The organism is Kitasatospora fiedleri, from assembly GCF_948472415.1.
GTDB classification, from domain to species: Bacteria; Actinomycetota; Actinomycetes; order Streptomycetales; family Streptomycetaceae; genus Kitasatospora; species Kitasatospora fiedleri.
Map to the genome: position 1 here is coordinate 6,231,464 of NZ_OX419519.1, position 115,343 is coordinate 6,346,806.

The window sequence follows — 115,343 nt, forward strand, 5'->3', positions numbered from 1 at the left end:
CACCGGGCCCGCCGCCGCTGGCTCGACGACGCCCGCGCCGAGGGCACCTTCGCCGCCCCGAGCACGAGCCGACCACCACCGCCCCGGCCGGGCCCACCAGCGAGAGCGAGATGATCAACCAGCTGGCCGGCGTCCTGCTCGGCGGCGGCGCGGGCACCCCCGACGGCACCGGGACCGACGGCGCGGCGGACCCCGACCGGGCCGCGGGCGGGTCGGACGCCTCGACGGACACCCCGGTCGGCACTGTCGGCACCGTCGGCACCACCGCTCCGGCGGAGAGCTCCGGCGGCACGGACGACGCCTACCTGGAGCGTTCGCGCAGCGCCGCCGCCCGCCGCGGCCACCCCGACGCGCCCGAGGCCACCGTGGCGTCCGCCGCGAGCGCCGGCGCCGGTGCGGGGGGCGGTTCGGGCTCGGGGTCCGGTTCGGGCTCCGCCTCCGCCTCTGCGGAGGGGGCGGCGGCCACCGGGCAGCGGGCCCCGCTCCGCGAGGAGGGCGGCTACCAGGTGCCCAGTCCGTTCCTGCGCGCCGCCCTCTCCCGGCTGGCCGCACCCGCCGCGGACTGACCCGCGCCCGCCGCCCGCCGCGCCCGCCCTGACGAAGGAACCCTCCCATGAGCAACGACGAGTCGGCCTGGTACACCGCCGACGCGCTGACCGAGCCCACCCGCACCGCCCGCCTGCTGCCCGAGGAAGCGATCGAGCCCACCCGGATGCGGGTCGGCACGGTCATCCCCGACAGCCCCCTGCAGCCGTTCCAGCGGGCGGAGAGCGTGCCGTTGCAGCCGACGGAGCAGGGCGTTCCGATGCAGGAGGCGACGGCGCGGCTCCAGCCGATGGAGCAGGGCGTTCCGATGCAGGAGGGGACGGCGCGGCTCCAGCCGATGGAGCAGGGCGTCCCGGCGCGGGAGGCGACCGAGGCGCTGCGCCCGATGGAGCGGGGTGTCCCGATGCAGGAGGGGACGGCGCGGCTCCAGCCGATGGAGCAGGGCGTCCCGGCGCGGGAGGCGACCGAGGCGCTGCGCCCGACGGAGCGGGGCGTTCCGATGCAGGACGGGACCGAGCCGCTGCGTCCGACGGAGCGGAGCGAGCCCGCGCAGCCCCTCCAGCGGGCCAGCGCCGTCGCCCGTGACGCGGCGGCTCCGGCGTCCTCCGAGCAGGGCGCCGCCAAGCGGAGCGCGTCCTCCGCGAACGGCGGAGGATCGGGGGTGCCGGGTCGGGCTTCCAGGTCGACCCGGCGCAGTACCGGGCGGCCGTCTCGCCGATGCTCGCGGCCTCCGAGCAGGTGGCCAACGTCTACCGCTCGCTGAGCGCATTCCTGCCCTCGATGGAGGCCCAGAACCCCTGGGGCAACGACGAGTCGGGCAAGAAGTTCGCCGAGGGGGAGAAGGGCTACCTGAAGTACAGCCACGACACCATGGACGTCGTCAAGGGCCTGCCCGACGCGCTCAAGGGCATCGCCGACGGGCTGAAGGCGATGGCCGAGAGCTACCAGAACGCGGACGAGAACGTCATCTCCGAACTCGACGGCATCGACAGCACCGTGCAGATGCCCACCGCGCCCTCGCTCCCGTCCGCCCCCGTCCAGCCGATCATCAGCACGCGGCCCATCCAGAGCGGAAGGCACTGAACCCATGGCTGTCGAACTCCCGGAGCCGCTCCAGTGGGTCCTGTTGCTGCTCGCCGGAACGCGTTGGCCCGAGGCCGACGAGGACCAGCTCCGCGACATGGCCGAGCACTGCCGCAAGGCGGCCGACTCCCTCAAGGACGCGGCGCAGAGCGCTGATTCGACCATCAAGCGCGCCCTGGACGGCCAGAAGGGCGCCGCCGCCGACGCCCTGGGCACGTACTGGGACAAGTACTCGGTCGGCAAGGGCACCGAGCAGGACCCCGGCTACCTGCCCGGCGCGATCAACGCGCTCAACGGCATGGGCGACATGCTGGAGCAGGTGGCCAACTCCGCGGAGACCGCCAAGATCCAGATTATCGCGCAACTCGGCATCCTAGCCTTCGAGTTGGCCACCGCAGAGGCGGAGGCCCCGTTCACCGCGGGCGCCTCGCTGCTCGAGGTGCCGGTGATGATCGCGGCCAGCCGGGTGGTCGTCTCGCAGCTGCTGAAGAAGCTGCTCAAGGAGATGCTCGAAATGGCGGCCAAGCAGGCCGCCCAGATGGCCGCGATCAACTTCCTCGCCCAGGGCATCGAGCTGGCCGAGGGCCACCGCAAGAGCATCGACATGAAGGAGGTCGGCCAGAACGCCCTCGGCGGCGCGGTCGGCGGCGCGTCCGCCCACCTGATCGGCAAGGGCATCGGCGCGGCCGGCAAGAAGATCGGCGCGGAGAGCGCGCTCAACTCCACCGCCGGCAAGATGGCCAGCGGCGCGGCGGTCGGCGTCGGCGCGGACGTCTCCACCCAGCTGATCACCACCGGCAAGGTCGACAGCGAGTCCCTGCTCGGCTCCGGTCTGTCCGGCGGCGCGGGCGCCGGCCTGCACGCGGGCGCCTCCGCGATCAAGGGCCACGCCAACGCCCCCACCCCCGCCGAGGCCCCCAAGCTCGACCTCCCCGGCAGCACCGGCAGCACCGGCGGCGCGGGCCACGACGGCCCGCCCACCTTCACCAAGCCCGCCACCTCCTCCGGCGACAGCGCCTACCACGGCCCGTCCGGGACGTCCTCGTCCGGTGGTGGCAGTGGCAGTGGCAGTGGCAGCGGCGGCAGTGGTGGCGGATCGGGGGCGGGCACGCACAGCAGCAGCAGTGCCGACACCGGCTCGCTGCTCGGCGCGGGTGCCGGTGCGGGCGCGGGAGCGGGAGCGGGTGCGGCGATGGCCGCCGGTTCCGGTTCCGGCTCGTCCGGTGGGCACAGCTCCGGGACGACGGGCGCGGGCGACTCGAAGGTCAACGGCCTGACGCCGTTCGGCTCGGCCCGCAGCGCCGGGGACGGCGCGGACACCCACCCGACCAACGCACCCACCTCCTCCACCCCGCACGAGACGGCTCCGCCCGCCTCTTCGACCGCGCACCAGACGTCCGCGCCCGCCTCTTCGGCCCCGCACCAGACGTCCGCGCCCGCCACGCACGAGACGTCCGCGCCCGTGACCCACGAGCAGTCGGGCGTCCGGGCCCAGGACAACCCCGCGCCGCGCGCCGAGACCCAGGCGGCGACGCCGAAGGTCGAATCGGCGATGCCGCGCGTGGAGTCCGCGCTGGCCTCCGCGCCGCCGCCGTCGCACGAGACTCCGGCACCGCACCAGGAGCAGGCGGCCCCGCAGTCGCACGAGTCGGTGACGCCGCGTGCCGAGCAGGCCGCGCCGCAGTCGCACGAGACCCCGGCACCGCGCCAGGAGTCGGCCCCGGCGCACGAGAACGTGGTGCCGCGTCAGGAGTCGGCGCCGCCGACCGCGCACGAGCAGGCGCCGCCGGTCGCGCACGAGCAGGCCGCGCCGCAGCTGGGGCACGACTCCACGCCGGTCGCGCACGAGCAGGCCCCGCCGCAGTCGCACGAGACGCCTGTCCCGCGCCAGGAGTCGGCGCCGGCGCACGAGAACGTGGTGCCGCACCAGGAGCAGTCCGCGCCGCGTCCCGAGCAGTCCGCCGCGCCGCGGGTGGAGCACGACTCCACGCCCGTCGCACACGAGTCGGTGGCGCCGCGTGCCGAGCAGGCCGCGCCGACCACGCACGAGGGGGCGGTTCCGCGTCAGGAGTCGGCGCCGGCGCACGAGAACGTGGTGCCGCACCAGGAGCAGTCCGCGCCGCGTCCCGAGCAGTCCGCCGCGCCGCGGGTGGAGCACGACTCCACGCCCGTCGCGCACGAGCAGGCCGCGCCGCAGTCGCACGAGACGTCCGTCCCGCGCCAGGAGTCGGTCCCGACGCACGAGAACGTGCCGGCGCACCAGGAGCAGTCCGCCGCGCCGCGTCCCGAGCCGGTGGCCGCGTCCGTGGCCGCCGGGTCCGGTGCGGTGCACGAGAGTGTCCAGCCCGGTTCGCAGGGTGTCGGTGGGCTGGGGTCGGTGCCCGGTCTGTCCGGTGCCGCCCACCTGGGCAGTGTCGGGGACGGCGCCACCCACCTCGACGGCGGGACCCGGATCGCGGGTGGTCAGGCCCACGCGCAGTCCCGGCCGGGTACGCAGAACACCCCCGACCAGACCGTCCCGAACGGCCTGGCCGACGGCACCGTCCCCACGGGCGTGCCGCAGAACCAGGCGCCGACGGGCGCCCCGATGACCGGTGCGGGCTTCGCCCCGGGAGCGATGGGCGGCGGCGGACACCCGGGCGGCGGGTCGTCCCGCGGCCCGGTGGGGACGGGCACCCCCAAGGCGGGGGCACGGGGACCGTCTCGGGCGGGACCAAGCGTTCGCACCAGGAGGCGTTCGGCAGCGAGCACGCCGGCGGGAACACCAACACGCTGGGCCGCAGGATCGCGAACCCGCGCCGCCGGCCCGCCGGGGCGACCCCGAGCAGCCGCCGGTCCGCACCGACCACCAGGCGACCGACCCCGCGCGGCACGAGCCTTCGCAGCACGAGCCCGCGTCGACCACCGGCAACCGTTCGACCGGCCCCGTCGAGCAGCGGCCCCACCAGGACACCGGCACGCCCGGGACGAACGACCGCAAGCGCGGCCGGGAGGACCGGGACGACGAGGGCGGCGCCGAGCGGGACGCCAAGCGCCGCCGTACCCCGGCGTACGAGAACACCGACGGGGTGATGAACGACCGCGGTTACCGCTCGTTCGGCCCGGAGCACCCGCTGACCCAGGACCTGGTGGAGCACCTCGGCGGCACGGGCAAGCCGCACCCGGAGATGAGCGACGGCCTGCTCCAGAAGGTCAACCCGCACCAGGAGCCGGTCAACGCCGGGCCGGACTTCCGGCGCGGCAACGACCTGAACGCGTGCCTGGAGAACGTGGAGGCGTACCGGGACACCCACTTCGGGCGCCCCCGGGTCTCGGGGCAGACGCTGCACGGCACGGTGGAGCCGATTCCCGGCAACACGCTGTGGAAGCGGCACGACGGGCCGGCGCTGTTCGGTGAGGGCGGCCCGGCGGTCCAGAAGCTGATGGAGCAGGTCAAGGAGGGCGGTCCCGGCACCTTCGCCACCGTCCTCGGCGCGGGCAAGCAGGGGGACGGCCACGCCGTCGCGCTGGTCCACGACCAGGACGGCACGCTGCGCTGGGCCGACCTGACCGACCGCAAGGTCACCCCGGCGGACGGCAACCTGCCGGAGAACTTCGGCAAGGACTGGACGGTCTGGGCCTCCGTCGCGGACCCGCACGAGAACAACATCTCGGGTCCGCACGACCAGAACTTCATGGACGCCTACTCCAGCTTCACCCGCCCCGAGGAGCGGCCCGTCCCGGAGCAGTCGCACGTCGAGCAGCCGCACGTCGAGCAGTCGCGCACCGACCAGCCGCGCACCGACCAGCCGCACGTCGAGCAGCCCCGTCCGGACGACGGCTTCGGCACGGTGACGAACTCCGGTCAGCGCCAGGACGAAACGGACATCATCCAGCAGCACGACAGCGAGGCCGCGGCCTCCGGCGACGGCCCGGTCAAGCTGAAGTGGAACGCGGACGAGAACAAGTGGACCAGGTCCGAGGACGGCCCGGCCGACCCGAACGCGTTCTCGAAGTGGATGGACGAGGACTTCGGCACCCGCAAGAAGACCCCGGTCGAGGTCGACGTCGACCGCCTGTCGCAGCCCGAACTCCACCAGTTCGCCGACATGCTGATCCGCAGCGACTACCCGCAGACCGCCACCAAGGTGCTGGAGCGGGCGCACTGGCTGGACGAGCAGGCCCGACAGGGGAACGGCGAGGTCGCCGACCCCCGCAAGCACCTGTTGGCGACCGGCGACGAGATCGTCGGCAAGGGCGGCCAACTGCGGGACCGGCTCGAACTCCTGACGGACCACCAGCGCTTCGAGGCGGAGTACCCGTCGCCGCAGGAGCGGCTGCAGTACGCGCGGGAGACGGTGCGGCAGGGCCAGGAACTGGACCGCCTGCTCAAGGGGCACGTGACGGGTGCCGCGGACCACGGCGGCCTCTACCACCTGCGCAACGAGTACGGTCCGCTGAGCGGCCTCTCCGAGACCCTGTTCGATGCGCACCCGACCGGTGGGGGGCAGCGCACCCCGCTGGCGCTCGACCCGCAGAAGATGGACATGGTGCGGAACAAGCTGCGCGAGTTCCGCCGCGACCAGGCGTACGCCGACGTGCCCACCGGCACGCAGTGGAAGACCGTCCAGGGCGAGATCAGGAACGGCGCCGGCAACGAGCGCCCGCCCGGGTCCGGGACGCCCAGGACCGACGACCCGAACGCGCCCAGGTCCGAGGACCCGAACGCCCCGAAGCCGGAGGACGCGAACGCCCCGAAGCCCGAGGACCTGAAGACGCTCACCCCCGAGGACCTGGCGAACCTCCCCGAGGACCTGGCCACCCTCCCGCCGGAGAAGCGGGCCGACTTCGTCCGCGCCCTGTCCGAGCGCAACCTCGGCGACCTGCACGCCCAGGTCGACCCGCACCTCAGGGCCGACCCCGAGCTGAAGGGACTCTACGACTCCCTCCAGGACCTGCCCTACCGGCTCAAGCACTCCACCCCGGCCTACCACGCCATCGCCAACTCCGGCATGCTCTCCTCGCAGGGCGACCTGAAGCGGCGCGACTTCAAGTTCATGGCGTCCGGGAAGAGCAGCGGCACCAACACCAGCAGCCTCGGCAACGACGACTTCGCCTTCTTCCGGATGGAGGTCGGCAACGAGAGGATGGTCACCCGCTACGGCCCCACCACCATGGTGTTCGGCCCCGAGATCCTCTCGCACTACGACGGCTGGGTCTCCCTGCACGACCAGCTCGAACCGCTGGACCGCAAGGCCATGCAGGAGTTCAAGCTGCCCAACGGCGAGGTCGTGCGCACCACCGAGTACGCCAACGGCGCCACCACCACGGGCCAGAAGAGCAAGTGGGAGCACACCTACCCGGGCAGCGGCGGCACCAAGCAGCCGACCACCTTCGACCGGGAGGTCTTCCACGGCAAGGACGTGGTCGAGGGCCTGGCGCTGTCGGTCGTCCAGGAGGTGCACCGGGCCGGACCGGCGCTCAAGGAGCACGCGGTCAAGCTCAACCAGGAACTGACCGCCGCCAAGGGCGAGTTGGAGACGGCTCGGGGCACCGACGGCGAGGCTGACGCCCAGGCGCGGGTCAGCAGGGCCGAGAAGGACCTCGGCGACCTGGTCTCCCGGCTCTACCGCCCGGAGGCGAAGTTCGGCTCCGGACTCCCGATCGACCCGCGCCCCGGCCACGAGCCGAGCCCGAACGGCGAGGCCCGCCCGCCGTTCCGGCCGCTGCTGGTCCACAACGCGGACGGCGACGGCCGCTACCGCGGCGACGGCACCCTCGACCCGCTCGCGTTCACCGCCGCCCGGATGTCCGACCGGGTCGACGACCGGCAGCGCGAGGGCGAGAAGAACTACGCCAAGGGCGAGACCAGGTCGAACCTCGGCGACGCGCTGCGCCAGTACGAGCCCGCCGTCTCCGCCGCCCGGAAGTCCGTCGCCCGCACCGAGGAGTTCGTCCGGCAGACCGAGGAGGAGGTCCGGAACCTCCGGCAGGAGCCCGACCCCGGCCCCGACCACCGCAACCGGCTGGACGCCGCCGAGCAGCGCGCCGAGCAGGCCCGGACGATGCTGGAGGAGCGCCGCACCAAGGAGCGGGAAGTCACCGAGCGCACCGCCGCACTCCAGCAGCGCAAGGCCGAGTTGGACGAGCAGCACCGGCAGGAGCAGGCGGCGCAGGAGGAGCGGCAGCGGGCCGAGCGGGAGGAGCGGCAGCGCAAGGCCGAGGAGAAGCAGCAGCGGAGGCAGGAGAAGGCCGCCCGCCGGCAGGGCGTGGTCCAGGCCAAGGGCGACGAGAACACCGCTTCGCTGAGCACCGGCGAGCACGCGCCGAAGGCGTCCAAGGGCCAGCAGGCCGAGCAGTACATGGGCCGCTTCCGCAGCACCGACTCGGACACCCTCTCCGTCCCGCTGACCGGACACGACGAGGCGAGCATCCGCCGCAGCGTGCTGGAACTGCACGACCTCCGCACGCCCGAGGACGCCAAGGACTTCGGCAAGCACTTCGCCACCTGGATCGACGGGAACCGGCAGGGCCCGCTCGCCGGCATCGAGAAGCAGACCCTCGACGGCGTGATCAAGAACCTGGTGAGGCCCGGCAGCACCGGCCTGGACACGCCCGGCCCGTTCCGCGACGCCTACTTCACCGCACTGGCGAAGAACCTCGGCCGCGACGTGGTGCTCACCCACGACGGGAACGAGCTGAACCGCTACCCCGGTACGGAGGAGGGCGGCCCGGGACGCGAACTCCGCCTGGAACAGCCGAACGCCGACACCCCGCCGGTCACCCCGCCGACGGGCAGCAGCACCAGCACCCCCGCGCACCAGGGCAACGACGGCACCCCCGGCCCCTCCCGCGGCTTCGGATCGGCCCCCCGCACCACGGCGCCCACCGGCCAGCAGGGCACGGACCACAGCGGCCCGTCCGTCCACAGCACGAACCAGCACGACCAGGTCCAGCACGACCCCGCACAGCACGACCAGGTCCAGCAGCAGACCGACCACCAGGACGCCGACCAGCAGCAGCACGTCCAGGACCCCGCGCCGGGCCACGAACCGCTGCTGCCCCCGGTCGGCACCGCCGAGCACGGGCTGGTGCACGACCCGGTGGAGTTCCTGTCCCACACCCCGGTCTCGGTCTCCTTCGCCGACGGCGTCATGAGCCGCACCCCGGGCCTCCAGCAGCACGACGCGTTCACCTTCGTCGACGCGTTCGAGCGCAGCAGCGAGCACTGGTTCACCCTGGAGCGGGACCCGAACGTCCCGGCCGGGCGCGACGCGTACGTCCTCACTCCGGCGTGGGAGAAGTACGCGGAGCACGACCCGTCATTCCCGCGGCCGTCGAACGGGGTCGCGCTGCCCGCGCCGAAGCCCGACCACGAGTACGTCCGGGCCGGCTACATCCCGTACAAGCAGGGCCGGCCGGCCAGCGACGCCGCGATCGGCAGCGTGGACGTGGTCCGCCACCCCGACCCGGCGCGGCCGGGCGACGGGCTGGTGTTCACCGGCGGCATGAACGGCTGCGCGCTGGCGGTCACCGACGTGGGCCCGCACTCCTTCAAGGTCTGGCACGTCCAGTCGTACTCGGCGACCTCCAACCTGGGCCCGGCCTCCGACTTCCGGCTGCGCCACCCCGCTACGGACTGGTTCGGCGTCGACGAGTACGTGACGCCCGGCCAGGGCGAGCTGTTCGAGGCCACCAACGTGCTGCGGCACGGCCCGGACGGCTGGGAGGTGATCAGCCAGGAAGTCGTCAAGACCCCGGGCGACCACCGCATCGGACGGCAGAGCAGCCGACCGCTGAACCTGACCCCGCCCACCGGGGCGGAGTTCACCGGACGCACCGTGGGCCTCTACCACCCGGTGGCCACCGAGCAGGTCCAGCGCTTCGACGGGAAGGCCGCCCGGCTGCTCCGGGAGGTCCCGGAGGGCTGGATGCGCAACACCGTGCGCAACGAGATCGACGGCCTCCACGACCGGCTGGCGGCCCAGGAGCAGACCCTCGCCGGCCTCCGGCAGCCCGGCACGACGCCCCAGCAACTGCGGACGGCCGCGGACACCCTGCAGAACAACGCGGTGCTGAACGAGCAGGCGGCGAACAACAGCGCGATCATGCTGGAGAGCGCCCTGCGGATGGCCTTCAACGAGCCCGCCAACAAGCCGTTCTCCTTCAAGTCGCACGTCGAGGCGCTGGTCGAGGAGTTCCAGCCCGGCCAGAACGCGGCCTGGATCGGCGGCCTGCACCGCGAGACCGACGCCTACCTCCAGTCCGCGTCCGCCCCCGCCCCCGCGACCGCGCACCAGTCCGGGTTCGGCTCGGTGCCCACCCCGACCACCGACCACGTTCCGACCACCGACCACACCCCGGCGCCCGGCGGCGACACGCCGCGCGGGCACACGCCGGACCCGATGCAGCTGGACAGCCCGACCGTGACGACGGCGCCGACCCCGCCGGTCGAGCACCGGACGGAGCCCGACCCGGACCCGATGGTCCTGGACCGGGACGGCGACACGGCGCAGGACCTGCCGAACCCGCGCAAGCGCGGACGTGAGGACGAGGAGAACGAGCAGGACCCGCAGAACGAGCGGAGCGCGCGGGACGAGCAGGACGGGTCGACCGCCGAGCGGGACGCCAAGCGGCGCCGCACCCCGGCGTACGAGAACACCGACGGGGTGATGAACGACCGCGGCTACCGCTCGTTCGGCCCGGAGCACCCGCTGAGCCAGGAGCTGGTCGGCTACCTCGGCGGCGAGCCGAAGGTGCACCCGGCGATGAGCAACTCGCTGCTCCAGAAGGTCAATCCGCACCAGGAGCCGGTCAACGCCGAGGCGGGCTTCCGGCGCGGCAACGACCTGAACGCGTGCCTGGAGAACGTGGAGGCGTACCGGGACACCCACTTCGGGCGTCCGCGGGTGTCCGGGCAGACGCTGCACGGCACGGTGGAGCCGATTCCCGGCAACACGCTGTGGAAGCGGCACGACGGCCCCGCGCTGTTCGGTGAGGGCGGTCCGGCGGTCCAGAAGCTGATGGAGCAGGTCAAGGAGGGTGGTCCCGGCACCTTCGCCACGGTGCTGGGTGCGGGCAAGCAGGGGGACGGTCACGCCGTCGCGCTGGTCCACGACCGCGACGGCACGCTGCGCTGGGCCGACCTGACCGACCGCAGGGTCACCACCGCCAACGGGTCGATGCCGGAGCACTTCGCCCAGGACTGGACGGTCTGGGCCTCCGTCGCCGACCCGCGCGAGAACAACATCTCCGGGCCGCACGACCCCGCCTTCATGGAGCGCTACAGCACCTTCGGCGGCGAGCGCCCGCACGGCGACGACACCGCAGACCCGATGGACATCGACGGGTTCGGCGCGCCCCGCCCCGCCGGCTCGGAGCAGACCGACACCGCCGTCAAGACGCCGGAGCAGCAACTCCCGCGCGAGAACCGGCCGGACGGACCGGAGGACGACGGCTCCGGCCCGCAGCCCGTCAAGCCCGTCGGCGGCGGCCCGCTCGACGGCAACGGCGGCAGCCACGTCGGCGACCCCACCACCAACGGCGGCAGCCACCCCGGCAACGGCACGACGACCCGCCCCCGGGCGGCCTCGGCCCCGCCGGAACTCCGCTCCCAGCCCGGACCCGTCCGCGAGCAGCGACCGCCGTCCCCCGAGACGGCGCAGGTCAAGGACGGCAAGAGCGGCAAGGGCGACGAGGAGACCGCCAAGGACGCGACCAAGGACACCTCGGAGGTCAAGACCGAGGTCGAGCCCGAAGCCGTGGTCAAGCCTGAGACCGAGCCCGAGGGCACGGTCAAGTCCGAGGGCGAGCCCAAGGACGCGGCCAAGGACACGGTCAAGGACGCGGTCAAGGAGACGGCCGAGGACGTCATCGAGCCGCCCGCGCAGAAGACCGAACCTCCGTTCGAGGCAGCGGAGTTCCCGCCAGCCGGGCCGCTGGTGAAGGTCTCGGCGGACGGTCTCTGCCTGCTCCACTCGCTCGCCGTCGGCCTGCCCGAACTGGCGGGCAACGGGAGTGCGGCCCGGCGGCTCCAGGCCGTGGTCGAGGAGCACTTCGCCGCACTGTCCCCCGAGCACTGGCCGACCGAGGTCGTCACCAACTACCGCAACGACTTCGTCGCCCGGGGCAACGCGACCGAGCGGCAGCTGCTCGAGTACCTCCCGGTCGCCGACCGCGGCGGGTACCGGGGGCTGCCGATCAACGAGCTGCGGGAGATCGTCGGCGCCCACCTCACCGAGAACGCCCCGCCCCCGTTCCCGCACGAGCGGCAGGCGCTGCTCGACACCGTCCGGGGCTGGGAGTCCCGCTGGCGGACCAACCCGGGCGAGATGCTGCCCGCCGCGGCCGCCCACGCCCTCGACCTCCGGCTGCGCGTCCTCGACCACGACGGCGCCACCCTGGCGGTCTTCGGCCCCCAGGACGGCCGGCAGGTGACGGTGTACCGGCAGGGCGACCACTACGACGGCAGCGTCCCGCCGTCGTCCCCGGGGGACACCCCCATACCCCCGGTCGAGAAGTCGACGACCACGACCACGCCCGCGCCGGAGCAGCAGCCCAAGCAGGAGCAGCAGCCCGCGCCGGAGCAGCAGCAGGAGCAGAAGCCCGCCTCGGAGCAGGAACCGAAGCAGGAGCAGGAGCAGGAGCAGAAGCCCGCGCCGGAGCAGCAGCAGGAGCAGAAGTCGGCTCCGGAGCAGCAGCAGGAGCAGCAGAAGCCGCCCGCCCCCGAGGGGGCGAAGACGACCGCGGTGGACGGGGCGCCCCGGCCGATCGCCGGGACGGACCTGGTGGTCGGGCTGAGCGAGAACGAGGCCGCGGTCCGGGACCAGGTGATCGCGGCGATCGAGCACGCGGTGCCGGGGGACCGGGCGGCCGCGCGGGCCTTCGCGGAGGCGTACTTCGGGCCGGCGACGCTGCGTCCGGTGCTCGGGGCGCTGTCCCGGGGCGAGGTGTGGACGGCCCCGTTCGAGGGGGACGGGTGGAGCGGCAGCGTGACGTTGCGCGGCCGGGTCACCGAGTCGACGCACCTGCGGACGGAGAAGATCGAGTTCGAGAACGGCGCCGACCGCACGGTGGCGACCGGCGGCAACCGCGACTCGCAGTGGCAGTACAACGTGGGCCTCCAGGCCAAGCAGACGGCGGGGATCACCGAACCGGCCGAGCTGGTGGGGTACTTCCACGACCGGGGCCAGGCCGAGGTCAACATGGACCTGGGCGGGATGGTGGCGCGGTCGAAGACCTCCGAGCCCGCCGACGTGTTCAGGTCGACGATGCGGCTGGAGCTGGACTTCGGCGACCTGCGCCACGAGGACGTTCCGGTGCGGACCGCGTCCGGCGGGCGCACCGCGCAGGTGGACCTCGGGATGACCGTGGCCGTTCCGGTGCGACCGGCGGTCGACGCGGGCGGCGAGCAACGGGTGCCCCCGCAGCGGCTGTTGGACGGCCGGGTCGGTGGGCAGGAGATCGTGCTCGACCTGTCGCCGCAGGGCGGCGGCGGCCGGGGCGGGCGCCGTCCGGTGGAGGCGCTGCTCGACCACGTCGACCAGGCGGGCAAGCAGGAGTTCGGCAAGGACTGGCCCGCGATGCGGGAGAAGGTCCTCAACGAGGTCGACTTCGCGCGCCTCCAGCGGGACCTGAAGTCCATGACGGCGGACGAGCCGGTCGCCGTCACGCTGAGCGACCGGCGCGGCCGGACCCTCGGCACGGTCGAGATCCGGGCCCGGGTCGGCGAGTTGCACCAGGTCGGCACGACCAAGGAGACCGAGTTCAACATCGGCACCACCGTCCAGCAGGTCCGCAGCACGGCGACCACCCGGGGCAACGCGAGCCAGCTCGGGCTGTCGAACGTGCTGAAGCCGGGCGCGGCCCTGGCCACCGTCGGCGGCGCCGGGCGGCTGGGCCGGGACCGGGTGGAGATCACCGGTGACAGCCGGGTCTCCCAGCTGACCAGCAAGTCGAAGGTGCCCGGAGTGCTCTACGACGGCTCCGTGCACTACGAGTTGACCTTCAACGGCAAGGGCACGGCGCACGACGCGGGCACGGCCGACGTCCGGCTGCTGGTCGACCGTGCGGACACCAAGCCCGCCGCCGAGAACGTCAAGTCCGATGCGGTGGAGCCCAGTTCCAGCAAGGGCGAGTCCACCAAGGGCGAGTCCAGCAAGGGCGAGTCCGCGAAGACCGAGGCGGCCAAGACGGAGGCCACCACGACCGAGGCGGCCAAGTCGGAGGCCGAGACGGCGCCGGTGCTGCACGAGGTCACCAGCCCGCCGGACTCGGTGTGGCGCGGCGGTGACCGGGGCGGTCTCGGCGAGAGCGTCGTGGTCCGTGACCTGGAGTCGACGGCCGCGCTGCGCCGGGAGGTGGACGCCAAGGGGCGGGAGCGGTTCGGCAAGGACTGGGACGCCGTCCGCGAGCAGGTGCTCCAGGGCTTCAGCCAGCCGAACCTGGCCGCCCGGCTGACCGGGATGACCCGGGGCGAGCCCCTGGTGGTGAAGGTCCCCGGCAAGGAGGACCTGGTGGTCACGGCCACCGCCCGGGTGCGGGAGATGACCTACCGGCGGGAGGACGGCAAGGCCGAGCTGAACACGGTGAACGAGTCCAGCGCGTTCAGCGTGGAGCGGCAGCTGCTGGCGCGCACCGTGGCGGGCAACGGCCAGCTCGGCGGCACCGTCCCCAAGGGCACGCCCGGCGCGGACCTGCTGGCCACCGGTTCCGGCCAGCAGCGCGAGCGCGCGGGCGGGCAGGGCCGGCAGGCCGACCGGGTGTACGCCAACGGCAAGTACAGCGCGGCGCAGGTGATCTACGGTGCGGAGCTGACCGTGGACGTGCACTTCGGGCGTCCCGGCGAGTCGCTGCCGGGCGGGCGCTCCGAGACCTCGGCGCCGGTCCGGGTCGAGGTCGGCCTGGAGGCCGGAGACACCGTCAAGGTGCAGGTGCCGCGCACCGAGGACGGCACGGTCTCCTTCCAGCGGCCGAAGAACCCGGCCCGGACCACCGCGGCGTCCGCCCGAAGACGCCCAAGCCGGACGCGACGCACACCGCGCCGCCCCGCATCCGCGCGCAGGGCGAGCTGAACGCCTCGTACGTGGTGCACAGCCTGAGCGGCGCGGACAAGGTGCGCGCCACGGTGGAGGACGCCGTCCGCTCGAAGTACGGCGAGCCGTCGGAGGAGGTGCGCCAGCAGCTCGGGGCGGCCTTCGACCGGGTCGCGCTCAAGACCCAGCTGTCCCAGCTGACCCGTGGCGGGAAGCTCACCGAGACGGTCTCCGGCACCACCTGGAAGGCCGAGGTCACCGTCACTGCCCGTACGGGGGACTCGAGTTACCACTCCTCGACGTCCAAGTACGAGTTCGAGTCCGGCACCCGCACCTCCAGCGGGCAGGGCAACCTGCGGGACCGCCGCAACCGCCTGGACGGCGGCGGCATGTTCAAGGCGAAGACCCCGGTGCTGGACGTCGCGGGCGGCTACACCTACCGGGTGGACCGCACGTACGGCCGCAACACGGAGACCGTCGGCTCGACCTCGAACCGCGGCAAGCACGTCGAGCCCGCCGTGCTGTTCGACGTGAACGCCGCGTACGACGTCAAGGTCGAGTTCAAGCGGCTGGGCGTCTCCGACGGCTCGGTCACCCACCGGGTCGACACGGTGGCCCGGGTGGCGGTGCCGGAGCGCGACGCCGTCCCGGTGTCCGGGGCGGTCGAGCGGACCACCGCGAAGCAGCCCAGGGGCTTCGTGGAGGGCCGCCGGCTGGACTCCTCGGCCATCGTCACCGACGTGCACGCCCTGTCGGAGCGGGCCCCCCGGAAGGGCAAGGACGGCAAGGAGGAGCAGCGGCCGAGCCTGGGCGAGTCGATCCGGGCCCAGGTGGAGTCCGGCTGGAAGCCCGGGCGGGGCGGCGCGCGGCCGTCCGGGCCGGGCGCGACGGAGCGCAACCCGTTCGGCAGCGACTGGACGGGCATCAGCCGGAAGCTGGACGAGGAACTCACCCCGGACCGGCTGCAGTCCCGGCTGAAGGGCATGACCGCCGGTGACGAGATCGTGGTGCGGCACGGCCGGACCACCGTCCGGGTCGGCGCCGTGCTGCGCGACCGGATGGAGCACCTCGGCGACTCCGGCACCACCGAGTTCAACGCCGGCACCGACGTGCAGCGCACCTTCGCGCACACCGACGGCACCGGCACCGCCCACAACGGCACCGTCGGGCTGACCGGCGCGGCCCCGGTGGGCCACGGGGTGGTCTCGGTGACGGCCGGCCTGACCGGCAGCGGCGGGCGCGGCCACGACCACGGCGACGTCCGGACCGGCTCGACCTCGGCGGGCATGGCCACCAAGGCCAAGCTGCCCGGCAGCGCCTACCGGGGCGAGGCGGAGCTCCAGTTCACCATCACCCGCAAGCCGTGGGTGGGCCCCTCGGTCCACCAGCGGCGCACCGCGACGGTCGGCTTCGAGACCATCGTGGAGAGCGGCGAGACCGTGCCCGTGAAGCCGGTCGCGGACCCGAAGGCCGAGGCCGCCGCGAAGGCCGCCGAGGCGCCGCCGGCCGCCGTCCCGGCGAAGGCGCCGGAGGCGGTCAAGGTCCCCGTCCCGCCGGAGCGGGTCTGGGACACCGGGCTGCGCGACACCGACGTGCTGCGCTGGCTCGGCGACGTCGGCGGCGTCCAGGACCTGGTGCGGCTGCGCGGCCCGGAGTACTTCGGGAAGTCGGCCTGGCAGGACATGGCGCCCGTGGTCGGCACCGTCACCACGCACAGCCACCTGTCCGCGCTGTTCGGCACCGCCAGCCAGGGCGGGGAGATCGCCGCGACCGTCCCGACCAAGCGGGTCGCGCTCGGCGGCGGCAAGGGCGTCGAGGTCGGCGTCAAGGTGGTCTCGCTCGAACACCGCGACAACGACAACGCGGTGGAGCTCAGCCCCGCCAACACGACCGCGTCCGGCACCGTCCACTCCGAGCTGTCCTCGAAGTACGCGGGCGTCCAGGGCCAGGTCGGCGCCAAGATCACCGGCGACGTCACGCACAACCCGGCGCTCACCGGCGGGGCCCAGCGGCTGTGGCGCGAGGGCGGCAGCCAGGGTGACTCCGGCCAGACCGTCTCGAACGGCAAGTTCGGCTCCCCGGCGGCCCGGTACCAGGGGTACGCCGAGGTCGAGGTGACGTTCTTCGACAACGACCGCAAGCCGGTCACCGAGAAGGGCGTGGTGCCCTTCACCGTGGACATCCCGCTCTCCGAGACCGGTAACTCCGACGTCCCCGGCGACCAGTACCTCGCGTTCACCGGCGACCGGCGCGGCGGCGAACCGCGCTTCACCGCGGGCGGCCGCCCGTTCGACGAGGTGCTCGGCGAGGTGCACGGAGCGGTGGACGGCGGCGGCCGGCCGTACGACCACGCCACCAGCACGCACGCCCAGCGCGAGCAGCTGGCCGGCACCGCCCGGCTCGGACGGGCCGTCTACGGGCGGGAGTTCACCGCGGGCACCGCGAAGGGCCTGCCCCACGTCCGAGCCACCCACCGGCTGGTCGAACTCTCCGGCGGCAGCTCCGAGTCCGCCGCCCGCCTGCTCGGCACCCTGCTCGGCACCCCCGCCGGGGAACCGCTGCCGGTCACCGAGGTGCGCAAGGTGCTCGACCACGTCGAACGGCGCAGCACCGAAGGGCCGTTCACCCTCGACGACCTGGTCACCGGCGCCGAGCAGGGCTGGTCCGCCGAACAGCCGTACGACGTCCACCGCGAGACGTGGACCGACCACGGCCCGGCCAACGGGCTGCTCACCGCCGCGATGGCGACGGCCGCCGACGCGTTCGTCCCGCTGCTCGGCAACGGACGGCGAACGGCGCGGCGGCGAACGGCGCGGCGCCGGGCGGCGGCGGGGTGCTGCACCTCACCGTCAGCGGCGAGGGCGCCGAACTGCCGATGCACCGGCAGTTCCCGCTCCGGGACGGCAGCGACCCGGCGGAGCAGATCCGGGACCTGGAGGCGTCCACCTACCTCAAGCCGGGCACCTCGCCCCGGGAGGTCACCGTCCGACTGTCCGGCCCGTCCGAGAACGGCCAGGACTGGGACTACCGGGTCACCACCCGCTCCGACCGCAGCCGCGAGCTGATGCTGCGCCACCGCAGGCCCGAGGAGGAGCCGGTGGTGGAGCAGTCGGAGGCCCCGCAGCAGGAGCAGGCGCCGCAGCAGGAGCAGGCGGACGTGCCGGTGAAGGCGGACGTGCCGGTGAAGGCGTCGGAGCAGGCGGACGGGCAGGGCGGCGGCGGCAGCTCCCGGGCCGACGCCGTCGCGGCCCGCGTCGCGGCGCTGCGCGCGTTCGTCGGGGGCCTGGGGACGCCGCCGGAGGTGTCCGCCTGACCGCACCGCGAGGAGACGGCCGCCGGACCCGGACCCGAGCCCCGGCCCGGGTCCGGCGGCCGTTCCGGCCCGCCGGGCCGCCGTTTCGGCAGGCCCGGTGGCATGCACCGGATAACGACCGGATAGCCTCCCTGACCGGACAAGGCACCACGGTGGGGGTACACGGTGAAATTCCGGCTGCTCGGGGCGGTTGCCGCAGACGGCGCCGAGGGCGAGCTGCGGCTCGGACCGGAGAAGCGGCGCAGCCTGCTCGCGCTCCTGCTGCTGCGCCGCAACCGCGCGGTGTCCGTCGCCCAGCTCACCGAGGCACTCTGGGTCGACGAACCGCCCGCCAACGCCCGCACCGTCGTGCAGAGCCACGTCTCCCGGCTGCGCGCCCTGCTCGCCGAGGCCGGAGCCGACCGGCACGGCGTCCGGCTCACCACCGCGGGCGACGCCTACACCCTGCGCCTGCCCGAAGGGCTGCTCGACGTCGAGCAGTTCGACGCCCTGGTGGCCGCCGCCCGCACCGAGCGGCGCTCCACCGAGGTGGTCGGCGCCCTCGAACACGCCCTCGGCCTGTGGCGCGGCCCCGCCCTCACCGGCACCGTCCCCAGCACCCCGCTGGAAGCCTGGCGGCAGACCCTGGAGGAGAACCGGCTCGCCGCCGTCGAGAGCCTCGCCGACCACCTCCAGCGGCTCGGCGAGCCCGCCCGCGCCGCCGAACTGCTGCGCGCCGAGACGGTCGCCCACCCGCTGCGCGAGTCCCTGGTCTCCGCGCTGATGCTCGCCCTGTTCCGGGCCGGCCGGCAGTCCGACGCCATCACCTGGTACCACCGCACCCGGGACTCCCTCGCCGACCGCCTCGGCGTCGACCCCGGCCGGGCCCTGAACGCCGCGTACGAGCGCATCCTGCGCGGCGAGGGCGCGCCCGGCGACCCGGACGCCGGGTCGGGCACCGGTCCGGGCACCGGGTCGAACGCCGGGTCGGGCGCCGCCGCTGTGGACACCGGGTCGGGCGCCGCCGCTGTGGACACCGGGTCTGCCTCCGCGTCCGGGACCGCCCCCGCCGGTGCGCCGGGCGTCCCCGGGTCGCGCACCCCGGCGCGGTCGGCCGCCCCCGTGCTCACGCTCGCCGCGCCCGTCGGGGCCGCCGACCGGGCCGCCGCGCTGCCCGCCGTCGACCTGCTGCCCCGCCCGCCGCGCGGCTTCTACGGCCGCTCCGCCGAACTCGCCGCCCTCGGTGACGCGCTGCGCCCCGGGCCGGACGGCGCGATCGCCCTGGTCACCGGCCCCGCCGGGGTCGGCAAGACCGCGCTCGCGCTGGACTGGGCGCACCGGCACGGCCACCGCTTCCCCGACGGGGTGCTGTTCGCCGACCTCGGCGGGTTCAGCGACCGTCCCGACCGCGAACTCGGCGACGTGCTGGCCGAGTTCCTCGCCGCCCTCGGCACCGCCCACGAGGACCTGCCGCCCACCCTGGCCGGCCGCGCCGCCCTCTACCGGCGCGCCACCGCCGACCGCCGGCTGCTGGTGGTGGTCGACAACGCCCGCGAGTCCGAGCAGGTCCGCCCGCTGCTCCCGGCCGGCACCGACTCCGCCGCCCTGGTCACCAGCCGGCACCGGATGCTCGGCCTGGTCGCCTCCGAACTCGCCCGCCCCGTCCCGCTGTCCGTGCTGCGCCCCGAGGAGTCCGCGGCCCTGCTGGCCCGGGTGCTCGGCCCGTCCCGGATCGCCGCCGAACCCGAGGCCGCCCGCGAACTCGCCGACCTGTGCGACGGGTTGCCGCTCGCGCTGCGGATCGCCGCCGCCAAGGCCGCCGCCGACCCGCGCCGGGGCCTGGCCGCCGTCACCGAGCAACTGCGCCACGAGCAGCGCCGGTTGAGCCACCTGGCGGCCGAGGAGATCAGCGTCACCAGCGCCCTGCGGATCTCCTGCGAACAGCTCCCGCCCACCGCCGCCCGGCTGTTCCGCACCCTGGGCCTGCACCCCGGCCCGATGGTCGACCCCTACGCCGCCGCCGCCCTCGCCGACCTCGAACACCCGGACGCCGCCCAGGCGTTGGAACAGCTCGCGGCCACCCACCTGATCACCGAGACCGGCGCCGAGCAGTACACCCTGCACGACCTGGTCTGGCTGTACGCCCGCCAACTCGCCGCCGAGACCGACCGCGCCGAGCAGCGCACCGCCCGGGCCCGGCTCGCCGACCAGTACCTGTACACCGGCCTGGCCGCCGCGCAGTGCGCCGAACCCGGCAGCAAGCCCTGCTGCGAACCGCCCGCCGCCAGCCACCGCCCGCGCGCCGTACCCGAGTTCACCGCCGTCGAGGACGCCCTGCACTGGCTCGGCGCGCACCGCGAGACGCTCGCCGAGGTGATCGCCACCGCCGGCCCCGAACGCGCCTGGCGGCTGGTGCTCACCCAGTGGCCGCTGATCCTGCGCCGGGTCCGCGACGGCTGGGTGCCGCAGCTCCAACTCGCCCTGGAGGCCACCGTGGAGACCGGCCACCTGGACGGCGAGAGCCAGGTCCGGGCGCTGCTCGGCTGGGTCCTGGTCTCCAACCGCCGCCTGCACGAGGCCGCCGCCTGCCTCACCCCCGCCGCCGAACTCGCCGCCCGGGCCGGCAACCAGGTCGGCCGGGCGATCGCGCTGATCAACCTGGCCGCCGTCCACTCCGAACTCGCCGACCACGCCGCCGCCGGAGCCGGACTCGCCCAGGCCCTGGAGATCGCGCTGGCCGTCGACCACCCGCACACCGTCGCCCTCGCCCTCCAGCACCTCGCCCGCCACCACCTGGACGCCGGACGCCCCCGCCCCGCCCTCGACCACGCCCTGCACGGCATCTCGCTGAGCACCGGCGAACGGCCCGGCCCGCGCCGCGTCCTGCTGCACACCGCCGCCGGCGAGGCACTCTCCGCCCTCGGCCGCCACCCCGAGGCCCGGGCCCGGCTCGGCGCCGCCCTCACCGAGGCCGAACAGGTCGGCCACGACGAGGCCACCGCCGAGGTCCTGCGCGCCCTCGCCCGCGCCGAGGACGCCGCCGGACACGCCCACGCCGCCACCGCCCACCGCCGCCGGGCCGACCTGCTGTCGCCCGTCTGACCGGCCGTCAGCCACCGCCGTCCGCGGTGTGTTCCGGGACGCGTTCCGGGGCGTGCTCCGGGGCGTGTTCCGCGTCACGTCCGGCCGTGGCAGCGGAACGTTAACCAGGCGCAGCCGAAAGGCAAACGCCCCCCGGCAGGATGGCGGCACGGCAGTGCGGACCCGCCCGGCCGGCCCCAGGCGCGCGCACGGCTCCGGACCCACCCCGCCCCGCCCCCGGACCGGCCCCGGCACCCTTCGCCCGCCGGAACGGACCGCGCCGACCCGCAGCGGCGCGCGGTCCGCGGACACGGGAGACCTGGAGACCCTGGAGGGGCGCGGTGGCGGGCGAGACGGTGCAGATCGACCTCGACGAGGTGCAGGCGGCGGCCACGGCCATCGCCGGACTGCTCGACGAACTGAACGGGCCGGTGAACCAGCTGGAGGCCAAGGTCAAGCAGGTCCAGGACGCGGTGTACGGCACCGACCTGCTCGGCAAGGCCCTGGTCGGCGACAGCTCCGCCGTCGGCGGCCTCGGCACCCACCAGACCCAGGTCCTGGAGGGCATCAAGGCGTTCCTGCAGAACGCCGCCGCCGTCGCCGCCAACCTCCGGACCATGGCCGCCCGGCACCAGAGCATCGACGAGGAGCACGCCGCCGACCTGCGCCGGATCACCACCACCGGCGGCGACGGCGGTACGGGGAGCGGCGGTACGGGGAGCGGCGGGGGCGCGGGCGGGACGGTGACGCTCCCCGTCACCGCGCCGCTGTCCGCGCCGGTGTCCGTGCCGCCGTCCGCACCGGTGCCTGCCGCCGTACCCGAGCCCGCGCCCGCCCCCGCGCCCGAGACCGGCATCGGGTACCACGACCCGACCGCGCCCGACCTCGACTACAACAAGCCCGTCCCGCACCCCGAGGTCCACTCGGGCGGCGGAGGCGGCCAGCGCAACTACATCTGACACCCCGTCTCCGTCTCTGTCATCCGGCCCTGCCGCGCCCCGCTCCGCGCCCGCCGCCTCCCCGACCGTCCCCGACCGTCCCCGAGAGAGCCGCCCGCCATGATCCAGCTGCCCGCCGAACTCGCCGACGTGCTCAAGACCGTCCAGAGCAACGAGAACGGCAAGGACGTCTTCTTCCCCGACGGCAACGAGGACCTGCTCGCGGACCTCGCCGCCTCCTGGGACCGGTGGAACGAGGCCGCCGACGGCCACGTGCAGGCGATCGTCCAGGCCGCCCAGCGGGCGATGGCCAGCATGTCCGGGCCGGCCGCCGACAGCTTCGCGCAGTACCTGCGGAAGTTCGCCTCCGGAGCCGGTTCGCACGTCGCCACCACCCTCCAGGCCGGGCAGGCGATCGCCCAGACCCTGCACGGCGCGGCCCAGGCGGTGACCGGCACCAAGAACGAGATGATCCGCGAACTCCAGTACGCCAAGGAGTACATGGCGGCCCATCCGGCGGGCAAGAAGAGCGACATCGCCCAGTCCGAGGGCGTCAAGCAGGCCGCCGCCGTCTACCACCAGTACATCGGGCAGGTCGGCAACGGCGTCGACACCATGCTCCGCCAGAGCGCCGGCCACATCGCCGAGATGACCGGCATGGCCAAGACCTGCGCCCTGAACGGCAGCGGCGGCGGCCCCGGGACGGGCGGCCCCGGCGGGAGCGGCGGCCCCGGCACCGGGCTGGACGGGATCACCCCGCCGCCCGGCGGCGACGGCGCGGGCGGGGCGGGCGGCTCGGGCAGCGGCCCGGACGGCGGAGGCTTCGGCTCCGGGGCCGGCGGCGGCGCGGGCGGCGGCCTGGGCGGCGCGGGCGGGACGGGCAGCGGCCCCGGCGGTCTCGGGGGCTCGGGGACTCGGCGGGGGGAAGACGTCCAAGATCCAGCCGTTCACGCCGCTCACCCCCGACATCCCCGACCTCACGTCCGGCAGCGACGGCCTGCCGGTCTACTCCTCCCGTCCGCTCAGTCCCGGTGGGGGCCTGAGCCTGGCCGGACTGTCCGGGCCGGACCCGGGCGGCGCGCTCGGCGGGGGCTCCGGCTCCGGCGCGCTGTCCCCGTTCGGCGGGACCGGGTCCGGGGCGGGGGCCGGGGCGTTCGGCCTCGGCGGTGGCGGTGGCGCCCTGGCGGGTGGGACCGTCGGCGCAGCCGCCAACGGCCTCGGCGGAGCCGCCTCCGCCGTCGGCCGCGCCGGGGCCGGACTCCTCTCCGCCGCCGGGTCCGGACGTGGGGCCGGACCCGGCGGCACCGCGGGCGGCGCGCACGGCCCCGGCGGCACGGGCGGCGGCGGACGCGGCGGCGCGGGCAAGGACGGCAAGAAGGGCAACCGGTTCCTCAGCCCGACCCGCTTCGGCGCCGACTCCGAGGACGGGGAACGGCCCCAGGGCGACAGCGGCATCCTCGGCCAGGCCGCCGAGACCGACCCCCGCGACCGCAGGTGGCAACTGGCCCGCCGCCGTTGGCTCGACGACGCCCGCGCCGAAGGCGCTTTCGCCGCCCCCGAGACCGAGGCCGCCCCGGCCGAGACCCCCGTCACCCCCGCCAGCGAGAGCGACGCACTCGCCCTGCTCACCGGCGTCCTGCGCGGCACCGACGACGCCGCGGGCGACGACCCGGACGACCTCGCGGACGGCACCACGACGACCGCCGACGCCGACGCCACCAAGCGCCGGGACGCCACCACCCCGGCCGCCGACCGCGACGACGCCTACCTCGACCGCGCCCGCTCCGCCGCCGCCCGCCGCGGCCACTCCGACGCACCGGACGCACCGGACGCACCGGCGGTGCCGGACGCACCGGCCATAACGACCCCGGCCGCCACGAGCCCGACCACCGCGGCGGCCAAGCCCGCACCCATCCGGGAGGAAGGCGGCTACCAGGTCCCCAGCCCCTTCCTGCGCGCCGCGCTCACCCGCCTCGCCGTCCCGACCGCCGACTGAACCGGGAGAGGAACCCATGACCACCGACGAGCCCGCCTGGTTCACCACCCCGGCCCACACCCTCCGCCGCCACCCCGACGACACCGCCCCCGCCCAGTTCGGCCTGCCCGAGGGCGTGGAGCACGCCCGGATCGCAACGGTGCTGCCCGAGGGAGTGGAGCACGCCCGGATCGGAACGGTCCTGCCCGAGGGCGTGATCCCGGCGTACACGGCGCGGATGGTGCCGAAGGCGGGGATACCGGAAGAGTTCGGCGACGGCACGACGCCCGCCTACCGGGTCGGGGGTCTCGCCACGGCCGGGGTGCCGGCGGAGGGTGCCGGGACGGTGGACGCGGTGCTGAAGCAGGGGGCCGGAGTGCCGGCCGGTGCGGTGCTGACGCCCCGTCAGCAGACGGCCGTCCCGGCGGCGCGGGCCGGGGGCACCGGGAATGCCGGGGCGGGCTTCCGGGTGGACCCCGGGCAGTACCTGGCGGCGGTCTCGCCGCTGCTCGCGGCGTCCGAGCAGGTGGCCGCGCTGAGCAGCGCGCTGGGCGGGTACCTGCCGTCGCTGGAGGCGCAGGACCCGTGGGGGAAGGACGACTCGGGCAAGAAGTTCGCGGAGGGCGAGAAGGGCTACCTGAAGTACAGCCACGACACCCTGGCCGTCCTCAAGGAGCTCTCCGGCGACCTCAGGAACATCGCGGACGGCCTGAAGTCGATGGGCGAGAACTACCAGGACGCCGACGCGGCCATCACCTCCGGTTTCGGCGGCCAGGACCAGGGCGGCGCGCCGCTCCCCCCGCCGCCGTCCGCGCCGAGCAACCCCGTGCACGTCCCGATGACGCCGCACCTCACCCAGAGCGGAAGGCACTGACCCACGATGGCTGTCGAACTCCCGGAGCCCCTCCAGTGGGTGCTCCTGCTGCTCGCGGGCTGCCGCTGGCCGGAAGCCGACGAGGACCAGCTCCGCGACATGGCCGAGCACTGCCGCAAGACCGCCGAGGGGCTCAAGGACGCCGCGCGGGGCGCGGACACCGCGATCAAACACTCCCTGGACGGCCAACAGGGCAACGCCGCCCGGTCGCTGGGCACGTACTGGGTCAACTTCTCGGTCGGCAAGGGCACCGAGGACGATCCCGGCCGGCTCGGCGGCACGGTCAACGCGCTGAACGGCATGGGCGACATGCTGGAGCAGATGGCCAACTCGGCGGAGACCGCGAAGATCCAGATCGTCGTCCAACTCGGCATCCTGGCCTTCGAGATCGCCACCGCCGAGGCGGAGTCCGTGGTCACCGCCGGAGCCTCGATGCTCCAGGTGCCGGTGATGATCCAGACCCAGCGGCAGATCGTCATGGGCATCCTGAAGAAGCTCGCCGTCGAGATGGTCAAGATGGCGGCCAAGCAGGCCGCCCAGATGGCCGCCATCAACCTGCTCGCCCAGGGCATCGAACTCGCCGAGGGCCACCGCAAGAGCATCGACATGAAGGAGGTCGGCCAGAACGCCCTTGGCGGCGCGATCGGCGGCGCCACCGGGCACCTGCTCGGCGCGGGCATCGGCGGCATCGGCAAGAAGCTCGGCATGGAGGCCGCGTTGGGCTCCACCGTCGGCAAGATGGGCACCGGCGCGGCGGTCGGCGTCGGCGCGGACGCCCTCACCCAGCTGATCACCACCGGCGAGGTCGACGGTTCCTCCCTGCTCGGCTCCGGCCTGTCCGGCGGCGCGGGCGCCGGCCTGCACGCGGCCGGCGCCGCCGCCAGGGCCCACGGCAACGCCCCCAAGCCGGGCGAGGGCCCGCACCTCGACCTCCCCGGCCCCGCCGCCCCCGGCACCGGCGGACGCCAGGACGGCCCGCCGCCGTCCTTCGTCAAGCCCGACTCCGCCGGTGGCGGCGAGAACAGCTACCACGGCCCGGAGGGCAACGGGAGCACCGCTTCCACCGAGACGGGTTCCGGCAGCGGCAGCAACGTCGGTACCGGCAGCAGCACGGGCACCGGCAGCGGAAAGCCCGGCGGCCTCGCCCCGTTCGGCTCCGGCCGCACCGACACACCCCCGCCGTCGTACGCCGAGGCGACCGGCAGCCACACCGCCCCGCCGCCGTCCCACCACGAGGCGACGGCCGGCACGGGCAGCACCGGCAGCACGGGCAGCCACGACACGCCCGGCGGCTCGGGCCGCCATGACGTCTCCCCGCCGCCGTCGTACGTCGAGGCGACGGGTGGTGCGGGTCGTCATGACGCGCCGCCGCCGTCGCACGCCGACACGCCCGGCGGCCCGGGTCGTCACGACGTCTCCCCGCCGCCGTCGTACGTCGAGGCGACGGGTGGTGCGGGTCGTCATGACGCGCCGCCGCTGTCGCACGCCGACACGGCGGGCGGCCCGGGCGGCCACGACGCGACCAGTGGTTCCGGCCGTGCCGGTGACGTGCCCCCGCCGTCCCACGGCGGGGCGACGGGTGGGCACGACAGCCCGTCCGGCCACGAGTCGGGGGGTTCGCACGGAGCGGCCCCGTCCTCGTCCCCGTCCCAGCCGAGCGTCCGTCCGGATGTCCAGCCCGTCCACGGGGCGGACACCGCGCAGGGCGGCTCGCCGGAGCACGCGTCCCCGTCGGGCGGTCGGCAGGAGGGCGTCCTCTCGCGGGAGCCGGACGCGCCCCGGCCCGCCTCCGCGCACGCCGCCGCCTCCGCTGCCACCTCGGGCGGCGGCGTGGGCGCGGTGCCCAACCTCGCGGGGGCCGCGCACATCGATACCGGGTCCCGGTTGGCGGGTGCCGGAGCGACGGCGGTCCGGCCGGCGCAGCCGGACGCGGCGACGGGGGCGGGGTACCAGGGCCCCGACGCGGTGCCTCCGACGGGGGCCGGTGCGCAGTCCGGTCCGGCGCAGGTGCCGATGACGGGCGGCCTCGGAACCGTCCCGACGGGTGGCGGTCACACCGGTGCCGGTGGCGGCCACCAGCCGTCGCGCCCGACCGCACCCGGCCCCGTCCGTCCGGAGCCGTCCGCCCGCCCGTCCGGCCCGTCCGGTGCCACGGAACGCCCGGTCGGCGGTTCGATCCGCCCGGACGCGGGACGCCCCGACCGCCCGGAAGCCCGCACTCCCGACCACTCGCACGCCGACCACGCCGACCACGCCCCGAAGCCGGAGGCCGTCCGCCCGGGAGACGCGGACCGGCTGCGGCGGGAGCTGCCGGGCATGTCGCCGCGCGAGCGGGCCCAGGAGATCGCCAACCTCAGCCCGGAGAACCGGCGTTGGCTGGCGCGTGACCCGCGGACCGTGGACGTGCTGCGCGACGGGCTGCCGCCGCACGAGTTCGCCCGGACGGCGTCCGAGCTGATCGTGCACGTCGATCCGCGGGCCGAGCGGGCCGCGTCCGCGCGGCTGGAGGCGCAGCAGCAGGTCGCCCGGATGCTCCGGGACCCGGACACCGCCGCGCGGTTGCTCAAGAACGGCGCGGACGTGGTGATCGTGCCGAAGGACGTCCGGATGACCGACGTGCCGAGCCTGCACGAGCTGCGCACGGTGCGGAACGACTCCGACGCGGCGGCCGGCCGGGCGTACGACGACATGCGCGGTTCGGGCGGGCGGCACGCGGCCGTCACCGAGGAGAACCTGCTCGGCGAGGACACCTCGATCGGGCACGGCGGCCACTACGAGGACGGGTACTCCACCACCACCCACGAGTTCAGCCACACCCTGCACCGGCACGGCCTCGACGAGGCCGGGCAGCGGCTGATCACCGAGACCTTCCGCAGGAAGGACGCGGACCCGGACGCGGTCTGGCCGGACGGCCCGCGCCACGGCGCGAACGGGGAGAAGAACTACTCCGCCCGGGACGAGCAGGAGTACTTCGCCCAACTCACCAACGCCTACCTGGGCACCAACCACGGCACCGACCCGTACACCGGCGCGCCGCGCAACAACGGCGCGGACTGGGTGCGGCGCAACGAGCCGGAGATGCTGCCGCTGCTGGAGAAGCTGTACGGCCCGGCCCCGGACCGGCAGGGCGGGGCCAACCCGGTGCACGCCACCGCCGCCGAGAACGACATGTACGCGGGCCTGCGCGAGTTCACGGACCACGTCGAGGGCAACGGCGCCGGCACCGCCGAACCGCAGCCGCAGCCGCACCCGGACCCCGAGCCGCATCCGTACTCCGAGCCGCACCCGGACCCCGAGCCGCACCCGGACCCCGAGCCGCACCCGCACCCGGAAGCACCGGCGCGGTCGCACCCGCACCCGGACGAAGCCCCGCGCCCCCGGGCCGTCGACGGCGAGCTGCCCGCGCCGCCGCCCGAGCAGTCGAGGCCGAAGCCGACGGTCAAGCCGCTGCACGAGGCTCCCACCGCCGCCGAGTTGGCGTTCCTGCACGCCCACCCGAGCGGCGTGGCGCTGGTGATCCCGCCGACCAGGAGCGCGTTCGACCTCGGCGTGAACCGGCTGGCCGACAAGTTCCGCCGGACCCCGGACGACCCGCGGCTGGAGCTCGTCAACTCGCACCTCCCGGTGCCGTCCCCGGGCGGGAACGGCTCGGCGACGCCGGGGGCGAACGGCAAGCCGGACGTCCGGTACAGCCGCAAGGACCACGCGCTGAAGGTGCAGCAGGACCCGCTGACCTTCACGACCGTGTACAAGGAGTTCAACCCCTCGACGGTCCCCGTCCTCCGGGAGCACGTGCCGAACTCCATGGTGATGCCGGGCAACCAGGTCCTCGCGGAGGGCAGCCGGCTCGACTACCGCACCGAGAGCCACCACGCGCAGCAGGACGTCCGCCGCAACATCCTGGAACGGCAGGCGTACCAGGACGCGCGGACCACGTGGCAGCCGGTGCCCGAGGCGCAGGTCGCCGACCGGCTCTCGGGGTCGCCCTCCGCGCTGGACGGCGTGCAGCGGCTGCTCCAGGACCACGGCGGCATCGTGCTGGGCGAGAAGCACGGCGACACGGCCAGCTGGGGCTTCCTCCGCGACAACATGGCGGCGCTGAAGGCGGCGGGCGTCGAGACCCTCTACCTGGAGGCGCTGCGCGACGAGTCCGCGCAGCACCTGCTGGACGCCTACCTGCACGGCCCGGCCGACGCCCCGATGCCCCACAACCTCGACCGGATGGTCGCCGCCTACGACGACAGGTGGAACAGCGGCGACGGCTCCGTCGGGGCGAACCAGAACGGCGGCAAGCTCCGCCGGACGCTGGAGGCCGCGAAGGCGCACGGCGTCGACGTCCGGGCGGTGGACGGGTACCCGGCGTCGGCGGACACCCAGAGCTCCGACGCGGCGAAGGAGAACCGCGCCCGGACGCTCAACTCGTACATGCGGCACACCATCGACACCCACGAGCGCCCGAACAAGTACCTGCTGGTCACCGGTCTCGCCCACGCCTACGACCACCCGGTCGGCAGCGGCGCCCCGATCCACGGCGTGGCCGACATGCTGGGCGTGCCCCGGGTGAAGCTGACCGACCCGTCGGGGAACTGGCCGTCTACCGGACACCGCCCGGCGAACTCCGGCTGAGCCCGCTCAACCCGACACCGACACCGACACCGGCGACCGGACACCAGCCCGCCGCCGACCAGCCCGCGCCCGACCAGCACACCACCCAGCCCGCGGACCTGGCCGCCGCACCGCCCCCGCCGCCCCCCTCGGCGTCGCACCCGTCCCCGCCGCCGCCTCCGCCGACCGGCCCCGCGCGGTCGGCCAAGCGCGCGCTGCCCGACGACTCAGCGCCGCCCTACGATCCCACCCCGCCCACCGAATCCGCGCCCCGCACCGAGCCCACCCCGCGCACCGAGCCCACGCCGCCCACCGAGCCCACCCCGCCCGTCGAACCCCCGGCGAAGCGCCGCCGCACCCCCGCGTATGAGAACGACCCGGCGGTGCTGGAAGGGCGCGGCTTCCGGGCGGTCGGGCCCGACCACCCGCTCGCGCACGAGCTGGTCGACTACCTGGGCGGCGAGCCGAAGCTGCACCCGCCGATGAGCAACAAGCTGCTGCAGAAGGTGAATCCGCACGAGACGCCGGTCCACCACGACCCGGACGCGCCCCGGCCGGGCCGCGACCTGAACGCCTGCCTGGAGAACGTCGAGGCGTACCGGGACACCCACTTCGGGCGGCCCCGGGTCTCCGGGCAGACCCTGCACGGCGAGGTCGAGCACGCGGGCGGCGACGCGCTGTGGAAGCGGCACGACGCCCCGGCCCGCTTCGGTGAAGGGCCTGGCGCCGTCAAGGAGTTGATGGAGCGGGTGGAGGCCGGCGGCCCGGGCAGCTTCGCCACCGTGATCGGTGCCGGCCCGCACGGTGACGGCCACGCCGTCGCGCTGGTCCACGACCGCGACGGCACCCTGCGCTGGGCCGACCTCACCGACCGCCGGGTCAGCACCGCCGACGGACGGCTCCCCGGGGGCTTCGGCGAGGGCTGGACGCTCTGGGCCTCCGTCGCGGGCCCGCACGAGCAGAACCTCTCCGGCCCGCACGACCCGGCCTTCATGGACCGCTTCGGCACCCTGAACGCCCACGGCGCCGACCCGTCCGACGGCATCGGCGTCAGCCACACCGCGCCCGCGGGGGCCGCCACCGCGGGGACGTTCTCGCCGCTGCCCAAGCTGCCGAAGCCGCCCTTGACGCTGAAGTTCCGGGGCCAGTACGACCAGGAGGTGCGGAGCCGGAAGAACGCCGACCAGGACCTGGACCGCGCCGCCGCCGACCTGCGGGACCTGATGACGCGGGACCACGTCGACCACCGCCGCGGCCGGCGCATCGGCGACGTGATCGAGCTCGGCCCCGCGGACCACCCCGACGTCACCTTCGACGTGCGCACCCGGGAGTTCTCCTCCAAGCTCGACCCGACCACGCTCAGCGACCGCTATCCGGGGGTCGCCGGTCCGGCCCGCAGACTGCTGGAGAACGGTCTGCGGCGCAGCGGCGGGACCGTCACGAACGGGCACCTCCTCGGCGACTCCGAGTTCCTGGCCGCGTACGGGGCGCAGGACCCGGCCACCCAGGGGTACTGGCACGAGCAGGACGCCCGCCTGGAGGAACTGGACGCCCTGGCCGCGGACCTGGCGGTCCGCCGGCACTCCGGTCGGCCCGCCCCGGACGCCGTGGGCCAGTTGCTGACCCCCCAGGCGGACGCCGTCCGGCACGCGCAGGACCTGCTCGGGCAGCACCAGGGTTTCGTGCTCGGCGAGAAGCACGGCGACCCCGCGACCTGGACCTTCCTCCGCGACAACATGGCGGCCCTGCACGCCAACGAGGTCAGGACGGTGTACCTGGAGCAGTTCCGGGACGACGCCTTCCAGCGCGAGCTGGACGACTACCTGGCGGGGGACGGCACCAGGAGCGCGCTGTTCGAACAGATCGTCCGGCGCCAGAGCGGCCGCAACGCCGACGCCGTCCTGGACGTCCTGGAGCAGGCCAGGGTCAACGGCGTCGACGTCCGGCTGATCGACGGCTACCCGGCCCGCAAGCCGAAGGACCCCGTCCCGCCGGGGCTCCCGGTGGACCCCAACCTGTACCAGCGGGCCCGCCGGATGAACGCCTACGCGCACGAGGTGATCAACACCCACCGGGCGGAGCCGGGAACCGCGGGTCGGTACCTGGTCGTGGTCGGCGCGCACCACGTCGGCACCCATCCGGCACCGCCCGGCAGGCCGCCGGCCCCCGGCATCGCGGACACCCTGGGCATCCCCGGAGTCCGTTTCCGCCCCGGCCCGAACGGGCTGGCGGCCCCGGACCCGTTCCTGGCCCTGGAGCCGGTCCAGTAGCCCGGGGCCGCCCGTCCTGTTCTCGTCCTGTCCCCGTCCCGTCCTCGGACGGGACGGGGACGTCATTGACAGGCCGTCAGCGCGGTCGGTCTAATGCTGCTTCGCCGAATGACCAGCTCACCGGGGGAGCCGTCGTGGGACGTTCCAGGATCGACGCAATGTTCGAGCGCGACCGGGCCGCCGTCGGGGCGGGCATCGTGCTGGAGGAGGTGTCCGGAGGGCGCGCGGTGGCGCGGATGAAGGTCACCGAGGAGATGGCCAACGCGCACGGCATCGGGCACGGCGGGTACGTGTTCCTGCTCGCCGACGCCGCCTTCTCGTACGCCTGCAACAGCTACGGGCCGGTCGCGCTCGCCCAGGGCGCGCAGATCAGCTTCCTGGCCCCGGCGCAGCTCGGCGACGAGCTGGTGGCGGAGGCCGTGGAGCGGACCCTGGCGGGCCGGCAGGGCGTCTACGACGTCACGGTGCGGACCGCCGCGGGCGCGGTGGTCGCCGAGTTCCGGGGCCAGAGCGTGCTGGTCGCCGGGGTGCCGCACAGCAGCTGAGCCGCCGGGCCCGCGGGTGCGGGCGGCCCCCCGGCGGGGCGTCGCGGCCCTCACCGGGCGGCCCGCTCCGCTGTGCGGCCGGTGTAACCGCGGGCCGTGCGCCGCGGAGACAGCCGCGAAACGCGCCCTTCCTACAGTCGCCGCAGGCAGGTGCAGGTCGAACGGAAGGGCTCCCGTGGCCGGACAGGTGGCGCAGGACGCAGCGAAGCCGCAGCGACCGGGGACCGGACAGGTCAGGTCGGTCTGCTCCTACTGCGGGGTGGGCTGCGGCCTGCTCCTGGACGTCGGCACCGGCCCGGACGGCCGCCGCACCGTCCGGAAGGTCTCCGGCGACCCGGACCACCCGGCGAACCGGGGCCGACTGTGCACCAAGGGCGCGACCACCGCGGACCTGCTGGCCGCGCCCGGACGCCTGACCACCGCCCTGGTGCGCACCGTCCGCGGCGAGGACCCGGTGCCGACGCCGGCCGCCGACGCGATCGCCGCCACCGGGCGGCGGCTGCGGGCGATCGTGGACGAGCACGGGCCGGACGCGTTCGCGCTGTACGTGTCGGGCCAGCTGAGCCTGGAGGCCCAGTACCTGGCCAACAAGCTCGCCAAGGGGTACGTCCGGACCAACCAGATCGAGTCCAACTCCCGTCTGTGCATGGCCAGCGCGGGCACCGGCTACAAGCTGTCGCTGGGCGCGGACGGCCCGCCCGGCTCGTACCGGGACCTCGACCTGGCGGACGTGTTCCTGGTGATCGGCTCCAACACGGCCGACTGCCACCCGATCCTGTTCCTGCGGATGATGGACCGGGTCAAGGCGGGCGCCAAGCTGATCGTGGTCGACCCCCGGCGCACCGCCACCGCCGCCAAGGCCGACCTGTTCCTGCAACTGCGCCCCGGCACCGACCTGGCCCTGCTGAACGGCCTGCTGCACCTGCTGCACGCGAACGGGCACACCGACCAGGAGTTCATCGCCCGGCACGCCGAGGGCTGGGAGGCGATGCCGGAATTCCTCGCCGACTACCCGCCGCACCGGGTCGCCGAACTCACCGGCCTGGCCGAGTCCGACATCCGCCGGGCCGCCGAACTCATAGGCGAGGCCGGGGAGTTCACCAGCCTGTGGACGATGGGGCTGAACCAGTCCACGCACGGCACCTGGAACACCAACGCGCTGGTCAACCTGCACCTGGCCACCGGCACCATCTGCCGCCCCGGCAGCGGCCCGTTCTCGCTGACCGGCCAGCCCAACGCCATGGGCGGCCGCGAGATGGGCTACATGGGCCCCGGGCTGCCCGGCCAGCGCTCCGTCCTCGCCGCCGCGGACCGGGAGTTCACCGAGCGGCTGTGGAACCTGCCGCCGGGCACGCTGCGCGCCGACGGCGTCGGCAGAGGCACCGTCGAGATGTTCCGGAGGATGGCCGACGGCGAGATCAAGGCGTGCTGGATCATCTGCACCAACCCGGTCGCCTCGGTCGGCAACCGGCGCACCGTCATCGAGGGCCTGGAGCGGGCCGAACTCGTCGTCACCCAGGACGTGTTCACCGACACCGAGACCAACGCCTACGCCGACGTGGTGCTCCCGGCCGCGCTGTGGACCGAGACCGAGGGCGTGCTGATCAACAGCGAGCGCAACCTCACCCTGGCCCGCCCCGCCGCCGACCCGCCCGGCGAGGCACTCCCGGACTGGCGGATCATCGCCGAGGTCGCCCGCGCCATGGGCTACTCCGAGGGCTTCGACTTCACCGACGCCGAGCAGGTCTTCGAGGAGCTCAAACGGGCCCACAACCCCGCCACCGGCTGGGACCTGCGCGGCGCCTCCTACCCCCGGCTGCGCGACACCCCCGTCCAGTGGCCCGCCGCCGACCCCGAGGGGCCCGACCGCAACCCGATCCGCTACCTGCGACCCGACGGCACCCCGCGCTTCCCCACCCCCTCCGGCCGGGCCGCCTTCCACCCTCGCCCGCACCTCGATCCGGCCGAACTCCCGGACGACGACTACCCGTTCGTCCTGAACACCGGCCGCCTCCCGCACCAGTGGCACACCCTCACCAAGACCGCCAAGGTCGCCAAACTCGCCAAGCTGAACCCGTCGCCGTTCGTCGAGATCCACCCCGAGGACGCCGCCGCGCTCGGCATCGGCGAGGGCGACGGCGTCGAGGTCTCCTCCCGGCGCGGCCGGGCCGTGCTGCCCGCGAAGGTCACCGACCGCGTGCAGCGGGGGAGTTGCTTCGCCCCGTTCCACTGGAACGACCTGTTCGGCGAGTACCTGTCGGTCAACGCCGTCACCTCCGACGCCGTCGACCCGCTCTCCTTCCAGCCCGAACTCAAGTACTGCGCGGTGGCGTTGACCAGGGTCCCGACGCCCACCGCCGCGCCCGCGCCCGCCGTCCCGGTCGCCGTCCCGCCAGCCGTCCCGCCAGCCGTCCCGATGGCCGTCCCCGCGTCCGCCGCCTCGGTGTTCGGGCTGGACGCCGCGTCCCCGCCGGTCCTCGCCGAGGGCGAACGCCGCTACCTGGCCGGGTTCCTGGCCGCCATCCCGACCGGACGGCCCGGCGTGCCGGTGCTCCCCGCCGACGCCCCGTTCGACCCCGGGCACGCCCAGTGGGTCAACGGCGCCCTGGCCGGCCTGTACTCGCGGGCCGCCGAACCCGCCCCGGCCGCGCCCGCCGCGCCGACCCGGCAGCTCCTCGTGCTGTGGGCCTCGCAGACCGGCACCGCCGAGGAGTTCGCCGTCACCGCCGTCGCCCGCCTCACCGCCGGCGGCCACCCCGCCGCGCTGCACGCGATGGCCGACACCGACCCGGCCGCCCTGCCGGGCGACGCCGACCTGCTGCTGATCACCTCCACCTACGGCGACGGCGACGCCCCCGACAACGGCGCCGGCTTCTGGGACGCCCTCACCGCCGACCGCCCCGCCCGCCTCGACGGCCGCCGCTACGCCGTCCTCGCCTTCGGCGACTCCAGCTACCAGGACTTCTGCGGCCACGGCCGCCGCCTCGACACCCGGCTCGCCGAACTCGGCGCCCACCGCCTCGCCCCGCGCGCCGACTGCGAACCCGACGACGAGAACACCGCCGACAGCTGGCTCGACAGCGTCCTGACCGCCCTCGGCCAGGCCGCCGCACCCGCCGCCGCCCCGGCTTCGCCCCCGACCACCACCCCCGCAGCCCCCGCAGCCCCGCGCCGCAGCACCGTCCCGGCCCGGCTGGTCGGCAACCGCCTGCTCTCCGGGGCCGGTTCGGGCAAGGAGGTCCGCCGCTTCACCTTCGACACCGGCGACCTCGGCCTCCCGCTCGACTACGCGGCCGGCGACGCGCTCGCCGTCCACCCGGTCAACTCGACCGCCCTGGTGGACGAGTGGCTCTCCGTCACCGGCCTCTCCGGCGACAGCGCCGTCACCCTCCCCGGCCCCGGCGAGCTGCCGCTGCGCGAAGCGCTCGCCCGGCACCTCGACATCACCAGGGTCAGCCCCGCGCTGCTCCGCCTCACCGCCGAACGCACCCGCGACGGGCGCGAGTTGCGCGCCCTGCTGCGCGCCGACAACACCGACGCGCTGGCCCGCTGGACGTGGGGCCGCCAAGCCGTGGACGTGGCCGCCGAGTTCGCCGTCCGGGCCTCGGCCCAGGAGTGGGCCGAGGTGTTCGGCAGGCTCCAGCCCCGGCAGTACTCGATCTGCTCCAGCCCGCTCACCGACCCCCACCAGGTCTCGCTCACCGTCTCGGTGGTCCGCTGGGACAGCCTCAAGGGCCGGTCGCGCGGCGGCGTCTGCTCCACCCACCTGGCCGACGCCGAACCAGGCGCCACCATCCCCGTCCACCTCCAGCGCTCCCCGCACTTCCGCCCGCCCGCCGACCCCGCCACCCCCATGGTCATGGTCGGCCCCGGCACCGGCGTCGCCCCCTTCCTCGGCTTCCTGGACGACCGCCGCGCCCGCGGCCACCGGGCCCCCAACTGGCTGTTCTTCGGCGAACAGCACGAAGCCACCGACTTCTACTACCGCGAGGAACTCGCCGCCCACCTCGCCGACGGCACCCTCACCCGCCTCGACACCGCCTTCTCCCGCGACCAGCGCGCCAAGGTCTACGTCCAGGACCGGATGCGCGAACACGGCCACCACCTCTGGTCCTGGCTCCAGGACGGCGCCCACTTCTACGTCTGCGGCGACGCCTCCCGGATGGCCAAGGACGTCGACCGCGCCCTGCACGACCTCGCCACCACCCACGGCGGCCTCACCCCGGCCGACGCCGCCGCCTACGTCAAGTCCCTCGCCGCCGAGAAGCGCTACGTCCGCGACGTGTACTGAGCGGAGCCCGCGCCAGCTATTTGAACGCGTTCAGGAGTGCGGTAGCGTACGGGTCGGGCGCCGCCGAACCGTGGTGTTCGTCCCGGTATGCCCGCGTGCCGTCGGCGCGGCGGGCGCAGCACAGGCACGAGAGCGGGGGCGCAGCCATGCCCGGAAGCGGTTTCGGTGAGTGGGTGGCGGAGTTCGAGGCGGAGAAGGCGCGCCGGGAGTGGATCGCCGATCCGGAGTGGGGGCACGGGGTGCGGCTGCCCCCGGTGGTGGCGCGCAGCCTGCAGAAGTTCCAGGTGGGGGAGAACGGGGACGGGGCCAACCTGCGGGCCAAGGCCGACCTGGCGGGGGACGCGGAGTACTCGGCGGCGGTGCGGCTGTTCATCGCCGAGGAGCACAACCACGCGCGGCTGCTGGCCGAGTTGCTGGGGGCGGCCGGCGTCCCGCTGCTGGACGGGCACTGGAGCGACGGGATCTTCGTCCGGGTGCGCCGATTGCTGGGCCTGCGCACCGAGTTGATGGTGCTGATGGTCGCCGAGCTGGTCGCCGTCGAGTACTACCGCAGCGTGCGGGACGGCCTCGCCGACCCGCTGGCCCGCGAGGTCACCGACCGGATTCTGCGCGACGAGCGCCGCCACATCCCGTTCCACGTCCGCCGGCTGCACCAGTCCGCCACCGAACTTCCGCCCGCCGCCCGGCCGTTCATGAACCTGGTCTGGCTGCTGCTGGCGCTGGCCGGCGCCCTCTTCGTCGCCGTCGACCACGGCCCCGCCCTGCACGCCGTCCGGGCCTCCCGCACCCGCTTCCTGCTCGCGGTCACCCGGCACGCCTGGTCGGTCGGCGCCCGGATGACCGCCCGCCCCGGGCGGGTCGCGGCGGACCCGCTCACCGAGTAGGGCGGCCACCCGTCGGCGCGTCGCGGTCAGTGCGCGGGGCGCTCGTCGATGACCTGGCGGAGCTTGCCGGTGCGGGGGTTGGTGACGAGCTCGCCGCGCGGCACCCATTCGAGCCGGAGCGGGTGGATCGCGCCGATCGCGGTCTCGGAGACGTACGCGGGCCGGGCGTCGAGGACGGCCTGCCGCAGGGTCTCGGTGAAGGCGGCGGAGGGCGGGGCGTCGGTGGTGTGGCCGAGCCGGATGACCAGGCCGTCGCGGCCCTCCCAGCGCCGTTGGACGAACTGGAGGCCGGTGATGCGGTGGTCGGGGTCGTGGGCGAGCAGCACGTCGCGGACGTCCTCGGTGGGCATGGTGACGATGCCGATCCGGGCGCCCTCGGTGGAGCGGCCGAGCAGCCGGAAGGTGCGGCAGTCGGCGTCGGTCCACTCGGCGCGGTCGCCCGCCGGGTAGCGCAGGATCGGCACCAGGGTGCGGAACAGGTTGGTGACCACCACCCGCCCGGGGACGCCGGGTTCGGTGATCGGCTCCCCGGTGGTGTCGTCGACGAGTTCGACCACCGTCCGGTTCGGGAAGGCCCGGTGGACCCGCAGGTCGTCCCCGGCGGGCACCGGCCCGGCCACCAGTCCGGCGTCCACCGAGGCGTAGCCGATCGAGGAGAGCGCGGCCTTCGGGAAGGCCGAACGCAGCAGCGGGCGCAGGTCGTTGAAGAGGATGTCGCCGCCGAACAGGATCAGTTCGACCTGCGGGGCGGGCCGGTCCTGCTTGAGCAGCGTCTCGGCGACGGCGGACAGCTTCATCGGCTCGCCCGCCAGCACGTCGACGCCGAACGAGTGGATCAGGTCGGCCACGTACTCGTCCGGCGCGGTGGCCACCGGCAGCCGGACGTTGTCGATCGGCGCGTGGTGCAGGGCCCCCTCGATGAACAGGAAGCCGCTGTAGAACTCGCCCGCCCGGAACAGGTTGGCGACCTTCTGCCCGGGCTTGAGCCCGGCGTCGACCAGCCCGGCGCCGAACGCGCTGACCGAGTCGACGTGCTCGGAGCGCGTCCACGGCGAGAACTTGGGCGCGCCGGTGGTGCCGCCGGACTTGTAGACGGCGGCGTCGGTGAGCGGGCCGGTCAGCAGCCGGTTGTCGGGCCAGCGGTTGGCCGACCAGAACGCGACGTGGTCGATCAGGGGCAGCTGGGCGAGCGAGGTGACGACGGCGGGCACGTCGCGGTACAGCTCGGCGTAGAACGGCGAGTGCCGCCGGGCGTGGTCGACGAGCGCGTGAAGTGGCAGTGCGGGCATGGCGGTTGCTCCTCAGGGCAGGGGGTTCAGGCCGATCCAGTCGTGGGCGAGCCGCTGGACGGCGCTGCCGTCGCGGTCGGCGAGCTTGGCGTCCAGGTAGGCCGCCGCCCACGGCCCGGTGGGGATGCGGAACGGCGGCCGCTCCTCGGCCAGCGCCCGCAGCACCGCCTCGGCGACCTCCGCGGCGGGCTGCCCGGCACCCGCCCAGTGCGCGCCGATCCGGGCGCCGTACGCGGCGAAGGTCTCCGCGTACGGGCCCGAAGCGGCCTGCACGGTACGGCGGTTGACGTCCGGGAAGATCCCGAAGCGGGTGTCCGGGACGTAGCCGGGCACCAGCACCGACACCCGTACGCCGTGCGCGGCGGCGACCGGGGCGAGCGCCTCCATGAAGCCCTCGACGGCGAACTTGGCCGCGCAGTACGCCTCGTTGAAGGGCTGGCCGACCACGCCGTGCACGCTGCCGATGGTCAGCAGCCGCCCGCCGGAGGCGCGTAGCAGCGGCATCGCGGCCCGCGAGACGGCCACCGTGCCGAAGAAGTTCACCTCCAGGTTGGCGCGCAGCGCCTTCGCGGTGGACATCTCCAGCGTCGGGTCGAAGTTGGAGATCCCGGCGTTGTTGACCAGCGCGTCGAGCCGCTCCAGCCCGGCGAAGCAGTCGGCCACCGACTCCTCGTCGGTGACGTCCAGCCGCCGCACCCGCGCGCCGGGCGCGGCGGCCCGCAGGGCGTCGGCCCGCCCGGGGTCGCGGACGGTGGCGACCACCGCCCAGCCCGCCCGGTCGGCCGCCGCGGCGGTGGCCAGCCCGATGCCGGAGGAGCAGCCGGTGACCAACAGCACCTGGCGGCCCGTCACTTCACCACCTCCGCGGGCTCGACCGGGCCGCCGGCCCCCGCCGGGCCCGCACCCTCCGCCGGGCCGCCGGCCCCCGCCGGACCGTCCGCCTCCGCGGCACCGTCGGCCTGCGCCGAACCGCCGTCCTCCGCCGGCCCGGCGATCCGGTCCACGGCCTTGGGCAGGTCGGCGTCCATCCGGGACTGGATGCCGAGCGCGGGCAGGAAGGAGCAGGCCGCCAGCAGGGTGCCGCCGACCATGGTCCAGCGGGCCGCGTCCAGGACGCCGAGCGGGCCGGTGAGCAGGGAGACGGCGAGGCCGCCGGCCAGCGCGGCCAGCGGGATGACGCCCCAGGTGGCGGTGCGGAAGGCGGCGTGCATGACGCCCTGGTGCTGCGCGGACATCCGGGACTGCCGGGCGGGCGCGGAGCACACGTTGATGCAGGACATGAAGAAGCCGTAGCAGCCCATGGTGGCCGCGATGACCAGCCCGGAGGGCAGCGCGGGCGCGGCCAGCACGCCCAGGCCGACCAGGCAGTGCAGCAGCAGCGCCCAGGCCAGGGTCCGGCCGATGCCGAGCCGTTCGCCGATCTTCGGGGCGACCAGCGCGCCCAGCAGCGCGCCGACCGCGGCCGTGGACATCGCGGCGCCGTAGACGCCGACGGTGACGCCCAGGCCGCGGTAGGCGAGCACCGGCATGACGGTGACGAACACCGGGCCGCCGGAGTTGAGCGTGACGGCGGCCAGCACCACCCGGCGCAGCACCGGGTCCTGCCAGTTCAGCCGGAAGCCGAGGGTGAGCCGCTGCCACACCGAGCCCTGGGCGACGGTCGGCTGTCCCCACGGCCGCATCCAGCGGAAGCAGACCGCCGAGACCAGGTAGCTGGCGGCGTCGACCAGCAGCGAGGCCGCGCCGAGCGCCGCGTACAGGGCGGCGGCGATCGACGGCCCGGAGACCTCGGCGACCGAGCCGCTGCCCTCCAGCCGGGAGTAGGCGCGCACCAGGTGCGGCTGCTCGACCACGGCCGGGACGGCCACCAGGTAGCCGACGTTGAAGAAGATCGTGGCGCCGGAGACCGCCGCCACGCAGCAGAACAGCAGCGGCGTGGAGAGGACGTCCAGCCAGTACGCGACCGGGATCACCGCGACGGCCGCCAGCCGGACCAGGTCGCAGGCGATCAGGGTGCGCCGCTTGTCCCAGCGGTCCACCAGGACGCCCGCCACCGGCCCGAGCAGCGGGATGCCCAGGTACTGGGCCATCGCGACGACGCCGACCTGGAACGCCGAGGCGTGCAGCACGAAGATCATCAGGGTCGGGACGACGAACACCGTCACCCGGTCGCCGACGTTGGAGACCGACTTGCCGAACCAGAACAGGTTGAACGCCCGGCCCAGCTGCTCGGGGCTGCGCAGTTTCACAGTTCCTCCCGGACGGCGAACCCGGCGGTCTTCCCGGTGCGGTCGTTGCTGATCAGCGCGTCCACCACCCGGACCCGCACGTTCTCCGGGTCGTGCACGAAGGCGGTGCTCAAGGTGAAGGTGGCGGACAGCAGTTCGCGCCGCAGCGCGTCCGGGTCCGGCAGCTCGCCGAGCACCAGGACGTCCACCCCGCTGGCCCGGCCGCCCTGTTCGGTGACCAGCACCTGGGCCCGGGTGACGCCCGGCTCGCGCTCGACCCGGGCCAGCAGCTCGTCCACGTGCAGGCCCAGGCCGCGGACCTGCACCACGTTGTCGCGGCGCCCCAGCACCCGCATCGCCGGGCCCGGCCGCCCGCACGGGCAGGGCACCAACTCGCCTGCGTCGCCGGTGCGGTAGCGCAGCACCGGGTTGAGCATCGCCGGGTCCAGCGAGGTGAAGTCCAGCAGCCCGTCCGCGCCGACGTGCACCAGCTGGTGCGGGAACGGGTGGAAGGTGTCGGCCGGGCAGTCGGGGGAGTTGGAGCCACCACCCAGGTCTCGGTGGAACCGAACATGCCGTGCCGGCGGGCCTTGGGCGCGACGGCCGCCAGGTCCTCCTCCAGCTGCGGCTGCCACGCCTCGCCCAGCCACAGCACCTTGCGCAGCGAGGGCAGTTCGATCCCGGCGGCGCGGGCGTGCGCGAACCACAGCCGCAGCACGCTCGGGGTGCCGCCGATCGCGGTGACCCCCCGGTCGGCCAGGAAGCCCAGCCACTCCGGGTACTCCTCGGCCGTCACCGACCCGAGCGCGATCACCCGGCAGCCGGACAGGTCGGCCAGGCCCGCCGCCAGGAAGTGCGCGCCCCACATCCGGCCCGCGCCCCAGGCGTTGACGAACACGTCGTCCCGCTCCAGCGGCTGCCAGTGCTGGTGCACCTTCGCCATGTAGAACCCGGTCGGCGCGTAGCCGACCTTCGGCGCGCCGGTCGAACCGCCGCTCTGGAACAGCCAGGTCGCGCCGCTCTCGGCGGCCGGCTCCAGGTGCGCCAGCGCCGTGTTCAGGTCGTCCTTGGCCAGCGGCGGCAGCGCGGCCAGCTCCGCCAGCGAGGACGGCGCCGCCGCGTCCGCGTACCGCTCGCCGAACTCCGGTACGCCGCGCAGCAGTTCCAGCGTCCGCCGGGCCACCGCCAGGCCGTCCGCCGCTTCCGCTTCGGTGAGGGAGAAGGTCATCGCCGCACACCGCCGTTCGAGAAGCCGTGCGCGAGGCCGTGCGCGGAGCCGTTCGCGAGGCCGTGTGCCGGGCCGCCCCCGCCCGCCAGGAAGGCCGCGTGCGCGTCCCGGTAGGCGGCGAACCGGGCCCGGGTGACGTCCCGCTGCACCGGCCGGCCGGGATCGTCCAGGTCCGGGGCGATCACCCCGTCCGGCTCCAGCTCGGAGAACCAGAACCGCTCGCCGTCGTGCAGGAAGTCCACGCAGAAGAACGGGATCGGCAGCTTCTTCGCGAAGTAGCCGGTGGCGTCGACCAGTTCGGGCGGGACCTCGCAGAACTCCATCGAACCGCCCCGGCTCGCGTTGGCCACCGGCGAGCCCGCCTCCGGGGTGCGCCGCAGCGCCGCGTACGGCCGCCCGTCGATCACGTACACCCGGTAGTCCACCGTGCCGTCCCCCAGGTACGGCTGCGCCACCAGCACGGTGTCGCCGCCCTGGGCCAGGCTGGCCAGGCCGCGCACGTCCTCCCGGGAGCGGGCCAGGCAGATCCCGCCGCCGCCGCACCAGCCGGACGGCTTCACGATCGCCGGGAAGGTCAGGCCGTCCAGCGCTGCCTCGTACTGGTGCTTGGAGACGTCCCGGCCGGAGCCGATCCGCACCGACGGGACGGGCGGCACCGGCGAGTCCGCCAGGAACAGCACCGTCGCCAGCTTGTCGTTGCCCAGCAGCGACACCTGCGCCGGGAACGGCAGGTAGAACCCGGCCTGCTCCAGCACCGCGCACAGCGTCAACTGGTTGAACACGTCCATCGACTGGTACGGCAGCGAGTACAGCGCCGTGATGAACAGCGTGTCCCCGGGCGTCACCGGCTCGCCGTCCACGTACACCCGCGGCCGGCCCGGGTCGGTGCCGTCCACCGTCACCGCCTCCGGCGCGTGCATCGTCCACGCCAGGCCCAGCTCGGCGGCGATCTCCGCGTACATGTCCCAGAAGTAGTGCTTCCACATCGCCCCGGACCGGCTCGACTCCCGGTCCGGGAAGATCCAGCACATCCGGCGCAGCGGCGCCTGCGGCTCGCTCACTCGCTCTCCTCCAGTTCGCTCAGGTCGAATTCCCGCTCGGCGCCGGCCCGTTCGGCCCACCAGGCGCGGCCCTCGGGCGGCAGCGTGTCCACCGGGTCCACGTACGGGTAGCGCCGGTCCAGCCCGCCCCCGCCGCCCGGCCCCCCGGCCCCGCGCAGCTCCAGCCCGGTGCGGTAGTTCTTGGTCCAGTACGAGATGCCGCGGACCCGGTCGTAGCCCACCGCCTGGTGCACCCAGCGCTTGCCGACGTGCGGCACGTCCGCGACCAGCCGGGGCGTGGCGTAGCCCGGCAGGTAGCCGAGGATCGCCTCCTGGAGGCGCTGCGCCGCGGCCAGCGGCAGCCGCCAGTGCTCGGCGTTCGGGATCACGTCGCACAGGTAGAAGTAGTAGGGCAGCACGTTGGCCTCGCCCTGCAGCGCGAAGCACAGGTCGAGCAGCGCCGCCGGGGTGTCGTTCACGCCGCGCATCAGCACGCCCTGGTTGCGCACGTCCCGCACGCCCGCGTCCAGCAGCGCCCGGGCCGCCTCCGCGACCAGCGGGGTGACGGACGCCGCGTGGTTGGCGTGGGTGTGCACCGCCAGGTTGACCGAGCGCCGCGCGGCCAGCCGCGCCACCCGCTCCACCCCCGCCAGCACCCGGGGCTGGAGCCAGTGCTGGGGCAGGCCGACGACCGCCTTGCTGGCCAGCCGGACGTCCCGCACCGAGCCCAGCTCCAGCAGCCGCAGCAGGAACGACTCCAGCCGGGGCCACGGCACGTTCGCCAGGTCGCCGCCCGACACCACCACGTCCCGCACCGACGGGGTGCGCTTGAGGTAGTCGAGCATCTGCTCCTCGCGGTCCGCCGGACGCAGCACCAGCCGGGTCTTGGCGACCTGCGGGGTGGAGCGGCCGACCAGGTCCATCCGGGTGCAGTGCCCGCAGTACTGCGGGCAGGTGGACACCAGCTCGGCCAGCACCTTGGTCGGGTAGCGGTGGGTCAGCCCCTCCACCACCCACATCTGCGCCTCGTGCAGCGAGTCCCGGGCCGCCAGCGGGTGGCTCGGCCAGGACGCCAGCCGGTCCGCGCGCACCGGCAGCATGTAGCGGCGCACCGGATCGGCCAGGAACGCCTCGGTGAACGCGCCCGGCACCAGCGGCGCCCCGACCGCCATGGTGTTCAGCATGTGCGGCGGCACCAGCACCGACATGGTGGCGAACTCCCGCTGGTCGGCCGCCAGTTCGTCGTAGAATCGGTCGGTCAGCAGCGGCCCGAACACCTGCCGCAACTGCCGCTCGCCCTGCACGCAGTGCGCCCGCTGCCACTGCGCGTCCCGCCACTGCGCGGCCGTCACCTCCCGCCAGCCCGGCAGCCGCCGCCAGTCCGGCTCCGCCAGCGGCTGCCGCACGTACGGGTAGGGCTGCGGCGGCGGCTGACCGGAGCCGCTGTGCTGCTCCATCAGGAGACTCTCGACGTGAGCAGGCCGGCGTGCCGGGTGCGCAGCTCCCGCTTGAGCACCTTGCCGGTCGGGCCGAGCGGGAACTCGCCGTCCGCGCGGGCCACCCGCAGCGCGGCCAGCTCCGCCAGCCCGGCCCGGCCGAGTTCGGCGTTGGCCGCCTTCAACAGCCCGGCCTCGTCGGCGGAACCGGCCCCCGGCTGGAGCCGCACCACGGCGATCGGCCGCTGCCCGCCGTCCGGGTGCGGGACGCCCACCACCGAGCAGTCCTGCACCAGTTCGGCGCAGTCGGCCAGCAGCACCTCCTCCAGCGGCAGGCTGTACACCGGCCCGTCCAGGGTGTCGATCACGTCGACCGTCCGGTCCAGGTGGAAGAACCGGCCCTCGGCGTCCCGGTAGGCGACGTCGCCGGTCAGCCAGTACCCGGACAGGTGGAAGCTCTCGGTCAGCCGCGCGTTGTTCCAGTACCCGGGCGTGATCGAGGGCGCCCGCACCGCCAGCAGGCCGACCGCCCCGACCGGCAGCTCGGCCCCGTCCTCGTCCAGCACGGTGGCGTGCTCCACCACCTCGGACGGCTTGCCCACGCAGCGGTCGGCGCGCTCCGTCTCCGGCGAGGTGACCTGCCCGAACAGCGCCATGCCCATCTCGGAGGAGCCCAGCCCGTCCACGAACTGCGAACCGGGCAGCGCGGGTTGCTCGGCCTTCTCCTGCGGCAGCAGCCACGGCCGGATCAACCCGGCCGGGCGCTCGCCCAGTCGGACCAGCCGCCGGACGTGCCCGTAGTGCGCGCTGTCGCCGGTGTTGAACCAGGAGTGCACCCTGGCGGCGCCCTTCACCGGCAGCTCGCCGGTCGCCAACTCCACGAAGGTGCGCGGGAAGGAGGCCACCATGGTCGGCTGGAACGCCTCCATCACCGGCTCCACCACCGACCGCCGCCAGCCCGCCATCACCACCGTCGGCAGGCCCAGCAGCGTCGCGGTCAGGAAGTAGCTCAGACCGCCCGCGTGGGTGTGCGGCATCAGCGACATCAGCCGGTCGGACGGCTCGGCCGGGAAGCGGACCATCCGCGGCTGCTTGCCCTCCCAGAACTGCCGGTGCGCCAGGATCGTCGACTTCGGGGTGCCCGTCGTCCCCGAGGAGTGGATCAGCGCCACCACGTCCTCGGCCGCGTGCCGGTACGGGTACTCCGCCGGCAGCGGCGCGGCGGCCGCGTCGAACGCCTGCACCTCGGCGGTCAGCGCCAGGAACCGGGGCCGGCGCTGCGGGTCCTGCCGGTACGCGGACGCCAGCCGGGTGGTGTCGTCCGCCACCACCCCGACCACGCCGACGTGGTTCAGGTACCGCACCATCACGTCCGGCCGCATCGCGTCGTTCACCAGCGCCGGGACGGCCCCCAGGGCGGTCAGCGCGAAGAAGTGCAGCAGCGGCTCCAGGCCCTCCGCGACCACCACGGCCACCGGCTCGCCCGGCCGCACCCCCATCGCGTGGTACCAGGCCGCGTACCGGTCGCGCAGCGCCACCAGGTCCAGCAGGCTGTGCCCGACCAGCACCACCTCGCCGCGGTGGTCGAGCCGGTGGGAGAACGCGTACGGCACCGCCCGGTTCGGGTTCGCCTCGACCGCCCGGTCGAGGAAGTTCCCCGCGCCGAGGTCCGGATCGGTCATGAACCGCTCCCGGACGGACAGCGGGGCGAGGGGCGTCTGGTCGCTCATGGGGGTCTCCAAGCAGGACGGGTCGCCGGGGCGGCCCTCGTGGGGCGTGCACCGGTCCGGGGGAAAGTGGTCAGAAGGCTTGCCGGGATGGGGAACTGATGGAACGTCAGGTTGTGAGCAGGTCGGCGGCCGCCCGGCGGCCGGAGCGGATCGCGCCCTCCAGCAGGCCGAAGAACTCGGTACTGGTCTCGGTGCCCGCGAACCGCACCCGGCCGTGCGGGGCGGTCAGCGTCGGCCCGAGCGCCGACCAGTCGCCGGGGCCGAACAGCGCGGCGTAACAGCCCCTGCTCCACGGCTCGTTGACCCAGTCGGTGAGGTGGAAACCGACCGGCTCGGGCAGCATCGGGAACAGCCGCCGGGCCTGGTCGAGCGCCGACGCCCGCTGCTCGGCGGGCGGCAGGGCGGCGTAGCGGTGCGCCTCCGCGCCGGTGACGAAGCCGGTCAGCACGCCGGGGGAGCCCTCCGGCGGGGTGTCGTCCACCGTGGACAGCAGCGGACCGGCCGCGTTCACCGACCAGCCGGACAGCCCGTGCGCCCGCCACACCGGCTCCGGGAACACCAGGTGCAGCTTCACCGCGCAGCCCCGCCCGGTCCGCGAGGCGGCCCGCCGCACCGGCAGCCCCGGCCGGTACTCGATCGCGTCCGCGAGCAGCGGCGGCACCGCCACCACGGCCGCCTCCGCCCGGTAACTCCCGTCCGGCGTGCGGACGGTGACCTCGGCGTCGGACTGCTCGACGGCCAGCACCGGCTCGGCGGTGCGCAGCACCCCGCCGGCGTCCAGCAGCCGCCGGGCCAGCCGCTCGCACAGCCGGTGCGCGCCGCCCGCCACCCGGTCCTGCTGGGCGCCGCCCGCGAAGGCGTTCAGGTAGCGCAGGCCGCCGCCCGAGCGCAGGTAGAAGGCCATGTGCAGGACGGAGACCTTCGCCGGGTCGGCGGCCATCATCTCGCCCAGGAACAGCGGGAAGAACAACCGGGCGTCCGGGTGGGCCAGTTGCCGGTCCGCCCAGTCGGCGGCGGTCAGCGCGTCGAGCCGCCCGGCGTCCGGCGTCAGCCAGGGCGCGTCCGGGCGGACGGCCGCCGCCAGCTCCTCCAACTGCTCGAACAGGTCGCCCAGGGCGACCGCGTTCAACGGCGGGAACCGCCCGTCGGTGGTCGCCGCGGGGCCGCCCGCGCCGTCGCCGCCGTCCGCGCCCAGCGCGAACCGGCTGGCCCCGACCATCTCGGTCGGCGCGGTCTTCAGGTCGCAGGCGGACAGCAGGGCGTGCAGCTCGGTGTGCCGGTCGCCCAGGTACGCGGCGCCCGCGTCCACCCAGCGCCCGGGCGCCACCTCGATGCCCCGGGCCCGCCCGCCGACCCGCTCCCGGGCCTCCAGCACCGTCACCCGCACGCCCCGCTCGGCCAGCTCCACGGCGGCGGTCAGCCCGGCCGCGCCCGCACCGACCACGACGGCCGAACGCGGGGCGGCGGTCGGACGCGGGACGGCGGCCGGACGCGGGGCGGCGGGGGAGGGCGTGGCGGCGCTCACCGGACGGCCGTGGCGACGGCGGTGGCGGTGGCGGTGGCAGCGGTGGTGGCCGTGGCGACGCGGTCGGCGAGGCCCGCCGGGGTCGGATCGGCGAGGAAGTCCTCGAAGGTCAGTTCGACCCCGTAGGTGCGCGCCACCGCGCTCAGTACCCGGGTGGCGACCAGCGAATCCCCGCCCAGCAGGAAGAAGTTGCCGTCCGGCGGCACCTCCGCCAGCTCCAGGACGCGGCGGAACACCGCCGTCAGCGCGTCGAGCAGGTCGGTGCCGGGGGCGCCGGCGGGGGAGGGTGGGGCGGCGGGCGTGACGGCGGGCGTGTCGAGGCTCATCAGCGGGTCTCCTTCGACCGGTGCGGGGTGCGCGTGGTCCGGTGGTGCCAGCGGTGCGTGGTGCGCGGTGCTGTGCCTGAACGGTGGTGCCGCGTCCGGTCGGTGGTGCGCCCGGACGGGTGGTGCGCGGTGCGCGGTGCGGCGGTGCGCGGTGGTTCAGCCAACGGCGGTGGCGGCGGCGGTGGCGGCGGTGGCGGCAGTCGCGGCGGCGCCGCCGTGCAGCAGGTGCGAGCCCGCGCGGTCGATCTTCCCGCCGGGGGTGCGGGCCAGCTCGGGGACGACGGCGAGTCGGCTCGGGACGAGGTGGGCGGGCAGCAACTCCCGTAGGTGGCGCAGCAGTTCCTCGGAGGTCGGCGCCGCCGCCCGGTCCGCTCCGGGGCGCGGGACGACGTAGGCGACCAGCGCGGTGCGGCCGGCCAGGGTGGTCGCGGTGACGGCCGCCAGCCCCACCCGGGGGTGGGTGCCCAGGGCGGCCTCCACCTCGGCCGGGTCGACCCGGATGCCGCGGATCTTCACCTCGTGGTCGATCCGTCCCCGGTGGGTCAGCACCCCGTCCGCCGCCCGGGAGACCCGGTCGCCGGTCCGGAACCAGCGCCGTCCGGCCCGCTCGGTGAACCGCTCCGCGGTGACCTCCGGCAGCCCGGGGTAGCCGGCCGCCAGGGCGGGGCCGCCGATCAGCAACTCGCCCTCTTCGGTGAGCAGTTCCTCGACGTGCGGCAGGGTGCGGCCGATCGGCGCGCGCTCCGCCTGGTCCCACCGGCGGCCGGGCTCCGGGGTGTCGGGGCCGAGCAGGTCCACCGCGTGGGTGATCAGGGTGGTCTCGGTGCAGCCGTAGGTGTTCAGCAGCCTGATCCGGCCGCTGTCCGCCAACCGGCTCCAGTCCGCCAGCCGGGCCGGGTCGGCGGCCTCGCCGCCGATCACCACCAGCCGCAGGCAGGCGGGCAGTTCGGCGTCCGGGCCGTCCTCGGCGAGGTGCAGCACCAGCTCGTGCCAGAACGCGGTGGGCAGGTCCAGCACGGTGATCCCGCGCCGCTCCACCGCCCGCAGCAGCCGGGGGAAGGACCCCGAGTGCGCCTCCGGCTCGAACACCAGCCGGGCGCCGGAGACCAGGGTCGGCAGGATCTCCTCGAAGCAGGTGTCCCAGTTCAGCGAGGCGAACTGCAGCACCCGGTCCTGCGGCGTCACCCCGAACAGCCCGCGCAGCGAACCCACCACCGCCGAGATCGCCCGGCGCGGCGTCAGCACCGGCTTCGGCCGACCCGTCGACCCGGAGGTGAACAGCAGGTACGCGGGCTCCTCCGGCCCGACCGCGACGGCCGGACGCCACGGCGCACCGCCGTCCGCACCGCCGTCAGCCGTCCCGTCCGCACGGCCGTCCGCACCGTCGTCAGTCGCGCCGTCCGCCGCCGCGAGCCCCGCCCCGACGTGCGGCAGCCCGAGCAGCGCGGCCTGTTCGGCCGACCCCACCAGCGCGGTGCAGCCGGCCGCCGCCGCCATCGCGCGCTGCCGCTCCACCGGGAAGGCCGCATCCAGCGGGACGTACGCGCCACCCGCCGCGAGGATGCCCAGCAGGGCGACCACGGTCTCCGGGGCGTGCCCGGCCGAGACCGCCACGGGGCCCGGCCGGTCGCCCAGCGCGTCCGCCAACTGGCCGACGTGAAAAGCGAGTTGGTGGTAGCTGAGCGTACAAGCGGGAGACTCGATCGCGGTTAGTCCGGGCCACCTGAGAGCGGTTTCCTCGAACGCGTCGAGCAGATCGGAGCCCGGTCTGTTGACGCCGCCGTTCTTTGACATGCGCGCTCCAAGAAAATGCCCAGAGGTGCCCGTCCGTGCTTCGGCGAACCCGGACTCTACCTCCCGCGATCCGGCCCCACAATGGTTGTTGGGCGGGCGGTCCGAAGAATCCGTGACCGCGCCGTGAACGCCCCGTGCCCGCCTTCCGGCCACGTTCCGTGATCGCTCCGACCGGGCCGGTACGGACCGGCGACCGCCCGGCCGGTGCGGCCACGAACCCGCCCGCACAGTGCGGCTGACGGTGCGTCAGCGAATCGATCCGCCTTTCCGCCTCCCGGCCGGAATTCACGGAAAGGGCGCGCCCGCACGATAACCACCCCGACCGAACAAGCACGCTTGGTGCCCGAACGTACTTTTCCCGCCGGGAGTCGGAGCGCCGAATTCCCCGAACGGGGAGCGGCACCCCGAAACCACCCCGGCAACCGTCCGCCCGCCGCCCGGACACCCCCGACCCCGGTGACGCGCCGTGACGGTCACGGCCGCGACCCCCACCGGGCGCCGACGCCCGGTGGAGGGCCGGGGCAACGGTTCCCCCGCCGCACGGTCAGTGGGGGCGGTGCCCGGTGAGCTGCTGCCAGCGGTCGTACGCGGCGTCGCGGCCCTGCCGCGCCGCCGGGATGCGGAGGTCGCCGCCCTGCCGGGCGGTGACCTCCTCCAGGTGCCGCCGGGCCGCCTCCTGCTCGGTGGTGTCGTTCGTGGCCCGGCGCAGCTCGGCCCGCGCCTCCCGGAGCCGGGCGGGCCGGTCCCGCCGGAACGACTTGGCCTCGGCGATCGCGTTGTGGACGTCCACGACGAACTGGCGGACGTGCTCCTCCGGGGTCTGCGCCGCCGGGTAGGTCACCAGGTGCTGGCGCCCGTCCGGACCGATCACGTAGAGGTGGCCGGCCCGGGGGGTGTGCTCCGACCGGACGGCCGTCTCGTGCAGCGGCAGGTCCCCGCTGTACTCGTCCGTCGAGACCACCAGGACGTGCTCGTACAGGCGCAGGTCGCCGAGTTCGGCGCGGTAGCCCCCGCGGCCGGGGTCGCGCAGGTACGCCACCTGCTCCTCGGCGTCGCGCACCCGCCGCTGGTGGGCCGCGACGGCGGCCTTGACCGCGCCCTGCGCGCCGGACAACTCCTGTCGCGCGGACCGCTCCAGGCCCGACAGCTCACCGCGGGCCCGGTCGAGGTCACTGCGCGCGGCGCCGTACTCGGCGCCGAAGGCGAACCGCCAACCGCCCGGGTAGCGGCGCAGCTGCCGGAGCACGAGCGCGCCCACGGCGACCAGCACGAGCAGGAGCGTCCAGCCCCAAGCCTGCATGACGATGCCCTCCCCCTGAGGCGGTCGGCGCCCGGACCGTACGGCGGCCCGGCGCTGCCCACCCCGACGATTACCGGCAGCGGAAGCCGCCCGTCAAATCCATTGCGGGCCCGCCGCGGCCCCGGAGCACCCGGCGGGCAGTCCGGCAGCCCGCAGTAGCATCTCCCGGATGACGATCACCGCGCTGCTGGTCGACGCCGCCGTCCTCGGTTCGACCGGAGCCGCCCTGCTGCTCGGCCCCCGGGCCCTGCGCGCACCGACCGCCGACGGTACCCCCGCCCGCCCCGGGCGGGGCAGGCGGGGCGGGCGGCCGGAGGTGCTGCTGGCGGCGGTGACCGGGCTGATCTACCTGAACCAACTGCTCTGCTCCGCCTACCTGCTGCGGGTGCACGGCGGGGACGCCGGGTACGTCGCCCGCTACCTGCCGCCCGGGTGGTTCGCCGAGCCGACGGGGCACCCGGTGGTCCGGGCGCTGGCCGCGCACCTGCCGGCGCCCGGGCTGTTCGCGCCGACGGTGCTGCGGGTGCAGGCGTTCCTGGAGCTGCCGTTCGTGCTGTCCGCCTACGCCACGGTGCTGCACCGCCTCAGCCCCGCGCTGCTGCGGGCCGTCCTGGGCTCGCCCGCCCTGGTGTGGGCGACCGCCGCCTCGTACACGCTGGTGTTCGGGGTGGTCGAAGGGGCGCTGCGCAACCCGTGGACCGTCCAGGACGTGGTGATCCGGGTGCTGTCCGCGCTGCTCACCGCCCCGCTGCTGCTCCGTGCCGCCCGCCGCGCACCCGGCCCCGAACGGCGCTCGGACACCCTCGGCCTGCTGCGCTTCGCCGCCGAACTGTGGGCCGTCGGCACCCTGGTGATGGTGGTCTACGACACCGCGCTGCTCTACAACCTCCGCCACCTGCCCGACCGTTGGCCCGAGACCGCGCTCGCCCTGGCGCTCCTCGCCGCCACCGCCCGCGACCGCCGCCCCGGGCCCGCCACCACCGGCCCCGGCACCGCCGCCCTCGACCTGCTGCTGCAGCGGACGCTCGTCCTGTTCCTGCTCCCCGCCCTGGCGATCCGCTACGGCCTCGGCTTCGCGCACCCCCCGCTCTCCGCCGCCGCGGCCCTGACCGTCGCTCTCGCCGCCCTCGCCACCCCCGCCTCCGCCCGGCCGCCCGCCCGCTCGCCCTCACCTGCGCCGCCGGCCTCGCCGCCGCCCACCTCGCCCTGCACCTGCGGCACGACACCCACCCCGAGAACGCCCTGCTGCGCGCCATGGTCGCCCTCCCCGCCACCGCCGCCCTGCTGTTGGCCCTCACCGACCTCCGCCGCAACGGCCCCACGTCCCCTCCTCCTACGGCTCCTCCTCGTCGTCGTTGACGTCGCCGAGGTGCAGCGGGGACGGCCCGGGGCCGTCCCGGAGCAGGTCGGTGAGCAGCGGGGCCAGGTCGCGGGGGCGGATGGTGAGGTCGGTGGCGGCCAACTCCTCGATGCTCCACCAGTGGTGGCCGTACGCGGCTTCGACGGGGTCGACCCGGACGGCGGCGGTCTCGGCGGGGGTGAGCCGCACCAGGCGGTACTCCTCCCACTGGTGGGAGAACCGGCCGTCGAAGGTGAAGGAGGAGCGGCGCGTCCAGACCACCGGGCCGAGCCGTTCGGCGGGCAGGTCGAGCCCGGTCTCCTCGCGCAGCTCCCGGACGGCGGCGGCCAGGGCGTCCTCGCCCTCGTCCACGCCGCCGCCGACGGTGAACCACCACCGCCCGCCCGCCGGGCGCGGGTCGCGGGCGCAGAGCAGCAGCAGGCGGTCCTGGTGGTCGAGCAGCAGGATGCGCGAGGTGTCCCGGGTGTTCGACGTCATGCCCCCGACCCTACCGCCGCCGGTACCGTTCCCGGCCCGAAAGCCCTTGCCAGGAATCCGAGTTGCGGGTTCCGGATTCCGGATTCCGGCCCCCTGGTCCGCCCCTCCGGCGCGGATCAGTCGTTGACCTCCCAGGTCTCGTGCATCGAGGTGACGGCGCCGCTGCCGTCGGTGGTGTAGAGGAAGAGGCCGCCGCACTGGAGCCCGGCCGGCCGGTTGTCCGGCTCGGGGGTGTCGAAGCACGGCTTGTGGCTCTTCGCGTAGTCGGCGAAGGAGACCTTCTGCACCTCGTAGCGCGGGTACCCCTTGGAGTTGGAGGAGCCCGCCGTGGGCCTGACGAACATGACGACCGTGGCACCGGTGGCGAGCTTGAAGGTACCGCTCGGGTTGCTGCCGGTGTCCAACCGGAGCCCGTACGGGCCGCATTCGGTCTTCACCTTGACGCCCTTGAGCTGCCCGGCACTCGCCGACTCGACCAGCAGCACCTGGTGGGACTTGTAGTACGCGGCGCAGCCGTTGACGTCCATGCTGGCCTTCTCGAACGCCCCCTCCTCGGCGGAGCTCACCCCCTGCCCGTCGGCGGACGCGGCAGCCGACGTGGCCCCGGACGCGCCGGCCGAGGCGGCCCCGGACGCGGCGGGGGAGGAGCCGCCGACCGGGTCGGCGGACGCGGTGGCCGACGGGCTACCGGACGCGGCGGGCGGGGCGGCGGCAGTGGTCGAGCCGGTGCCGGAGGAGTCGTCCGGGCCGCAGCCGGCGGTGGCCAGCGCGACGGTCAGCAGGGCTGCGGAGGCGACGAGTCGACGGGTACGCATGCTGGTGGATTCCCCCATGGAACAGCTGTGGCAGCAGTGACGGTCCGAGAACATACCAACCCGCCGCCCGCCCACCGCACGCCGGTCGGCGGGCGACGCCCGCCGCGTCGGCCGAGCCGATCCCGGCGATTACTTCACTTGTCGTCAGGAAATCTCCCGCGCAACGGGACCGTCCGCACCGACGCTGCCCGGGCGTCTCGCGCAGATCGGCGCGCCGGTCGCCGGTGGGCTGCCAGCCGCTCAGGCCGAGGCTGATGAGTCCGTCGGCGACGGCGAGCAGCAGGTCGTCGGTGCTGCGGAAGTAGCGGTAGGCCGCGCCGGGGTCGGCGCCGAGCGCGAGGCCCGGGCGACGGACCGTGAACGCCTGGCCACCGCGCTCGCCGCCTGCACCGTCGGCACCGCGCACCGCAACCGCCTCCACGGCGTCGGCGTGCTGCGCCCCGGGGGCCTCGCCGACCCGGTCGTCCTGGACCGCGCCCCGTTCGCCGGGCCCGTCGCGGAGACCGCCGAGACCCGGGTGCCGCGCACCCGCGTCGGCGGGCGGGCCGTGCGCACCGCCGAGTGGGCCCGGACACCCTGTCAGGCCGGGCGGGGACGGCCTGCCAGGGTGTCCGTTGCCCGGCCCGGGACCGCCCGGCTAGCGTCCCAGCACGCACTCCACCCCCGTCTCGCCCCCCGTTCCCTTCCCCCCGGACCCAGGACAGGCACCATGACCACCGTCAACGGCGGCGTCTCCTTCTGGTACGCGGCCACCGGTCTGCCCGAGCGCGGCGCCCCGCTGGACGGCGACACCACCGCCGACGTCTGCGTGGTCGGCGGCGGCTACACCGGGCTGTGGACCGCCTACTACCTCAAGCAGGCCGCCCCCGACCTCGAAGTCGTCCTGCTGGAAGCCGAGTTCTGCGGCTACGGGGCCTCCGGCCGCAACGGCGGCTGGCTGTACAACGGCATCGCCGGTCGCGGCCGGTACGCCCGGCTGCACGGCGAGGACGCCGCCCGTCGGCTCCAACTCGCCATGAACGACACGGTCTCCGAGACCCTGCGGGCCGCCGATGCGGAGGGCATCGACTGCGACGCGTACCGCGGCGGCGTCCTGGAGGTCGCCACCACCCCCGCCCAACTCGATCGCCTGAAGGCCAGGTTCGCCCACGAGCAGGCGTTCGGCGCGGACCGGGTGCAGCTGCTGGACGCCGACCGCACCGCCGAACGCCTGCGTGTTCCGGGCGCGTTGGGCGCGACCTGGACGCCCCACGGAGCCCGGGTGCACCCCGCCAAGCTCGTCCTCGGCCTGGCCGCCGCGGTCCGCCGGCTCGGTGTCCGGGTGTACGAGTCCACCCCCGCCACCGCGCTCGCCCCCGGCCGCGCCACCACCCCGCACGGCACCGTCCGGGCCCGCGCGATCCTCCGCTGCACGGAGGGCTTCACCGCCAACACCTCGGGCAACAAGCGCAGTTGGCTCCCGATGAACTCCTCGATGATCGTCACCGAACCGCTGCCCGCCGACGTCTGGGAGGCGATCGGCTGGCAGCACCGCGAGGTGCTCGGCGACGAGGCGCACGCCTACATGTACGCCCAGCGCACCGCCGACGACCGGATCGCCCTCGGCGGCCGGGGCCGCCCCTACCGCTACGGCTCCCGGATCGACCAGGACGGCGCCACCCCCGCCGGCACCGTCGCCCAACTCCGCGAGATCCTGGCCCGGATGTTCCCCGCCGCCGCCGACGCCCGGATCGACCACGCCTGGTCCGGCGTGCTCGGCGTCCCGCGCGACTGGTGCGCCACCGTGGACCTCGACCCCGCCACCGGACTCGGCGCCGCCGGCGGCTACGTCGGCAGCGGCGTCGCCACCGCCAACCTGGCCGGCCGCACCCTGCGCGACCTGACCCTGCGCCACCTCGGCCGCGGCGGCCCCACCGCACTCACCGCCCTGCCCTGGGTCGGCCACCGCGTCCGCCGCTGGGAACCCGAACCCCTGCGCTGGCTCGGCGTCCACGCCCTGTACGCCGTCTACCGCCACGCCGACCGCCGCGAACGCGCCACCACCTCCCCGCTGGCCACCCTCGCCGACCGGATCTCCGGCCGCGGTTAGACCCTCCCCTCCGGACCGCGCCGGGCGAACCCGCCGGAGCCCGGCCCGGCGTCCGGCTCGGCGCCCCCCGGAAAACCCTTCGCACAGCTGTCCTACGGACGTGATAGGAATCTCCGTCCGGGGACCGCCGCACACGCGGCCCCGCGGGAACGCATCGCACATCGGAGGGGACCCGGGAATGGGACTGTTCGCACGGCTGCTCGGCCGCCGGGACACCGGCGACGACCGGTCGGCCGGCACGGGGGCCCCGGGGCTCCCCGCCATCGACCCGGCGTTCGGCGACGCCGAGCTGACCGGGCTGCGCGCCGCCGTCGGGGCCGGCTCCTGGGAGGGCGCCCGGAGCATCCTCGACACCGCCGCCGACCAGGACGACCTGACCCTGATGGTCGAGGCCGTGGCCGACGTCACCGGCGCCGAGGTGCCGCTCGCCGAGGCCCTGGACGCCGCCCCCGACGACCCGCTGCTGCGGCTCGCCCAGGGCGCCCGGCACGTCAGCTGGGCCTGGGAGGCCCGCACCGGCGCCCGCGCCCAGCACGTCGGCGAGGAGCAGTGGAAGCTCTTCCACGAGCGCCTGGAGATCGCCGAGGAGCACCTCTTCCGGGCCGCCGAACTCGACCCCGACCTGCTCGGCCCCTGGTACTTCCTGCAGATCAGCGGTCGCGGCGCCTCCCTGGAGCGGAACGCCGCCCGCCACCGCTTCGAGGCCGCGCTGCGCCGCAGCCCCGGCCACGTCGCCTCGCACCGCCAGCGCCTCCAGCAGCTGTGCGAGAAGTGGCAGGGCTCGCACGAGCGGATGCACGCCTTCGCCCGCGAGGCGATGCTCGCCGCCCCGAGGGCAGCCCGCTCGGCCAGCTGGTCGCCCGCGCCCACATCGAGCACTGGCTGTCGCTGCCGGTCGAGGAGGACGCCGCGTACATCGGCCAGGAGCACGTCCGCGAGCAGCTGCACGAGGCCGCCGACCGCTCCGTCCGGCACCCCGCCTACGTCCGCGGCCGGGACTGGCCGGTCGCGCACAACGAGTTCGCGATGGCGTTCGCGCTCTCCGGGCAGCCCGCCGCCGCCCACCTGCTGCTCGGCGAACTCGGCGACCGGGTCACCGAACTGCCCTGGGCGTACTGGGGCGACCCGGTGGAGGTGTACCGGCGTACCCGCCGGCAGTGCGCCGGGTACTGACCACCCGCCCCACCGCCGCGCCACCGCGGACCGCCCCGCCACCATGGACCGCCCCACCGCTGCGGACCGCGCCGCCCGCACCCCCCGACGTCCCGACCGAACCAGCCGAAGGACCAGCCCGGTGACCCCGAACGACCCCAGTGCGCACACCTTCCAGGTGGACCTGCGCGGCCTGGTCGACCTGCTCTCCCACCACCTGTACTCCAGCCCCCGCGTCTACCTGCGCGAACTGCTGCAGAACGCGGTCGACGCGATCACCGCCCGGCAGGCCCTCGACCCGGCCGCGCCCGCCGAGATCACCGTCACCACCGGCGACGGCTTCTCGGTCTCCGACACCGGCGTCGGCCTCACCGAGGCCGACGTGCACACCTTCCTCGCCACCATCGGCCGCAGCTCCAAGCGGACCGCCGACGGCGACCTGGACGCCGGTCAACTCGCCGATGCTCGAAGCGAGTTCATCGGACAGTTCGGCATCGGCCTGCTCGCCTGCTTCGTGGTCGCCGACGAGATCACCGTCACCACCCGTTCGGCCCGCACCCCCGACGCCCCGGTGGTCGAGTGGCGCGGACGCTCCGACGGCCGCTACACCATCACCACCCTGCCCGCCGACGCCCGCCCCCAGCCCGGCACCACCGTCACCCTCACCCCGCGCGCCGACGCCGAGGAGTGGACCGCACCCCGCCGGGTCCTCGAACTCGCCCGCCACTACGGCAGCCTGCTGCGCCACCGGGTCACCGTGGTCGACGGTGCCGGGCGCGCCACGCAGATCAACCAGACCCCCGCGCCCTGGGCCCGCCGCCACGACACCCCCGCCGCCCGGCGCGAGGCGCTCACCGCGCACTGCCGCGACACCTTCGACTTCACCCCGCTCGACACCATCGACCTCGACCTGCCGCTGGTCGGCCTCAGTGGCGTCGCCTACGTGCTGCCCGAGGCCGTCCCGCCCTCCCGCCGGGCCGGGCACCGGGTGCACCTCAAGGGCATGCTGCTCTCCGACCAGGCCGACGAACTGCTCCCCGAGTGGGCGTTCTTCGTGCGCTGCGTGGTCGACGCCGAACGCCTGCGCCCCACCGCCTCCCGCGAGGCGCTGTACGCCGACGAGACGCTGGCCGCCGTCCGCGACGCCCTCGGCCTGCGAATCCGCGACTGGCTGACCGACCTGTCCGCCAGCGACCCCGGCCTGCTGCACCGCTTCCTGTCCGTGCACCACCTGGCCGTCAAGTCGCTGGCCCGGCACGACGACCAGCTGCTGCGGATGCTGCTGCCCTGGCTGCCGTTCGAGACCACCGACGGCAACGTCACGCTGGACGAGTTCGCCCGCGCCCACCCGGTGGTGCTGGTCACCCGCACCGTCGAGGAGTTCCGCCAGGTCGCCCCGATCGCCGGCGCGGCCGGCCTCGGCGTCATCAACGGCGGCTACACCTACGACCGGGACCTGGTGCACCGGCTGCCCGAGATCCGCACCGGCACCACCGTCGCCGACCTCGACCCGGCCACCGTCACCGCCCACCTCGACAACGTCGACCCTGCCACCGAACTCGCCGCCGCCGCGTTCCTCGCCACCGCCCGCGAGGTGCTCGGCCGGTTCGACTGCGACGTCGCGCTGCGCACCTTCCACCCCAGCAGCGCCCCCGCCCTGCTGCTCGACGACCGGGAGGCCCGGCACGAGCGCACCCGCACCCAACTCGCCGACCAGGCCGACGGGCTGTGGGCCGACATCCTCGGCTCGCTGGGCAGCTCCGCGCCCCGCGCCCAGCTCGTCCTCAACCACCTCAACCCGCTGGTGCGCCGAGCCGCCGCGATCCGGCACCGCGAACTCGCCACCACCACCGTCGAAGCGCTCTACGGCCAGGCCCTGCTGCTCACCCGGCGCCCGCTCAAGGCGAGCGAGTCCGCCCTGCTGAACCGCTCCTTCCTGGCCCTGCTCGACCACGCCATGCTCGGCCACGCCCCCACCGAGCCCGCCCCCACCGGGCCCGCCCCCGACGGGCCCGCCGCCCCCGGCGGTCCCGCCACCGGCCACCCCGGCCCGACCACGCCGCACCAGGAGCCGTGATGCTCGACACCACCGACGCCGTCCGCGCCGCCCTGCGCGCCAACGACGAGCTGCCGCACGGCCGGCCGCGCACCGTCACCGCCGAGGAACTCGTCGACGCCGCCGAGCAGTTCGACGACCCGCAGCTGCTCGCCTTCGCCCTGCTGGAACTCACCGAGGCGTACGAGTACGACGCCGAGCAGCGCAAACTGCCCGTGGTGTTCGCCCGGATCGCCCAGCTCCGCAAGGAGCACCCCGACAGCTTCGGCGACTGGGAGAACCACGCCACCGACTGGCGCTACAAGTGGGTCGCCGCCGCCCTGCTGAGCGTCCCCGACGTCCCGCTGGAGGCGGTCCGCCGCTGGCACGGCGAACTGCGCGCCCACTACCTCGCCCGGGGCCACGACCTCCAGCCCTACTACGCCCGGCAGTACCGGCTGGCCGCCCACACCGGCCAGGGCGTCCAGGACGCCTTCGAACTCTGGGCCGGCCGCTGGCGCTCCCGCTACAGCGACTGCCACGCCTGCGAACTGCGCGAGCAGGCAGGGCACTTCGTCGCCCTCGGCGAGGACGAGCGGGCCCTGGAGATCTGGCAGCCGGTGTTCTCCGGCGAGCGCTCCTGCTCCGAGGAGCCGCACGTCAGCCGGGCCCTCGCCCTGCTGCCGCTGCTGCGCACCGGCCGCCTCGACCAGGCCCGCTCCGCGCACCTGACCGGCTACCGCTGGGCCCGCGGCCGCTCCGCCGCCGCCGAACCGATCGGCCTGCACCTGGAGTTCTGCGCACTCACCCGCAACGAGCCGCGCGGCCTGGAGATCCTGGCCGAGAACCGCGACCTGTTCGACCGGCACGGCGACCCGCTCTCCCGGCTGCACTTCCTCACCGGCGCCCAACTCCTGCTGTCCCGGCTGGTCGAGGACGGCCACGGCGACGTCCCGGTGGCCGGCCCGCCCGGCGCGCACCGCACCGCCGCCGCCCTGCACGCCGAACTGCGCACCGAGGGCGACGCGCTGGCCGCCCGCTACGACGCCCGCAACGGCACCGACGCGGTCGGCGCGGCCCGCCGCGCCCGGCTGGCCCGCACCCCGCTGTTCGCCGAGCCGATGCCGCTCGGCCTGCGCGCCACCGGCCCCGCGCCCGCCGCCCCGCGACCCGCCCCGGCCGCCGCCGACCGGGCCACCGCCGCCGACCGGGCCGACACCGCCCCGGCCGCCGACGCCACCCGGACGGGCCCGCCGACCTGGCCGAACTCGTCGCCAAAGCACGCGAGTTGAGCGTCACCAACCATCCCGACGCGATCCTGCACTGGAACCGGATCGGTACCCTGATCGAGGCCCCCGACCACCGGCACCCCGAGGACGCCGAGCGCTCCGGCCTCGGCTCGCTCGCCCAGCTCCGGGCCGAACTCGCCCTGGAACGCGCCTTCGAGGAGCGCACCTCCGACGAGGAGGCCGCCGCCCTGTACGCCGGCGCCGCCGAACTGTTCGAGCAGGCCGGGCTGACCGCCCGCGCCCTCGGCTGCCGGGCCCGGCTGGCCGGCCCCACCGACGACCGCCCGGGCGACCTCGCGGTGATCCGCGAACTGCGCGGAAAGATCGCCGAGTTGGCCGAGGACGACGCCCCGTTCGGCGGGCGCGAACTGGTCGCCGTGCTGCAACTCCAGGCCAACACCGAACTGCGGGCGGTCTTCGAGGCCGCCGCCCAGGCGGGCGGCCCGGACGGACCCGGACCGGACCCGGCCGCCCTCGCCGAGGCCGAGGCCACCCTCGACCTGCTGTACGCCGAGGCGGCCCGGCACGGCTTCCCGCACCGCCAGGCCAACGCCCGCCTGCTCGGCGCCCGGGCCCGCTTCCTGGCCGGCCGCCACCAGGAGGGGGGCGACGCCTTCGCCGAGGCCGACCGGCTGATCACCGAGGCCGAGCAGCTGGTCGAACGGGCCGGCGCCCCCTGGCGGCTCACCCAGGTGCACGGCCAGCGCGGCGAACTCGCCCTGTACACCGGCGACCTGGTGACCGCCGAACGCTTCCTGCGCAAGGCCGCCGACAGCGCCGCCCGGTACGGCGACCGCTCCTCCAGCGTCGCCCGGGTGCACGACGGTCTCGGCCGCGCCTACCTCGGCCTGGACCGCCCCGCCGAGGCGGCCCGCGCGTTCACCGAGTCCGCCGCCCGCTACGACCGCAACGGCGACGCCGCCGAGGCCGTCTCCGCGCGCATCATGCTGGGCCAGGTCCTGTGCTGCTCCGGCCGCGCCGACGACGGCGTCGCCGTCCTCGAATCCGTGCTGCTGGAACCGGCGTTCACCGGGCTCGACGTCCGCGAACAGGCCCAGACCCGGCTCAACCTGGCCCGCGGCCTGCGCGAGATCGACGAACCCCGGGCCGCCGCCGAGGAGTACCTGCTGCTCGCCGACCAGGTCGCCGGGTTCGAGGACCGGCACATCCTCACCATGGTCGCCGCCGAGGCCGCCGCCGCTCTGGCCGCCGCCGAGCAGTGGCCCGCCGCCGACCTCGCCCGGCAGCGCGCCCTCGACAGCCACCGCACCGCCCCGCACCCCGACGCGGTCTTCGACATGCTGCTGCGCCAGGCCCGCCACACCGCCGAGCGGTACGGCCCCGACCGTCCCGAGGCCGCCGACCAGGCCCTGGCCCGGCTCGACGAGGCCGCCGAGGTGGCCCGCACCGCCGAACGCGAACAGCAGGACTTCGGCAGCGGCTGCCCCGACGGCACCCTGCACGACACCCGCGCCCGCACCCTGAGCACCCTGCGCCGCGACGAGGAGGCCCTCGCCGAGATGGAACGCGCCATCGCCGCGTTCGCCGCCCACGGCCCCGGCGCCCACCACGGCCGGGCCGAGTCGATCCGGGTCGCCGCCGTGCTGGAGGCCAACCGGCTCGACCGCCGCCCCGCCGCCCTGGCCCGCCTCGACGCCGCGATCGCCATGTTCCACGCCGCCGACGCGGCCGACGCCGCCGAACCGCTCACCGAACTCCGCGCCCACCTCACCCGCCGCTGAACCGACCGACGGCCCGCCACTGAACCCACCGGCGGCCCGCCGCTGAACCGACCGACGGCCCGCCGGGGACACCCCCGGCGGGCCGCCGAACCCGCTTCCCGCGCGGGCTACTTCCGCAGGTGCAGCACGGAAGCCTCGAAGGCCCGGAACGCCCCCTCCTGCTTCCACTCCAGCGCCGCCTTCGGGCTGGCCGCCAGCAGCGCCGCGCACTTCGGCGCCGGGTTCTCCGACCCGAGGGCGCGGCCCTGGCACTCCGGCACCGGCTTGAACCCGTCGCGGTCCCGCCACAGGCTGCGGCCGGCCACGAAGCCGTACTCCAGCGAGTTGCGCGCCAGGTCCTTCAGGTCCGGGTAGCCCAGGTGGTAGGTCCGCGCCGCGCGGACGTACTCGTGGGTGATGTCGATCCGCTCCACGCCCGGGTCGTCGGTGGCCAGCGCCGTCGGCACCCCGTACTTGCGGTACAGCGGGAACGGGTGCTCCCGGCCCTCCACCTGGAGGATCTGCGCGTTGGAGGTCAGCGGCACCTCGACCAGCACCTTGCGCTCGGCCAGGGTGCGCAGCAGGTCCGCCGCGTCGTCCTCGTGGGTGACGTCCACGCCGTGGCCGATCCGCTCGGCGTGGCCGGTCAGCACGGCCTGCCGGATGTGGAAGGTCAGGTCCTCCGGCTTCACCAGGCCGGGCACCAACTCGCCCGCGTGCAGGGTGATGTGGGCGTTCGGGTAGAGCGGGTGCAGGAAGTCCAGCATCTCCATCTGGAGCTGGTAGTTGTCCAGCGAGGGCTGGTAGTCCTCCGGCTGCACCAGGTTCACCGCGACGAACCGCTCGTCCTGGGAGGCGAGTTCCAGGCCGATCAGCAGCTGGGCGAACACCCGCGCCGGGGTGGACGCCCGGCTGGCCTGGGACTGGATACGGACCGTCACCGAACAGCCCGGCCGAGCCTGCGCGGTGCCGCAGTGCTCGGTGGCCTGGTACTCGGCCATCGCGGAGTCCAGGTCCGCGCGGGCCGAGTCCACCAGGGCCTGCATCCGACCGCCGGCCAGCAGCTTCTGCCGCAGCGCCGCGAAGTCCGGGTCGAAGCCGACCTCGGCGGCCAGCGCCGCGACCCCGCCGGAGGCCGGGGTCAGCATGGTCTCCAGGTAGCTCTGGTGCTGGGCCGCCAGGGTGTCGGTGACCTCGGCGATCATCGTGCCGGGGTGGCGCCAGCTGGCCTCGCCGAACTTGCCGAAGGTGGCGAAGAAGTGGTCGTGGCCGGACTCCTCGCCCGGGGTGAAGTCCTGCATCGACCAGGCCCGGATCACCTGGGTGCGGAACTCGCCCTCGGCCAGCGCGTCCCCGGCCGGGCGCAGGGTGCCCTGGCAGGGGCCGGTGGCCGCGGTGGAGGTCACCGAGTCGATGCACAGGCCGTCCTGCGCGGCCAGCCGGATCAGCAGCTCGGTGGAGACCGCGCCGGACAGATGGTTGTGCAGGTCCCCGCCCTTGGGCATCGCCCGCAGGAAGGCGTCCAGCCGGGCCGGGTCCTGCCGGATGCCGTCCAGCAGGCCGGCGACGGCCGCTTCGGTGGGACGGGAGCCGGCCCGGTCGGCGGCGTGGGCGGTGGGAGCGAGCGGCAGCAGCAGGGCCGCGCAGGCGACGAGAGCTGCGGTGCTGGTACGGCGTAGCGACGTCATGGCCGCCATGCTGACGGACCGTCAGCTCACGTACTGTGCACCGCCGTTCATGTCGTACCCGCATCATCCGAAAGGGTGCCGACGCGTGCGGACGCCGCTGGAACGATCAGATCGTGTTACTTCCGGCCGGACTTGGCGGCGGTGGCCCGGCCCGCGGTCCGGGCGGCCTTCACCGCCGCGGCCTTCGTCTCCGCCTCCTTCGCGCGCTGCGCCTCCTTGCGCACGTCGGCCTGGGTGGCGCGCTCGCGGCGCAGCCACTCCGGGTCCTCGTCGCGCAGCGCGTCGATCTGCTCGGTGGTCAGCGCCTCGGTGATCCCGGCGCGGCCGAGGCCGGTGACCGAGATGCCGAGCCGGGCGGCCACCACCTGGCGCGGGTGCGGACCGTTGCGCCGCAGGTCGACGAGCCACTGCGGGGGCTCGGCCTGCATCGCGTTGAGCTCGTCGCGGGTGACGACGCCCGCCTGGAACTCGGCGGGGGTCGCCGCCAGGTAGATCCCCAGCTTCTTGGCCGCGGTCGCGGGCTTCATGGTCTGGGAGGTCTTGGGCTTGGGCGTAGTCATGAGCCCAAGGGTATCGCCCCGGGGGTGCGGCGAACGCCCCCGCCCAGGTCACGGCCCCCGCCCCCGCCGTCCCCCGCCGCCCGGGCCCGCCGCCCGCTCTCGTGCCGTCCCCACCGCCGTCCCCGCCGCCGTCCCCGCCGGCCCGGACGGGACGGGCCCGGGCGCCGCGGCCCGCTAGCCTGGAACGCGTGACCGAGATCGAGCAGCCCCCCGCCCCCTTCCGCCTGGTGTACGTGCCGGGGGTGACGCCCACCAAGTGGCTGCGGGTGTGGGAGGAGCGGCTGCCGGACGTCCCGGTCGAACTGCTGCAGTCGGCGCCCGCCGACGGCCACGCCCTGCTGCTCTCCGGCGGGGCGGACGCCGGGCTGGTCCGGCTGCCGGTGGACCGGACGGTGCTGAGCGCGATCCCGCTGTACACCGAGACCACCGTGGTGGTGTTCCCCAAGGACCACTGGCTGGCCGCCGCCGAGGAGGTCACCGCCGCCGACCTCGCCGAGGAGATCGTCTTCCACCCGCAGGACGACGCCCTCGACTGGCCCGAGCTGCCCGGCCGCCCGGCCTTCGAGCGCCCTGCCACCACCGCCGACGCGATCGAACTGGTCGCCGCCAACGTCGGCGTGCTGGCCGTCCCGCAGTCGCTGGCCCGGCTGCACCACCGCCGCGACCTCACCTACCGCCCGCTGGTCGACGTCCCGCAGTCGCAGGTCGCACTGGCCTGGCCGGAGGACGCCACCACCGACCTGGTCGAGGAGTTCATCGGCATCGTCCGCGGCCGGACCGCCAACAGCTCGCGCGGCCGCACCGCCGCCGCCGAGGAGCAGCGCCGCCCGTCCGCGAAGAAGCCCGCCCGCCCGCAGCCCGCCCAGTCCCAGCACCGCACCGGCCAGGGCGCCAAGCCCAAGCCGGGCCAGCCCCGCCGCGCCGGCGGCACCCGCACCGCCCAGCCCAAGCGCGGCGGCAGCGGCGGTGGCCGCAACCGTTAGTGCCCCGCTCGGGCAGCGTTCGCGCTGCCCGAGCGGGGCGTGGCCGCCGGGGAGACCGGCGGCACGACCGGTCAGGTCAGTCGCCGCCGTCCGCCACGATCTGATCCCGGGGCACCAGACTTCCGTCCGTGGCGTCCACCGTGACGGAGCCGAGTACGGACCGGTCCGCCGACGGAGGGGACTTCAGCGACAACAGCCAGCGCACGTGCCACCGCCCTTCCGGGTCGGACTGGGCGAGCAGCGTCGCACCCGTGACCTCCAGCCCCGGGTAGGCCGAGGCCGCCCGGGCCCGGGCCCGGTCCTCCGCCACCGTGGCCTTCGGCAGGGGGCCGGGTTCGACGTGCCGCGCGCTGAAGGCCAGCACGTCCCCGTCGGCCGACACCACGGTGCTGAACCGCATCGGCATCAGTACTCCGTCGAGGGTGGCCCGCCACTCGACGTCCCTGGCACCGTCAGGGCCGGCCGGGACGGCGGTCGGAGTGCTGCCCGACAGCGCCCAGGGGAAGTGCGCGGTGGCGAACCGGCGACTCGCCGCGATCAGCTCCTCGTCCGTACGGGCCGGACCGGTCGGAGCCTCCACCGGCCCGAGCTGGCCTGAAACAGCCTCGCCGGACGGCCACGAGACGTTCAGCATGCCGGCGGACGACGCCACGTTGAGTACTCCGCGCCCGCCCGCCGGCCCCGGGACGTACTTCACCGCGGTCACTGCGGCACCGTCGCCGAAGAACTCCTTGAGCGTGCGGGCAGCGACCGCGCGCTGGTCGGCCGACACCACCGAGTAGTCGGCGCTGTCCACCACCACGACCAGCACCGAAGCGGCCGCCGCCACCCCGAGCACCACTCCGCCGCCGAGCAGTGCCAGCGCACCGAGCCGCAGGTTGGCGGGACGAACGGCGATGCGCTTCCCCCTGCCGGCAAGCACCCCGAGCGCACCGCCCACGGCCGCCCCCAGCAGGTTGGCCTCCCAGTCCGCCGAGTCGCAGGACCGTCCGATGCCGGGAGTCACCGCCTGGACCAGCTCGATGCACCCCGACAGCAGTACCAGCCCGGCGAACGCCAGCGGGGGACGCCTGGTCAGAAGCGTCCACAGCAGCCCCGCCGGGAGGAACAGCCCGATGTTCAAGAGCCCCTGAGCCGCCATCACCGGGCCGATGACGTCCCGCTGGACCGTGCACACCATGGGCGCGGCCGCATGCGGCCCCACCGGGAACAGCGTGGCGACCAGGAGCCCCAGCGTCGCTGTCGACGTCCCGACTGCAAGCAGTGCGGAAACGCCTTTCCGGCGCGCCAGGAGGAAGGACGGAATTCCAGCCGCCACCGACAGCAGTAACAGCGTCAGGGGAAGCGCGGGGTTGCTGTTCAGTACGGACCTGATCATATTTCCTGGCGATCGGTGAGCGAGCGGGAATCAGCAGATGGTGACCGGGGCGTTGTAGAAGGTGTTCTGTCCGGTGACCGCGATCCATCCGACGATGTCATGGCAGTCGGTGAACCCCATCTCCGTCCAGGTCGCCGAACTCGTGGTTCCCGACGACTGGGTGAACAGACCTTTTTCGAAACTCAGTCCGTTCCAGTTGACTCCGAACCGGGCCGTGATGGTGCCGCCGGAGTGCTTCACGTACGAGTCGGTCACCTTCCAGTACAGGCCGCCGTCGGGCATGAAGGGCCCACCGTTCTCGGGGCTCAGGCTGGTGTAGAGCTCCCCGTTCGTCAGCGCGGTGCGCGATACCCCGTAGTCCCAGTTCCCTCCCGCCATCGCGTTCGGTGCCGTGATGCCAACGATGAGGGCGGCTGCGAGAGCGGCGCCGACAGTGGTGCGAGTTCGCATGAAAACTCCAATGAATCATTCGTCGATGGAGTGCTGCTCGACCGGTGGAGTGCATGCTAGGTGGTTTCCCACCTCGCCTGTCAATCGGACCGCAAGGATGACCTGCCTTGTCTGTGCTGAGCTGCCGAGATGGACTTCGGGAGTTCGGAACACGCGCTTTGTCCGGAAGGTCGAGGTTTTCTGGATTGCATCCGTGTCGGCTGTCCGCAGTCCGCTGCGCATGCATTCGACGGGTGCCCGGACCGCTGCTGCTCTCGCGCACGTCAGCGGGCCGGACCCGGTCGGTGGCCTCCCGCCGGTCCGCTCGGCGGCGGCCGCGAGCGGGCCAGCCGTCCAGGGGTGTCGGACGGCCCGGGGCAGGACAGGTGGTTGTCGGTCCGGCCCGACACCCGTCGTGGGTGGGAAACCCGCCCACGGTGCCGGCGGCACCCGGCTGCGGGCCGTCGGGGCGGCCGCCACGCTGTGTGCGGGGGGCTCGGGCCAGGAACGCGCGGATCGCCGGGGCGACGGCCCGGGCGAGGTCCTCGGGCGTTCGGAGGTCGGCGTCGATCCGGACCGCGGCCGGTCGGCCGTGGGGGAGGGTGCGGGCGGCCTCCGCGTCGCCCGCCGCGTACGGTGTCGGTGGTGTGCACGGGGGGTAACGGCCTGGTCGGCGGGGTAGTCGCGTCACGCGTCCGCCGACGGGGTGCCGTCCGCGCGCTCCCCGGCGTTCCCGCAGATGGGGTGCCGCGGCCCGCATGATGGTCGCGGGCACTGTTGCCGTACCGAACGAGGAGAGTAGCCACGATGGTGCACGCACGGGCCGGGCAGCCGGCCCAGCCGCAGGACCTGATCGACGTCGCCCGCCTGGTGACGGACTATTACACGCTGCACCCGGACCCGGAGGACGTCGCCCAGCGGGTCGCCTTCGGCACCTCCGGGCACCGGGGCTCGGCGCTGCGGACCGCCTTCAACGAGGACCACATCGCGGCCACCGCGCAGGCGATCTGCGACTACCGGGCCGAACAGGGCACCACCGGGCCGCTGTTCCTGGGCATCGACACCCACGCGCTGTCCGAGCCCGCCCGGGCCACCACCCTGGAGGTGCTCGCCGCCAACGGCGTCACCGTGCTGCTGGACACCGCCGACGGCTACACGCCGACCCCGGCCGTCTCGCACGCGATCCTCACCCACAACCGCACCCGCCCCGCCGCGCTCGCCGACGGCATCGTGGTGACGCCCTCGCACAACCCGCCCGCCGACGGCGGCTTCAAGTACAACCCGCCGCACGGCGGCCCCGCCGACTCCACCGCCACCGGCTGGATCGAGCGCCGCGCCAACGCGCTGCTCGCCGCCGGCCTGGAGGGCGTCCGCCGGGTCCCCTACGCCCGGGCGCTGGCCGCCGACACCACCGGCCGCTACGACTTCCTCGGCACGTACGTCGACGACCTGCCCGCCGTCCTGAACCTGGACGCCGTCCGGGACGCCGGCCTGCGGATCGGCGCCGACCCGCTGGGCGGCGCGTCCGTCGCCTACTGGGGCCGGATCGCCGAGACCCACCGGCTCGACCTCACCGTGGTCAACCCGCTCGCCGACCCCACCTGGCGGTTCATGACCCTGGACTGGGACGGCAAGATCCGGATGGACTGCTCCTCCCCATACGCGATGGCCTCGCTGATCGACAAGCGCGACGCGTACGCGCTGGCCACCGGCAACGACGCGGACGCCGACCGGCACGGCATCGTCACCCCCGACGGCGGGCTGATGAACCCCAACCACTACCTGGCCGTCGCCATCGACTACCTGTACCGCCACCGCGAGGGCTGGCCCGCCGCGGCCGCCGTCGGCAAGACCCTGGTGTCCTCCTCGCTGATCGACCGGGTGGCCGCCGGGCTGGGCCGCGAGCTGCTCGAAGTCCCGGTCGGCTTCAAGTGGTTCGTCGACGGGCTGCTGAACGGGAGCGTGGCGTTCGGCGGCGAGGAGTCCGCCGGCGCGTCCTTCCTGCGCCGGGACGGCTCCCCGTGGACCACCGACAAGGACGGCATCCTGCTGGCCCTGCTCGCCTCCGAGATCACCGCCGTCACCGGCAGCACCCCCTCCGCGCTCCACCGCGAGCTGGTCGCCCGCCACGGCGACCCCGTCTACGCCCGGGTGGACGCCCCCGCCGACCGCGAGCAGAAGGCCGCCCTGGCCGCGCTGGACGCCTCCCGGGTCACCGCCGACACACTGGCCGGCGAGCCGATCACCGCCGTGCTCACCCACGCCCCCGGCAACGGCGCGGCGATCGGCGGGCTCAAGGTGACCACCGAGAACGCCTGGTTCGCGGCCCGGCCCTCCGGCACCGAGGACGTCTACAAGATCTACGCCGAGAGCTTCCGGGGCGAGCAGCACCTCGCCCAGGTCCAGTCCGAGGCCCGCGAACTGGTCGGCGACGTCCTCGCCAAGGTCTGACCGTCCCCCGCCGGGGCGTTCCCCGGGCCACCCGCAGCCCGCCGCCGTCCCGCCGCCGTCCCGCCGCCGTCCCCACCACGACACCCCTCCGGCCGCCGCGCCGGAGGGGTGTTGCATTGTGATGCTGTCTGTTCGAAGATGTTTGTTGTGTCGGCTCACCCTGCCCCGCCCTGCCCGAGCCGCGCTGCGAACCACGAGGAGTGCCGCCGTGCACAAGACGGTGACCGAGCTGGCCGACGGCCGCGAGCTGATCTACTACGACACCGAGCCCACCCCCCGCGACGCCGTCGACCGGCGCCCGCTGGAGCGGACCGCGAGCGCCTCCGAGGTCCGGGTCGACCCGTTCAGCGGCGACGCGGTCACCATCGCCGCGCACCGCCAGGGCCGCACCTACCACCCGCCGGCCGACGAGTGCCCGCTCTGCCCGTCCCGGGACGGCCGGCTCAGCGAGATCCCGGCCGCCGACTACCAGGTCGCGGTGTTCGAGAACCGCTTCCCGTCCCTCGCCGACTCCTCCGCCACCCACGTCACCCCCTGGTCGGACGGCCCGTACGCGCTCACCCCCGGCACCGGCCGCTGCGAGGTGGTCTGCTTCACCGCCGACCACGACGCCTCCTTCGCCGACCTCACCGAGGACCGCGCCCGCCTCGTCCTGGACGCCTGGACCGACCGCACCGCCGAGCTGTACGCCCGCCCCGGCGTCCGGCAGGTCTACTGCTTCGAGAACCGCGGCGCCGACATCGGCGTCACCCTCGGCCACCCGCACGGCCAGGTCTACGCCTTCCCGTTCACCACCCCGCGCACCGCCCTCGCCCTCGACCGCGCCGCCGCCCACCTCGCCGCCACCGGCCGCAACCTGTACGACGACGTGCTGGCCGCCGAACGCGCCACCGCCGGCAAGCCCGACTCCCGGGTCGTGCTGGCCGGCGAGCACTGGACGGCCTTCGTCCCGTTCGCCGCCCGCTGGCCCTACGAGGTGCACCTCTACCCGAACCGCCGGGCCGCCGACCTCACCGCCCTGGACGAGGCCGCCCGCGCCGAGTTCCCCCGGGTCTACCTCGACCTGCTGCGCCGCTTCGACCGCCTGTTCCCCGCCCCGGCCCCCTACATCGCCGCCTGGCACCAGGCCCCCGCCCCGCGTCCACCGAACTCGCCCTCCACCTGGAGCTGTTCACCCTCCGCCGCACCGCCGACAAGCTCAAGTACCTGGCCGGCACGGAGTCCGGCATGGGCGCGTTCATGAACGACATCAACCCCGAGACCGCCGCCCGCACCCTCCGCGAGCTCTGACCCGCCGCCCGCACACAACCCCCGCCCCCGCACGGAGAAGGGCCCGCCCGGGAACCTCCCGGACGGGCCCGCGGCCTTCCGCCCCCGCGGCCTTCCCCCGTCCTTCCCCGCCCGCTACCGCACCCGGTGGGCGCCCTGCGAGGGCACCGCCGGGAACGCGTGCGGGTCGGCGTACCCGGCCGCCGCGAACGCCTCGCGCACGGCCCGCTCGACCTCCGCCAGTCGGTCGGTGTCCACCAGGGCGAGCACCGAGCCGCCGAAGCCGCCGCCCATCATCCGGGCGCCCAGCGCGCCCGCCGCGTTCGCCGCGGCCACCGCCAGGTCGGTCTCCGGGCAGGAGACCCGGTAGTCGTCGCGCAGCGAGGCGTGCCCGGCGGTCAGGACCGGGCCCAGCGCCCGCGGGTCGCCCGCGTCCAGCAGCGCGATCGCGTCCAGCACCCGCTGGTCCTCCGTCACCACGTGCCGCACCAGCGGGCGCAGTTCGGCCGGCAGCCGCTCCTGCGCCGCCGCCAGCTCCGCCACCCCCAGGTCACGCAGCGCCCGCACCCCCAGCAGCCCGGCCGCCCGCTCGCAGCCCGCCCGCAGGCCCGCGTACGCGCCGTCGCCCAGGTCGTGCTTGACCCGGGTGTCGATCACCAGCAGGGAGAGGCCGACCGCGGGCAGGTCCAGCGGCACCTGGCGGCCGGCCAGCGTCCGGGTGTCCAGGAAGTAGGCGTGGCCCGCGACGCAGCAGCTGGACGCCATCTGGTCGAGCGCGCCGCACGGGACCCCGACGTACGCGTTCTCGGCGCGCTGGGCGAGCAGCGCCCGGCCGGGGGCGTCCAGGCCCAGGCCGTACAGCTCGTCCAGGGCGAGCGCGGTGGCGCACTCCAGCGCGGCGGACGAGGACAGGCCCGCCCCGGACGGCACGTCCGAGTCGAACGCCAAATCGGCCCCGCCCACCGGGTGTCCGGCCTCGGCGAGCGCCCAGAACACCCCGGCGGGGTACGCCGCCCAGCCGGACACCGACCCGGGGGCCAGCCCGTCCACCGCGAACTCCGCCACCGCGCCGTCGCCCTGCGCGCTGAACAGCCGCACCAGGCCGTCGGAGCGGCGGCGGGCCGCCACCCGGGTGGCGTGCGGGAGCGCGGCGGGCAGCACGAAGCCCTCGTTGTAGTCGGTGTGCTCGCCGATCAGGTTGATCCGGCCGGGGGCGGCCCACACGCCGTCGGGGGCGTCGCCGAAGGCGGAGGCGAAAACGGCGGCGGCATCGGTGGCGGCATCGGTGGTCATCGGGCACTCCAGCGGGCGTTCAGCGGCGTTCACGGGTGGTCGCGGGTGGTCGCGGGTGGTCACGGGCCGTTCACGAGCAGTCGGGCGGCATATCCAACACATTCAAACACATAACCCCACACCCGAACAGGGTCGGCGCGGCTCCGGCGAACTATGCTGATCCTCTCCCACCCCGTCCCACCCCCAGCATCCGTGGAGGACCACAGTGACCACCGACGGCGGACTGCTCGCCGACCAGCGCCGGGCCCTGATCCTCGACCTGGTCCGCCGGGACGGGGCCGTCAAGGTCGCCGAACTGGTCGACCAACTCGGCGTCTCCGACATGACCGTCCGCCGCGACCTGGACGCCCTCGCCCGCACCGGCGCCGTCCGCAAGGTCTACGGCGGCGCGGTCGCCCGCACCACCACCGCGGACGAGCCCGCCTTCGAGGCCAAGTCCAGCCTCGCCGCCGACACCAAGGCCGCCCTCGCCGAAGCCGCCGCCGCCCAGGTCCAGCCCGGCAGCGTGGTCGCCGTCTCGGCCGGCACCACCGCCTACGCCGTCGCCACCCGCCTGCTCGACGTCCCCGGCCTCACCGTGGTCACCAACTCCCTGCCCGTCGCCGAACTCGTCCGCACCCGCGGCGACGACGGCCCCGCCCTCCTGCTCACCGGCGGCGCCCCCACCCGCTCCGCGGCCCTGGTCGGCCCCCTCGCCGACCAGGCCATCCGCTCCCTCCACGTCGACCTCCTGATCATCGGCGCGCACGGCGTCAGCGAACGCGCCGGCCTCACCACCCCCAACCTCGCCGAGGCCCAGACCAACCGCGCCCTGATCGCCTCCGCCCACCGCACCGTCGCCGTCGCCGACCACACCAAGTGGGGCATCGTCGGCCTCAGCAGCTTCGCCGCCCTCACCGACCTCGACTGCTTCATCACCGACCAGGCCCTCCCCGCCGAAGCCCGCACCGCCCTCACCGAATCCTGCGGCACCCTCCTGCTGGTCTGACCCCCCGTGACCTGACCCTCCGTGACCTGACGCCCCGTGACCCGTCCACCCCGGGCTCGGGCGAGGTCGGCACCACCACCCCCTGCCCGGTCGGCCGGACGGCCGGACGGCCGTCGCGGGCACGAAGGTCTCGATGCCGCCCTGCCGGGGCGGGAAGTCGTCGGCGACGATCAGGGTGGTACCCGGGGAGGCGTCCTTCGGAGTCACCGGGAATCAGCGGACGCAGCAGGGCACGCCATCTCGCGGCCACACGTCGCACGGGGCCGGAACGGGACGACGGGGGAGCGGGCCTCAGCCGGGACGGTGCCGGGACGCGAGGCGGGTGAAGGCGGGCAGGAACAGCGGCAGCGCCAGGTAGCCGAAGCGTCCGGCCGGGGCGAGCAGGAAGGCCAGCGCCAGGCCGGCCGCCAGCCGGTCGGCCGCCGCGACCGCGCAGCGGGGCGGGCGGAGCAGCAGCGAGAGCGCCACCGCCGCCCCGCCGAGCAGCAGCAGCCCGACCGCCGCGCCGCACCCGGCCGGGCCGAGGCCCGCGAGCAGCCGGCCCGGCAGCGGACTGGCCGCCGGGGTGGGCCACGGGCCCCGGCCGAGCGGGAACGCGAAGACCTGACGCAGCACCGGCCCCGGCGCGCGCAGCAGCCACGGCAGCACCAGCGCCGCCGTCCCGCCCGCCGCGAGCCCGGCGCAGCGCAGCGCCGCCCGCCGCCCGGCGGTCGCCGCGAGCAGCGCCACCACCACCGCGACGGCGGGCCAGGCCGTCCACTTGAGCGCCCCCGCGGCGGCCAGCGCCAGCCCCGCGCCGGTCGGCCGACGGGCCGCACCGAGCGCCAGGGCCAGGCAGAGCAGCCCGGTCAGCGGCAGGTCGACCCCGCTGGCCGCCGCCGCCAGCGCCATCGGCGGCGACGCCACCAGCGCCACCGCGCCCCACACCGCCCCGGACGGCCCGGCGTCGACCGACGGCACCACCACCACCCGCGCCGGCGGCGGCGCCGCACCCGGCCCCGCCGCGACCGGCACCCGCCCCGACACCTGCGCCGGCAGCCGCCCGGCCCGCCGCACCCCGGCCCGCACCGGGGACAGGCTGCGCCACGCGCCCCACCCGGCGGCCAGGAAGGCGGCGGCGCACCAGACTCGGGGATCGGCCACCGGCCCGCCGCCCCGGCGGAGCAGCGCGTGCGGCAGACCGAACAGGGCCATCCCGGGCAGGTAGGGAGTGACCTCGGCGGGCCCCGCCGGGGCGTCCAGGTACGGCGAACCGTGCGCCAGCAGCAGTTCCCCGGCCCGGGCCAGCACGGCCACCTCGCTCTGCCCGGCCCCGCTGCCGACCAGCAGGGCCAGCGGCAGCAGCACGGCCCCGCCGAACGCCGTCAACACGGACAGCGCAGGAACACCCGTACGAGTACCCCCGCCGGGCAGCAGCGCCACCACGGCGGCCAGCAGGTACCCCACGGCGGCCACCGCCCCCCACACCCGGTGCGGCCCGAGCGGCGACAGCAACGGGAACAACCCCGCCCAACCGGCACAGCCCAACCAGCCCGCACACCACCACACACGTCGTTCCCGTACCCGGCGACCGGGCCGGAGGCGTTGGTCGATCACACCCCCATTCCAGTACGGCCGCCCCCCGCAGTCACGACACCCGGACGGAGACCCGGTGGTCGACCTTTCCCCACCGCCCCCTCCATCGAGCCCCCGCCCCCGCCCCCGCTTGCCGGTGCGTGCCGGTTGGGCTGGGCCGCTGGACGGTTCGCGGGGCGTTTGCGCACACTGGCTCGATGAGGCTCCGACCGGCCAGCGGCCTGGAACTGCACGACCTGGACGTGCCCGACCCGGGGTTGCTGCCGTTCGCGGCGGGCAGCTTCGACGCCGTCGGGCCGCTCTCCCGGGCGGACTTCCCGCACCGGCACTCGTTCTACGAGCTGGTCTACGTCACGGCGGGCGGGGGGACGCACGTCATCGACCTGGTCGAGCACCGCGTCCAGCCGCCCGCGCTGTACGCGGTGCTGCCCGGTCAGGTGCACCGCTGGTCCGGGGCGGGGCGGCTCGACGGGTGGGTGCTGCTGTTCAACGAGGACTTCCTGCACCGGCATCCGGAGGACCTGGCCCTGCTGCGGGCCCTGGCCAGTGGCCCGGGGGTCCGGCCGGAGGGGCGGGAGCACCGCGAGATCCTGGGTCTGCTGCGGGAGTTGACGGAAGAGCACGAGGCCGGTCTGGACGGTGCGGTGGGCGTGCTGCAGGCGCTGCTGCACGTCCTGCTGGTGCGTGCGCTGCGGGTGGCCCGCGGCGGTGGCGGGGCCGCGGTTCCCCGGGCGGCCGGTCATCCGCTGGTCGCCCGGTTCACCCGGATGATCGCCGGCGCCGAACGCGCCGACCGCTCGGTGCTCGCCATCGCCCGTGAACTCGGCGTCTCCACCGGCTACTTGCACGAGGTGGTGAAGGAGGCCACCGGTCGCACCCCGGCCCGGCTGGTCCGCGAGCAGCAGACCCTGGAGGCGAAGCACCTGCTCACCACCACGGATATGACGGTCCGTCAGGTCTCGGCGGCGGCCGGATTCTCCGACCCGGCCTACTTCTGCCGCTTCTTCCGCCGCGAAGTCGGCCACACCCCGGGCGAGTTCCGCGAGCAGGCGAGCTGACGGCTCGGTGTCCCGGTGCCCCGGTGCCCCGGTGGCCTGACGGCCCGGTGGCCTGACGGCCCGGCGGCCCGGCGGCCCAACGGACTGGCGGTGGTTGAGGAATGCACCACGTCCCGCCGACCCCGTCCATCGACGGTCCGGCCGGGCAGGGCCTAGCGTCGGAGGCACCCCACAGCGCCGCCGCGCCGGGAGGCCCGACCCCGTCGCATGTCATGTCCAGCCCAAGAGGCTCCGGGCGGGCGGCGACCACCGCAGCAGTCGAACGGAGAGCCATGCCCACCCCCCACAACCCGCTGGACGGCCTGAGCGAACTGGCCGATCGCCGGATCAGCCGCAAGGGCCTGCTCAAGGCGGCCGCCCTGGCCGGCGCCGCGCCGGTCCTGATCGGCGGCGGCGTCGCCCTGGCCCGCGACGCGGTCGCCGCCGACGTCCCGGCCCCGCTCACCCCCCAGTGCAGCGACGGGCACACCACCGAGGAGCAGATCGAGGGCCCGTACTTCAAGCCCGGCTCCCCGCTGCGCACCAACCTGGTCACCAGCGGCACCCCCGGCACCCCGCTGACCGTCAGCGGCTACGTCTTCGGCCGGAACTGCCTGCCGATCCCCGGCGCCCTGCTGGACTTCTGGCAGGCCGACACCAACGGCACCTACGACAACTCCGGCTACACCTTCCGCGGCCACCAGTTCAGCGCCGCCAACGGCGCGTACACGCTGACCACGATCGTCCCCGGCCTCTACCCGGGCCGCACCCGGCACCTCCACGTCAAGGTGCAGGCCCCCGGGCAGCCGATCCTCACCACCCAGCTGTACTTCCCGAACGAGCCGCGCAACTCCACCGACACCATCTTCGACCCGGACCTGGTGATGACGGTCCGCCAGGTCGGCAACGGGCGCGAGGCCAGCTTCGACTTCGTGCTCAACGTCAACGGCACCGGCACGCCCGGCCCCAGCGGCAGCCCGACCCAGGGCTCGCCGAGCCCCAGCCCGAGCGCCTCCACCCCCGGCGGCTCCACCACCTGGGCGGTCGGCGCCAGTTACAAGGCCGGCGACCTGGTCACCTACAACGGCGTCGGCTACGTCTGCCTCCAGGGCCACATCGCGTACGCGGGCTGGGAGCCGCCGAACGTCCCGGCCCTCTGGCAGCGCCGCTGACCGTCCCCGTTCCCGCCGCTGACCGACCCCACCCCCACGTGGGGCGGTCAGCGGCGACAGCCACCCGAACCGGCGGCGCGGCCCACTCCCCGGGAGGGGAACCCCGGGCGACCGGGGCCGCGCCCGCCGAACGCCGTGACGGCCCGCGTGCGGGGTGCCCGGGCCGTCACGGCACCCCGCCGGGAACCCGCCGGGCCACCGCTCCGGAACCCGCCGGGCCCCGTACGCTCGGCCCATGACCGAGCAGCAGCCCCAGCCCCCGCACCGGTACCTGGTGGTGACGACCACCCACGAGGACGAGGCCGCCGCCCGCGCCCTCGCCGCCACCCTGGTCCGCGAACGCCTCGCCGCCTGCGCGCAGGTGCACCCCGTCCGCTCGGTGTACTGGTGGGACGGCGAGGTCCAGGACGCCCCCGAGTGGCGCGTCGACCTCAAGACCCCGGCCGCGCTGGCCGACCGCCTCGTCACCAGGATCGGCGAACTGCACAGCTACGACACCCCGGAGGTGATCGCCGTGCCGGTGGCCGCCGGGTCCCCCGCCTACCTCGCCTGGCTCGACACCGAGACCGTCCCCACCGGCCGGGCCGAGTAGCACCCGGGCGGCGGACGGCGGACGGCGGCCGGCCCGCCGTCCGCCGACGGCGGGCCGGCCGCCCGCGCGTCCCGCCGGTGGGTGGCCGCCGGGCCGTTCCCACCGGCGGGTCACCTAGCGGGTCACCCCCCGGATCGCCGCGCGGGCCGCCTCGCGGATCACTTGGCCACCGTGAAGTACCCGGTGAGGTCGGCGATCGCGTGCGTCCAACCGGCGTGGTTGTAGACGGAGAACGAGTCGCCGTTCAGCCCGGTGGTCACCGAGTTGGACACGGTCTGCCGCGGCACGAAGTTGAGGTTCGAGGTGTCCGGCCGGGTCGTGTTGCTCGGGAACACCGTGAAGTGGCCGGACTCCGAGGGCCCGGTGGCCGTCACGTTGACCTCCGCGGCGAGGGCGCCGGCCGGGGCCCCGGCGCCGGTGGGGACCTGGAGGGTGGAGAACGGTGCGAGCTGCTGCGAGGGGCGGCCCTCGTACAGGTTCGGACGGGTGTCGGCCAGGCGCACCGGCACCTTCAGGGCGCTGAACAGCCCCTGGCCGCTCGGGCCGTAGAAGCCCACGATGTCGACGACGACGTTCTGCGAGCCGATGTGGTTGAAGACGTCGACCTTCCCGTCCTGGCCGACCGGCACGACCACCTGGTTCGGCACCGTCCCGCCCGGCTTGACGTTGAGGTTGGAGCCCCACTCCGGCCGCTGCCCGCCGCTCGGGTAGACCGTCAGGAAGGTGTCGCCGGTGCCGTCGGTGGCGGTGACGTTGAGGATCACCGCCCGGGCGTCGGCGGTGCCCAGCTCCGGCTTGGCGACCTGGACCGAGCGGACCCCGCCCTGCTCGATCCGGTGGCCGTCCGCCCGGCTGTCGAGCAGCCGGGTCGGGGTGACCGCACCGTACTTGTCGGTCGCGCCCGGCCGGTAGTAGCCGACCACGTCGAGCACGACGTGGGTGTAGCTGCCGTTGTTGTAGACGTTGATCGCGGGGACGGTGCCCGGGGTGATCGCGACGGTGACCAGGTTGGCGACCGTCTGGCGGGGCGCGAAGTTGATGCTGGAGGTGGCCGGGGTGACGCCCGGCGCGTTCGGGTCGGCGGACAGGGTCAGGTAGCCGTTGTCGGTGGCGTCGGCGACGGTCACGTTGACCACCACCGCCGTCGCGTCGGACGGCACCACCGGGACGCCCTGCCCGTGCGCGCGGCCGGCGACGTCGAGCAGCTGCGCCCGGTAGTTCTCCCCGGGGCTCAGCGGGCCGTCCACGCCGCTCGCGTTCCAGTAGCTGTTGCGGGTGTCGAGCACCCGGGTCGGGGCCATCCCGACGAAGCCCGCCGGGGCGCTCGCCTCCACGGTGCCGGCGGCCGGGGCCGCCTGCGCCTGTCCGACGGCCAGCACCGGGCCGGTCAGGGCGATCGCCGCGAGCACGGCGAGGCCGGAGAAGATACGGCTGCGCATGGTGAGTCGTTCCCCCACTGGTAGTGACGCCCTCCGTTCGTCATCGGAGGGTTCGTACCTGTAGGACGTCCGCAGCGCCCGCCGGTTGCGCCTCGGTCCGAAGAATTTTCGATCACCCGGACCGGGCCCGCCGACCGGGTCCCGACGGGCCCCGCCGACCGCGCCCGCGGGCCGGTGCGGTCAGCGTTCCCGGGCCCAGGCGCACAGCACCGGTACGCACCGCTCCGCGAAGTACTCGTAGTCCTCCGCCGTGTTGTACGCGTGCGTGGACAGCCGGAAGTACCCCGTCCCGCCGAAGCTGGTGAAGGCCGCCTCGACGCCGAACTCGGCGGCCAGGCGGTCGCGCAGGCCGTCGGCCTCCAGACGGGTGCGGCCCAGGCCGGCCGGGAGCCTGACCAGGCGGAGGGCGCCCACCGGCATGCCGACCTCCGCCGTGGCCGGTTCGCCGGTCGCGGCGGTGATCGTCTCGCCGATCACCTGCTCGGCGTAGTCGGCGAGTTCGCCCATGTAGCGGCGGGTGTCGGCCCACCCCCACTGCTCGGCGACGAAGTCGAGCGCGGTCGGCGCGGCCAGGTAGCCGGTGACGTCCACGGTGCCCTGGGTGTCGAAGCGCTCCGGGAACGGCTCCTCCGCGCCCCAGGAGTCGATCAACGGGTAGAGGGAGTGCCGGAGTTCGCCCCGGGCGACGAGCGCGGCGGTGCCGCGCGGCGCGCAGCCGAACTTGTGCAGGTTGCCGACCCAGGCGTCGCAGTCCGCCCCGGCCAGCGGGTCCTCGTCCAGGCCGGGCACGTGCGCGGCGTCGACCAGCAGCGGGATGCCGCGCTCGCGGGCGAACCCGCCGATCAGGTCGACCGGCAGGTAGCGGGCGGTCGCGGAGGTGATCCGGTCCAGCACGATCAGCGCCGTCCGTTCGGTCACCGCCCCGGTCACCGCCGCCGCGGCCTCCGCCGGACCGGCCGCCAGCGGCACGTGCGCCGTGCGCACCGAGCCGCCCCAGCGCCGGGCCAGCCGGGCCGCGCCCATGGTGACGGCCCCGTAGCCGTGGTCGGTGACCAGCACCTCGCCGCCGTCCCGGTGCGGGAGGCTGCCGTACACGGCGCTCGCCCCGGCGCTCGCGTTCGGCACCAGCGCGGTGAACTCGGCCGGTACGCGCAGGAATGCGGCGATCGCGGCCCGCGCGGCGGCGACCCGCCGGGGCAGCCCGGGGAACCACACCACCGGCGAGGCGTCCATCTCCTCGCGCAGCCGCTGCTGTTCGCGCTGCGCGACCAGCGGCACCGCGCCGAACGAACCGTGGTTGAGGTGCCGCATCCCGGGGTCGAGCGACCACCCGGCGGCGGCGGGACGCCCGTCCCGGAGCAGCAGGGGCTTGGGGGCGACGGCGGTGGGCACGGCTGTTCTCTCCGATCCGGCCGGGAGCGACGCTGTCCCGATGACCTGCGGAAAATCCTGGCACAGCCGACACCGCCCCCGCCCGCCGCCCCACCGTTCCCATCCACTGCCCCCACCGCCCGCCCCGGCACGACGCACCGCCCGCCCCGGACGGAACCGGGACGGGCGGCGGCGCGGCCCACGACGGCGCGGTGCGCCCTACGACATCGGCTGCGGCTTGATCATCGCGAACGGCGCCCCCTGCGGGTCGGCGACCACCGTCATCCGCCCGGCCGCCATGTCGGACGGCGGCGCGAGCACCGTCCCGCCCCGCCTGACCAGCGCGTCCACGGTGGAGTCCACGTCGTCGACGGCGAAGTAGGTCAGCCAGTGCGCCGGGGTGCCGGGCGGGTCGTTGGCCAGCAGGGTGACCCCGCCGACCGACCGGCCGCCGACCCGCAGTTCCCAGTACGCGTCCATGCCGCCCATCGGCTCGATCTCGATGCCGAACGCCTCGCCGTAGAACGCGGTGGCGCCCGCCACGTCGTTGGTGTGCAGCTCGTTCCAGATCAGCGCGCCGGCCTCGTTGACCACCTGCGCGCCGTGGAACTCGCCGGGCTGCCAGACGCCGAACACCGCGCCCTGCGGGTCCGCCGCGACCAGCATCCGGCCCAGGCCGCCGACGTCCACGGTCGGGACGAGCAGCGTGCCGCCCGCCGCGACGATCGCGTCCTGGGTGGCCTGGGCGTCGGTGCTGGCCAGGTAGCTGGTCCAGACGGTCGGCGGCTCCGGCATGCCCTCCGGTGCCATCGCCGGGCCGATCCCGGCCACGGCCTTGCCGTCCAGTTCGCAGACCGCGTACCCGCCGAACTCGGCCGGGCCGGGCTGCCCCTGCCAGCCGAGCAGGTCGCGGTAGAAGTCCAGCGCCGCCTGCTGGTCCTTCGCCATCAGATCGATCCAGCACGGGGTGCCGGTCGCGTACGGGGTGGTGACTTCGGGCATCTCTCGCTCTTTCCGGTTCGGGACATCCGGTGCGTCCCCCGCCAGCCACCCTCCCGGCGCCGCCCCGGTTTCGCCACCGGAGCCCGGCGGACCGTCCCCAACGGGGGAGTCGCCCCCGCACCAGGGGGAGCCGCCCCCGCCCGGCCGGCACCGCCCCGCCCCGGCGGTCCGTCCGCCCGGCGGAGCCGTCGGGCGGGCGCGTCAGCCGGCCCGCGCCCGGGTGAGGGCGATCAGCGCGATGTCGTCCGACAGCTGGTGCGTCCAGTCCCGGACGTCCGAGACGAGGCCGGCGATCAGGTGGCCCGGGTCGGCGGCGCCCAGCACGGACAGCCGCTCGTCCAGGGGGTAGAACTCGCCGGAGGAGTTGCGCGCCTCGCTCAGCCCGTCCGTGTGCAGCAGCAGCGCCGAGCCGCCCGGCAGGGCCAGCGGGGTCGGGGCGGGGGCCGGGCCGTGCCCGAGCGCGCCCAGGCCGAGCGGCAGTAGCGCCGGGACGGGGACGGCGCCGGCCCCGTCCGGCCCGACCCGGAGCGGGGCGAGGTGCCCGCAGTTGACCACCTCGACCTGGTCGACGCCGTCCCGGTGCTGGAGCAGCAGCGCGGTGGCGAACAGCTCCTCGTCGCCGCGGGCCGCCGCCAGCCGGGCGAGCTGGCGGTCCAGCCGGGCGGCCAGCTCGCCCAGGTCGGCGGTCTCGTGCGCCTGGGAGCGGAAGCAGCCCAGCAGCTCGGTGACGGTCTGGACGGCCTGCAACCCCTTGCCCCGGACGTCGCCGATCAGCAGCCGGGTGCCGTGCGGGGTGCGCACCGCCTCGAAGAAGTCGCCGCCGACGCCGGTGCCCGCCGTCGCGGGCTGGTAGTGGCCGGTCAGGCGCAGCTCGCCCAGCCGGGCGGGGATGGGGTGCAGCACCGCCTGTTGCAGGGCGATCTCGCTGGCCCGGACACGGGCCAGCCGCTCCGACTGCTGGCGGCGGCTCCAGGCCACCAGCCCGGCCGCCGCGCCCACCGCCAGCGCGGCCACCGCCGCCCCGGGGCGGTCGGCGACCCGTTCGCCGGCCAGCGCGACCAGCAGCAGGTGCTGGAGCCCGGCCGCCGCGGCGACGGTCAGCGACACCACCGGGCGGCCCAGCACCATCGCCACCAGCGCGACCGCGCCGCAGGCCACCCAGAGCACGGTGCTCAGCGCGTCCGGGTCGTGGGTGCCGGTCAGCAGCGCCGAGCTGCCCGGCACGGTCTGGGCCAGCACGCCGCCGAGCAGGATCGCCACCGGGTACAGCGCCGAGGCGGCGGCCCGCCGCTGGCGGGGCAGCGCGGCCAGGAACCCGGCCAGGTAGGGGATCTGGGTGATCACCAGGCCGAATCCGACCAGCACCGCCACCGCGCCCGCGACCAGCGCGGCCTGCCCGGCCCCGTCGGGCAGGAAGTGCAGCGAGGCCAGGCCGACGGCGGCCAGCGGCAGGCCCAGCGAGGAGCTGGTCAGCGGGGTCAGCCGCCAGTGCCGGGCGGTCAGCCCGGCCGCCAGCATGCCGAGCCCGTAGCCGGACATCGACAGCGTCACGTGGGCCGGCGGCACCCCGCGCTGGAGCAGCAGCACGGGGACGGCCGCGGTCAGCCCGAGCTGGGTGAAGCCCAGCGTGGCGCCCGCGGCCAGCGCCCCGGCCGCGGCCCGGGCCGGGACGCCTGGCACCGCGGGGCCCGGGCGGCTCCGGGCGCGCCGGACGGCCCGCACCCGGCCGGCCGCGAGCAGCGCCGCCGCGGCGGCCAGCAGCCCGCCCACCACCGGGTCCGACCAGCCGCGCAGCGGCCCCAGCTCCAGGCCCGCGACGGCCGGCAGCACCGCCGCCGCCACCCCGGGCCCGCCCACGGGCGCCGAGCGGGCGGTCGAGCGGGGCAGCCGGTCGCGCGGCAGCAGGCGCAGCGCGACGAGCAGCAGCAGCGCGGCGGCGGCCGGGACCACCGCCTCGCCGAGCCGCCAGCCGGCCGCCGTGTCGATCCGCACCGCGACGTTCGCGCCGAGCACCAGCACCACGGCGACGCCCGCGACCGCCCCGCCCACCACCCGGGTGATCCGCCCGGGCAGGTTCAGCAGCGGGACGGAGGCCAGCGCGGCGATCAGCACCCCGGCCGACCCGGCGTCCGCCACGGCCCGCCCCGCCAGGTACGTCCAGGAGTGCCCGGCCGTGACCGCGACCGCGCCGCCCGCCGCCATCACCCCCAGCGCCCACCGCAGCACCCGCGGCCACCCCCAGGCGTCCACCGCCCGCCCCGACACCAGCAGCGCCGTCAGCAGCGCCAGCGCCGACCCCAGCTGCGCGGCCACCCCCGTCCCGCGCCCCGCCCCGAACTCGGCGAGCGCTCCCGCCGTCGTGGCGCCGCGCAGCAGCGGCAGCAGGACGGACAGCGAGGCCGCGGCCATGAGCAGCAGCCGGACAGCGCGCCGGGGGTGCCGGTCACGGGGGTCTCCTTCGGCAGGTCAGATGCGGACCAGGCTTGCAAACACCCGTACCGCCCAGAAGGGAAGAAGGTCACATACGTCACATTTATTGCTTATCGCCCACCCGGTGAACAACACCTGCCCCGCCCCCTCCGGCCTCCACGGCGCGTCCACGGCGCGTCCAGGGTGCGTCCGCGGAGCGTCCACGGGGCGGAATTCGCGGCGCGGGCCCGCCGGCGCCGCTAGCGTGTCGCGACCACTGACGGACCGTCACCCCCGGAGGCCGCGCCATGGCGCTCACGACCGACTCCCACCCCGCCGTGCTGGCCGCGATCGCACGGGGGTGCGCGGCGCTCGGGTTCGAGATGTCCTGCGACCCGGTGACGGGACGACTGCTGCGGACGCTGGCGGCGGCCCGCCCCGGGGGCCGGCTGCTGGAGCTGGGGACGGGCGCGGGGGTGGGCACGAGCTGGCTGCTGAGCGGGATGGACCCGGGCGCGACGCTGCTGAGCGTGGAGCTGGACGCGGCGGTCGCGGCGGTCGCGGCCGAGCACCTGGCGGCGGACCCGCGGCTGGAGCTGGTGGTGGGGGACGGGGCGGAGCTGATCGACGCGCTGCCGCCCGGCGGCTTCGATCTGGTGTTCGCGGACACCTGGCCGGGCAAGTTCCACCACCTCGACCAGGCGCTGGAGCTGCTCGCCCCGGGCGGCCTGTACCTGGTCGACGACCTGCTGCCGCAGCCCACCTGGCCCGCCGACCACGCCGCGGCGGTCGACGCCCTGGTCGAGCGGCTGACGCACGACCCCCGCCTGCACGCCGCGCCCCTGGACTGCGCCTCCGGCCTGCTGCTGGCCACCCGCCGCCCGTAGGACCCCCGCCGCCCGTAGCCACCCGCCGCCCGCGCCCCGCGGCCAGGTCGCGGACACGTCCGACGTGGCGGCGCTCCGGGCCGCGCCGGCCGTGATCGAGGCCCGACTGCCCCCGGTCGGCTGACCTTTTCCGACCGTTTCCGACCGCTTCGTCCTCGCCCCCGCTCGATATTGACGAATCCTTAACGGGTGGCCCCCGCCACCCCCGACCTTCGATTCGATCACCGAAACCGCCACTGGCCTGCGGAAATGCGGGAAATGGGCGCGCTGGACGGGCGGCTTGCCGGGTGGACGGGCCACATACGCTCCCGTGCTGTGCTCAACCTCCCCCAGGCGCTCAAGCGCCTCGTGATCGGCCGCGCCATGCGCAGCGAGGAACTCGGCGAGACGCTGCTGCCCAAGCGGCTGGCGCTGCCGATCTTCGCCTCCGACCCGCTCTCCTCGGTGGCCTACGCGACCGGCGAGATCCTGCTGGTGCTCACCGTCGGCGGCACCGCGTTCCTGTACCTGACGCCGTGGATCGCGCTGGGCGTGGTCGCCCTGATGGCCGTGGTGGTGCTCTCCTACCGGCAGGTGGTGCACGCCTACCCGAGCGGCGGCGGCTCGTACGAGGTGGTCTCGCGCAACCTCGGGGCGAACGCGGGGCTGGTGGTGGCCGCCTCGCTGCTGGTCGACTACGTGATGACGGTGGCCGTCTCGGTGGCCTCCGGCGTGGACAACGTCATCTCCGCGTTCGGCTCGCTGGCCGACCACCGGGTGGCGCTGGCGCTCGGCTTCACCGCGCTGCTGACCGCGGTGAACCTGCGCGGCGTGCGCGAGTCCGGCCGGGCGTTCGCCGCGCCGACGTACCTGTTCATCGGCGCCATCCTGCTGATGGTGGCCACCGGCCTGGTCCGGCTCGCGTGCGGCGACAGCCCGCAGGCGCCGACCGCGCACCTGGGCGTCGCGGCCGAGCACGGCAAGGACGCGCTCCAGGGCCTGGGGCTGCTGATGCTGGGCCTGCGCGCCTTCGCCTCCGGCTGCACCGCGCTGACCGGCGTCGAGGCGATCTCCAACGGGGTGCCCGCCTTCCGGGCCCCGAAGTCCCGCAACGCCGCGGCCACCATGGCGGTGATGGGCGTCGTCGCGGTGGTGATGTTCGCCGGCGTCACGCTGCTCGCACTGACCTCGCACGTCCACTACGTCGAGGACGCCTGCCAACTGACCGGCCTGGCCGGGGACTGCCGCACGTACACCCAGCAGACCGTGATCGCCCAGCTCGCCGCCACCGTCTTCGGCGGCTCGGACAGCGTGCTGTTCTACGCCGTGCAGGCGGTGACCGCGCTGGTGCTGATCCTGGCCGCGAACACCGCGTTCAACGGCTTCCCGCTGCTCTCCTCGATCCTCGCCCAGCACCGCTACCTGCCCCGGCAGCTGCACACCCGCGGCGACCGGCTGGCGTTCTCCAACGGCATCATCGCGCTCGCCGTGGTGGCCGGGGCGCTGCTCTGGTTCTACCGGGCGGACGTCACCAGCCTGATCCACCTGTACATCCTGGGCGTGTTCACCTCCTTCACGCTCTCCCAGATCGGCATGGTCCGGCACTGGAACCGGGCGCTGGCCACCGAGGCCGAACCCGCCGCCCGGGCCGCCGCGCGCCGCTCCCGGGTGATCAACGGGCTGGGCGCCGGCACCACCGCGCTGGTCCTGGTGATCGTGCTGATCACCAAGTTCGTCCAGGGCGCCTGGCTGGCCGTGGTCGCCGCCCTGCTGCTCTGGCTGGCCATGCGCGGCGTCCGCCGCCACTACGACGCCGTCGCCGCCGAGCTCGCGGCCGAGGAGCCCGGCACCGACCGGCCCCGGCGGGTGCACGCCGTGGTGCTGGTCGCCAAGCTGCACAAGCCCACCCTGCGGGCGCTCGGCTACGCGCAGGCGATGCGCCCCGACACGTTGGAGGCGCTCACCGTGGACGTCGAGCCGGAGGCCACCGCCGACCTGCGCGCCCAGTGGGACGGCGCCGGGGTCGAGGTGCCGCTGCGGGTGCTCGACTCGCCGTTCCGGGAGATCACCAAGCCGGTCGTCGCCCACGTGCGGGAACTGACGGCCGCTCACCCCGGCGACGCGGTGGCCGTGCTGGTCCCCGAGTACGTGGTCGGCCGCTGGTGGGAGAACCTGCTGCACAACCAGACCGCCCTGTGGCTCAAGAGCCGACTGCTGTTCACCCCCGGCGTGATGGTCATCTCGGTGCCCTGGCAGCTCACTTCGGCGCACCGCGCCGACCGCCCCACCGGCCGGGCCCCCGGCGCGGTGCGCCGCGGCGAGCCCACCCGGAGTCGCTGACCACGCGGACAAGGCGGGAGCATGAACACTGGGTGAACACCGGGAGTACTCCGGCGCGCCCGCCGGTTGACGCCCCGTCGGCCCGGCCGCCCGCCCACCCCCCCGCAACCAGCCGCGCAGCGGCGCGGACCGACCACCCGCCCGCCCGCGCCCGGTCCCCGCCCACCGTCCCGGCCCCCCCGTCCACCGGTCCGCCGGCCCGCCGCCTCCGGCCCCGCACCCCGCCTGACCGGTAAACTTGCCCAGGTTGTCTTGCTTTCGACGCCTTCGGTTGACCGCCGGGGAACCCAGGACGAGGACCGTGTGGCCGTGATGACCGTTCCCGATACCGCGCTGTTCCGCGCCCAGGCCGCCCCCGCGCCGCGCACCCTGGTCGACGTGCTGGCCGCCACCGCCGCCGCCCACCCGCAGGAGCCGGCCCTGGACGACGGGCGCGAGACGCTCAGCTACGCGGCGCTGCTCACCGAGGTGGAGCGGGTCCGCCGGCACCTGGCCCGGGCGGGCGTCGGCCTCGGCGACCGGGTCGGCGTCCGGGTGCCCTCCGGCGGCAACCAGCTGTACGTGGCGATCCTGGCGGTGCTGGCCGCGGGCGCCGCCTACGTGCCGGTGGACTTCGAGGACCCGGACGAGCGGGCCGAGCTGGTCTTCGGCGAGGCCGACGTGAACGCGGTGATCGGCGCCGACCACCGGCTGGAGAAGGTCAAGCCGTCCGGCCACGAGGCCCGGGAGCCCGGGCCGGAGCACGACGCCTGGATCATCTTCACCTCCGGCTCCACCGGCAAGCCCAAGGGCGTCGCCGTCACCCACCGCAGCGCCGCCGCGTTCGTCGACGCCGAGGCCGCGATGTTCCTCCGGGAGGAGCCGATCGGCCCCGGCGACCGGGTGATGGCCGGCCTGTCGGTGGCCTTCGACGCCTCCTGCGAGGAGATGTGGCTGGCCTGGCGGCACGGCGCCTGCCTGGTGCCCGTCCCGCGCGCCCAGGTCCGCTCCGGCGCCGACCTCGGGCCGTGGCTGGCCGAGCAGGAGATCACCGTGATCTCCACCGTCCCGACCCTGGCCGCGCTCTGGCCCGCCGAGGCGCTCAACGAGGTCCGGCTGCTGATCTTCGGCGGCGAGGCGTGCCCGCCCGAACTCGCCGAGCGCCTGGTCACCGAGGGCCGCGAGGTGTGGAACACCTACGGCCCCACCGAGGCCACCGTGGTCGCCTGCGGCGCCCTGCTGACCGGCCGCCCCCCGATCCGGATCGGCCTGCCGCTGGACGGCTGGGAGCTCGCCGTCGTCGACGAGGCCGGCGAGCCCGTCCCGATGGGCGGCAGCGGCCAGCTGGTGATCGGCGGCGTCGGCCTGGCCCGCTACCTCGACCCGGCCAAGGACGCCGAGAAGTACGCCCCGCTGGAGTCCCTCGGCTGGGAGCGCGCCTACCGCTCCGGCGACCTGGTGCGCGCCGAACCCGAGGGCCTGGTCTTCCTCGGCCGCGCCGACGAGCAGATCAAGCTCGGCGGCCGGCGGATCGAGCTCGGCGAGGTCGACGCGGCCCTCCAGGCGCTGCCCGCCGTCTCCGGCGCCGCCGCCGCCGTGCGCACCGCCCGCGGCGGCAACCAGCTGCTGGTCGGCTACCTGGTCACCCAGGACGGCTTCGACCGGGACACCGCCGTCGCCCGGCTGCGCGCCGAACTGCCCGCCGCCCTCGTCCCGCTGCTCGCCCCCGTCGACCACCTGCCCACCCGCACCTCCGGCAAGGTCGACCGGGACGCACTGCCCTGGCCGCTGCCCGAGCTGGAGACCGCCGGGCCCGCCGAGCAGTTCTACGGCACCGAGGCGTGGCTCGCCGAGCAGTGGACGCAGATCCTCGGCACCCCGGTGCGCGGCGCCGACGACGACTTCTTCGCGATCGGCGGCGGCTCGCTGGCCGCCGCCCAGCTCACCACCCTGCTGCGCGCCCGCTACCCGGCCGCCTCCGTCCTCGACGTCTACCAGCAGCCCACCCTGCGCAAGCTCGCTCGGCTGCTGGAGAAGTCCGCCCAGTCCGGGGGAGCGGCCCGCACCGTCGCCCCCGTGCCCCGCCGGGCCCAGGCGCTGCAACTGCTGCTGACGCTGCCGCTAACCACCCTCACCGGCCTGCGCTGGTCGCTCGCCCTCGGCGCGCTCGGCACCGTCCTGCACCTGCTCGGCGACTACCCGTGGGCCCCGCGCGCGCCCTGGTGGCTGCTGGCCGCTGGCGCCCTGCTGCTGTACTCCGCGCCCGGCCGGCTGGCGATCGCCGCCGGCGGCGCCCGGCTGCTGCTGCGCGGTGTCGGCCCCGGCAGCTACCCGCGCGGCGGCTCCGTCCACCTGCGGCTGTGGGCCGCCGAACGGCTCGCCGAAGCCTCCGGCGCGGTCGGCCTCTCCGGCTCCTGGCTGATCCGCTACGCCCGGGCGCTCGGCTGCCGGGTCGCCCCCGACGTCGACCTGCACGCCCTGCCGCCGGTCACCGGCCTGCTGCGCCTGGGCAAGGGCTGCGCGGTCGAGAACGAGGTCGACCTGTCCGGCCACTGGCTGGACGGCGACCGGCTGGAGATCGGCGCGCTGCGGATCGGCGCGGGCGCCGTGGTCGGCACCCGCTCGACCCTGCTGCCCGGCGCCAAGATCGGCAAGCGGGCCGAGATCGCCCCCGGCTCCGGCGTCACCGGCGCCGTCCCCACCGGCCAGCGCTGGGCCGGCGCGCCCGCCGCCAAGACCGGCAAGGCCCAGCGCGGCTGGCCCGAACAGCGCCCCCCGCGCACCCGCCGCTGGGCCGCCGCCTACGGCGCCACCGGCTTCGCGCTCTCCCTGCTGCCGCTGCTCGCCGCCCTGCCCGCGCTGCTCGTCGCCGGGCGGTTCGTCCACCCCGGCGACGGCCTCGCCCAGGCACTGCGGGGCGCCCTGACCGCCCTCGTCCCCGCCACCCTCGCCTACGGGCTGGCCTACGCCGCGCTCGTCCTGGCGGGCGTCCGGCTGCTCTCGCTCGGCCTGCGCACCGGCTACCACCCGCTGCACGGCCGGGTCGGCTGGCAGGCGTGGACGGTCAGCCAGCTGATGGACCTGGCTCGCGAGACGCTGTTCCCGCTGTACGCCGGGCTGATCACCCCGGTCTGGCTGCGGCTGCTGGGCATGCGGGTCGGCAAGGGCGCGGAGGTCTCCACCGTGCTGGCGCTGCCCAGCCTGACCAAGGTCGGCGACGGCGCCTTCCTCGCCGACGACACCCTGATCGCCCCGTACGAGCTGGGCGGCGGCTGGCTGCGGATCGGGCGGGCCGAGATCGGCGAGCGGGCCTTCCTCGGCAACTCCGGGATGACCGCGCCCGGCCGGGCCGTCCCCGACCGTAGCCTGGTCGGGGTGCTGTCCGCGACGCCCAAGAAGGCCAAGCGCGGCAGCTCCTACCTGGGCATGCCGCCGGTCAAGCTGCCCCGGGCCGCCGACACCGCCGACCTCGCCCTCACCTACGAGCCGCCCGCCCGGCTGCGCTGGGCCCGCGGCCTGACCGAACTGGCCCGTATCGTCCCGGTGCTCGCCTCCGCCGCGCTGGCCGTGCTCACCGCCGCCGCGCTCTGCGCCCTGGACGCGCCGCTGCTGTCCGGCCTGGTGCTGCTGGCCGCCGGCCTGGCCGCCTGCCTGGTCTCCGCCGCCGCCAAGTGGCTGCTGGTCGGCCGGTTCCGGGCGGTCGAGCACCCGCTGTGGTCCGGCTTCGTCTGGCGCAACGAGCTGGCCGACACCTTCACCGAGGTGCTCGCGGTGCCCTGGCTGGTCGGCCGCACCGCCGGCACCCCGCTGATGAACCTCTGGCTGCGCGCGCTCGGCGCGAGGATCGGCCGCGGCGTGTGGTGCGAGAGCTACTGGCTGCCCGAGGCCGACCTGGTCACCCTCGGCGACGGCGTCAGCGTCAACCGCGGCTGCGTGCTGCAGACCCACCTCTTCCACGACCGGATCATGCGGCTGGATACTGTGGAGCTCCGCGCGGGCGCCACCCTGGGCCCGGGCGGGATCGTGCTGCCCGGCAGCACCGTCGGCGAGCGCGCCACCCTCGGCCCGGCCTCGCTGGTGATGCGCGCCGAGACGGTGCCCGCCGACACCCGCTGGCTCGGCAACCCGATCGAAGCCTGGCAGTAAAGCCGTGACCGCCCCCGCGCCAGGAGGACCCCCCGCGTTGAGCTCCAAGCCGGCCCCCGCCGCCGACCCGTACTTCCCCCGGCACGGGGACCCGCGCTACCGCGCCCACCGCTACGAACTCGCCCTCGACTACCGGCCCGGCCCCAACCGGCTGGCCGCCTCCGCCCGGATCGCCGCCATCGCCGGGCCCGAGCCGCTGCGCGAGTTCACCCTCGACCTGGCCGACTTCCGGATCGGCCGGGTGCTGGTCGACGGGAAGGCCGCGCACTACGCGCACCGGGACGGCAAGCTCCGGATCAGGCCCGCCAAGGCCCCCGCCGCCGGGGCGGTGTTCACCTGCGAGGTGCACTGGTCCGGCAACCCGCGCCCGGTGCGCAGCCCCTGGGGCGGGATCGGCTTCGAGGAGATCACCGACGGCGCGCTGGTCGCCTCCCAGCCGGTCGGCGCCCCGTCCTGGTTCCCCTGCAACGACCGCCCCGCCGACAAGGCCGCCTACCAGCTGACGGTGACCACCGCGACCCCGTACGCCGTGGTCACCGGCGGGCGCCTGCTCAGCCGCACCACCCGCTCCTCCGCCACCACCTGGGTCTACGAGCAGCCCGCGCCCACCGCCCCCTACCTGGTCGGGCTGGCGATCGCCCCGCTGCGGCAGGTCCCGCTGACCGAGCGGGCCCCCGGCACCGTCCCGCAGAGCGGCTGGGTGCCGCAGCCGCTGGCGGCCCGGTTCGAGCACGACTTCGCCCGGCAGCCGCAGATGATGCGCCTGTTCGAGGAGCTGTTCGGCCCGTACCCGTTCGACGGGTACACCGTCGCCGTGGTCGACGAGGACCTCGACGTGCCGGTCGAGGCGCAGGGCATGGCCACCTTCGGCCGCAACCACCTCGACGGGCGGCGCGGCTGTGAGCGGCTGGTCGCCCACGAGCTCGCCCACCAGTGGTTCGGCAACAGCGTCACCGTCGCCGACTGGCGGCACATCTGGCTCAACGAGGGCCTGGCCAAGTACGCCGAGTGGCTCTGGTCCGAGCGCACCGGCGGCCCCACCGCCCAGCGCAAGGCCGCCGACGCCCACCTCCAGCTGCGCGGCCTGCCGCAGGACCTGGCGATCGGCGACCCCGGCAAGCGGCACATGTTCGACGACCGGGTCTACGAGCGCGGCGGCCTGACCGTGCACGCGCTGCGCTGCGCCCTCGGCGACCCCGCCTTCTTCCGGCTGCTGCGCGACTGGGCCACCGCCTACCGGCACGCCGTGGCCACCACCGCCGACTTCGCCGCGCACGCCGCCCGCTACACCGACCGCCCGCTCGGCCCGCTGCTCGACGCCTGGCTGCACCGGGGCGCGCTGCCCGACCTGCCCGTCCCGGAGCCGGAGCCGTCCCCGGCCCCCCGGCCTGGTGTACTGGGAGGCACGGGCCGTGAGGCGGTCCGTCGCTTCCTGAAGGATCGAGGAACTTGACATCCTCCCCTTCCCGAAGGAGGGGGGTTCCCCTCAGCCTCGCGGCTGAGACACCCTGCGTGGGCGGGGTGCTGGGACTTCTTCCTGCTTCACCGACGACTGCCCGCCCGGAGTGCTCCGTTGAGGTCTTACACCGTCTCCACAGGCTGCTGCCGCCAGCCCGGCGGCCAGGATGTTGCGTGCCGCGTTCACGTCCCGGTCGTGGGACGCACCGCAGTCGCACGTCCACTCGCGGACGTTCAGCGGCATTCCCGCCCGGAGGGTGCCGCAGACCGAGCAGAGCTTGGAGCTGGGGAACCACCGGTCGACGGTGATCACCTCGCGCCCGTACCAGTCGGCCTTGTACTCCAGCATCGACCGCAGCTCGGTCCACGACGCACCCGAGATCGCCCGCGACAGCTTGCGGTTCTTGAGCATGTCGCGGACGTTCAGGTCCTCGATCACGACCGTTTGGTTCTCACGGACGAGTCGAGTGGTGAGCTTGTGCAGGAAGTCACGCCGCCGGTCAGTGATCCGGGCGTGCACGCGGGCAGCCCTGAGCCTGGCCTTCTCCCGGTTCGCGGAGCCCTTCTCCTTGCGGGCCAGCTCTCGCTGGGCCCTGGCCAGGCGCTCGCGGTCGGCGCGCTCGTGCCTCGGGTTGGTGATCCTCTCCCCGGTGGAGAGCGTCACCAGGCTGGTGATCCCGGCATCGATGCCCACGGCGGCGTTGACCGGGGCGGGTACGGTCGGCCGGTCCTCGCACAGCAGCGAGACGAACCAGCGCCCCGCACCGTCCTGGCTGACGGTCACCGTGGACGGTGCCGCGCCCTTCGGGAGCGGCCGGGACCACACGATCGCCAGCGGCCGGTCCATCTTGGCCAGGGTCAACCCGCCGTCCCGGTAGCGGAACCCGCTGGTGGTGTACTCGGCGGACTTCCGGGACCTCTTGCGGGACTTGAAGGTCGGATACTTCGCCCGCTTCGCCCAGAAGTTTCCGAACGCCCCCTGCAGGTGCCGCAGCGTCTGCTGCAACGGCACCGAGGACACTTCGGCCAGGTAGGCCAGCTCCCCGGTCTTCTTCCACGCCGTCAGCATCGCCGACGTGGCGTTGTAGTTCACCCGCTCCTGACGCAGCAACCACGCCTCGGTGCGGGCCTGCAACGCCAGGTTGTAGACCTTGCGCACACACCCGAACGTGCGCGACAGCTCGGCCGCCTGCTCGTCCGTCGGGTGGAAGCGGTACTTGAACGCCCGCTTCACAGGGCCGGTGGTCATGCTCACAAACTAGCGTGACTCCAGGTTAAAGGTCGGATCTGCGGGTCGGAGGACCGCGGTCCGCCTTGACGGCGAATCTCAGCCCCTGTCCCGCTCCGCAGGAGTCTCGTCTCCTCCCCCGGTTGAGGCCGGGGGTATCCACGAAAGGAATCCGATGAGCACGCACTACGACGTGGTCGTCCTGGGCGCCGGCCCCGGCGGCTACACCGCCGCCGTCCGCTCCGCCCAGCTCGGCCTGCGCACCGCCGTGATCGAGGCCAAGTACTGGGGCGGCGTCTGCCTCAACGTCGGCTGCATCCCCTCGAAGGCCCTGCTGCGCAACGCCGAGCTCGCGCACACCGTGCTGCACGAGGCCGAGCTGTACGGCCTCCAGGTCGACGGCAAGGTCTCCTTCGATTACGGCAAGGCGTTCAGCCGCTCCCGGCAGGTCGCCGACGGCCGGGTCAAGGGCGTCCACTACCTGATGAAGAAGAACGGCATCACCGAGTACGACGGCTGGGGCACCTTCGTCGACGACCACACCCTCCAGGTCAAGCTCACCGCCGGCGGCTTCGAGATGGTCACCTTCGACCACTGCGTCATCGCGACCGGCGCCACCACCCGGCTGCTGCCCGGCACCTCGCTCAGCGAGCGGGTCGTCACCTACGAGGAGCAGATCCTCACCGAGCGGCTGCCGGAGTCGATCGTCATCGCGGGCGCCGGCGCGATCGGCGTCGAGTTCGCGTACGTGCTGCACAACTACGGCGTGCAGGTCACCGTCGTCGAGTTCCTGGACCGGATGGTGCCGCTGGAGGACGCCGACGTCTCCGCCGAACTCGCCAAGCAGTACCGCAAGTTGGGCATCAAGGTGCTCACCTCCACCCGGGTCGACGCGATCGACGACTCCGACCCGGCGGGCCCGGTGAAGGTCACCGTCACCCGGGACGGCAAGCAGGAGGTGCTGGAGGCCGACAAGGTGCTCCAGGCGATCGGCTTCGTGCCGCGCGTCCAGGGCTACGGCCTGGAGGCCACCGGCGTGCAGCTCACCGAGCGCGGCGCGATCGCCGTCGACGGCCGGGGCCGCACCAGCGTCGAGCACATCTTCGCGATCGGCGACGTCACCGCGAAGCTGATGCTCGCGCACGCCGCCGAGGCGATGGCGGTGATCGCCGCCGAGACCATCGCCGGGGCCGAGACCATGGAGATCGACTTCGTGATGGTCCCGCGCGCCACCTACTGCCAGCCGCAGGTCGCCAGCTTCGGCTACACCGAGGCGCAGGCCCGCGAGCAGGGCTACGCCGTCAAGGTGCAGAAGTTCCCGTTCACCGCCAACGGCAAGGCGCACGGCCTCGGCCAGCCGGTCGGCTTCGTCAAGGTCATCGCCGACGACACCCACGGCGAACTGCTCGGCGCCCACCTGATCGGCCCCGAGGTCACCGAGCTGCTGCCCGAACTGACGCTGGCCCAGCAGTGGGACCTGACGGTGCACGAGGTCGGCCGCAACGTGCACGCCCACCCGACGCTGGGCGAGGCCGTCAAGGAGGCGATCCACGGCCTGGCCGGGCACATGATCAACATGTAGTGCGGCCCTCCGGGTGAGCGACCGCCGCCCCGGTGCCCGCCGACGGTACGGCGGCGCGCCGGGGCGGTACGTCTTCGGGCCCCGACGCCGTGAGGAGCCCCGCCGATGAACGCCCCCGCCCCCTACCTGACGGTCGACGAGCGCACCGAGGCCGGCCGCGCCGCCCGGGCCCGCGCCCCGCGCTCCACCGCCGGGCACTGGCGGCCCGCCGCCGACCGGCCCGACCCGCTCGCCGTGCTGCGCGCCCAGGCCGCCGACCGGCTCCCGGAACTCGTCCCGATCCGCACCGGCCGGATGGCCGCCTCCCCGTTCGCCTTCCTGCGCGGCGCCGCCGCCGTGATGGCCGGCGACCTGGCCGCCGCCCCCGACAGCGGCCTGACCGTCCAGCTCTGCGGCGACGCCCACCTGGTCAACTTCGGACTGTTCGCCTCACCCGAACGGGCCCTGCTGTTCGACCTGAACGACTTCGACGAGACGCTGCCCGGCCCGTTCGAGTGGGACGTCCAGCGGCTGGCCGCCAGCCTCGCCGTCGCCGCCCGGGAGAACGGCGAGCGCCCCGAGGACGCCCACCGGGTGGTGCGCGAGGCCGTCCGCGCCTACCGCGAGCACGTCCGGCAGCTCGCCGGGCTCGGCGAACTCCCGGTCTGGTACCGGCGGATCGACGCCGACGACCTGCTCACCCGCCTCACGGGGAAGCCCCGCCGCCGGGTCGAGGCCGACCTGGCCGCCGCCCGCCGCCGCGACAGCCTCCAGGCGGCGGGCAAGCTCACCGAGACCACCGCCACCGGCCGCCGCCGCTTCAAGGACCAGCCCCCGCTGATCGAGCACGTCGGCGTCGACCCCGACGAGGTGCACGGCATGCTCGCCGACTACCGCGCCACCCTCTCCGAGGAGCGCGCCCGCCTGCTCGACCGCTACCGCTACGTCGACACCGCCCGCAAGGTGGTCGGCGTCGGCAGCGTCGGCACCCGCTGCCACGTCGTCCTGCTCCAGGGCCGGGACGCCGGCGACCCGCTGGTCCTCCAGGTCAAGGAGGCCCGGGCGTCCGTCCTGGAGCCCTACGCCGGGCCGAGCCGGTACACCCACCACGGGCGGCGGGTGGTCGCCGGGCAGCGCCTCATCCAGGCCGCGAGCGACATCTTCCTCGGCTGGATGACCGGCCCGGCCGACCGGCACTTCTACTGGCGCCAACTGCGCGACATGAAGGGCTCCGCCGAGGTCGGCACCATGACTACCCGCGCCCTGCGCGCCTACGCCCGGCTCTGCGGCACCGCCCTGGCCCGCGCCCACGCCCGCTCCGGCGACCGGATCGCCATCGCCGCCTACCTCGGCCGCGGCGACGCCTTCGACCGCGCCGTCACCGCCTTCGCCCACCGCTACGCCGAGCTCAACGCCGCCGACCACGCCCGCCTCACCGCCGCGATCGCCGCCGGCGAGGTGCGGGCCGAGAACGCCTAGGCCGGGCGCGCGCGGCCCGGCCCCCGGTTTGCGGACCGTCCGGCGGCGGGGGGTGATGGAGGGAAGCAACGTCCGCACCACTGCCGGAGGCAACCGTGTCCCACCACAAGTCGAACAAGGCGGTCGAGGGCGACCCCGACACCGGCCACGGCGGCGGCCTGCCGCGGCGGCCCGACGAGACCGAGCTGGAGGAGCGCACCGAGGAGGACCGCGAGGAGGCCGGCCTGGACCCCGGCGACGGGGACGGCGACGGCGACGGGGAGGGCGACGGCGACGGGGACGGGGTGTAGCCCGGTCCGCCGGGCGCACTCCGCCGGGCGTCCCCGGTGCGGCACGGTCCGCACCGGGGACGCAGCGTGAGCGAAGGTGGCGAATTCGCCCGATTTCGGTCACTTTGCGTGAATGTGTCCCCGAAGCGGGTTTCAGTCCGGCGGAGCGGGCCACGCGCCCAGTGCTGGAATGTGAAGGAGGCGTGAGCACATGATCACCGAACAGCAGATCCGTTCCATGCTGAACCACCCCGTGCACGACGCTCAGGGCAACAAGATCGGTAAGGCCGACCACCTCTTCCTCGACGACGCCACCGGCAAGCCCGAGTGGGTGAGCGTGAAGACCGGGTGGTTCGGTTCGAGCGAGTCGTTCGTCCCGATCCGGGACGCCGACGTGGTCGACGGCCACCTCCAGGTCCCCTACGCCAAGGACAAGGTCAAGGACGCGCCGAACGTCGACGTGGACAACGGCGGCCACCTCTCCGAGCAGGAGGAGCGCCGGCTGTACCAGCACTACGGCATCGCCTGGGACGACGCGTGGAAGGCCGCCAACCAGCCCGGCGAGGGCGGTTGGGCCCACCGGGAGGGCGACACCGGCACCGCCGCCGGTGCGGCGGGCGCGGCCGGTGCGGCAGGCGCGGCGGCCAAGTCGAAGACGGACCGCACCCGGCTCACCGACGCCGCCGGAACCGCCGGAACCGCCGGGACCGCCAAGGCCACCGGCACCACCGGAACCGCCGGGACCGCCAAAGCCGCCGGAACCGCCGGTGCGGCCGGAACCACCGCCGCCGGTGCGACGGCGGGCGGCCGGACGGACGCCCGTTCCGGCATGGATGCCCGTTCCGGCATGGACGCGCGTTCCGACCTGGACGCCCGCGCCGCCGCTGCCGCCGCGCCCGGCCCCGCCGTCCGGGGGACCGGCCGCACCGAGCGCGACGACGAGGCGATGACCCGCTCCGAGGAGCGGATGCACGTCGGCATCGAGCGGTACGAGACCGGGCACGCCCGGCTGCGCAAGTACGTCGTCACCGAGGAGGAGCAGCAGACCGTGCCGGTCCGGCACGAGGAGGTCCGGATCGAGCGCGAGCCGATCACCGAGGCGAACCGGGGCGAGGCGCTGTCCGGCGAGGTCATCTCGGAGGCCGAGTACGACGTGGTCCTGCACGGGGAGCGCCCGGTCGTGCGCACCGAGGCCGTCCCGGTGGAGCGGGTGCGGCTGGTGACCGAGGAGCACGTCGAGGAGCAGACCGTCACGGGCGAGGTGCGCAAGGAGCGCATCGAGGCCGAACTGCCGGATGCCGAAGGGAAGTTGCCGCCGAACACCGGTAAGGACGACCCGGGTCGGGGACGCCGCCGGTGACGCCCTCCGGCGGGGCCCGGCCCTCGGGCTGAGCCCCGCCGGACGCGCCGGGTGCGGGACGAGCGAAGGAGGCCGAGATGGTGTGGTTGCTGCTGATCGTGCTGATCGCCGTGGTGTGCGGCTTCGTCGGCGCGCTGGTGAAGGGCCTGCTGTGGCTGCTGGTGATCGGCGCGGTGCTGTTCGTCGGCGCCCTGCTGGTGGCGGGCGTCCGGATGGGCCGCAGGAGCTCCGCGCCCCGCTAGGCCCCCTGCACGTGAGCGGCCCCCGGCACGCGCCGGGGGCCGCTCCGCGTACGGGGTGTCAGGAGGCGGGGCAGGTGTCGGCCGTGGTGAGCAGGGCCGCGGTGCTCTGGGCGACGGTCAGGCGGGTCCCGGTGAGCAGGGTCAGCGAGAGCGCGGTGACGGTGACGCCCCGGCCCCCGGCGAGCGGGGTCCGCTGGTTGACGACCAGGGAGCCGACCAGCGGGAGGCCGATGGTGGTGTTCGGCGCGGCGTCGGCGGCGACGGGGAGACCGGCGACCCGGAGGTTGACCAGGGTGGTGGTACCGCTCGGTTCGACCGTTCCCGGGCCGGTGGCGGTGAGCGGCTGCCGGGCCCGGGCCGAGGTGCCGACCAGGTCGGCGGTGACCAGCCCGCCGAGCAGGCTGACCCCGGTGACCTGGGCGTGGGCGGCCGCGGTGCGGGTGCCGTCCGGGTCGACGGTGCCGGAGGCGTCGGTGGTGAGCACGCCGAGGGTGCCGACGGTGCCGAGCCCGGCGCTGAGCACCGCGTGCGCGTCCTGGCCGGGCAGCGGGGTGCAGGAGTGGGCGGAGGCGGGCAGCGGGCCGATGTTCACCGCCGGGGAGGTGAGCCGCACGCCGTGCGCCCGGGCGTCGAAGACCGGCGCGGTGAAGGTCACCGAGGTGCAGCCGGGCGGGTCGAGGCCGATCCGGGCGGTGACGTCCGACCCGCACACCCGGTAGGTGCCGCCGGTGAGCGAGGTGAGCCGGACGGTGGCCGTGCAGGACGGCTGTCCGGCGGCCAGGTCGCCGTGCACGGTCACGGTGCCCGGCCCGGGGTCCGCGACGGCCGTGCCGGAGCCGCAGTCGGTGGTGGCGCTGCCGGGGTCGAGGACCAGCCCGGCGGGGAGCCGGCCGGTGAACGACCAGCCCTCCTTGGCGGCCAGTTCGGCGGTGTTGGTGACGGTGAAGGTCAGCGTGGCGGGCGCGCCGACGGGCAGCTGGGCCGGGGCGAAGGACTGGTCGAGCTGCGGGGTGGCGTCCAGCAGCCGGATGTTGTCGATCGCGCCGTCGTTGCCGCCGCCGCTGGGCTGCTCGTTGACCAGCCGGATGCCGGCCGAGTCGCCGCTGAACAGGACCGAGCCGTTGCTGGCGTAGGTGCCCACCGAGGTGCCGCCGATCACCCGGCCGGGGTTCTGGCAGGGGTCGATGGGGGAGCTGAACGCGGCCCGCGCGGTGCCGCCGTCGAGCAGGTAGAAGGCGAGCAGCGGGTGGCTGGCGAAGCAGTTCTGGGCCGCCGCGTCCACCGAGAAGGTCAGGAAGCGGTTCTGCGCGCTCAGCGGGACCGGCCGTACGGTCTCCAGCTCGGTGCGCCCGGCGCCCGGGTCGGCCGAGGTGTAGGCGGTCAGCGAGTGGTTGGTGGCGGCGTCGCCGCCCGCCCAACTGCCCAGCGCGGCGGCCATCTGCTTGTTGGCGGCCCAGTAGCTGCCGCAGTAGACGCCGGGCGGCGGGGCTGCCGGGCCCTGCGCGGAGACGATCAGCCCGTTGCAGGCGGTCAGCCAGGCCGGGTCGGCGGTGTACTGCTCGGCGGCCGGCGCGGCGCCGGTGTAGTCGGTCAGCAGGGTGACCGCCGGACCCTGGCCGTTCTCGAAGTCCTCGGTGAACACGGTGACCGGCGCGCTCGGCGTGCCGGGGTTCCCCGGCGCGTTCGCCGCGGCCGGCCCGATCGCGGCCAGCGTCCCGGCGGCCAGCGCGGCGACGCCCAGCAGGGCCGTCGCCGCCCGGCCCCGCCACCGTCCGCGGGCCGCCCCCGGCACGTCGCCCCTCGGTCCGTAACCCCTCATCCCGCACCCCTTTCGTGCCGCCCGGCCGCTCGTCCCGGCCGCACCGGGACGACGCGACGGACGTCCCGGCCACTGTCCCGGTCCGGGGGCCCTTCGCACACCGGCGTGCGGCGTCCCGGCCGGTGCGGTCGCGCGCACGCGCGCCGTGCGAGCCGGTGCGTGCTGCCGCGAGCCGGACGGCCCGGGGGTCCGTCCTCGGACCCCCGGTGCGGCCCCGCGGTGTCCGGTGCGTGCGTCCGGGCTGTGCCGGTCCGAAGCCCCCGTCCGGGGGTGCCCGGGCTTTCGGCCGGTGCGGCGGGCGGGCCCCTCCTGCGCGCGACGGGCAAGGAGGACGCGTGCCGGGTGCCGGGGAGCGGGAAGCGGGCAGGGAGCGGAGGCGGGCCCTGGCGCGGGACCGGTCCCGCCGGGAGGGGGCGGGCGGGGCGCGGGGACGGCCCCGTATCGTGGGAGTCGACCCGCCCGGCACCCCGGCGGACGCCGCACGGCGGTGGCAGAGGCGAGCAGCAGGAGCAACCCATGTCCCTCCCGGTCGTCCTCTCCCTGCGGGAGCAGATCCGCGGGCACATCGTCGAGGGCATCGTCAGCGGCCGGTGGAAGCCGGGGGAGCGGATCGTCGAGCGCCGCGTCGCCGCCGAGCTGGACGTCAGCCAGACCCCTGTGCGCGAGGCGCTGCGGGAGTTGGAGACGCTGCGGCTGATCGAGTCGTCCCCCAACAAGGGCGTGCGGGTGCGGATGCTCACCGCCGCCGACCTGGAGGAGATCTACCCGGTGCGGGCCGGACTGGAGCAGCTCGCCGCCGAGACGCTCGCGCGGCGCCTGGCGGCGGACCCGGCGGCCGGGGCCGCCCTGGAGGCGGTCCTGGAGCCGGAGGTGGCGGCCCTCCGGGCGGCCGACCGGGCGGGCGACGTGCGGGCCCAGGTGCACCACACGGTGGCCTTCCACCGCGAGCTGGTGCGGTCCGCGGGCAACGGCGTCCTGCTGCACACCTGGGAGTCGCTCGGCATCGAGGTGTGGGCGGCGCTGTCGATCCGCTGGCTGGGCACCCGCCAGCCCTCCTACGCGGAGGAGCACGAGGCGGTCCTGGAGGCGTTGCGGCGGCAGGACCCGCGGGCGGGGGAGCTGGTCCGGGAGCACGTGCTCGGCTGTGCACCGCGTGCCTGATCGGCGGGGCCGCGCGGGGTGAGGAGTGGCACCGGGTGCCTATTCCGCCGCCGGTATTTGATCGATCATCGATCAGAGTTAGGGTGACGGCAGCCCCCACGGGGCCACCCGGCGGCGTACCGGCCCCGCCGGACCCACCGCCCCGCACGATGCCCGAGAGGGACCGCCATGTCCGACCTCCCCCCCCCGCCCCCAGCGCCCTGGACCAGCTGCCCGACCGGGATGCCGAGGAGACCGCCGAGTGGGCCGCCTCGCTCGACGCCGTGGCCGCCGCGGCCGGCCCGCGCCGCGCCGGCTACCTGCTGCGCCGCACCCTGGAGCACGCCGAGCGCACCGGCCTGCCCGCGCCCCGCCCGCTGGAGACCGACCACCTCAACACCATCCCCACCGCCGCCGAACCCGCACTGCCCGGCGACGAGGTGCTCGACGCGCGCATCACCGCCTGGAACCGCTGGAACGCCGCCGCCATGGTCACCCGGGGCAGCCGCCACGGCCTCGGCGGCCACCTCGCCACCTACGCCTCCGCCGCCTGGCTCTACGAGACCGGCTTCCAGTACTTCTTCCGCGGCAAGGCCGACGGCTCCGGCGACCAGCTCTACGTCCAGGGCCACGCCTCGCCCGGCATCTACGCCCGGGCGTTCCTCGACGGCCGTCTGAGCGAGGCCGACCTCGACCGCTTCCGCCAGGAGACCGGCCCCGGCGGCCTGCCCTCCTACCCGCACCCGCGCCGCCTGCCCTGGCTGTGGGAGTTCCCCACCGTCTCGATGGGCCTCGGCCCGCTCTCCGCCATCCACCAGGCCCGCTTCAACCGCTACCTGCACCACCGCGGCATCAAGGACACCTCCGCCTCCCACGTGTGGGCCTTCCTCGGCGACGGCGAGATGGACGAACCCGAGTCCACCGCGGCCCTCGCCCTGGCCGGCCGGGACGGCCTGGACAACCTGACCTTCGTCGTCAACTGCAACCTGCAGCGCCTCGACGGCCCGGTCCGGGCCAACTTCAAGATCGTGCAGGAGCTGGAGGCGCAGTTCCGCGCCGCCGGCTGGAACGTGGTGAAGGCGCTGTGGGGCCGCTCCTGGGACGCCCTGTTCGCCCTCGACACCACCGGCGCCCTCCTCCAGCGCCTGCGCGAGGTCCCCGACGCCCAGGTACAGACCTACGCCGTCCGCGACGCCGCCTACATCCGGGCCCACTTCTTCGGCGCCGACCCCGAACTGGCCCGCATCGCGGACCGGCTGGACGACGCCACCCTCCTCGACTGCTTCCACTCCTCCCGGGCCGGCCACGAGCCCCGCAAGGTGCACGCCGCCTACCGCGCGGCCCTGGCGCACCGCGGCGCCCCGACCGTGGTCCTCGCCCAGACCGTCAAGGGCCACACCCTGGGCGACGGCTTCGCCTCGCGCAACGCCAACCACCAGATGAAGAAGCTCTCCACCGCCGAGTTCCGCGCCATGCGGGACCTGCTGGAGCTGCCGATCCCCGACCGGGCCCTGGACGACGGCCCGGTCCCCTACGCCCACCCCGGAGCCGACTCCGCCGAGGTGCGCTACCTGCACGAGCGCCGCGCCGCCCTCGGCGGTCCCGCGCCCGCCCGCCGCCTGCACCCCGCACCGGCACTGCCCGAGCCGCCCGCCGCGCCCTTCGACGCGCTCGCCAAGGGCTCCGGCCGCCAGGAGATCGCCACCACCATGGCCTTCGTCCGCCTGGTCAAGGACCTGATGCGCGACCAGGCCACCGGCGCCCGCTGGGTGCCGATCGTCCCCGACGAGGCCCGCACCTTCGGCATGGAGTCGCTCTTCCCCACGCACGGGATCTACTCGCCGCTCGGCCAGACCTACGAGCCCGTCGACCGCGGCCAGTTGCTCGCCTACACCGAGGCCCGCGACGGCCAGATCCTCAACGAGGGCATCACCGAGGCCGGTTCGATGGCCGCCTTCACCGCCGCCGCCACCGCCTACGCCACACACGGCGAGCCGATGATCCCCTTCTACATCTTCTACTCGATGTTCGGCTGGCAGCGCACCGCCGACCAGATGTGGGCCCTCGCCGACCAGCTCGGCCGCGGCTTCCTGATCGGCGCCACCGCCGGCCGCACCACCATGACCGGCGAGGGCCTGCAGCACGCCGACGGGCACTCCCACCTGATCGCCTCGACCAACCCCGCCGCCCGCTCCTACGACCCGGCCTTCGCCTACGAGCTGGCCGTGATCGTCCGCGACGGCCTGCGCCGGATGTACGGTCCCGCCCCCGAGGACGTCTTCTACTACCTGACGGTCTACAACGAGACCAAGGCACAGCCGCCGATGCCGCAGCGCCCCGGCGTCGAGGAGGGGATCGTCAAGGGCCTGTACCGCTACCGGGAGGCCGGTCCCCTCCCCGGGCCCGACGCCCCGCCCCGCCTGCAACTGCTGGCCTCCGGCACCGCCGTGCACTGGGCCCTGGACGCCCAGCGCCTGCTCGCCGACGACTGGGGCGTGGCCGCCGACGTGTGGTCGGCCACCTCCTGGAACGAGCTCCGGCGCGACGCGCTGGCCTGCGACGACGCGCTGCTGAACGGCGAGGAGCGCACCCCTTACGTCACCCGCGCCCTCGCGGGCGCCCCCGGGCCGGTGCTGGCGGTCAGCGACTGGATGCGCGCGGTGCCCGACCAGATCGCCCAGTGGGTCCCGCAGGACTGGAACTCCCTCGGCACCGACGGCTTCGGCCTCTCCGGCACCCGCGAGGACGTCCGCCGCCACTTCGGCGTCGACCCCGAGTCGGTGGTCGTCGCGGCGCTGGCCGCCCTCGCCCGGCGCGGCGACGTCAAGGCCGGGACCGTCGCCGAGGCCCGCCGCAGGTACGGCCGCTGACCCCGGGCCGCGGGGTCAGGCCGGGCGGTACGCGTCGGTGTGCTCGAAGTCGGGCATCGTGGCCGGGCGGCCGTCCTGGAAGCCGGTGCTGACGAAGTCGCTGCCGGTGGTGGCGTTCAGCGCCCAGTTGACCAGCACCCGGGTGCGGGCGGTGACGGTCGGCAGCGCCATCAGGTGGTAGCCGCGGGCCACCGCCTGCCCCGGCAGGCCGCTCAGCTCCACGCCCAGCGGCCGGGAGACCGCGTAGCCGCCGCCCAGGTCCACCACCAGACCCAGGTCGCGGTGGAAGTAGGGCCGCATGGCGGTGCCCCGCAGCCGGGCGGCCACGTTGAGGGCCACCGCCTTGCCCTGGCGCTGCGAGTGCTGCGCGGTGGGCGGGGTGATGCTGCCGTCGTCCTTGGCCAGGTCCGGGACGGCGGCGGCGTCCCGACCGCGAACACGCCCTCCGCGCCGGGCACCGTGAGCTCCGCCGTGGTCGCCAGCCGCCCGCGCACCAGGTCGGTGTCGACGGTGTGCACCAGCGGGCTGGCCGCCACGCCGGCCGTCCACACCAGGGTGCGGGTGCGCAGCGTCCGGCCGTCGGTGAGCTCCACCGTCCGGGGGGTCACCCGGGCCACGCTGGTGTTCAGGCTGAACTCGATGCCCCGGCCGCGCAGCACCGCCATCGCGGCGTCGCCGAGCCGCTCGCCGATCTCCGGCAGCAGCCGGGGCGCGATGTCCACCAGGTGCCAGCTGAGCAGCGACGGGTCCACGTGCGGGAAGCGCCGGACGGCCGCCCGGGTGAGCAGTTCCAGGCAGGCGGCGGTCTCGGTGCCGGCGTACCCGCCGCCCACCACCACGAAGCACAGGCGCTCGGCGCGCTCCTCGGGGTCGTTGGTGGCGGCGGCCGCGTCCAGTTGGCCGATCACGTGGTCGCGCAGGTAGGCGGCCTGGGCCAGGGTCTTCATCCCGAGCGCGTGCTCGGTGACGCCCGGGATGTCGAACAGCCGGGTGGTGCTGCCGGCGGCCAGCACCAGGTGGTCGTAGCCGAGCTCCCACTCGGCGCCCTCGTTGGTGCGCACGGTCACCTGTCGCCGCCCGGTGTCCACCCCCAGGGCGAACCCCGGCACGTAGCGGGTGCGGCGCAGCCGCCGCCGCAGCGAGACCGCCACCGACTGCGGGGTGACGACGCCCGCCGCCACGTGCGGCAGCAGCGGCAGGTAGAGCTGGTAGTCGTGCGGGGAGACCAGCACCAGCTCCGCCTCCCCGGGCTTGAGCAGCCGCTCCAGCCGGTGCAGGCACTCCACGCCGGCGAAGCCGGCACCGATGACGAGGATCCGGGGGCGGGGCATGGGCACACTCCGGGCCGATGGGGAGGGGGATGCCGCCCATGCTGGCAGCGCCCCGCGGCCCCGCACCTCGACCGCCGCGGGCGGCCGGGGAACGAGGCGGGCAGGGAACGAGGCGGCCGGGGAACGAGGCGGCCGGGGAACGGGGGCGCGGGACGACGGGCGCGGGTCAGGAGGGCTCGGGGCGGCCGATCGAGCAGACCAGTTCGCCGTCCCGCGCGTCGGCGACGATGGTGTCGCCGGGCCGCAGGTCGCCGCCGAGCAGCATGGTGGCGAGCCGGTTGTCGAGCTGGGTCTGGATGGTGCGGCGCAGCGGGCGGGCGCCGAACTCGGGCTGGTGGCCCTTGTCGACCAGCCACTCCTTGGCGGCCCCGGTGACCTCCAGCTCCAACCCCTGCGCCCTCACCCGGCGTTCGGAGTTGGCCAGCATCAGGTCGACGATCCGCATCAGGTCGTCGGCGCCCAGCGCGTCGAAGACGATGATGTCGTCGATCCGGTTGAGGAACTCGGGCAGGAAGCGCCCGCGCAGCTCCTCCATCAGCCGGTCGCGGATCTCCTCGGTCTCGCCCTTGTGGGAGAGGATCAGCTGCGAGCCGATGTTGGAGGTCATGATGACCACGGTGTTGCGGAAGTCGACGGTGCGGCCCTGGGCGTCGGTGAGGCGCCCGTCGTCGAGGACCTGGAGCAGCGCGTTGAAGACGTCCGGGTGGGCCTTCTCGACCTCGTCGAACAGCAGCACGCTGTACGGGCGGCGGCGGACGGCCTCGGTGAGCTGCCCGGCCTCCTCGTAGCCGACGTACCCGGGCGGGGCGCCGACCAGGCGGGAGACGGTGTGCTTCTCCTGGAACTCGCTCATGTCGAAGCGGACCAGCCGGTCCTCGTCGCCGAAGATCAACTCGGCCAGGGCCTTGGCGAGTTCGGTCTTGCCGACGCCGGTCGGGCCGAGGAACAGGAACGAGCCGACCGGCCGGTCCGGGTCGGCCATGCCGGCCCGGCTGCGGCGCACCGCCTCGGAGACCGCGACCACGGCCCGGTCCTGGCCGATCACCCGGTCGTGCAGCTCGTCCTCCAGCTTGAGCAGCCGGGTCTTCTCGTCCTCGGTGAGCTGCGAGACCGGGATGCCGGTCTGCCGGGAGAGCACGTCGGCGACGTCGTCGACGGTCACCGAGACCACGCCCTCGCGGCGCTCCTCGACCTCGGCGGTCTGCGCCTCCAGGTCGGCGATCCGGCCCTTCAGCTCGGAGGCCCGGGAGAAGTCCTCGGCGGCGACCGCCTCGTCCTTCTCGCGGCGGAGCTTGGCCAGTTCGTCCTCGCGGCCGACCACCTCGGTGGAGCGGCCCAGGCCGCGCAGCCGGACCCGGGCGCCGGCCTGGTCGATCAGGTCGATCGCCTTGTCGGGCAGGAAGCGGTCCGAGACGTACCGGTCGGAGAGGTCGGCGGCGGCGCGCAGCGCCTCGTCGGTGAAGCGGACCTGGTGGTGGGCCTCGTAGGAGTCGCGCAGGCCCTCCAGGATCTGCACGGTCTCCTCGACCGAGGGCTCGGGGATCAGCACCGGCTGGAAGCGCCGCTCCAGCGCCGGGTCCTTCTCGATGTGCTTGCGGTACTCGTCGATGGTGGTGGCGCCGATGACGTGCAGCTCGCCGCGGGCCAGCGCGGGCTTGAGCATGTTGCCCGCGTCCATCGCGCCCTCGCCGCCGGCGCCCGCGCCGACCACGGTGTGCAGCTCGTCGATGAACAGCACGGTGGAGTCGGCGGCCTCCCGGACCTCGTCGATGACGTTCTTCAGCCGCTCCTCGAACTCGCCGCGGTACTTGGAGCCCGCGACCAGCCCGGACAGGTCGAGCGAGACCACCCGCCGGTCCTTGAGGGTGGAGGGGACGTCGCCGGAGACGATCCGCTGGGCCAGTCCCTCGACGATGGCGGTCTTGCCGACGCCGGGCTCGCCGATCAGCACCGGGTTGTTCTTGGACCGGCGGGAGAGGATCTCGACGGTCTGCTCGATCTCCTCGGCCCGGCCGACCACCGGGTCGAGCCGGCCCATCCGGGCGTCCTCGGTGAGGTCGCGGCCGTACTCGTCCAGGGTCGGCGTCCTGCTCTCGGGCTTGGCGGGGGAGTGCTCGCCCCGGGCGGCGGCCTCGGCGCCGCGCTGGAGCCGGGAGGGGTCGGCGCCCTGCGCGCCGAGCAGGCGGCCGGCCGCCGAGTCGGGGTCGTCCAGCAGGGCGGCCAGGATGTGCTCGGGGCCGATGTAGGAGACGCCGGCGGCCTGCGAGCGGGCGTGCGCACCGATCAGCACCCGCTTGGCGGCCGGGGTGAGGCCGGGGTCGACCGAGGGGTCGGCCGCGCCCGCGGGCAGGGTGCGCTCGATCGCGGCGGCCAGCCGGTCCGGGTCGGCGCCGGACCGGGCGAGCAGGCCGCGGGACGGCTCGACCTGCGTGGCGGCCCACAGCAGGTGCGGGGTGTCCAGGTCGGTGCTGCCGTCCTCCTGGGCGCGCAGCTCGGCGCGGGCGATCAGGTCGCGGGACGATTCGGTCAGCAGCCGCCCGATCGGGACGCGCTGCACGGCGGGCGGGGACGCGGCCGGGTTGAGGCCGAAGAAGCGGTTGAGCAGCTCCGAGAAGGCGTCGTCGGAACCGAAGGAGCCGAAGCCGGGCATGGTCATCGTGCGGGCACTCCCCTGGGCGGGCGGGCAGCGGTCCCCCCGAACTATGCCAACGCGTGGTATGTCCCGCTCAGCGGATGATCCGGACAGGTGGCGCCCGGCCCGCCCGGCGGGCTTCGGCGAACTTGGGACAGGCATTACCCGTTCATGGGATTCTGATGACCTTCGACTCCGGCGGGCCGGCGGACCGACGGGCCGACCGCCCGCGGCACCCGCACGCGCCACCGTGACCACCGTGAGGGGAGACGGCCATGCCGACGACGGACCGTACCACCGGGCGGCGGCGGAACATCGACGCCCTGCTGCGGCGCTCCCCGCTGCAACCGGTCTTCCGGGCCCGCGCCGCCCGCCGCCTCGCCGTGCTCGCCTACCACGGCGTCGACGACCCGGCGGCGTTCCGCGCCCAGATGGAACGCCTGGCCCGCACCGCCCGCCCGGTCGGCCCCGACGAGGTCGCCCGGGCCGCCGAGCACCGCCGCCCGCTGCCCGCCCGCAGCGTGCTGGTCACCTTCGACGACGGCGACCGCACCGTGCTCACCGAGGCGCTGCCGGTGCTGGCCCGGCTCGGCATCCCCGCCGCCGCCTACGTGATCACCGACCTGATCGGCACCGACCAGCCGTACTGGTGGACCGAGGCCGCCCACCTGGTCCGGCACGGCGCCCGCGCCGAACCGCTGCACGGCCTCGGCCCGACCGCCGCCGTCCGCCGCCTCAAGGACCTGGCCGACCCCGAACGGCGGCGCGCGCTGGTCGAGTTGCGCGCCACCGCCACCCGGCAGGCGCCCCGGCAGCGGCAGTTGAGCCGCGCCGACCTGCACACCCTGGCCGACGCCGGGGTGGCGATCGGCAGCCACACCGCCTCCCACCCCTGCCTGGACCGCTGCGCCGACGCCGACGTCGACGCCCAACTCCTGGGCGCGCACGAGCGGCTGACCCGGTGGATGGGCCGACCGCCGACCACCTTCGCCTACCCGAACGGCAACTACGACCCGCGCGCCGACCGGGTCCTTCGCACCCTCGGCTACCGCACCGGATTCCTCTTCGACCACCGGCACGCCGAACTCGCCCCGGCCCACCGGCTGCGGATCAGCCGCCTGCGGGTCAACTCGCACACCGGCCGGGACCGCTTCGACACCATCCTGTCCGGACTGCACCCGGCCGTGCACCGGCTGCGCGGCGGCAGGTGAACTCCCTTTCGGACACCGAGGGTTGACAGCGGCCGGGGCCGGGGCGGACGGTGCGGGGCGGAAGGGGCGGGACGTGGCGGGCGGGAGAGGGGGCGGGGCGGTGCCGGAGATCCACCGGACGCCCGAACTGGGCGGGGAACTCGTGCACGACTGGCGGGAGTTGGTCGCCGCAGACCCGGACGGCTCGTGGTTCGCCGGGCCGGACTGGGTGCTCGCCTGGTGGCGCACGCTGGGGGCCGGGCAGCCCGGGGAGGTCGCGGTGTGGCGGGGCCCGGACGGGCGGGCCGAGGCGGTGCTGCCGCTCGGCGCCGCCCGGCTGCGGGTGCACCGGCGGGCACCGGTCGAGGTGCCGGTGCTCACCCTGCTCGGCGCCGGGCCCGGCGCCGCCGACCACTGCGGGCCCACCGCCCGCCCGCACCGGCGGGCCGAGGTGGCCGCCTGGCTGGCCGACCGGGCCCGGCGCGAGACGCTCTGGCTGCCGAACCTGGACCCCGCGCACACCGGCCTGCCGCCCGCCGGTGCCCGCCCGGTGGCCCGGACCGCCTGCCCGCGCGCCGACCTCGCCGCCGGGCCCGACCGGCTCGGCTCCCGGGACTTCCGGGCCGCCAACCGGCGCGCCCACCGGCGGCTCGCCGCGGCCGGAGTCGACTTCCACTGGCTGCCGCCCACCGCCGCCCGGCCCGACCTGCTGGACGAACTGCTGCGCCTGCACCGGCTGCGCCGGGCGGCCGCCGCGGGCGGGGCCAGCAGCTTCGGGGCCGACCGGCTGCCGCTGCACCGGCTGCTGGTGCAGGGCTCCGCCCCCGGGTGCGGCCCGGCCTTCCAGCTCGCCCGGCGCGGGGACGAGGTGGTGGGCGTGCTGTACGGCTTCCGCTGGGCCGACCGGTTCGCCTACTACCAGACCGGCTGGGACCCGCGCTTCGCCGCCGACTCGCTGGGCACCGCGCTGGTCGACGCGGCGATCCGCAACTGCGCGGCCGAGGGCGTGCGCACCTTCGACTTCCTGCGCGGCGCCGAACCGTACAAGTACCGCTTCGGCGCCGTCGACCGCACGGACACCGGCTGGCTGCGCCCGCGCGGCCCGGGCGGGGCGCTGCTCGGCCTCAAGCACCGCCTGGCAAACGGAAGTTGACGGGACGTCAGGTCGTGGTGTCGCCGTCCAGGTAGACCCACTCGCCCCGGTGGCGGACGAAGCGGCTGCGCTCGTGCAGCGCGCCGGGGCGGCCGCCCTCCAGGTAGTGGGCGCGGAACTCGACGGTGCCCTCGGTGTGGAACGGGCCGCCCTCGCCGGCGCCGAGGATCTCCAGCCGCTCCCAGCGCAGCGCGGGGTCGAAGTCCACCGCGGCGGGCCGGGTGTCCGGGTGCCAGGAGCGCAGCAGGTACGGCTCGTCGTGGACCGCGAAGGCGCTGAACCGGGAGCGCATCAGCTGCTCGGCGCTGCCCGCGGCGGCCTCGCCGCGGTGCAGCCGGCCGCAGCAGTCGGCGTACCGGGCGGGCAGGCCGCACGGGCAGTCGGCGGGAGCGGCGGGGGCGGGGGTGCGTCGGCGGGCCATGGGGTCCATTATCGCCGCTCCGCCCGGGGGCCCGGCGGTGCGGCCGCCGCCGTCCGGCCGCCGCCCCGGGCCCGCTCCCGGCGGCGCGGCGCGGGCATGGGTCCGGGCGGCGCGGGCAGGATGGGCCCGTGCTGTGTCCGGCGCGGCGCGCCGGGGCGGGACGACTGTCGGCAAGGCGAAGGGAACCGCGATGAGCGACCACCACGACCACCACCACAACGTGCTGCTGCTCGGCTTCGAGGACCGGGCGCGGTGCCGCCTGGCCTACGAGGACGCGATGCACCTGCCCGGGGCCCGGCAGGTCGCGGTGCTGGAGCGCGACGCGGAGGGCATCCTCGACGTCCCGGAGAGCCACATCCGCGGCGCGGGCGTCCCCACCGTCGGCTCCGGCCTGGTCGGCGGCCTGGTCGGGCTGCTCGGCGGCCCGATCGGCGTGCTGCTGGGCTTCGCCGCGGGCGCGGCGATCGGCAACGCCGCCGAGCAGGCCGAGATCACCGACGGCGGCGCGGGCCTGATCGTGCTCTCCTCACGGGTCGACAACGGCCGCGCCCTGCTGGTGGTCGACCTGGTCGAGGACGAGACCGGGCCCGCCGACGCGCTGGCCGCGAAGTATGGGGCCACGGTGGAGCGGATCTCCGCCGAACGGTTCGCCGAGCAGGTGCAGGCCGCCAAGGACCAGGCCGACGAGGACCTCGCCGAGGACGCCGAAGACGCCGCGGACGCCGACCGGGGCTGAGCCCCGGACCGGCCCGGGCCGAGCGGCGGGCCGGTCCCGGCCGCACCGGGCCGGCCCCGCCGCCGCGGTGGGCGCGCGGAGCGGCGCGCCGGGAGCCGGCCCCCACCGCGACCGTCGTGCGCGCGGCAACTTTTCCGGGCCGCCGCGCGTCCTTGCCGTGAGGGGGTGGCCGGGATGGGCTCGGGCGCGAAGGTGCTGTGGAGAAGCTACTGGCCGCTGGCCGTGTTACCGCTGGCGGCCGGACTGCTCGACGGGGCGCTGTGGTGGGAGGGGCAGGCGTGGAGCCTGTCGGACTGGGCCGCCAACTTCGGGTTGGGCGCAGTGACCACCATGGTCGTGGGAATGCTGCTCGCGCGCAGGCAGGGGGAGATCCAGGAGGCGCTCGCGGACCTACAGTTGACGGAGAAGGTCGCGATCCTGACCGCCAGCGTGCCGATGCTGCGCGCGGGCAGCCTGCCGGGCCCGACGTACCGGTCGCTGTACGACTGCCGGGCTGCCATGGCGCTGCTGCCGCTCGCCAGCCCGGCGATGCAGGAGGAGTACCTGGAGACGGTCCTCGTGGTGCTCAGGACCGTTCGGGCGGGCTGGGAGTCGTCGCTGCGTTCCTACGCCGCGTGGACCGACCAGGACTGGGCCGACCTCGCCGACGTGGTCCGCCGGCTGAGGGAGACGACGGCGCACAACGCCCGGCGCTCGCCCGTGCTGGCCGCGCACTGGTCGTCCGCCATCGATCCCGAAACCCGCGAGCTGCACGGATTCACCTCCGGGCACGTCCCCTTCGACCTGTTCCGGAAGCACTTCACCGCGGGGCCGGACCGCATCCGCACGTGGCTCAGGTGGGAGGCCCTGGCGGAACTCGCGGCCCGCGGCGACGGCTCGGTCCGGGTCCGGAAGGCCGTCACCCACGTCCCGCCCTACGGAACCGACGCGCTGGACCGCTTCTACGCTCCCTGGTACCGCGACTCGCACGGCCCGGCCGCGTACGACAGTCGGGACGCCGTGCCGGTGCGCCTCACCGAGGCCGCGGCGGACTCCTCGGCCGTCCCGCCCGAGACGTGGAAGCGCATCCTGGTGCTCCGTGACCAGTACGCGCGCTCGGCGAACGGCCCGGGCATCTCCCTGGTGTTCGCCAGCTACTCGCTCGGGGACGGCAGCTACCTCGTCCTGGACGGGAACCACCGCCTGAGCGCCCTGGTCCAGCTCGTGGCGCAGGGCTGCCCGGTCACCCTGACCGAATTCCAGCTCACCGCCCCGCTCGACCCCGCGCTGCTGCCGGACCTCGCCCGCTTCCCCGGCACCCTGCGGTCCGACGCCCCGGGCTGAGGAGTCCGCGCGGGCCGCGGTGCGTCCTCAGAAGTACGGCCGGTAGCCGTCCTTGAGCCGGTCGAGGTCGCGCCGCTCGCGCTTGGTCGGCCGCCCGGCGCCCCGGTCGCGCTGGGCGACGGCGGCCGGGCGCTCGGTGCGCGGCGGCGGCGGGGGGCTGTGGTCGACGTAGCAGGTCTCGGCGACGGGCGCGCCGACCCGCTTGGCGATCGGGCGCACCACCTGGACGACCCGCTCCCGGCCCTCGATCCGGACCCGGACGTCGTCACCCGCCTTGACGTGCTGCGCGGGCTTCGCGGTGGCCCCGTTCAGCTTGACGTGCCCGGCCCGGCAGGCCGCGCCCGCCGCCGAGCGGGTCTTGATCAGCCGGACCGCCCAGATCCAGCTGTCGATCCGCGCGCTCGTCTCGTCCGCACTCATGCCACGACTCTAACGCCGGGCCCGGCCCGGGCGGTCCGGACCCGGGGACGGGCGCCGGGCTGACGCCGGGTCAGGCCGTTTCGCCCGGCGGCCCGGGGGCAGCCGGGGGCCATGGACACCACTGAGCGCACCGAAGAGCCGATCGAGACCCAGGGCGGCGAGGACCACCTCCTGCTCAGCGCCGACACCAACGGTGACGGCAGGCCCGACGTCTGGCTGACCGACACCACCGGCGACGGCAAGGCCGACCTCTACCAGTTCGACACCACCGGGGACGGGGAGGTCGACGTGACCATAGTGGAGCGGTCCGAGGAGCCCGGCGCCGACCGGGTCGTGGTGGGGGGCGACGCGGGCCACCCCCGGCACGGGTGACCCGCCCGGGCAGCCGCGTGACACCGACACCGACACCGTCCGCGGGGCGCGGCCGCCGGGCCGCCGCCCCGCGGACCCGTGCCGCACGTCGAACCCGAGGAGGGGTGATGGCCTCGTACCAGGTCCGGCTCACGGCCGTGACGGCCGGCATGTCGGCGTTCTGCGCCGCGTTCGCCGCGGTCCACCACTTCTGGCTCGCGGGGCTCGGCCCCGGGCGGGCCTGGATCGCCTGGGCGGCCGTGGTGGCCGCCGCGGCGGGTTTCCTCGCGCTGGCCGTCCCCGCCGTCCGGTGGGCGGAGGGCACCCGGCGGGGGCGGCGGCGGTGACGGGGGAGCCGCCGGTCCGCCCGCGTTTGTGCAACTAGTTGCATAGCTGGTCCACCGCGCCCTACCGTTGGGTAACAAATCCTGACCGGAGGCGTCGATGACTGCTGCGTACCCCCACCTGCTGGCCCCGCTCGACCTGGGCTTCACCACCCTGCCGAACCGGGTGGTGATGGGCTCCATGCACGTCGGGCTGGAGGAGGCCGAGGACGGCTTCGCGCGGATGGCGGCCTTCTACGCGGAGCGCGCCCGCGGCGGCGTCGGCCTGATCGTCACCGGTGGCATCGCCCCCAACGAGGCCGGCCGGCCCTGGTCGGGCGGCGCCAAGCTCACCACCGCCGCCGAGGCCGCCGAGCACCGGGCGATCACCGACGCCGTGCACGCCGCGGGCGGGAAGATCGCGCTGCAGATCCTGCACTTCGGCCGGTACGCCTACCACGAGGACCTGGTCGCCCCGTCCGCCCTCCAGGCCCCGATCAGCCCGTACGTCCCGCACGAGCTGACCGCGGAGCAGATCGAGCGGACCGTCGAGGACTTCGCGCGCTGCGCCGAACTCGCCCGCTCCGCCGGGTACGACGGCGTGGAGGTGATGGGCTCCGAGGGCTACCTGATCAACGAGTTCGTCGCCGCCCAGACCAACCACCGCACCGACGACTGGGGCGGCTCCTACGAGAACCGGATGCGCTTCCCGGTCGAGATCGTCCGCCGGGTGCGCGAGCGGGTCGGGCCGGACTTCATCCTGATCTACCGGCTCTCCATGCTCGACCTCGTCCCCGGCGGGTCCACCTTCGACGAGGTGGTCCGGCTGGCCCGGGAGG

General features: G+C 75.1%; 74 protein-coding genes and 5 pseudogenes (2 of these 79 running past the window's edge). 48 read left to right on the forward strand and 31 right to left on the reverse strand.

From position 1 onward, the window contains the following. The 18 genes and pseudogenes from QMQ26_RS28215 to QMQ26_RS28290 form a co-directional block, all read left to right on the forward strand. On the forward strand, positions 1 to 114 hold the 3' portion of the coding sequence (locus tag QMQ26_RS28215; protein WP_282203163.1) for a WXG100-like domain-containing protein. Its footprint begins 1,938 nt before the window's first position; the window shows 114 of its 2,052 coding nt (coding positions 1,939-2,052); its start codon lies off the left edge, out of view; it ends in the stop codon at positions 112 to 114. Further along, positions 111 to 566: a hypothetical protein gene (locus tag QMQ26_RS28220; protein ID WP_282203164.1), complete on the forward strand. Its 456-nt coding sequence runs from the start codon at positions 111 to 113 to the stop codon at positions 564 to 566. The genes QMQ26_RS28215 and QMQ26_RS28220 overlap by 4 nt, the downstream gene beginning before the upstream one ends. Positions 567 to 613: 47 nt before the next feature. Further along, positions 614 to 1,309, forward strand: a complete 696-nt coding sequence (locus QMQ26_RS28225) for a hypothetical protein (protein ID WP_282203165.1) — start codon at positions 614 to 616, stop codon at positions 1,307 to 1,309. Next, positions 1,264 to 1,629 carry a hypothetical protein gene (locus tag QMQ26_RS28230; RefSeq protein ID WP_282203166.1) on the forward strand — a complete coding sequence of 122 codons (366 nt, stop codon included), beginning with the start codon at positions 1,264 to 1,266 and terminating at the stop codon, positions 1,627 to 1,629. The genes QMQ26_RS28225 and QMQ26_RS28230 overlap by 46 nt, the downstream gene beginning before the upstream one ends. A gap of 4 nt (positions 1,630 to 1,633) precedes the next feature. Continuing rightward, positions 1,634 to 2,038 (forward strand): annotated as a pseudogene (locus tag QMQ26_RS38760) (WXG100-like domain-containing protein); the annotation flags it as partial. Between the two features lie 2,662 nt (positions 2,039 to 4,700). Beyond that, positions 4,701 to 14,681: a toxin glutamine deamidase domain-containing protein gene (locus QMQ26_RS28235; protein ID WP_282203167.1), complete on the forward strand. Its 9,981-nt coding sequence runs from the start codon at positions 4,701 to 4,703 to the stop codon at positions 14,679 to 14,681. Positions 14,682 to 14,692: 11 nt separating this feature from the next. Then, positions 14,693 to 17,707, forward strand: coding sequence for a hypothetical protein (locus QMQ26_RS28240; protein ID WP_282203168.1), 3,015 nt, complete (start codon positions 14,693 to 14,695; stop codon positions 17,705 to 17,707). Continuing rightward, positions 17,707 to 17,955, forward strand: coding sequence for a hypothetical protein (locus QMQ26_RS28245; protein ID WP_282203169.1), 249 nt, complete (start codon positions 17,707 to 17,709; stop codon positions 17,953 to 17,955). Before QMQ26_RS28240 ends, QMQ26_RS28245 begins: the two co-directional genes overlap by 1 nt. A 165-nt stretch (positions 17,956 to 18,120) precedes the next feature. Next, positions 18,121 to 21,036: an AfsR/SARP family transcriptional regulator gene (locus QMQ26_RS28250; RefSeq protein ID WP_282203170.1), complete on the forward strand. Its 2,916-nt coding sequence runs from the start codon at positions 18,121 to 18,123 to the stop codon at positions 21,034 to 21,036. Positions 21,037 to 21,356: 320 nt separating this feature from the next. Beyond that, the gene (locus QMQ26_RS28255; protein WP_282203171.1) at positions 21,357 to 21,974 is read left to right on the forward strand and encodes a WXG100 family type VII secretion target; all 618 of its coding nucleotides are present in this window, start codon (positions 21,357 to 21,359) and stop codon (positions 21,972 to 21,974) included. 99 nt (positions 21,975 to 22,073) lie between these two features. Next, a pseudogene (locus tag QMQ26_RS38765) lies at positions 22,074 to 22,385 on the forward strand (WXG100-like domain-containing protein); the annotation flags it as partial. Positions 22,386 to 23,793: 1,408 nt separating this feature from the next. Continuing rightward, complete coding sequence (locus QMQ26_RS28260; RefSeq protein WP_282203172.1) at positions 23,794 to 23,949, forward strand: hypothetical protein; 156 nt, start codon at positions 23,794 to 23,796, stop codon at positions 23,947 to 23,949. Positions 23,950 to 23,965: 16 nt separating this feature from the next. Further along, complete coding sequence (locus tag QMQ26_RS28265) at positions 23,966 to 24,802, forward strand: WXG100 family type VII secretion target (protein ID WP_282203173.1); 837 nt, start codon at positions 23,966 to 23,968, stop codon at positions 24,800 to 24,802. 6 nt (positions 24,803 to 24,808) lie between these two features. After that, positions 24,809 to 29,428 carry a WXG100-like domain-containing protein gene (locus QMQ26_RS28270; RefSeq protein WP_282203174.1) on the forward strand — a complete coding sequence of 1,540 codons (4,620 nt, stop codon included), beginning with the start codon at positions 24,809 to 24,811 and terminating at the stop codon, positions 29,426 to 29,428. Positions 29,429 to 29,790: 362 nt separating this feature from the next. Continuing rightward, positions 29,791 to 31,677, forward strand: a complete 1,887-nt coding sequence (locus QMQ26_RS28275; protein ID WP_282203175.1) for a toxin glutamine deamidase domain-containing protein — start codon at positions 29,791 to 29,793, stop codon at positions 31,675 to 31,677. 158 nt (positions 31,678 to 31,835) lie between these two features. Next, positions 31,836 to 32,222, forward strand: a complete 387-nt coding sequence (gene paaI, locus QMQ26_RS28280; RefSeq protein ID WP_100839776.1) for a hydroxyphenylacetyl-CoA thioesterase PaaI — start codon at positions 31,836 to 31,838, stop codon at positions 32,220 to 32,222. 175 nt (positions 32,223 to 32,397) lie between these two features. Then, positions 32,398 to 36,513 (forward strand): bifunctional nitrate reductase/sulfite reductase flavoprotein subunit alpha, encoded by a 4,116-nt coding sequence (locus tag QMQ26_RS28285; protein WP_282203176.1) that lies wholly within the window; start codon positions 32,398 to 32,400, stop codon positions 36,511 to 36,513. Positions 36,514 to 36,686: 173 nt separating this feature from the next. Then, positions 36,687 to 37,397, forward strand: a complete 711-nt coding sequence (locus QMQ26_RS28290; RefSeq protein WP_404813976.1) for a ferritin-like domain-containing protein — start codon at positions 36,687 to 36,689, stop codon at positions 37,395 to 37,397. A gap of 26 nt (positions 37,398 to 37,423) precedes the next feature. Here the strand turns inward: QMQ26_RS28290 and QMQ26_RS28295 are convergent, their stop codons facing one another. The 15 genes from QMQ26_RS28295 to QMQ26_RS28365 form a co-directional block, all read right to left on the reverse strand. Next, entirely contained in the window at positions 37,424 to 38,686 is a 1,263-nt protein-coding gene (locus QMQ26_RS28295) for a phenylacetate--CoA ligase family protein (RefSeq protein WP_282203178.1), read from the reverse strand. A 12-nt stretch (positions 38,687 to 38,698) separates the two neighbouring features. After that, positions 38,699 to 39,538, reverse strand: a complete 840-nt coding sequence (locus QMQ26_RS28300; RefSeq protein ID WP_282203179.1) for an SDR family NAD(P)-dependent oxidoreductase — start codon at positions 39,536 to 39,538, stop codon at positions 38,699 to 38,701. Further along, entirely contained in the window at positions 39,535 to 40,935 is a 1,401-nt protein-coding gene (locus QMQ26_RS28305; RefSeq protein WP_282203180.1) for an MFS transporter, read from the reverse strand. The genes QMQ26_RS28300 and QMQ26_RS28305 overlap by 4 nt, the downstream gene beginning before the upstream one ends. After that, positions 40,932 to 41,111 (reverse strand): hypothetical protein, encoded by a 180-nt coding sequence (locus QMQ26_RS28310; protein WP_282203181.1) that lies wholly within the window; start codon positions 41,109 to 41,111, stop codon positions 40,932 to 40,934. The genes QMQ26_RS28305 and QMQ26_RS28310 overlap by 4 nt, the downstream gene beginning before the upstream one ends. Then, entirely contained in the window at positions 41,045 to 42,142 is a 1,098-nt protein-coding gene (locus QMQ26_RS28315) for an AMP-binding protein (protein ID WP_282203182.1), read from the reverse strand. The genes QMQ26_RS28310 and QMQ26_RS28315 overlap by 67 nt, the downstream gene beginning before the upstream one ends. After that, positions 42,139 to 43,203 carry an ATP-grasp domain-containing protein gene (locus tag QMQ26_RS28320; protein WP_282203183.1) on the reverse strand — a complete coding sequence of 355 codons (1,065 nt, stop codon included), beginning with the start codon at positions 43,201 to 43,203 and terminating at the stop codon, positions 42,139 to 42,141. The genes QMQ26_RS28315 and QMQ26_RS28320 overlap by 4 nt, the downstream gene beginning before the upstream one ends. Beyond that, positions 43,200 to 44,639, reverse strand: a complete 1,440-nt coding sequence (locus tag QMQ26_RS28325) for a KamA family radical SAM protein (RefSeq protein ID WP_100839770.1) — start codon at positions 44,637 to 44,639, stop codon at positions 43,200 to 43,202. Before QMQ26_RS28325 ends, QMQ26_RS28320 begins: the two co-directional genes overlap by 4 nt. Beyond that, on the reverse strand, positions 44,639 to 46,348 hold the full coding sequence (locus QMQ26_RS28330) for a class I adenylate-forming enzyme family protein (protein WP_282203184.1): 1,710 nt from the start codon (positions 46,346 to 46,348) through the stop codon (positions 44,639 to 44,641). The genes QMQ26_RS28325 and QMQ26_RS28330 overlap by 1 nt, the downstream gene beginning before the upstream one ends. 106 nt (positions 46,349 to 46,454) lie before the next feature. Beyond that, the gene (locus QMQ26_RS28335; protein ID WP_282203185.1) at positions 46,455 to 47,873 is read right to left on the reverse strand and encodes a flavin monoamine oxidase family protein; all 1,419 of its coding nucleotides are present in this window, start codon (positions 47,871 to 47,873) and stop codon (positions 46,455 to 46,457) included. Continuing rightward, the gene (locus QMQ26_RS28340; protein ID WP_282203186.1) at positions 47,870 to 48,199 is read right to left on the reverse strand and encodes an acyl carrier protein; all 330 of its coding nucleotides are present in this window, start codon (positions 48,197 to 48,199) and stop codon (positions 47,870 to 47,872) included. Before QMQ26_RS28340 ends, QMQ26_RS28335 begins: the two co-directional genes overlap by 4 nt. A 156-nt stretch (positions 48,200 to 48,355) precedes the next feature. Beyond that, positions 48,356 to 49,993: an AMP-binding protein gene (locus tag QMQ26_RS28345; RefSeq protein ID WP_282203187.1), complete on the reverse strand. Its 1,638-nt coding sequence runs from the start codon at positions 49,991 to 49,993 to the stop codon at positions 48,356 to 48,358. Between the two features lie 544 nt (positions 49,994 to 50,537). After that, the gene (locus QMQ26_RS28350) at positions 50,538 to 51,293 is read right to left on the reverse strand and encodes a hypothetical protein (protein ID WP_282203188.1); all 756 of its coding nucleotides are present in this window, start codon (positions 51,291 to 51,293) and stop codon (positions 50,538 to 50,540) included. 561 nt (positions 51,294 to 51,854) lie between these two features. Next, positions 51,855 to 52,034 (reverse strand): hypothetical protein, encoded by a 180-nt coding sequence (locus QMQ26_RS28355; protein ID WP_282203189.1) that lies wholly within the window; start codon positions 52,032 to 52,034, stop codon positions 51,855 to 51,857. A gap of 592 nt (positions 52,035 to 52,626) precedes the next feature. After that, on the reverse strand, positions 52,627 to 53,130 hold the full coding sequence (locus QMQ26_RS28360) for an NUDIX hydrolase (protein WP_282203190.1): 504 nt from the start codon (positions 53,128 to 53,130) through the stop codon (positions 52,627 to 52,629). A gap of 116 nt (positions 53,131 to 53,246) precedes the next feature. Continuing rightward, a complete protein-coding gene (locus QMQ26_RS28365) occupies positions 53,247 to 53,945 on the reverse strand; it encodes a hypothetical protein (RefSeq protein WP_282203191.1) in 699 nt (232 codons plus the stop codon). 364 nt (positions 53,946 to 54,309) lie between these two features. Between QMQ26_RS28365 and QMQ26_RS38415 the strand changes: the two are divergent. The 5 genes and pseudogenes from QMQ26_RS38415 to QMQ26_RS28390 all read left to right on the forward strand — a co-directional run. Beyond that, positions 54,310 to 54,435: pseudogene (locus QMQ26_RS38415) on the forward strand (hypothetical protein); the annotation flags it as partial. A gap of 219 nt (positions 54,436 to 54,654) precedes the next feature. After that, entirely contained in the window at positions 54,655 to 56,034 is a 1,380-nt protein-coding gene (locus QMQ26_RS28375; protein WP_282203192.1) for an NAD(P)/FAD-dependent oxidoreductase, read from the forward strand. A 1,294-nt stretch (positions 56,035 to 57,328) separates the two neighbouring features. Continuing rightward, positions 57,329 to 59,263: an HSP90 family protein gene (locus QMQ26_RS28380; RefSeq protein ID WP_282206634.1), complete on the forward strand. Its 1,935-nt coding sequence runs from the start codon at positions 57,329 to 57,331 to the stop codon at positions 59,261 to 59,263. Continuing rightward, positions 59,263 to 60,513 carry a hypothetical protein gene (locus QMQ26_RS28385; RefSeq protein WP_282203193.1) on the forward strand — a complete coding sequence of 417 codons (1,251 nt, stop codon included), beginning with the start codon at positions 59,263 to 59,265 and terminating at the stop codon, positions 60,511 to 60,513. The genes QMQ26_RS28380 and QMQ26_RS28385 overlap by 1 nt, the downstream gene beginning before the upstream one ends. Further along, positions 60,510 to 62,252, forward strand: a complete 1,743-nt coding sequence (locus tag QMQ26_RS28390) for a tetratricopeptide repeat protein (protein WP_282203194.1) — start codon at positions 60,510 to 60,512, stop codon at positions 62,250 to 62,252. The genes QMQ26_RS28385 and QMQ26_RS28390 overlap by 4 nt, the downstream gene beginning before the upstream one ends. Positions 62,253 to 62,359: 107 nt before the next feature. Here QMQ26_RS28390 and QMQ26_RS28395 read toward each other — a convergent pair whose 3' ends face one another. Further along, positions 62,360 to 63,928, reverse strand: coding sequence for an adenosine deaminase family protein (locus QMQ26_RS28395; RefSeq protein ID WP_282203195.1), 1,569 nt, complete (start codon positions 63,926 to 63,928; stop codon positions 62,360 to 62,362). 107 nt (positions 63,929 to 64,035) lie between these two features. Further along, positions 64,036 to 64,479, reverse strand: a complete 444-nt coding sequence (locus QMQ26_RS28400; protein ID WP_100839757.1) for a DUF5997 family protein — start codon at positions 64,477 to 64,479, stop codon at positions 64,036 to 64,038. Positions 64,480 to 64,667: 188 nt separating this feature from the next. On the opposite strand from QMQ26_RS28400, the gene QMQ26_RS28405 reads away from it, so the two are divergent. Further along, positions 64,668 to 65,462: a LysR family substrate-binding domain-containing protein gene (locus QMQ26_RS28405; protein ID WP_100839756.1), complete on the forward strand. Its 795-nt coding sequence runs from the start codon at positions 64,668 to 64,670 to the stop codon at positions 65,460 to 65,462. Between the two features lie 76 nt (positions 65,463 to 65,538). On the opposite strand, the gene QMQ26_RS28410 is transcribed toward QMQ26_RS28405, so the two are convergent. Next, the gene (locus tag QMQ26_RS28410) at positions 65,539 to 66,840 is read right to left on the reverse strand and encodes a VanZ family protein (RefSeq protein ID WP_282203196.1); all 1,302 of its coding nucleotides are present in this window, start codon (positions 66,838 to 66,840) and stop codon (positions 65,539 to 65,541) included. 30 nt (positions 66,841 to 66,870) lie between these two features. Beyond that, the gene (locus tag QMQ26_RS28415; RefSeq protein WP_159073302.1) at positions 66,871 to 67,290 is read right to left on the reverse strand and encodes a hypothetical protein; all 420 of its coding nucleotides are present in this window, start codon (positions 67,288 to 67,290) and stop codon (positions 66,871 to 66,873) included. A gap of 786 nt (positions 67,291 to 68,076) precedes the next feature. Here QMQ26_RS28415 and pgm point away from each other — a divergent pair. Continuing rightward, a complete protein-coding gene (gene pgm / locus QMQ26_RS28420; protein WP_100839753.1) occupies positions 68,077 to 69,720 on the forward strand; it encodes a phosphoglucomutase (alpha-D-glucose-1,6-bisphosphate-dependent) in 1,644 nt (547 codons plus the stop codon). A gap of 208 nt (positions 69,721 to 69,928) precedes the next feature. Next, positions 69,929 to 71,010 (forward strand): annotated as a pseudogene (galT, locus tag QMQ26_RS28425) (galactose-1-phosphate uridylyltransferase). 114 nt (positions 71,011 to 71,124) lie between these two features. Here the strand turns inward: galT and galK are convergent. Then, complete coding sequence (gene galK, locus QMQ26_RS28430; protein ID WP_282203197.1) at positions 71,125 to 72,282, reverse strand: galactokinase; 1,158 nt, start codon at positions 72,280 to 72,282, stop codon at positions 71,125 to 71,127. Between the two features lie 205 nt (positions 72,283 to 72,487). On the opposite strand from galK, the gene QMQ26_RS28435 reads away from it, so the two are divergent. Beyond that, a complete protein-coding gene (locus QMQ26_RS28435; RefSeq protein WP_100839750.1) occupies positions 72,488 to 73,270 on the forward strand; it encodes a DeoR/GlpR family DNA-binding transcription regulator in 783 nt (260 codons plus the stop codon). 291 nt (positions 73,271 to 73,561) lie between these two features. Here QMQ26_RS28435 and QMQ26_RS28440 read toward each other — a convergent pair whose 3' ends face one another. Continuing rightward, positions 73,562 to 74,725 carry a hypothetical protein gene (locus QMQ26_RS28440; protein ID WP_282203198.1) on the reverse strand — a complete coding sequence of 388 codons (1,164 nt, stop codon included), beginning with the start codon at positions 74,723 to 74,725 and terminating at the stop codon, positions 73,562 to 73,564. A gap of 317 nt (positions 74,726 to 75,042) precedes the next feature. On the opposite strand from QMQ26_RS28440, the gene QMQ26_RS28445 reads away from it, so the two are divergent. The 3 genes from QMQ26_RS28445 to cutA all read left to right on the forward strand — a co-directional run bounded on the left by QMQ26_RS28445 (position 75,043) and on the right by cutA (position 77,646). Beyond that, positions 75,043 to 75,903 carry a helix-turn-helix domain-containing protein gene (locus tag QMQ26_RS28445; RefSeq protein ID WP_282203199.1) on the forward strand — a complete coding sequence of 287 codons (861 nt, stop codon included), beginning with the start codon at positions 75,043 to 75,045 and terminating at the stop codon, positions 75,901 to 75,903. Between the two features lie 272 nt (positions 75,904 to 76,175). Continuing rightward, on the forward strand, positions 76,176 to 77,054 hold the full coding sequence (locus QMQ26_RS28450) for a dioxygenase family protein (RefSeq protein WP_282203200.1): 879 nt from the start codon (positions 76,176 to 76,178) through the stop codon (positions 77,052 to 77,054). Between the two features lie 235 nt (positions 77,055 to 77,289). After that, complete coding sequence (gene cutA, locus QMQ26_RS28455) at positions 77,290 to 77,646, forward strand: divalent-cation tolerance protein CutA (protein ID WP_282203201.1); 357 nt, start codon at positions 77,290 to 77,292, stop codon at positions 77,644 to 77,646. Positions 77,647 to 77,804: 158 nt separating this feature from the next. Here the strand turns inward: cutA and QMQ26_RS28460 are convergent, their stop codons facing one another. The 4 genes from QMQ26_RS28460 to QMQ26_RS28475 all read right to left on the reverse strand — a co-directional run bounded on the left by QMQ26_RS28460 (position 77,805) and on the right by QMQ26_RS28475 (position 83,867). Next, a complete protein-coding gene (locus QMQ26_RS28460; RefSeq protein WP_282203202.1) occupies positions 77,805 to 79,085 on the reverse strand; it encodes a hypothetical protein in 1,281 nt (426 codons plus the stop codon). 180 nt (positions 79,086 to 79,265) lie between these two features. Beyond that, complete coding sequence (locus QMQ26_RS28465) at positions 79,266 to 80,477, reverse strand: aminotransferase class V-fold PLP-dependent enzyme (protein WP_100839744.1); 1,212 nt, start codon at positions 80,475 to 80,477, stop codon at positions 79,266 to 79,268. Positions 80,478 to 80,675: 198 nt separating this feature from the next. Next, positions 80,676 to 81,458 (reverse strand): VOC family protein, encoded by a 783-nt coding sequence (locus tag QMQ26_RS28470; protein ID WP_282203203.1) that lies wholly within the window; start codon positions 81,456 to 81,458, stop codon positions 80,676 to 80,678. Between the two features lie 201 nt (positions 81,459 to 81,659). Next, on the reverse strand, positions 81,660 to 83,867 hold the full coding sequence (locus QMQ26_RS28475; protein WP_282203204.1) for a PP2C family protein-serine/threonine phosphatase: 2,208 nt from the start codon (positions 83,865 to 83,867) through the stop codon (positions 81,660 to 81,662). A 308-nt stretch (positions 83,868 to 84,175) separates the two neighbouring features. On the opposite strand from QMQ26_RS28475, the gene QMQ26_RS28480 reads away from it, so the two are divergent. The 4 genes from QMQ26_RS28480 (at position 84,176) to QMQ26_RS28495 (ending at position 92,651) form a co-directional block, all read left to right on the forward strand. Further along, complete coding sequence (locus tag QMQ26_RS28480; protein ID WP_282203205.1) at positions 84,176 to 84,754, forward strand: O-methyltransferase; 579 nt, start codon at positions 84,176 to 84,178, stop codon at positions 84,752 to 84,754. A 363-nt stretch (positions 84,755 to 85,117) separates the two neighbouring features. Continuing rightward, on the forward strand, positions 85,118 to 87,073 hold the full coding sequence (locus QMQ26_RS28485) for an APC family permease (RefSeq protein ID WP_282206635.1): 1,956 nt from the start codon (positions 85,118 to 85,120) through the stop codon (positions 87,071 to 87,073). A gap of 312 nt (positions 87,074 to 87,385) precedes the next feature. Continuing rightward, the gene (locus tag QMQ26_RS28490) at positions 87,386 to 91,198 is read left to right on the forward strand and encodes a Pls/PosA family non-ribosomal peptide synthetase (RefSeq protein WP_282203206.1); all 3,813 of its coding nucleotides are present in this window, start codon (positions 87,386 to 87,388) and stop codon (positions 91,196 to 91,198) included. 37 nt (positions 91,199 to 91,235) lie between these two features. Next, positions 91,236 to 92,651 (forward strand): M1 family metallopeptidase, encoded by a 1,416-nt coding sequence (locus QMQ26_RS28495; protein ID WP_282203207.1) that lies wholly within the window; start codon positions 91,236 to 91,238, stop codon positions 92,649 to 92,651. Between the two features lie 33 nt (positions 92,652 to 92,684). Here the strand turns inward: QMQ26_RS28495 and QMQ26_RS28500 are convergent, their stop codons facing one another. Further along, positions 92,685 to 93,905 carry an RNA-guided endonuclease InsQ/TnpB family protein gene (locus QMQ26_RS28500; RefSeq protein WP_282203208.1) on the reverse strand — a complete coding sequence of 407 codons (1,221 nt, stop codon included), beginning with the start codon at positions 93,903 to 93,905 and terminating at the stop codon, positions 92,685 to 92,687. Between the two features lie 154 nt (positions 93,906 to 94,059). Here QMQ26_RS28500 and lpdA point away from each other — a divergent pair, with 154 nt between their 5' ends. From lpdA to QMQ26_RS28525, 5 genes are all read left to right on the forward strand, one after another. After that, positions 94,060 to 95,466 carry a dihydrolipoyl dehydrogenase gene (gene lpdA, locus QMQ26_RS28505; protein WP_282203209.1) on the forward strand — a complete coding sequence of 469 codons (1,407 nt, stop codon included), beginning with the start codon at positions 94,060 to 94,062 and terminating at the stop codon, positions 95,464 to 95,466. 105 nt (positions 95,467 to 95,571) lie between these two features. Continuing rightward, positions 95,572 to 96,924: a DUF2252 domain-containing protein gene (locus QMQ26_RS28510; protein WP_100839738.1), complete on the forward strand. Its 1,353-nt coding sequence runs from the start codon at positions 95,572 to 95,574 to the stop codon at positions 96,922 to 96,924. Between the two features lie 95 nt (positions 96,925 to 97,019). After that, on the forward strand, positions 97,020 to 97,214 hold the full coding sequence (locus QMQ26_RS28515; RefSeq protein WP_100839737.1) for a hypothetical protein: 195 nt from the start codon (positions 97,020 to 97,022) through the stop codon (positions 97,212 to 97,214). A 190-nt stretch (positions 97,215 to 97,404) separates the two neighbouring features. Next, positions 97,405 to 98,553: a PRC and DUF2382 domain-containing protein gene (locus tag QMQ26_RS28520; RefSeq protein ID WP_282203210.1), complete on the forward strand. Its 1,149-nt coding sequence runs from the start codon at positions 97,405 to 97,407 to the stop codon at positions 98,551 to 98,553. Between the two features lie 77 nt (positions 98,554 to 98,630). Further along, positions 98,631 to 98,795, forward strand: coding sequence for a DUF4175 domain-containing protein (locus QMQ26_RS28525; protein ID WP_146616465.1), 165 nt, complete (start codon positions 98,631 to 98,633; stop codon positions 98,793 to 98,795). A 58-nt stretch (positions 98,796 to 98,853) separates the two neighbouring features. On the opposite strand, the gene QMQ26_RS28530 is transcribed toward QMQ26_RS28525, so the two are convergent. Then, positions 98,854 to 100,614, reverse strand: a complete 1,761-nt coding sequence (locus tag QMQ26_RS28530; RefSeq protein ID WP_282203211.1) for a choice-of-anchor P family protein — start codon at positions 100,612 to 100,614, stop codon at positions 98,854 to 98,856. Between the two features lie 516 nt (positions 100,615 to 101,130). On the opposite strand from QMQ26_RS28530, the gene QMQ26_RS28535 reads away from it, so the two are divergent. Next, complete coding sequence (locus QMQ26_RS28535; RefSeq protein WP_282203212.1) at positions 101,131 to 101,775, forward strand: GntR family transcriptional regulator; 645 nt, start codon at positions 101,131 to 101,133, stop codon at positions 101,773 to 101,775. 149 nt (positions 101,776 to 101,924) lie between these two features. Next, positions 101,925 to 104,624, forward strand: a complete 2,700-nt coding sequence (gene aceE / locus QMQ26_RS28540; RefSeq protein ID WP_282203213.1) for a pyruvate dehydrogenase (acetyl-transferring), homodimeric type — start codon at positions 101,925 to 101,927, stop codon at positions 104,622 to 104,624. A 15-nt stretch (positions 104,625 to 104,639) separates the two neighbouring features. Here aceE and QMQ26_RS28545 read toward each other — a convergent pair. Further along, positions 104,640 to 105,955 (reverse strand): annotated as a pseudogene (locus QMQ26_RS28545) (NAD(P)/FAD-dependent oxidoreductase). Between the two features lie 166 nt (positions 105,956 to 106,121). Beyond that, positions 106,122 to 108,611, reverse strand: a complete 2,490-nt coding sequence (locus tag QMQ26_RS28550) for an ATP-dependent Clp protease ATP-binding subunit (RefSeq protein ID WP_100839732.1) — start codon at positions 108,609 to 108,611, stop codon at positions 106,122 to 106,124. A 251-nt stretch (positions 108,612 to 108,862) separates the two neighbouring features. Between QMQ26_RS28550 and QMQ26_RS28555 the strand changes: the two genes are divergently transcribed. Together QMQ26_RS28555 and QMQ26_RS28560 are read left to right on the forward strand one after the other, a co-directional pair. After that, positions 108,863 to 109,798: a polysaccharide deacetylase family protein gene (locus QMQ26_RS28555; protein WP_282203214.1), complete on the forward strand. Its 936-nt coding sequence runs from the start codon at positions 108,863 to 108,865 to the stop codon at positions 109,796 to 109,798. A 100-nt stretch (positions 109,799 to 109,898) separates the two neighbouring features. Further along, positions 109,899 to 110,930, forward strand: a complete 1,032-nt coding sequence (locus tag QMQ26_RS28560) for a GNAT family N-acetyltransferase (protein ID WP_282203215.1) — start codon at positions 109,899 to 109,901, stop codon at positions 110,928 to 110,930. A gap of 7 nt (positions 110,931 to 110,937) precedes the next feature. Here QMQ26_RS28560 and QMQ26_RS28565 read toward each other — a convergent pair whose 3' ends face one another. Further along, positions 110,938 to 111,351: a YchJ family protein gene (locus QMQ26_RS28565; RefSeq protein ID WP_100840622.1), complete on the reverse strand. Its 414-nt coding sequence runs from the start codon at positions 111,349 to 111,351 to the stop codon at positions 110,938 to 110,940. A 190-nt stretch (positions 111,352 to 111,541) separates the two neighbouring features. Here QMQ26_RS28565 and QMQ26_RS28570 point away from each other — a divergent pair, with 190 nt between their 5' ends. Both QMQ26_RS28570 and QMQ26_RS28575 read left to right on the forward strand, forming a co-directional pair. Beyond that, positions 111,542 to 112,087 (forward strand): histidine kinase, encoded by a 546-nt coding sequence (locus QMQ26_RS28570; protein WP_282203216.1) that lies wholly within the window; start codon positions 111,542 to 111,544, stop codon positions 112,085 to 112,087. Positions 112,088 to 112,261: 174 nt separating this feature from the next. Beyond that, positions 112,262 to 113,410: a ParB N-terminal domain-containing protein gene (locus tag QMQ26_RS28575; protein ID WP_282203217.1), complete on the forward strand. Its 1,149-nt coding sequence runs from the start codon at positions 112,262 to 112,264 to the stop codon at positions 113,408 to 113,410. Between the two features lie 27 nt (positions 113,411 to 113,437). On the opposite strand, the gene QMQ26_RS28580 is transcribed toward QMQ26_RS28575, so the two are convergent. Continuing rightward, the gene (locus QMQ26_RS28580; RefSeq protein ID WP_282203218.1) at positions 113,438 to 113,830 is read right to left on the reverse strand and encodes an RNA-binding S4 domain-containing protein; all 393 of its coding nucleotides are present in this window, start codon (positions 113,828 to 113,830) and stop codon (positions 113,438 to 113,440) included. A 111-nt stretch (positions 113,831 to 113,941) separates the two neighbouring features. On the opposite strand from QMQ26_RS28580, the gene QMQ26_RS28585 reads away from it, so the two are divergent. From QMQ26_RS28585 to QMQ26_RS28595, 3 genes are all read left to right on the forward strand, one after another. After that, positions 113,942 to 114,202 carry a hypothetical protein gene (locus QMQ26_RS28585; protein WP_100839727.1) on the forward strand — a complete coding sequence of 87 codons (261 nt, stop codon included), beginning with the start codon at positions 113,942 to 113,944 and terminating at the stop codon, positions 114,200 to 114,202. Positions 114,203 to 114,309: 107 nt separating this feature from the next. Further along, positions 114,310 to 114,528, forward strand: a complete 219-nt coding sequence (locus QMQ26_RS28590; protein ID WP_100839726.1) for a hypothetical protein — start codon at positions 114,310 to 114,312, stop codon at positions 114,526 to 114,528. A gap of 97 nt (positions 114,529 to 114,625) precedes the next feature. Continuing rightward, on the forward strand, positions 114,626 to 115,343 hold the beginning of the coding sequence (locus tag QMQ26_RS28595; RefSeq protein WP_282203219.1) for an oxidoreductase. It continues 1,286 nt past the right edge of the window; the window shows 718 of its 2,004 coding nt (coding positions 1-718); it begins with the start codon at positions 114,626 to 114,628; its stop codon lies off the right edge, out of view.

Coding starts and splice junctions, on each gene's coding strand:
- QMQ26_RS28485 (WP_282206635.1), top strand. CDS start 85,118: ATGCGCAGCGAGGAACTCGGCGAGACGCTGCTGCCCAAGCGGCTGGCG.
- QMQ26_RS28315 (WP_282203182.1), bottom strand. CDS start 42,142: ATGACCTTCTCCCTCACCGAAGCGGAAGCGGCGGACGGCCTGGCGGTG.
- cutA (WP_282203201.1), top strand. CDS start 77,290: ATGACCGAGCAGCAGCCCCAGCCCCCGCACCGGTACCTGGTGGTGACG.
- QMQ26_RS28415 (WP_159073302.1), bottom strand. CDS start 67,290: ATGCGAACTCGCACCACTGTCGGCGCCGCTCTCGCAGCCGCCCTCATC.
- QMQ26_RS28235 (WP_282203167.1), top strand. CDS start 4,701: ATGAACGACCGCGGTTACCGCTCGTTCGGCCCGGAGCACCCGCTGACC.
- QMQ26_RS28360 (WP_282203190.1), bottom strand. CDS start 53,130: ATGACGTCGAACACCCGGGACACCTCGCGCATCCTGCTGCTCGACCAC.
- QMQ26_RS28585 (WP_100839727.1), top strand. CDS start 113,942: ATGGACACCACTGAGCGCACCGAAGAGCCGATCGAGACCCAGGGCGGC.
- QMQ26_RS28400 (WP_100839757.1), bottom strand. CDS start 64,479: ATGACTACGCCCAAGCCCAAGACCTCCCAGACCATGAAGCCCGCGACC.
- QMQ26_RS28225 (WP_282203165.1), top strand. CDS start 614: ATGAGCAACGACGAGTCGGCCTGGTACACCGCCGACGCGCTGACCGAG.
- QMQ26_RS28475 (WP_282203204.1), bottom strand. CDS start 83,867: ATGGCCGCGGCCTCGCTGTCCGTCCTGCTGCCGCTGCTGCGCGGCGCC.
- galK (WP_282203197.1), bottom strand. CDS start 72,282: ATGACCACCGATGCCGCCACCGATGCCGCCGCCGTTTTCGCCTCCGCC.
- QMQ26_RS28550 (WP_100839732.1), bottom strand. CDS start 108,611: ATGACCATGCCCGGCTTCGGCTCCTTCGGTTCCGACGACGCCTTCTCG.
- QMQ26_RS28375 (WP_282203192.1), top strand. CDS start 54,655: ATGACCACCGTCAACGGCGGCGTCTCCTTCTGGTACGCGGCCACCGGT.
- QMQ26_RS28265 (WP_282203173.1), top strand. CDS start 23,966: ATGACCACCGACGAGCCCGCCTGGTTCACCACCCCGGCCCACACCCTC.
- QMQ26_RS28570 (WP_282203216.1), top strand. CDS start 111,542: ATGAGCGACCACCACGACCACCACCACAACGTGCTGCTGCTCGGCTTC.
- QMQ26_RS28500 (WP_282203208.1), bottom strand. CDS start 93,905: ATGACCACCGGCCCTGTGAAGCGGGCGTTCAAGTACCGCTTCCACCCG.
- aceE (WP_282203213.1), top strand. CDS start 101,925: ATGCCCGAGAGGGACCGCCATGTCCGACCTCCCCCCCCCGCCCCCAGC.
- QMQ26_RS28365 (WP_282203191.1), bottom strand. CDS start 53,945: ATGCGTACCCGTCGACTCGTCGCCTCCGCAGCCCTGCTGACCGTCGCG.
- QMQ26_RS28450 (WP_282203200.1), top strand. CDS start 76,176: ATGCCCACCCCCCACAACCCGCTGGACGGCCTGAGCGAACTGGCCGAT.
- QMQ26_RS28525 (WP_146616465.1), top strand. CDS start 98,631: ATGGTGTGGTTGCTGCTGATCGTGCTGATCGCCGTGGTGTGCGGCTTC.
- QMQ26_RS28460 (WP_282203202.1), bottom strand. CDS start 79,085: ATGCGCAGCCGTATCTTCTCCGGCCTCGCCGTGCTCGCGGCGATCGCC.
- QMQ26_RS28510 (WP_100839738.1), top strand. CDS start 95,572: ATGAACGCCCCCGCCCCCTACCTGACGGTCGACGAGCGCACCGAGGCC.
- lpdA (WP_282203209.1), top strand. CDS start 94,060: ATGAGCACGCACTACGACGTGGTCGTCCTGGGCGCCGGCCCCGGCGGC.
- QMQ26_RS28245 (WP_282203169.1), top strand. CDS start 17,707: ATGCTGCGCCACCGCAGGCCCGAGGAGGAGCCGGTGGTGGAGCAGTCG.
- QMQ26_RS28565 (WP_100840622.1), bottom strand. CDS start 111,351: ATGGCCCGCCGACGCACCCCCGCCCCCGCCGCTCCCGCCGACTGCCCG.
- QMQ26_RS28220 (WP_282203164.1), top strand. CDS start 111: ATGATCAACCAGCTGGCCGGCGTCCTGCTCGGCGGCGGCGCGGGCACC.
- QMQ26_RS28555 (WP_282203214.1), top strand. CDS start 108,863: ATGCCGACGACGGACCGTACCACCGGGCGGCGGCGGAACATCGACGCC.
- QMQ26_RS28230 (WP_282203166.1), top strand. CDS start 1,264: ATGCTCGCGGCCTCCGAGCAGGTGGCCAACGTCTACCGCTCGCTGAGC.
- QMQ26_RS28580 (WP_282203218.1), bottom strand. CDS start 113,830: ATGAGTGCGGACGAGACGAGCGCGCGGATCGACAGCTGGATCTGGGCG.
- QMQ26_RS28295 (WP_282203178.1), bottom strand. CDS start 38,686: ATGCCCGCACTGCCACTTCACGCGCTCGTCGACCACGCCCGGCGGCAC.
- QMQ26_RS28535 (WP_282203212.1), top strand. CDS start 101,131: ATGTCCCTCCCGGTCGTCCTCTCCCTGCGGGAGCAGATCCGCGGGCAC.
- QMQ26_RS28470 (WP_282203203.1), bottom strand. CDS start 81,458: ATGCCCGAAGTCACCACCCCGTACGCGACCGGCACCCCGTGCTGGATC.
- QMQ26_RS28530 (WP_282203211.1), bottom strand. CDS start 100,614: ATGAGGGGTTACGGACCGAGGGGCGACGTGCCGGGGGCGGCCCGCGGA.
- QMQ26_RS28445 (WP_282203199.1), top strand. CDS start 75,043: ATGAGGCTCCGACCGGCCAGCGGCCTGGAACTGCACGACCTGGACGTG.
- QMQ26_RS28345 (WP_282203187.1), bottom strand. CDS start 49,993: ATGTCAAAGAACGGCGGCGTCAACAGACCGGGCTCCGATCTGCTCGAC.
- QMQ26_RS28490 (WP_282203206.1), top strand. CDS start 87,386: ATGACCGTTCCCGATACCGCGCTGTTCCGCGCCCAGGCCGCCCCCGCG.
- QMQ26_RS28350 (WP_282203188.1), bottom strand. CDS start 51,293: ATGCAGGCTTGGGGCTGGACGCTCCTGCTCGTGCTGGTCGCCGTGGGC.
- QMQ26_RS28520 (WP_282203210.1), top strand. CDS start 97,405: ATGATCACCGAACAGCAGATCCGTTCCATGCTGAACCACCCCGTGCAC.
- QMQ26_RS28480 (WP_282203205.1), top strand. CDS start 84,176: ATGGCGCTCACGACCGACTCCCACCCCGCCGTGCTGGCCGCGATCGCA.
- QMQ26_RS28330 (WP_282203184.1), bottom strand. CDS start 46,348: ATGAGCGACCAGACGCCCCTCGCCCCGCTGTCCGTCCGGGAGCGGTTC.
- QMQ26_RS28325 (WP_100839770.1), bottom strand. CDS start 44,639: ATGGAGCAGCACAGCGGCTCCGGTCAGCCGCCGCCGCAGCCCTACCCG.
- QMQ26_RS28590 (WP_100839726.1), top strand. CDS start 114,310: ATGGCCTCGTACCAGGTCCGGCTCACGGCCGTGACGGCCGGCATGTCG.
- QMQ26_RS28395 (WP_282203195.1), bottom strand. CDS start 63,928: ATGGCGGCCATGACGTCGCTACGCCGTACCAGCACCGCAGCTCTCGTC.
- pgm (WP_100839753.1), top strand. CDS start 68,077: ATGGTGCACGCACGGGCCGGGCAGCCGGCCCAGCCGCAGGACCTGATC.
- QMQ26_RS28575 (WP_282203217.1), top strand. CDS start 112,262: ATGGGCTCGGGCGCGAAGGTGCTGTGGAGAAGCTACTGGCCGCTGGCC.
- QMQ26_RS28340 (WP_282203186.1), bottom strand. CDS start 48,199: ATGAGCCTCGACACGCCCGCCGTCACGCCCGCCGCCCCACCCTCCCCC.
- QMQ26_RS28270 (WP_282203174.1), top strand. CDS start 24,809: ATGGCTGTCGAACTCCCGGAGCCCCTCCAGTGGGTGCTCCTGCTGCTC.
- QMQ26_RS28410 (WP_282203196.1), bottom strand. CDS start 66,840: ATGATCAGGTCCGTACTGAACAGCAACCCCGCGCTTCCCCTGACGCTG.
- paaI (WP_100839776.1), top strand. CDS start 31,836: ATGTTCGAGCGCGACCGGGCCGCCGTCGGGGCGGGCATCGTGCTGGAG.
- QMQ26_RS28385 (WP_282203193.1), top strand. CDS start 59,263: ATGCTCGACACCACCGACGCCGTCCGCGCCGCCCTGCGCGCCAACGAC.